The sequence below is a fragment of the Methylobacterium sp. Leaf99 genome, assembly GCF_001422375.1.
GTDB lineage: Bacteria > Pseudomonadota > Alphaproteobacteria > Rhizobiales > Beijerinckiaceae > Methylobacterium.
This window is the reverse complement of record NZ_LMMU01000001.1, coordinates 842,501-957,843: the sequence shown is the minus strand read 5'-3', so window position 1 is coordinate 957,843 and position 115,343 is coordinate 842,501. Positions and strand designations below refer to the sequence as shown.

Sequence of the window (115,343 nt, the reverse complement as noted above, 5' to 3'; positions counted from 1 at the left end):
GAAGACGCGGACAGGCGGGTGGTCCTTGACGTCGTCGCTTACGAGACGGTGTTCGCCTCGGCCGGCGGCGGCCTCGATGCGCCGGGCAGGTTGGAGCGCTGGACCGCCGACCCCGCGACGGGGCGGGTCGGCCGGCGGGTGATCGACCCCGCGCCACAGGAGTTCCCCCGGATCGACGAGCGCCGCTTCGGGCGGCCCCACCGGTACGTCTATACGGGTTCAGTTCCAGCCGACGGCAACACGCAGCTCGTGGGCGCGACGCAGATCTACAAGCATGACCTGGCGACAGGGGAGCGGCGCGTGCACGAGTTCGGCGCCGACCGCGTCCCGGGTGAGTTCGTATTCGTGCCGGCGAGGCCGGAGGCTGGTGAGGACGAGGGCTGGCTCGTTGGCCTCGTCATCGACACGGCAAGCGGCACGACGGACTTCACTGTGCTCGACGCGCGCGCGTTCGAGGCTCCAGCCGTGGCCACGGTCCACCTCGGGCACCGGATTCCGCCTGGCTTCCACGGGAACTGGTTTCCGAGTCCGAGGGCCGGATGATGCGGACGCCGGCGCGTGTTCACGTGCCGCAGAAGGTGCGGTAGTCCGCCCCGCCACCCTCGGGCGCCTCGGCGTAGCGGGTGTGGGCGGGCTGGTCGTCGTAGGGTCGCGACAGCACGGCCGACAGCTCATCGAACGGGCCGAAGTCTCCTCCCTCGACCGCCGCCGCGATCATCGCCTCGACGTGGTGGTTGCGCGGGATAAAGGCTGGATTGACCGCGCGCATCGCCGCCGCCGTCGCTGCGGGGGTTCGTCCCACCGCGGCCAGCCGCCCCCGCCAGCGCACGGCCCAGGGGTCGTACGCGGTCGGGTCGATGAACAGGTCGCGCACTCCGGCGTCCGCCTCCGGCCGCTCGGCCGCGTCGCACAGGCGGCGGAAGGTCAGGGTGAAGTCTGCTCGGTTCGCCGCCATCCGGGCCATCAGATCGTCTGCGAGCACAGCGGCGTCCTGGTCTCCGAACAGCCCCAGCTTCTGCGCGAGACCACCGTGATACGCCTCTTGGAAGCGCGGACTGAACCCTGCAAGCGCCGCCTCTGCTGCCTCGACCGCCGCCGCCTCGTCATCGGCGAGCATCGGCAGCAGGGTCTCGGCCAGGCGCGTCAAATTCCACAGTGCGATCCCCGGCTGCTGGCCGTAGGCGTAGCGCCCATGCGCGTCGATCGAACTGAAGCACGTGCGCGGGTCGTAGGCGTCGAGGAAGGCGCAGGGGCCCTAGTCGATGGTCTCGCCGGCCACCGACATGTTGTCGGTGTTCATCACCCCGTGGACGAAGCCGACGAGGAGCCAGGCTGCCACGAGGTCGGCTTGGCGGGCAACGATGCCATCGAGCAGGGCCCGGTAGGGGTACTCCGAGGCGGATGCCTCGGGATAGTGCCGGGCGAGGACGTGGTCGGCGAGCGCGCGCAGCGCCTCGGTGTCGCCCCGGACGGCGAAGTACTGAAAGGTGCCGACCCGGATATGGCTGGCCGCCACGCGGGTGAGCACAGCCCCGGGCAGCCGGGTCTCGCGAACGACGGGCTCGCCCGCGGCGACCGCCGCCAGCGCCCGGGTGGTGGGGACGCCAAGCGCGGCCATGGCCTCGCTCACAAGGTACTCCCTCAGCACCGGCCCGAGCGCCGCCCGGCCGTCGCCGCGGCGGGAGAACGGGGTCGGGCCGGCACCCTTGAGCTGGATGTCGCGGCGACGCCCGTCCCGGTCGACGACCTCGCCGAGCAGAACGGCTCGCCCATCGCCGAGTTGCGGCACGAAGTTGCCGAACTGGTGCCCGGCATAGGCCGTCGCGATCGGATCGGCGCCTTTCGGGACGCTGTTTCCGGCAAGCATAGCCACCCCGTCGGGACCCGCGAGCCAATCCGGATCGATGCCGAGGTTCGCCGCCAGCGTGCGATTCAGGTGGATCAGGCGCGGGGCCGCGACGGGCGTCGGGGCACGGCGGGCGAAGAAGCGGTGCGGCAAGCGGACATAGCTGTTGTCGAACGGGATCCCAGTCATGGTCGGGAATTATGGGCGACCGCGCTGGCGGACAAGCGCATTCCGAGGACCAGTGGGTGACGTTACGAGAAGGCGCGGTGCCATATCGCCCTAAGCAAGTTTTCGAGCGCACTCATGGCCGTGCTGTATGCAGCTCAATGCGCCGGAGGGGGCCGCGGCGCAGACTCATCGAAAATGCCGACCTTTGCCCAAACGTAGACGGCGAGCAGAGCCACCAGCAGCCCGATCATCGACGTACCAACGAAGAACCACGTGAAGCCGGTCCGCTCGATCGCCAAGCCTGAGAACCCTGCCAGCACGCTGCCTGGGAACGCGCATAGCCACGTCAGCAAGCCGAACTGGCTCGCTGTGTAATCGGTGGACCCTGGGCATCGTCGGCGAGGTCGCCGCGGTGCACTCCAAGAGGGTGGCTCGAAGGTCAGTTCGGCCAGCAGCGGCGGCCGTAGGGCCCGATGTGGAAGCCCGCCGGGCAGGAGGCGCCGCGGACATAGCCGCCACGCTGGCCGCCAGTCCGGCAACCGCCGTAGGGGCCTCGGTGTCCGTAGGGGCCGCAGCCGCCGTAGACCTGGATGATCTCGGCGCCGTCCAAGAAGCCGGTGGACACGGCCGGCTGGATCAGCGGCGACGCGGCGGCCGGGAACGCCAGTCCGACCAGGAGGGCTGCCGGGGCGAGGATCTTCAGCATCGTCGAATCCTTACTCTGCTCTCGTTCGAGCCACGATGCCGGAGATGGCGTCGCGACCGATGAGGACAGGATCGTCCCCGCTTGCCTCCCGGATGTGACGGACCGATGCGTCGACGTAACGTTTTGTAACGAGCCGCCTCGCGTACCCCATGGTTGTCAGGTGATGGCCGGCAGGGTCGCAACGAGACGTGCGCCGCCGAGCGGGGACGCCTCGGCCACCACGGTGCCTCCGTGCGCCTTCGCGATCTGGCGGGCGATGGCGAGCCCCAGGCCGGTCCCGCCGGTCTGACGGCTGCGGGACCGCTCGATCCGGTAGAACGGGCTGAACACGGCCGTCCGCTCGGATTCCGGGATACCCGGGCCGTCGTCCTCCACGGTGATCCGGCACGACGCGCCGGTCCGGCTCACCGAGACGGCGACGGTCGAGCGGCCGAACTTGACGGCGTTTCCGATCAGGTTGGCGACGACCCGGCGCAGGGCGACCGCATCCCCGGCGGCGACGGCATCCTGCACGTCCTCGCCGGTCAGGTGGACGTCGATGCCATGCGCGGCCTGCTCGGCGACCTCGATGGCGACCAGGTCGGCAAGATCGACCGGCGTCCGGCCCACCTCGACCGCGGTGCCCCGGGCAAAGCCGAGGGAGGTTTCGATCAGCGCGGTCATGGCGTCGAGATCCTCGACCAGCCGGTCCCGGCGCTCCGGCTCCGAGACGCCCTCGGTCCGCAGGCGCAGGCGCGTCAGGTAAGTCTTGAGGTCGTGCGAGATGGCGCCGATCAGGAGCGAGCGTTCGCTGAGGAGGCCGACGATGCGGTCCTGCATGTCCCGGACCGCCTGGGCGAGGCGCCGGATCTCCGGTGCGCCCCGCGGGGTGGCGACCGACTCGGGCGCGCGGCCGTCGAACTTAGTCACCGCCTCGGTCAGGCGCCGCAGCGGGGTCAGTTCGTGGCGTGTACCCACCAGGACGAAGGCGGCGACCACGGCCCCAAGGACGGCCACCCAAAGGCTAAGGGGCCGACCGAGCAGCCACGGCATGACCGAGCGATGCCTCTCGACGGCCGAGATGACGAGGATCCGGCCGTCCGGCAGGCGATAGGTCGCCGTCGCGAGCCGGCCGATGGGACCCGTCCGATCCCTGTCATTGACGTCCTCGGGGTCGACGCCTCGGTGCAGCATGGCCGTGTCGGTGTAGGCTCGCAGCGGCCCATCCGGATCACCGGTCATCCGCCGCAGGCGCCATTCGAGGCGCGGTTCGCGGATCAGTCCGGCGTCGTCCGGGGCGTGTTCCATGATCTCAGCTCTGAGGGCCTCGCCGCTGACGGCCCTCAGGATGGCCAGCCTCAGGGCCGGATCGGCATCCCTCAGCAGGGCGACGATGTTCGCGGCCTGGTCGACGCGCGGGAAGTGCGTCGCGTAGGGCGAGCGCTCCTGACGCCGCTGCCACGTGTCGAGGGCGACGGTGGCGAGCACGAGCAGGGAGAGCGCCCCGAGCAGGAGCAGCATGATGCGTCCGAGCAGGCCGACCCGTGCCATCACGGCACGGGCCTAACCGGCGCGGCGAGGATGTAGCCGGCATTGCGCACGGTCTTGAGCAGGGCGGCCGTGGCGCTGCCCCCGGCGTCGAGCTTGTGGCGCAGCCGGCTTACCTGCACGTCGATGGTGCGGTCGAAGGCGTCGGCCGTGCGGCCCCGGGTCCAGTCGAGGAGCTGGTCCCGGGAGAGCACCCGCTGCGGCCGGGTGACGAAGCAGTGCAGCAGGTCGTACTCGGCGCTGGTCAGGGCGATCTCGGCCGCCGGTTCGCCGGTCGTCACGCGACGGGCGGCGAGGTCGACGACGAGGTCTGCCACGGTCAGGGTCTCGGGATCGGCGGCATCCGCGCGGGCGCCAGTCCCATGGGCCCGCCGCAGGACGGCGCGGATGCGGGCGAGCAGCACCCGCGGGTTGAACGGCTTCGAGACGTAGTCGTCCGCCCCCATCTCCAGACCGAGTACCCGGTCGATGTCCTCGTTCTTGGCGGTGAGCATCACGACGGGCGGGCCGCCCGCCGCGCGCAGGCGCCGACAGATCGACAAGCCGTCCTCGCCTGGCAGCATCCAGTCGAGCACGATCAGGTCCGGGGCCGGCCCGGCCGCTAGGTGGCGGTCGAGGCCTGCACCACCGTCGAGTCCGACCACGCGAAACCCCTCACCCTCCAGGTAGGCGGCGAGCTGGGTGCGGATGTCGCCGTCGTCTTCGACGATGACGATGGTTTGGCCCTCGGTCATGTCGCGAACATACGAGGACCGGGCGTGCCGACAACGCTAAAGGCTTCATTGTCACAAAACGTTACACGGCGGCACGCCGCTCGGGATCTTGTATGGCACCCGGAAGGGCTGGCCACGTTATCCGGCGACCCGTCCGCCAAACGGCGTACCGACCCAGGAAGTCGACCCGACGATGATCCACAAGGCGATGCGAACGACCGAGGATGCCATCGACAGCGACGGGTTCGTCGCCCGCGCCTATTTCCCGGGCCACTTGGAGCCGGGAAACCCGGACCATGGTCTCGGACCGCTTGCGACGATCATGGAATCGTTCCTTGCGCCGGGAACGCACATCAAGCTCCACGAGCACGTCGTCGACGAAATCGTCTCCTGGGTGCCGGTTGGGGTGATGCGCCACGACGACCCCGAGGGCGGCCATCTCATAGTCGATGCGGACCATCTCATGGTCATGAACGCCGGTTGGGGTTTTTGGCACGAGGAGCGCGTCCACAACGACGACCCGCCGCTGCGGATGCTGCAGATCTTCGTCCGGCCGCACGCCGAGGCATTGGAACCCGGCATTCAACATGGCCGACTGACTGCACCGCGGGCGAACACATGGCGCGACGTCTTCGGGCCGACGGGAAGCGGGGCGCCCTTCCACGTCCGCAACGCCGTCCATTGCCGCGACATCCACCTCGCTGCAGGTGGGACCGCGATCCTGCCGACAGAGCTCGGCCGCAAGACCTATTTCTTCGTGTTCGAAGGATCCGTCACAGCTGATGGCCAGAGCTTCGGCGAGGGCGAAAGCGGCCTGTTGACGGAGGCCGAGGACATGCCGATGCAGGCCGTCGGTGATGCGGTGGTCCTGACCTTCGTCATCGATATGCAGGCCGAGGTCTGCCGCGGCGGCACGGTCGGAGACGGCGAGACCGTCCACGCAATGGCCGCACGCGCTCGCCGCTGAGCCCGGACCTGGGCAGTTGGACGCGATCATGTCGATGCGAGGCGAAGGGAGCGCCTACGTCCGCTTTGTAGCAGCAAAGGAATCTGCTCGTACGTCCAGGTTGGGTCGGGAACCGTCCATCCGCTCTACGACCGAGTTGGGTGGTTTGTTGCCAGTCGGCTTTCGGGAAGAACCATCAAAACAGGCCGGTCAATTTGGTCGTGGTGCACAACCGCTTCGCCAAGGCTCAAGGAAGATTAGCTGATCCCAGCAGTCCCTCCCCGGCATACTCGTGGGTCAAAAACCGGTCCGGACTCAGAACGCAGCTGAGGTCACACTCACTTAAGCCTGTCCGTCGTATGCAACACGACGGCGCCCTCGCCTCGATGGGACCGCACACGGGTGGCAGACGATCATGTCGGACACACAGCGCGAGGCACTGCGTCAACAGGCACTCAACGAGATCAACCTTCTCGACACGCCGCCTGAGCGTGAGTTTGACGCCCTCGCCAAGGTCGCACAACGCATGCTGGGAACCGGCATGTCCTCAATCACCCTGGTCGCCCCGGAGCGGCAGTGGTTCAAGGCGCGCTGCGGGCCTCTGGCAGCCGAGACACAGCGTGCCCAGGCGTTCTGCCCCATCGTGTTCGAGACCGAAGCACCGTTGACGGTGGCCGATACCAGCCTCGATCCGCGCTTCGCGACGAGCCTGTTCGTCACGGGCGAACCGCACATCCGCTACTACGCGGGCGTGCCGGTTCGCGTCCGGTGCCCTAACGGCGATAGGGTTACTGTCGGAACACTCTGCGTCCTTGATGAGCAGCCTCGTGATACGACTTCGGTCGATCTCGAACTTCTCGCGGAGTTGGCTTGCGTAGCCGAAGCCCTGATCGAGGCTCGGACCCTTGCCCTCCGTGCCGCAAAGATGGCCGAGGAGCACCGGATGGCGGTGAAACGCTTGGAACGCGAGCGTCGCCAGTTCAAGCAGGCCGAGCGCATGGCCGACATGGGATCGTACCGGTACGACATCGAGAAGCGATCCGTTTCCTGGTCGGATGGCGTCTTCGCTATCCACGAGTTGCCCGTTAGCGGCGGTGAGCCGACCGGGGATATCATGGGTGCCTTCCCCGAGCCTGACCGCACCGCCTTCAGGACCGCGGTGATGCGCACCCTGGACACGGGCGAGCCGTTCGAACTGGAGGCAGACCTAGTGACCGCCAAGGGCAACACTCGGCGCGTACGATGTTCCTGTGAGATCGAGCTGGCCAAGGGTAAGCCCGCCGCCCTTATTGGGTTGATCCAGGACATAACCGAGCAGCATGGATTGGAGACGCGGCTTCGACGCCAGGCCCGCACCGACGATCTGACGCAACTGCCGAACAGAGCAGAGTTCCACCGCGTCCTCGACGCGCGGTTGAATGAGGCGCGCGCGGCGAATGGCGACGTGGGAGTGGTGCTGATCGATCTCGATGGCTTCAAGGCCGTGAACGATGCGCTTGGACATGCGGCGGGCGACGCCGTGCTACGCCGTGTCGCCGACCGTCTGCGCTCACCCTCCTACGAGCGGTGGCTCCCGGCACGTCTGGGGGGCGATGAGTTTGCCGTCGTCGTACCTACCGGCCTCGATCGCGCTGGACTGGAGCGGATGGTGCGCCGCCTCCTGCACGACCTTGAGATCGTTATGGATGACCAGGGTCACATCGCACGGGTGACGGGTACCATCGGCATCGCTTGGTCGAGCGAAGCGTTGCACGACCGCGACAAGGTTTTGCATCACGCCGATGCAGCGCTCTACGCGGCCAAGCGCACTCAAAAGGGAACGGCACAGACTTATCAGGCCAAAGGGGCTCCCCGGCAGGTCGCTTGACCGAAGCAGCGGTGTGCCTGAGATCGACAACCGCACATGAGCGTTCGGCGGTCGGGCTTGGCAACCGTCCGACCGCAACGCTGCTTTGAGCGGCGTTCTGCGACGGCTGCTTTGGGGATGCGACAGCGAAGGTCCTCACTACCGGCTTGGGTTGGGACCCGCCGGTCCGCTCTACGTCCGAACTGGGTGGCTTCCCGCCCTTCCGCTTACGGGCGGCAAAAGCGTAAGAGCGGACGCTACCGCTCGGCCAACTTCAGCGCGAGGAGGCCGCTTCGATCTGCCGGACGCTCGCGGCAAGGAACTCCCGGCGGGGGCGAAGCCGAGGGCCTAAGCGTTCACGTCGAAGGGGTGGCCGGCGCCGATCCGACCCGCTGGCTTGCCGAGAATCGAGCCTCGCGCGCCCTCGTCCGCGCCGGCGGCGACCGGGGCCCAGAGCGTCAGGGTGGCAACCTTGTCGGCTGACCCAGCCGACTGCTGGGCTCTACGCCCTCTAGGCCTGTCGAGGGTGAGATCGGCGATTGCTTTTCGGAGCCGGGTATTCTCCGTCTCCAGATCTTTCATCCGTCGAACCTGATCCGACTTCAGGCCGCCAAACTCACACCGCCAACGGTAGTACGTCACTGAACTCACACCGAGCGCGCGGATTGCATCTGCAACGCTCTGGCCCTGTGAGATCAGCACATCCGCCTGCCGTAGCTTGGCAACAATCTCCTCAGGCTTCGGGTGCTTTGCCATTCTGTCCGTCCTCCAGGCTCAAAAGCCATACCAAAGGGCGGACCACTTCAATGGGGGCGGACCAAAGCGCCGTTCCCCCAATTGGGCATACCAACCGTCCGTGGCACTGGTCGCGCTCATCCCGAGGCGTTCCGCAGGGTTGCCCCATTCTGCGCGGGGACGAGGTTGAGCCTGCCGATGCGCTCGGCATTGATGCGTCGAGCGCACTCCATCCGGTTCCGGCCACCAGCCTTCCCGGCGTAGAGTGCCTCGTCTGCACGGTGTAAGTGGGCGGCGACATCCATAAAGCCATCGATCAAAGACCTGACAACCCAACGAGACATGCCAAGGGGCATGTTCGCGATCCGATGTTTGCTTTCGCCCAGACTACTCGGAAGGCACGGACGACGGTCACCGCCCGGCCATGCTACTCCAGGATGCCACAGTCGGATCGAGCGGTATGCCCGTGCCCGAGAGTGCCCCCTGCGGCTTAGCGATGCCAGAGCGCCGAAGTCGGGAACGGTTGCCCGTCTACAGCAGCTTATCCACGGTGATCGGTAGGTTGCGGACGCGCTTGCCGGTCGCGTGAAACACCGCGTTGGAAATGGCTGCCGCCGTGCCGACGATGCCGATCTCGCCGAGACCCTTCACGCCTAGCGCGTTGGCCTTGTCCTCCTCGTGGACGAAGATCACGTCGATGTCGTAGACGTCGGCGTTCACCGGCACGTGGTACTCTCCGAGATTGTGGTTCACGAACCGCCCGATCCGGTGGTCCATCATCGACTCCTCCTCCAGCGCCGAGCCGATACCCATGACCACGCCGCCCAGGATCTGGCTACGTGCCGTCTTCAGGTTGAGGATCTTGCCCGCCGCGATCGCCGAGACGACCCGGGTCACGCGCACCTGCCCCAAATCCTCGTCGACCTTCACCTCAACGAACACGGCGGAGTGCGTGTAGGATTCGTAGGCATCGTTAAAGTCCTTGTCGGGGCCGGCCTCCTCGACCGCCTCCACCTTCTCGACGCCGGAGGCCTTGAGGGCGTCCACGAGCGAGACGCTGCGCGATGGATCCCCGGCGACCTCCATGCGGCCGTTCGTGAAGGCGACGCGGTCGAATTCGACGTTGGCGAGCGGCAAGTTCTCCATCTTACGGGCCATCCTGAAGACCTGCTCGCCGACGTTGCGACAGGCTTTCATCACGGCCGTGCCGGACGAGGCCGCCGTCCACGAGCCACCGGCGACGGGCGCTTCGGCAAGGCGCGTGTCGCCGAGCTTCGTCGTCACGTCCTCCATGGTCAGGCCGAGCGTGTCGGCGGCGATCTGTGTCAGGATGGTGTAGGTACCGGTGCCGAGATCGCCCGTCGAGTTGCCGACTTCGAGCTTGCCGTCGGCGGTGAGGATGGCCTGGGCGCTCGATTGCATCATCATCGATTCCCACACGCCGGTCGCCATGCCCCAGCCGACGAGTTCCCTGCCTTCACGCATCGAGCGAGGCGTGGGGTCACGCCGATCCCAGCCGAAGCGCTCAGCGCCTTGCGCAAAGCAACTCTTGAGCTCCTTGGAGCCGAAGGGCTTGCCGTCCGCGGTCGCGTCAGTGTCCGAAAAGTTCCGCAGCCGAAGCGTGACCGGATCGATGCCCGTCTCGTAGGCGAGTTCGTCCATTGCGATCTCAATGGCGAAGACGCCGGTCGTGGCGCCCGGCGCGCGCATGTCGCTCGGCGTTGCGGTGTCGAGTTGCGCGAGCTTGTAGGTCAGGGCGACGTTGTCGCATTTGTAAAGCACGCCCGACCAATTCACGACCACTTCTTGGTAGTCCTCGTAACGCGAGGTTCCTGACAGCGCCTCGTGTCGGAGGGATCGCAGGGTGCCGTCCTTGTCGGCGCCGAGCGAGATGGTCTGGAGCGCGTCGGGACGGTAGCTGAGGCTCCACATCTGATCGCGGGTAAGCACCACGCGCACCGACCGTTCGAGGTCCTGCGCGGCGAGCATCGCCAGGAAGAGCTGGTATTGCGGGCGCAGCCCCAAGCCGAAGCCGCCGCCGAGATACGGGTTCAGCACCCGCACGTCGCCCTTCTTCAAACCGAACACGGCGGTGATGTAGTCGTGGCTGTTCGAGACGCCCTGGATCTTGTCGTAGACCGTGTACTTGCCGTCCCCCTCGTAGACGACGGTGGAGGCGTGCGGCTCCATCGGGTTATGATGCTCGATTGCGAGCCGGTAATCCTGCCGCAGCTTGATCGCCGACCCCTCGTAGGCTCCTTCGGCATCGCCCCACGGCTTCGGCGGCGGCTTGATACCACTGCGCTTCACCGGCGGCACGTAGCTGAACTCGCGCGCCTGTGCCGGGTCGGTAAGGGGCTCCTGCGCCTCATAGGAAACCGAGACCAGAGCCGCGGCGTAGCGAGCCGTCTCGAAATCCTCCGCCACGACGAGCGCCACCGGCTGGCCACTGAAGTGGATCTTATTGTCGTAGAGCGCGCGGAAGGGTGAACCGGGAGGCGCCACCGCGTCCTGATAGTTCTTGTCGCGCCAGGCGGTGCGCTCGCGGTTCTCGTGCGTGATGACCTTGATTACGCCGGGCACCGCCTCGGCCGCCGAGGTGTCGATCGACGTGATCTTCCCGCTGGCGATGGCACTCGACACGACGTAGCCGTGCGCGAGGTCGAGGGCGGTGAACTCGCCCGCGTATTTGGCCAACCCGGTGACCTTGGCAGGGCCGTCGACACGGGAGCGGGCGCTGCCGACGTAGGTATCGCGGCCCGTGGAGCTGAACGTCTGGGTCATGCGGATGAACCTTACTGGATGCGCTTGTCGGAGAGCGATTGCGGCGTGCCGGCGGCGGCTTGTTCGAGGCCCCGGACGATGGCTCGCCGCGCCAGCTCGACCTTGAAGCCGTTCTCGGATTGGGGCACGGCCTCCGCGACGACGAGGTCGGCGACGGCCTGGAAGCTTTCGCGGGTCGCCGGCTTGCCCTGCAGAAAAGCCTCGGCCTCCCGGTTGCGCCAGGGTTTGTGCGCGACGCCACCAAGGGCGAGACGCACGGTCTTCACGCTATCACCGTCGAGATCGAGCACGGCGGCGACCGAGACCAGCGCGAACGCGTAGGAGAGCCGGTCGCGCAGCTTGAGGTAGGTGAAGTTCGTCGCGAACCCGTTCGCCGGCAGGTCGACGGACACAACGATCTCGCCGGGCTGAAGCGTGTTGTCCTTGGCCGGGTCGTCGCCGGGGAGGCGATGATAGTCCGCGAATGCGATGCTCCGTTCGCCCTGGGGCCCGCTCACCTGCACGGTAGCCTCCAACGCCGCGAGCGCGACGCACATGTCGGAGGGGTGCGTCGCGATGCAGTGCTCGCTTGTCCCGAAGATCGCGTGGATGCGGTTGACGCCGCCAATTGCGGGGCAGCCGGAGCCGGGCTCGCGCTTGTTGCAGGGCGTGGCCGTGTCGTAGAAATAGTAGCAGCGCGTGCGCTGATTGAGGTTGCCGCCGGTCGAGGCCGCGTTGCGCAGCTGGGCCGAGGCTCCGGCCAGGATCGCGTTGGCCAAGATGGGATAGTGTTCCCGAACCCGCGGGTCGTAGGCCGCCGCGGCGTTCGTCGCCAGCGCGCCGATGCGCAGCCCACCTGCGTGTTCCTCGATTGCTGTGAGCGGCAGGCGGGTGATGTCGATGAGCCGCTCGGGGCGCTCGACATCGTACTTCATCAGGTCGACGAGGTTGGTGCCGCCGGCGATGAACCGCGCACTCGGATCGGCGCCAAGCGCCTGGACCGCCTCCGCCACAGTACCAACGCGGACATAGTCGAAGCGGTTCATCGGGCGTCTCCCTGCATCACGTCCTCGATGGCATCAACGATGTTGGTGTAGGCGCCGCAGCGGCAGATGTTGCCGCTCATCGCCTCCCGGATCTCGTCCCGGCTCTTGGCGTGGCCCTCGTTCATCATGCCGACCGAGGAGCAGAGCTGACCCGGGGTGCAGTACCCGCACTGAAAGGCGTCGTACTCGATGAAGGCTTCCTGGATCGGATGGAGCGTGTTGGTGCCCTTCTGATGGGCGAGGCCCGCTAATCCCTCCACCGTCGTGATCTCGGCGCCATCCTTCATCACCGCGAGGACGAGACAGGAATTCACCCGCGTCCCGTTCACGAGGACGGTGCAGGCGCCGCACTGGCCGTGATCGCAGCCCTTCTTTGTGCCCGTGAGGTCGAGCCGCTCGCGTAGCAGGTCGAGCAGCGTCGTCCAGGGTGCGACGGCGACTTCCCGCGTGTCGCCGTTGATCGTCAGGGTGATGTCGAAGGTGGTGTCGGGGCGGGTGGAACCGCTCGCTGTGGCCATGGGAGGCATCCTGTGCTGGATCGGCCCCGAAAGACCAGGTCGAATGGGTGATGCGGCGGCCGATGCTGGAGCGTCGGGAATAGCGGCACCGCGACCGATGGTCGGTCGATTTCGGACCCAGGCTGGGTCTCAAACCTGACTCAACAACCGTTCCAAACAGAGGCTGTTCCCCCTGCCTTAGAGTTTGTCCAAATGGACCATGGGAGACGCGATGCTATGTTTTAGGTGCGGTGCTTTCATATGGGCATACGTCATCTGGAATCGTCGTTATACGACCCGAAAACTGGCAATTATTTGGGCGGCCGGATCAGTGTTGCAGCGGGTGTCGCCCTCGCCGTGCCAGCGCAGTGCCTCCATCGAGGTTCTTCGGTTGGGGGCCGAGGCCACGCTCGCCCGAAGATGATCGCGCTGGCGAACAGGGCTACCTTCGAGAAGTCCGCCTTCATCAGGGGAGCCGTGGCGCCCGTCCACGTGCATCGACGATTGCGGCCCATGTTCGAATCCTCACCGTCGAAGCCGGGGTAAGGATCGCGTTCAGGGCGGTCCCCTGGGCCGCGGAATGACCCTTGCGGCCCCCGGCGCGTTTACTGCCGTGACCCAACCCGTACGGGAGCCCTGATGTCGAGCCTGACCGAGCGCAAGGCGCGCCTGATCGTCCACGGCGACCAGCCCTACAACGCCGAACCGCCCCTCGACCGATTGCGGGCTTCCTACAGGACGCAGGCAGAGGATTTCTACGTCCGCTCGCACGGCGACCTGCCGGACCTCGACGAGGCCACCTGGCGCCTCGCCGTCGATGGCGGAACCGGCCCCACGCTTGAGTTGTCGCTGTCCGATCTTCGGACCCGCTTTCCGGTAGCCATGGTCACGGCCACGATGCAGTGCGCCGGCAATCGCCGCGCCGACATGCGGGCGGTCGCCCCGGTCTCGGGCGACCCGTGGGACGCCGGAGCCATCGGCACCGCCGAATGGACTGGGGTGCGTCTCGGCGATGTCCTGCGCGAGGCGGGGGTCGCCGAGCGCGTGGGCCTCCATGTCGCCTTCGAGAGCCACGACATGGTGGAAGGCCATCCCTATGGGGCCTCCATCCCGCTCGCCAAGGCCATGGCGCCCGAGACCCTGCTGGCCTACGCCATGAACGGCGAAGCCCTGCTCCCGGAGCACGGCTTCCCGGTCCGCGCGGTGGTGCCGGGCTTCGCCGGCGTGCGCAGCCCCAAATGGCTCAGGCGCCTGACCGTCCAGGACCACCCCTCGGACAACCCGATCCAGGCAGGCGATTACAAGCTGTACCCGGCCGACGTGACCGCCGAGACCGCCGATCCGGCCAAGGGGCACACCATCGACATGATGCCGCTGAACGCGGCGATCTGCGAGCCGGCGCGCAGGGCCATTCTTAAGCCGGGGGGCAACAGGGTCCGCGGCTACGCGGTGAGCGGGGATCGGTCCGTCGTACGCGTCGACGTCTCTGGGAACGGCGGCCGGTCCTGGGTGCAGGCCGAGCTCGAACGCGAGTTGGCGGCTCCGTTCGCCTGGACGTTCTGGAGCACGAGCCTCGACCTGCCTCCGGGCGAGCATGAGCTCGCCGTGCGCGCCTGGGACGAAGCAGGCCAGACGCAGCCGGCACTGCCGGACGAGACCTGGAACCACAAGGGCTACCTGTGCGCCTGCTGGCATCGGGTACGGGTGAACGTCACCTAGGGACAGGCGGCCTTGGCATGTCGGGTCCCTCCGCCCTCGTGGACGGCGTCCCCGCCATCGGTTGACCCGACATACCGCCACGATCTGCCGTGGTGCCCGGAGGTCATCCCGATCCCGTCGTGCGCGGCAACGGCAACGTCCGACCGTGGCAACAGTTTACCCTGCGTCGAGAACCCGGCGTCGGCTCGCCTGATACAAGCCCCAAGGATTACTATGTCACGTGAGACCAGCATCCAGGCCACCGAGAAATTCGGCGAGCTCGTCAACACCGGTCAATTCGACGCCTTCCCCGAGGTCGTCGCTCCGGATTGCCACGATCACGACCCGGCGCCGGGCCAGCACATGGGTCCCGAGGGATACAAGGCATTCTTCACCGAACTCCGCACCGCGTTCCCCGACATGCAGGTCGAAGTGAAGAAGGTTGTCGCGGACGGTGACGACGTCGCCTTCGCCTACACGCTCACCGGCACGCACCACGGCGACTTCAACGGCCACAAGCCGACCGGGAAGGCCATCAAGGTCCGCGGCATGCAGATCGGCCGCTTCGTTGACGGCAAGATGGTCGAGCGGTGGGGTTCCTCCGACGAGCTCGGCATCCTGAAACAGATCGGCGCCATCGAGGGTTGATGGCGACATCCGCCGAGGCGTCCCGGCCGGACGTCCTCAAGACATGACCCGGGGCGACCAATGGGCCACCCCGGGCTCTTAAGAGGCAATCGTCGGCTTCGCGACTCCTTAGGCGCTCCGGGCCTGGTCGGGATGGCGGCCCTCCGCGAACTCCTCGATGATCTTGGCGCAGAAGGCCGGCAGATCCTTGGGCGTGCGGCTGGTGACAAGCCCCTGGTCACAGACGACCTCCTCGTCGACCCAGGTGCCACCGGCGTTCTCGATGTCCCGCCGTACGGTTGGGTAGGAGGTCAGCGTCCGTCCCTTCACGACGTCCGCCTCGATCAGGGTCCACGGCCCGTGGCAGATCACCCCGACCGGCTTGCCCGCGGCGAAGAAGTCCCGGACGAACGCCACGACATCCTTGCTTGCCCGGAGCTTGTCGGCGCCGACGCAGCCGCCGGGGATGACGAGCCCGTCGTAGTCCGCGGCCGACGCCCCTTCGATGGTCCTGTCCACCTTGTAGCGGCCGGCGGGATCGAGGTCGTTGTTGACTGTCTCGGCCTCGCCAGCCTCCAGGCCGATGACCGTCACGGTCGCCCCGGCCTGCTTCACCGCCTCATGCGGCTTGGCGAACTCCGGCTCCTCGGTGCCGCGCGGTGCGATCAGGATCGCAATCTTCTTGCCCTGCAAGCTCATGTCATCGTCCTTCTGGGTGTCGGGATCCAACGGAGGCGCCGTCGCGCCGTTCCTCACGCCGGGATGCGGTCGATGCCGGCGGTATCCTCGGCCGCGACGCCGTTCTCGCGGTGGCGGAAGTCGCTCAGCGCCCGGTAGACCTGCAGTCGCGCCCGCATCACCGACCCGAGGGGCCGGTGCGCCGCGAGACTGTGCGCCGGCCGGAAGGTCATGACCTCGTCGAAGTAGCGCACTCGGTCGGCCGAGTAGGCATCCTGGCGCGGCAGGCGAAGCGTCGCCACCGTGCGGTAGGGGCTGACCGAGACCGGCCAGTCGACCGAAGCATCCTCGATAGGCTGCCGCTCGGCATCCGCCCAGAGCTGCACCCTGAGTTCGAACACCACCTCGTTCTCCCGGAAGAAGGCCACCGTGGCGTGCCGGAAGCCGTCCTCGTCCTGGTTCGGGTCCAGCCTCCACTCGGATAGCGCACGCTGGGACTCGGTCGCGGGCACGGCCCCGAGCTTGGCCACGTAATCACCGAAGCGTACCGGCGCCTGGCTGAAGTAGCTGTCGGCGAGCGGGTGGCTGTAGGGATGCCCGAAGAAGTCGGCGAACGCGCTCTGGGTGCCGAAGGCATGGAGCGCCTTGTTGAGGTTGCGCATGGTCGAGGAGACCGCGCTCTTCACCCCCTCCGGCAGGCCGGTCGACTTGCCGATGACGGTGCCGTCGCGAAGGAAGCCCGCCGCCGTCCCGGACGGGAAGGTCGTGCCGGTCGCGAGCACGAAGTCCTGGGTGTCGACGACGTGGCCCGGCAGCTTCTCCCCGGGTACGTCGAACATCTTGATCGACATACCGCGGTGGGTCGACACCCGGTCGCCCAGCGTCTCGCCCGGCCCTTGGGCGAAACGGACCGCCACGGGATGGGTACCGGCCGTAGCGAACACCCCCTGCGCCAGTTCGGGCGGAAGGCCGGCGGAAATCGTCAACTCGCCGGTGACGCAGGCCGAACTTTTTGCGTGGCTGGCCCGCACCGCATGGTGCTCGCGCCTCTCCACCGTCTCGGATTGCTGCGTCATGCCGGCGATGATGCCGTCAATCGTCTTCTGCTCGTCCGCAGCAGGCGTCTCGATGCCGGGGGCGTATCGAAGGTAGGTCATGCTCGTCGCTCCTCGGCGGATCGGTCACCGTCGTTCCAAGGCATGTCCCGGGATACGAACGAGTTCCTTGGTGGCCCGAGGGCAGCCACTCCGCCGAACGGTCGCCGTGACGCATGTTCGAGGCGCCTTCACCTCTCGGCAAGCAGCGTGGGTCGTTCGGACGGTCCGCCGAGCCGCGCATCCCCGCCCAGCGGCGGAATCGTCCGCTGCCGGGCGGTGATGCGCGGCAGCGGGGCGACCATCCGCCGTGACCAAGCAGGCATCACGGGCCTACAACATGGGGAGCCGGCGTGGTCGGGGACCCCGAGGAAACGCCGCGTCGATCCGGATGATCTCGTCTTCCGTCAATTGCAACGGGCCAGCGCTGGCGTTGTCGGCGGCATGCTCGGGACTGGACGCCTTGGGGATCGTGAAGGTGGACGGCCTCCGCGCCAGGAACCGAAGCGCGACCTGACGGGCGGTCGCGCCGTGGTTCGCCGCGACTTCCTCCAGGACGCGGCCGCCCGGTGTGCGTGGGCCGGGAAAGCTGCCATGGCCGAATGGGCTGTAGGCGACCACGGCGATTCCGTTATCCTCGCACCAGGGCTGGACGGCGTGCTCGATGGCGCGCTCCTCCAGGTGGTAGAGCACCTGGTTGCAGGCGATGCGGCCCTCGCCCCCGGCCTTCCAAGCGGCTTCAAGGTCGGGCACATCGAAGTTGCTCACCCCCCAGGATAGGATCTTGCCCTGTTCGCGGAGCCGTTCGAAGCCGGCGAAGGTGTCCTCAAGCGGATACGAGCCGGGCCAGTGCAGCAGGTAACAGTCCAGCCTGTCGGTGCGCAGGCGTGCGAGCGAGCGCTCGCAGGCCGCCACCGTCCCGGCAAGCGAGGCATTGCTGGGGAGGACCTTCGAGACGAGGAAAACGTCATCGCGCCGACCGGCGATTGCCTCGCCGACCACGGTCTCGGCGTCGCCGTACATCTCGGCGGTGTCGATGTGGGTCATGCCGAGGTCGAGGCCGCGGCGCAGGGCATCGACCGCGGTGGGCCGGTGTGCGTCGTCGATGTACCAAGTGCCCTGGCCGATCACCGCAACCTCGCGCGGCACGAGACCAAACGGGCGCTGTTCCATGCCCACTCGTCCTGACGGAGAAGGCGCATGTTGCGCAGCGCTGGATGTTGCTGCAGGTCTCATCGGGCTGCTTCCTGCCACGTTTGCTGGCGTGCACTGACGAAAAGCTTGATCAACTTCCGCGTTGAAGGCCTGCATGTCGTCGGGCTTGAGGCTCGCGACGAGGCCCTGATCAACGACAATCTCATGGGGTAGGTCGCGTGTTGACCGGTCCTAGCGAGGCAGCTTGGCCGCCAGCACATTCACTTCTTCGATCTGCGGAGGCTGGGCGAAGAGCTCTGATGCCTTCGCTGTCAGTGCAGCGGCGACACGACCGGACAAGTGTGCCTTCCGTCCCGCCTCATCCGGGAAGGCATCGAAGATACCGAAGGTCGACGGTCCCATACGGATCCCGAACCACGCGGTAGTGGACGGCTCTTCCTCTACGATGGGCACGCCGCTCTTGAGGAAGTCTTCGACCTCGGTCTCCTTGCCTGGCTTTGCTTCCAGGCGGATGAGTAATGCTACGGTCACCATTCGTTACCTCCGTCAGGACTGGACCATCTCGCGCCTGCTCACGTCGCGCGGCTGGCGTTCTTCAAGGTCAGGCTGCCTGTTTCGGTACTAGTTGAGGATTGATCCGCCGGTGCGATGACAGCCCGACAGGGTCGGGTACTTCGCTCGGGAACTTCACTTCGGTTACCTTGAACATCCCGGCTTTAAGCGTGACCGGAGTCCCCCTACGATCCTGCCGTCTTCAGCCTCGCCCTCGCGATAGCGGCCGACGAATGGGCCCGCAAAATTGAGGCGCACTGCCCAGAGTATTCGTAGCTGCCTGGACGACCACCATCCGGACCGGCGGGAATTTCCTGTAGCGGCGAGGTTTTGTCGGAAGCAGCCCATCGCCTGGTAGATTGAGCTTAGACCCTGTTGTTCCCACCGGTCAACGTCTGCGAGGATCCGAGGGACAACAAGGCACGCGGGCTCTGGCGGGAGCGCAATTCCGACCGCCTCGCGTGGTCCTGCCGCCTGATCGAAACGGTCGTGCCCGGCGATGCGCGACGGGACGAGCTGAAGGCCATGCTGGACTAGCGCTCACGGGCCTTCGGCGTGCAGAAGGTCATCGCTCGCGACCTCTCCGAGGCCGAAGATCGATGCAGGCGTGCGATGGGCAAGGCGCGGACCGGATCATCAAGCGTGCGAACCCAGGCCGAGGACGGCAGCTTTCCTTTGGGTAAGACTGGTTCAGGAAGCGGTCCCCTCCCACGCGTCCCGCCAACCCCCAGCTTACGGGAAACAGGAGCGAGCCGACCATGCAGAGAAAAGTCCTCGTCGCTGGCGCCCAGGGCGTCATCGGCCGCGCCGCAGCCACTCGCCTCGCTGCTCGACCCGATACCCAAGTGCTGGGCCTGTCGCGACGGACCGAGCCGTCCGTCCCGAACGTCGAGGCGGTCTCGGTCGACCTGCTCGACCCCGGACACGTTCGGGACCGCCTCGGCGGCATCCGCGACGTCACCCACATCGTGTTCGGCGCCTACATCGAAAAGCAGACCGCCGCCGAGAAGAGCACGGTCAACGTCGCGATCCTGCGCAATCTGCTCGACGTCGTCGAGGAGACCTCACCGGGCCTGTGCCACGTCACGTTCTACCAAGGCGGCAAGGCCTACGGCGCCGATCTCGGCCCGTTCAAGACGCCCGCCCGCGAAGATGACCCGCGCCTGATGCCGCCGAACTTCTACTACGACCAGGAGGATCTCCTGCGTGAGCGCCAGAAGGGTAAGGATTGGTCGTTCACGGCCCTTCGGCCAGAGGCGGTCTGCGGCTTCGCGGTCGGCAACCCGATGAACCTGCTGACGGTGATCGCCGTCTATGCAGCTATCTCGAAGGAACTCGGCATCCCGCTTCGCTTCCCGGGGACCGAGGCCGCCTACCGGGCGCTCTACCAGGTCAGCTCCGCCGACATCCTGGCCGAGGCCGCCGACTGGGCCGGTACGACGCCGGCTGCGCGAAACGAGATCTTCAACATCACCAACGGCGACTATTTTCGCTGGCAGCACATGTGGCCGCGGATCGCGCGCATGTTCAACATGGACTGGGCCGATCCGATCCCGATGCCGCTTGCGACCTACATGGCCGACAAGGGGCCGCTCTGGGATAGAATGACCGAACGCCACGGGCTACAGCTGATCCCCTACGACAAGGTGGCTTCGTGGCCTTTCGGCGATTTCATCTTCGCCAGCGGCTTCGACAACATTAGCAGCACGATCAAGGCCCGCCATGCCGGATTCCATGCCTGCATCGACACCGAAGACATGTTCCGGAACCAGTTCCGGCACCTGAGCGACCTGAAGGTCATCCCGCCCGTCACCTGAAATCCGGCATCGCCCACGGCATCACCCGTTAGGAAGGAAGCCGAACATGTCCCGCTTCGAGAAGAGGGTTGTCATCACTGGTGCCGGAAGCGGCATCGGCGCCGCCACCGCATAACGGTTCGCGTCGGAGGGCGCTTCCGTCGTCTCGAACGGCCGGGACCGGGGCAAGCTAGACCGGCGTCCCAGCTCCGAGCCGGGACGCTTCGCGTGTAGGCTTAGTCGCTGAACCCAGCGAGGACGACCTTGCCCCTCGCCTTTCCGCTCTCGATGAGCGCGTGGGCGCATGCCAGGTTGGCGGCGTTGATCGGACCGAAGGTCTCGCTCAACGTCGTGCGCAGCCGTCCCGCATCGATCAGGCGGGCGATCTCGGTCAGGATAGCGTGCTGCTGTTCCATGTCGGCGGTCTGGAACAGCGAGCGGGTGAACATCAGCTCCCAGTGCAGCGACAGGCTCTTGGGCTTAAGCGGCATCACGTCCAGGGTCTCGGGATCGTCAATCGGGCCGAGGCGTCCCTGCGGCGCAAGAAGCTCGATGATCTGCGGGAGATGCGCACCGGTCTGCGTTGTCGCGAACACGAACCCAGGCGCCCCGGGAAGACCGAGCGCCGCCACCTCGGTGGCGAGGGGCTTCGCATGGTCAATCACGTGGTGGGCGCCAAGGTCCCGGCACCATTGCGCCGTCTCGGGGCGCGAGGCCGTAGCGATCACCGTCAGGTCGGTGAGCTGCCGGGCGAGCTGGATCGCGATGGAGCCGACACCGCCGGCCCCGCCGACGATGAGGATCGCCGGGGCCGCCCCCGGCACGGGCTTGGCGACATCGAGGCGATCGAACAGCATCTCCCAGGCGGTGAGCGCGGTAAGCGGTAGCGCCGCGGCGGCGGCGAAATCGAGGCTGGCTGGCTTGGTACCGACGAGGCGCTCGTCGACGCACTGGAACGCGGCGTTGCTGCCCGGCCGGTCGAGCGCACCGGCATAGAACACCGCGTCGCCGGGCTTGAACAGGCGCGCGTCCGGTCCGACCGAGACCACGGTTCCGGCCGCATCCCAGCCAAGAACCTTCGGCTCGCAGCCCTGCTTGTAGGCGCCTTGGCGTACCTTGGTGTCGATTGGGTTCACGGAAACGGCCTGCACGCGTACGAGCAGGTCGCGCCCAGCCGGCACGGGATCGGGGAAGGTGGTGTCGAGGAGGGCGTCCGGCGCATCGATCCGGGCACCTTCGGTGTAGGTAACGGCACGCATGGGTGTCTCCCGGGATGTCGCAACGGGCAGCCCCGCGCCGCCGTTCTAGACCGTCTCATAGCGTGCCGCTTCCTTCGGCGCAGCAGCGTGATGCGCACATCACGCCCGTGCTGGTGAGACCGTGAGGCGGTGGCGGAGTATCGACCCGAACGAATTTCAAGATCGGCAATTCGGCGACAGCAAATCAAGACGTCGATATGCACCCTGTCCTCTTCTGCAGCAGAGCTGAGCTGACATGAAGGCAGGACCTCCTGGGCGCCCCCCGCGCGCGTCTGCGCCGAAGCCGTTGGGAGCGCAGGCCGTGCACCCCGCGCAAGCACTCCGAGCAGCCGACGAATGGCCGCTTAGCGGTTGCTCTGGCGGCGGTTTGGACGACCGGGTTGGGCCGGATGCGGAACGTCCGCTTCGAGGTGAAAGACCCAGGTTCGGTTGCCGCCCATCCCGCACAGTCCGGGTGCTCACCATTCAGTATCGTCAAATCACCAGCAGGGAGCTCGTAGCCGCGCCGCCGGGATGCCACACATGATCCAGAGGAGCGCATCGGCATCGCGGGCTCCTCGCATCGCCGCAGCGGCCTTGGGATCGCGCATTCGGCGGGCGACGCAGGCCAGGGCGTTGAGCTGGGAGCCTTGCGCCTTGATCGGGAGCAACAGGAGGAAGACGAGGTCGACCGGACGCTCGTCGATGGCATCGAATTCGACGGGATCGCGAAGGCGAACCAGGCCCCCGAAGGGACGCCGGACGGTCTCCAGCCGGGCGTGCGGCAAGGCGATGCCGTTCCCAACCCCGGTCGAACCGAGTCCCTCCCGCTTTTCCAGGGCTGATCGCACCGGGGCGGCATCGCGGTCGAGCGCCCGGGCGGCCCGACGTGCGAGGTCGTCCAGGAGCGCGGCCTTGCCGCTGACGCGAACACCGACGGCGACATGGTCGGGCGACGGGAATTCGTCGATTGCCATTCGGTGCGGCTCGGTCACGGGCGGTCGGGATCCGGCAGGGCGTTCATTGGTCCCTCGGGGTGGGGATTCGAGGAATGTCGGTCGACCTTGCCCTGAGGCGATGGCGGGGAGTTCAAGCGTGAGCTTCGTCGTCCGGGGCCCGCAGCCGGTAGCCCACGCCGGTCTCGGTGAGCAGGATGCGCGGACGCTCGGGGTCCGCCTCCAGCTTGAGGCGAAGCTGGCGCATGTAGACCCTCAGGTATTGCGGGTCCGACGAGGTCGAGACTGCGCTCATGAGCTGGGCGTGGGTCAGGGCCTTGCCGGCATGCTGGATGAGGACACGCAGGAAATCGTATTCGCGTGGCGTGAGCTTCACTTCGGCGCCCCGGACCCTGACGAGGCGGCGCACCAGATCGACGCTGAGACCGTCGACCTCGAACACGGCGCGCTCGCCCTGGACGGCCAACTGATGGCGCAGGGCCGCCCGGATGCGGGCCAGGAGCTCGCCCATGCCGAAGGGCTTGGTCACGTAGTCGTCGGCGCCGAGGTCGAGGGCCTCGACCTTGCCGGCCTCGTCGTCGCGGCTGGACAGGACCACCACCGGCAAATCGCGAAAATCCTTGCGGATGACGCGGAGCAGGTCGTGCCCGCGCATGTCCGGCAGGCCGAGGTCGAGGATGACGAGGTCGACCGTCTCACGGGACAGGACGTCGAGGGCGGTCCGTCCGTTGGGCGCCTCGAAGGTCTCGTAGCCCTGGGTCGCCAGGCCCATGCGCAGGAGCTTGCGGATCGGCGGCTCGTCGTCGATGACGAGGATGCTGATGCTCATGCCGCCAGATCCGAGTGAACGTGTCCCGCCGGGGGGACGGGCAGGAGGATGGTGAAGACCGCGCCGAGGCGGTCGTGGCGGTTGCCCGCCGTCAGCGTGCCGCCCATGGCCTCGACGAACCCGCGGGCGATGGCGAGGCCGAGGCCGGTCCCGGCCCGGACGCTGTCGGATTTGCGGACCCGGTAGAACTTGTCGAACACCCGCTCGACGTCGGCCTCCGGCAACCCGTCGCCCTCGTCGAGGACCGTGAGACGGACCTGCCCACGCTCGACCGAGCCCCTGACGGTGACGGTGGACCCCTCGGGGGCGTACTTGGCGGCGTTGTCGAGGAGGTTGACCAGCACCTGCTCGAACAGCACCGGATCGAGGCGCAGGGCCGGCAGGGTGGCCGGAAGATCGAGCTCGACCCGATGACCGACGAGGATGGAGCCTAAGCGGCGCAGGGCGGTGTCGACAGTCTCGCCGATGTCCTGCGGCGTGAGGCTCGCCGCCACGGCCCCTGCCTCAAGCCGGGTCATGTCGAGGAGGTTGACGATGAATCGGTTCAGCCGCTCGGACTCCTCGATGATCGTGGCGAGAAGGTCCCGTTTGGCGTCGTGCGGCAGCGCCTCGTCGAGATCGCGCAGGGTGGTGGCCGCCCCGAGGACCGAGGACAGAGGGGTGCGCAGGTCGTGCGAGATCGAGGTGAGCAGGGCCTGGCGCAGCCGGTCGGTCTCGGCGGCGCGTTCGGCCCGGTCGAGGTCCTCCACCAGGCGGACGCGCTCGATGGCGAGCGCCGCCATGTCGGCGAGGGCGTCGAACAGACGCCGGCTCTCGGGCGAGAGGATCGACCCTGTGCCGTCGGTGTCGAGGCCGATGACCCCGACGATGCCACGGCCCGTGCGCATCGGCAGGAACAGGCGCTTGGCCCCCGGCAGGGTGTCGGCGCCGCGGCCCGCCGGGCGCTCGTTGTCGAAGGCCCAGGTCGCGGCCCCGAGATCGGCCGCGTCGAGGGTGTCCTCGGGCGGGAAGCCGGCCCGGACCGAGACCGCACCGTTCTCAGGCAGCAGCAGGACGACCCGAACCCTCAGCATGGCGGCGATCTGGGCGGAGGTCGCCCACAGCACGTCGTCGAGGGTGGCGCATCCCGCGAGCTTGCGGCTGAAGCCGTAGAGCCGCTCCGTGGCACGGGCGCGGCCATGCGAGACCAGGGCCTCCTGGCGCGACCGCGCGGCGAGGTTCGAGACGACGAAGGCCACCACCGTGAACAGCACGAAGGCGGCGACGTTGGTCGGATCGGTGATGGTGAAGGTGTAGACCGGCGGCAGGAAGAAGAAGTCGTAGGACAGCGAGCCGATGACCACGGCGAGGAGCGAAGGTCCCAGCCCGGAGCGCACCGCGACCGCGACGATGGCGCTGAGGAGGATTAGATCGGCGTTCTCCACGCCGAGATACGGCTCAACCACGAGGGCGAGCCCGAGGGCCGCGACCGTGGCGAGGGTCCCGACGAGATAAGGTAGGATCTCGAAGGCCGGCTTGGCCGGCGCGGTGGCGACCGTCTTCGCCGGGACCGGATCGGCCTTGGTCGCCTCTCCGGTGATGACGTGGATGCTGATGTTGCCCGAGCGTCGGACGAGGTCGTGCACCACCGAGCCGTTGAGGAGCTCGAACAGCGCGGACCGGTCGGCCTTGCCGAGGATGATGTGGTTGACGTTGGTCGAGCGGGCGAAGGCTAGGATGTCGTCGGCGACGCGTCGGCTGCCCGGCAAGGTCACGGCGTCTCCCCCCAGCCTGTCGGCGAGGCGCAAGGTATCGGCGATGCGGTCGCGGGCGGCCTCGTCGAGGGAGAGGCTTCGTGGGCCCTCGACGGTGATGGCGGTCCAGGGCGCGTGCAGCCGGTCAGCGAGGCGCTTGGCATGGCGAACGAGGCCGGCCGAGTGCGGGTCCTCGCTGATGCAGACCAGCACTCGCTCGCCGGCACCCCAGGGGCCCGCGATGGCGTTGGCCCGCATGTGGCTGAGGAGTTCGTCATCGACGCGGTCGGCGGTCCTTCGTAGGGCGAGCTCTCGCAGGGCCGTCAGGTTGCCCCGCGAAAAGTAGTGCTTGAGGGCCCGCTCGGCGTTGCCCTTCACGTAGACCTTGCCGTCGCGCAGGCGCTGGATCAGGTCGTCCGGGTTGAGGTCGACCACCTCGATGTCGTCGGCCCGGTCGAGGATGCCGTCGGGCACGGTCTCGCGCACCCGGATGCGGGTGATCTGCGCGACGACGTCGTTGAGGCTCTCGACGTGCTGGATGTTGAGGGTGGTGTAGACGTCGATGCCGGCGTCGAGCAGTTCCTCGACATCTTGATAGCGCTTGGGGTGGCGTGATCCGGGCGCGTTGGTGTGGGCGAGCTCGTCCACGAGGGCGAGCGCCGGCTGGCGGGCCAGGATCGCGTCGAGGTCCATCTCGTCGAGCGCCGCGCCGTGGTAGGCGACCGAGCGCCGGCCCAGTACCTCGAAACCTTCGACGAGCGCCAAGGTCTCGGCGCGCCCATGCGTCTCCACCACGCCGACGACCACATCCGCCCCGGCCTTGAGCCGGGCGCGGCCAACGGTGAGCATTTCGTAGGTCTTGCCGACCCCCGGGGCCGCCCCGAGGAAGATCTTGAGGTGCCCCCGTCCGCCTTCCTCACGTCGTGCCGCCTGGAGCAGCGCGTCGGGCGAGGGACGGTCGGGATCGTGGCGCGGGGTCGTCGTGGTCAGGATGCTCATCCGGCGATGTTACTTGGAACCGAGGTTGTCCAGGGCGAGGTTAAGGGCGAGCACGTTCACCCGCGGCTCGCCGAGGAGGCCGAGCAGGCGATCCTGGACCTGAGAGTCGACGAGGATGCGCACCTGATCCTCCGAGAGGTTACGTGCCTTAGCGACGCGAGGAACCTGAAACAGGGCGGCTTCGGGCGAGACATCCGGGTCGAGACCCGAGCCGCTGGTGGTGACGAGGTCGACCGGCACGGACTTGCCCGGGTTCTCGGCTTGGCGGGCTGCGAGATCCGCCTTCACCCGTTCGGCCAATGCGGCGCTGGAGGGACCGAAGTTCGAGCCCGAGGAGTTCGCCGCGTTGTAGGGCTCCGGCACCGTCTTGGTGGCGTCGGCTGGGTCGGCGGCGCTCGTCGCCGAGGGGCGGCCCTGGAAGTAGCGGTCGCTGGTGAAGGACTGCCCGATCAGGCTGGAACCGACGACCTTGCCATCGCGCTCGATGAGGCTGCCGGCGGCCTTGGCCGGGAAGATCGCCCCCGCGATGCCGGTCATCGCGAGGGGATAGGCGAGCCCCGTGAGCGCCGTCAGGGCGATCAGCAGGACGAGGGCGGGGCGAAGCTGGTTCGACATGACGATGGTCCCGAAGGTGGCGTGCGGCGGCGGCTCAGACGAGGTGCAGGGCGGTGACGGCGAGATCGATGGCCTTGATGCCGACGAAGGGCACGAGGATGCCGCCGAGGCCGTAGATCAGGAGGTTTCGGCGCAGGAGGGCGCCGGCCCCGACAGCCCGGTAGGACACGCCCTTCAGCGCCAGCGGGATCAGCACGACGATGATGAGCGCGTTGAAGATGATGGCCGAGAGGATCGCGCTCTCGGGCGAGGCGAGACCCATGATGTTGAGCGCCTCGAGCTGCGGGTAGAGCACCAGGAACATCGCCGGGATGATGGCGAAGTACTTGGCGACGTCGTTGGCGATGGAGAAGGTCGTCAGGGCGCCACGGGTCATCAGCAGCTGCTTGCCGATGCCGACGATCTCGATGAGCTTGGTCGGGTCGCTGTCGAGGTCGACCATGTTGCCGGCCTCGCGCGCCGCCACCGTGCCGGTGTTCATGGCCACGCCGACATCGGCCTGGGCCAGCGCCGGGGCGTCGTTGGTGCCGTCGCCGCACATGGCGACGAGCTTTCCTTCCGCCTGCTCCTTGCGGATGAGCGCGAGCTTGTCCTCCGGGGTCGCCTGGGCGAGGAAGTCGTCGACGCCGGCCTCCGCCGCGATGGCGGCCGCGGTCATGGGGTTGTCGCCGGTGATCATGACGGTGCGGATGCCCATCCGGCGCAGCTCGGCGAAGCGCTCGCGGATGCCGCCCTTCACGATGTCCTTGAGGCAGATCACCCCGAGCAGTTGCCCGTCGCGGGAGACCGCCAGCGGCGTGCCGCCGGCTCGGGCGATGTCCTCGGCGATGGCCTGGATCTCGCGCACGGTCTCGGCGGCGACACCCGGGCTGTAGGCCAGGGCCGCGTTCGACCCGCGCGTCGCCATCGGCGGCCGGCTCACCGACGCGATGATCGAATCGACCGCGCCTTTGCGGATGGCGGCGCCGTCGAGGTCGACGCCGCTCATCCGGGTCTGGGCGGTGAACGGCACGAAGGTGGCGTTCAAGCCCGCCATGTCGCGGGCCCGGAGGCCGTACTTCTCCTTGGCCAGCACCACGATGGAGCGGCCCTCGGGGGTCTCGTCGGCCAGGGACGCCAGCTGGGCCGCATCGGCGAGGTCCTGATCGGTGACGCCGCGCGCGGGGCGGAACTCCGTGGCCTGGCGGTTGCCGAGCGTGATGGTGCCGGTCTTGTCCAGCAGCAGGGTGTCGACGTCGCCCGCCGCTTCCACGGCCCGGCCCGACAGGGCGAGGACGTTGAAGCGGACGAGCCGGTCCATGCCGGCGATGCCGATGGCGGAGAGGAGCGCGCCGATGGTGGTGGGGATCAGGGTCACGAACAGGGCGACCAGCACAATCAGCGGGATCGCGCCGCCGGCATAGGAGGCGAAGCTCGGGATCGAGGCGACGGCGAAGACGAAGATGATGGTGAGGCCGGCGAGCAGGATGTTCAGCGCGATCTCGTTCGGGGTCTTCTGCCGCGAGGCGCCCTCCACCAGGGCAATCATCCGGTCGACAAAGGTCGAGCCGGCGGCCGCCGTGATGCGGACGCGGATCTCATCGGAGAGCACCTGCGTGCCGCCGGTCACGGCCGAGCGGTCGCCGCCCGACTCGCGGATCACGGGGGCGGATTCGCCGGTGATGGCCGCCTCGTTGACCGAGGCGACGCCGAGGATGACCTCTCCATCCGATGGGATGATGTCGCCGGCCTCGACCAGAACCACGTCGCCGACCTTGAGGTCGTTGCCGGGGATGGTTTCGAACTCCCGGCCGGAACCCTTGAGGCGCTTGGCCATGGTCTCGGTGCGGGTGCGGCGCAGGCTGTCGGCCTGGGCCTTGCCGCGTCCCTCGGCGATGGCCTCGGCGAAGTTGGCGAACAGCACCGTGAACCAGAGCCAGAGGATGATCTGGCCGGAGAAGGCGAGGTTGGCGCCGCCGGTGGCGACGTCACGGATGAACAGGACGGTGGTCAGCGCGGCCACGACCTCGACCACGAACATGACCGGGTTCTTGATCATCTTTCGCGGGTCGAGCTTGGTCAGGGCGCCGACCAGCGCCGGCCCGACGAGGGCGGCACTGAACAGGCTGGTCGAGTTTGGGCGGGCCATTGCGGTTGTCCGATTGGGAGACGTCTCGGGGGGCGGCGCGATCCCGCGCCGTCGAGTGGGGTTCAGGGCGCGAGCGCACTGCCGAGGAGGGCGGCCCCGGCCATCAGGCCGAGGGCGCCGAGCATGGTCAGGCCGAGCATGGCGAGGATGACGTCCGAGAGCCGGACGTCCTTCCGGTCGCGACCGATCCGGCTCCAGGGTTGGGACCGAGGTCGGTGGCGGGTCAGGGCGCGCCGCATGGCGACGCGATTGCGGGACGGCACCATGGCGTGCCGCATCTCAGCCCCCCGCCGCGAAGGTCTGACCGAGGCCGCCGGCGAGGTGCTCGACGATGGGTCCGAGGGCCAGGGCCGGGAAGAAGGTCAGGCCGCCGACGATGAGGATCACGCCCACCAGCAGCCCGATGAACAGGCCGCCATGGGTCGGGAAGGTCCCGGCCGAGGCCGGCACGGTCTTCTTGGCCGCGAGCGACCCGGCGATGGCGAGCGCCGGCACGATGACGAAGAACCGCCCGAACAGCATGCCGAGGCCGAGGGTGGTGTTGTAGAAGGCCGTGTTGGCCGTGAGCCCGCCGAAGGCTGAGCCGTTGTTCGCCGCCGCCGACGTGAAGGCGTAGAGGATCTCCGAGAAGCCGTGCGGGCCGGCATTGGCCGGTCCCGCGAGGCCAGCGGCGACCACGGTGGCGAGCGCCGTGAAGCCGAGCATCATCAGGGGCAGGCACAGGATGGCGAGCATCGCCATCTTGACCTCACGGCCCTCGATCTTCTTGCCGAGGTATTCCGGGCTGCGCCCGACCATGAGGCCGGCGACGAAGATCGTGACGATGACGAAGACGAGGATGCCGTAGAGGCCGGCGCCGACGCCGCCGACGATGATCTCGCCGAGCTGCATGTTGATCATCGGGATCATGCCGCCCAGCGCCGTGAAGCTGTCGTGCATGGCATTGACCGCGCCGCAGGACGCCGCCGTGGTGACGGCCGCGAACAAGGCCGAGGCGAGAATTCCGAACCGGACCTCCTTGCCCTCCATGTTGCCGCCGGTGAGACCGAACGCGTTCAGGACGGGGCTACCGGCGCTCTCGGCCCAGTAGACCAAAGCCGTGCCGGCGAGGAACAGCACGCCCATGGCGGACAGGATCGCCCAGCCCTGGCGCTCGTCGCCGACCATGCGACCGAAGACGTTGGTCATCGCCGCGCCGATGGCGAAGATCGAGACGATCTGGACGAAGTTCGAGAGCGCGGTCGGGTTCTCGAATGGGTGCGCGGCGTTGACGTTGAAGAAGCCGCCGCCGTTGGTGCCGAGCATCTTGATGGCGACTTGGCTCGCGACCGGGCCGACCGCGAGGGTCTGCTTGGCGCCTTCCAGGGTCGTCACCTCGACGGCGCCGCCGAGCGTCTGGGGAATGCCCTGCCAGACGTAGAACAGCGTCAGCGCCATGCAGAGCGGCAGCAACACGTAGAGGGTCGTGCGGGTGAGATCGACCCAGAACGAGCCCACCGTGTAGGCCGAAGCCCGCGAGAAGCCCCGCACCAAGGCTACGGCCAGCGCGATGCCGGTGGCGGCGGACAGGAAGTTCTGGTGGGTCAGCCCCAGCATCTGCGTGAGGTACGACATCGTCGTCTCGCCGCCGTAGGACTGCCAGTTCGTGTTGGTGACGAAACTCGTCGCGGTGTTGAACGCGAGGTCCGGCGCGACCGCCGATTGCCCGTCCGGGTTGAGCGGCAGGACCGCCTGGAGACGCAGCAGCGCGTACAGGGCGAGGAAGCCGAGGACGTGGAAGGCCAGCATGGACTGGGCGTAGGCCAGCCAGTGCTGCTCCTGGGCGGCGTTGATGCCGGCGACGCGGTAGAGCCCGCGCTCGACGGGTGCAAGCACGGGCGAGAGGAAGGTTCGTTCACCCGTGAAGACACGGGTCATGTAGCCGCCGAGCGGTCGGGCGAGCGCGAGCACGACCGCGCAGAACAACGCGATCTGGATCCAGCCGTTGATTGTCATGGCAAGTCTTCCTGGGAGCCGTTCCTTCAGAACCGCTCGGGGCGGACGAGGGCGTAGGTGAGGTATCCGAGCAGCCCCAGGGTCACGAGGGCGCCAAGCGTCAGGTCGAGGGTCATGGCGGGCCTCAGAGGCGTTCGCAGAGGACGGCGTAGCCGGCGGCCAAGGCGAAGAAGGCGAGCCCCGTCGCGATGTAGACGATGTCGAGCATGGTCGGTCCGTTTCGGTTCGGGGGCCGATGCATGACCGGTCTCGCCCGGGTCCAATGTGGACGCGAACCGCATTAGGGTTCGAGACGGAAGCGAGGACGATCTTATAAGGATCGCATGAGGATCGCTGCCCGGCCCTGGAACGGGGGTCGTTCAGTTCGCGGGCATGGCCTGGCGCAGGGTGAGACGGAACTCGGTGCACCCGAGGGGGCAGCCTGCCTGGGCGGCCCGCGGCAATCCGTCTGCCACGTCGAACGGTCGCCCTGAACGACGCCATGGCTTCCGAGGTGATAGCCATGGAGGAGGGTCCCGCATCCCAGGCACCGGAAGCGCAGAGGCTGCAGGCCGGACGGGTGTGAGGATCGACATATGGCACCGGGTCTATCGGCCGGGGCCGGTCCTCAGCGGATAAGGTTCATCGAAGGAGTCGAGCGCCTTGAACCCTCTTGGGGCGGCCTGCGACGATCCTCGAATCGGCATAAGGGTTCGAGGGGAGCGGGAGACTTCGGCATAAAAATTTTATGCCGTCGGCCGAGCGACAGATTCCGCCAAATGTCCACATGAACGTCAGTGGCAACAAATATCCGCTTTTAAAACGGAGCAGTCGAACGTCTAATAACGAGGTTGGGTCGATAGTGATTACTGGGCGGATCTGGAAGCTTATCGCGCAGTGACGTACTCATCCGCGCTGGCGGGGACGGATTAAAATCACGCCCTTCCACCAAGCTAGCTCGAATCAGGTGCGGCCGAATTCCATACGGTGGCCAAGGGCCGTTTGTTGGCACCATTCCATTTGCGAGCGGCCCCTACGGCATTCGACGACGGGTGCTGGGTTTCCGTTTGATCGCTCCGGTTTCGCGTCGGGCTGGTCCATCTGTCGGGGGCTTGCCCGTCCGCTTCGTTCGCTGTGATTTCCCCGTTGGATGTCGGATCACCGGAGTACCCGCATCAAGGAAACGGCGGCAGGCGTCGAAGTTGGCCTCGACCTCAGGTGGGCAGGCTTTGCCCTGCTGCTCAGCCAAGCTTCGAGCATAGCGCACCATGGCCTCGCTTGGAGCCCGAGAGGTATTCGGCTCACTTCCATTCTCTTCCTGCGCTGTCCGTGACCCCGCTTGGGTATCGAGGAAGGCTCGGCATACGCTCATGCTGGTTTTGCACCCGCGTGGTAGTCTCATCCCTGATCGCTTGGCCAAGGAGACGGCGAACGACACCATGGCGGGGGTCGGCGGCCGGTCATCACCGCCCTTGGGAGGGGTCAGACTCGGATCGAGTTCGATCACGTTGGCTTTCGATATCGCCCGGATCAGGTCGTCCAAACGGGTGCGGGTCCGCTCTTGGAAAGCGCCGGCACGACGTTGGGCCTCAACCCGGTTGGGAGCCTGCCCGATCTCGGCCAGATCCGCCTCGAACAGGGCCCGGCCGACCGGATCGCCGTACGTGGGAAACACCTGCCTCACGGCCGTGATGAAGGCGAGCCCGACGCCGGTGACTTCGATGGCCGGATCCTTGCCGGTGCCAAGCGCGATGTAGTGGCTCTTCAGAAGCTTGGGCAGGATCGCGTCGCGGGTTGCGGCCGTTCCGAGCCCCTTCGGCTCGTTCGGGTTGACCGGGTTCTCCAAGGCTCGCTTCGCGTCGGGATCCTCGACCTGATCGATGAGACGCCCCATGACCACGGGCAGTTCGCCGCGCGTGATACGCCGGGGCGGTTCTGTCACGGACGTGGTGATCTCGGTAGCGGTTGCCGATGCAGCCTCACCGTCCCGCACAGAGGGTAAGCGGACGAGCGGGACTTCCTGATCGCGCCGTACCTTGCCCGGTACGACATCGGTCTCGGCGTCGGCCTCGCCACCGTAGATGGCCCGCCAACCGGCATCGCGCACGACGCTGCCACTCACCGAGAAATGCTTCGCGCCGATGGGCGTCGAGACATCTGCCGAGATGCCGGTGCGGGCATCGATACCGTCGGGCAGGTGCGCGGCAAGGTAAGCCTTGGCGACGAGTTCGTAGAGGCGGAACTGTTCGACCGACAGGCGCTCGCGGGCCGGCACCTTGCGGAGAGGGACGATGGCGTGATGCTCGCCCGGATCCTTGACGTAATGCCCCTTGGTACCCCGGCGGATCACCGGCCGGAAGCTCCCTGGGAAGAGGCTGGGGAGTTCGGGAAACACACCCGTGACTGCGGCCACGATGGCAGCCGCATCGCCGGTCTGGCCCTCGGGCAGGTACTCCGATTCGGTACGCGGGTAACTGAGGTAGCCTTGGTCGTAGAGCTCCTGGGCCAGCGAGGCCGTGTGTTGCGGATCCCAGCCGAATCGTTTGGCGCATCGCCGCGCCAGCGTGTCCTTTGAGAACAGGCGCGGCGGCGAGCGCCGCACGTCCTTTTGCTCGATCTTCAGCAGGCCTGACCACGTCGCTGCCGCCTGCCTGATCGCCTCGGCGATGCCCGGATCGAGGATGCGCTCCTTTGGGGCGTGCCATAGGGTCAAGGCCGCGCCGGTGTCGGTGATGAGGTGAAGCGCGATCTTGAAGAAGTCCTGCGGGACGAAAGCGCGAATGCGGTCCTCGAGATTGGCCAGGATGGCGAGCGTCGGGGTCTGTACTCCGCCAAAACGCCAGGGTTCGCGAAAGGCGGGCGGTCGCAGCCTCAGGGAGATCGCCCGGGTGCCATTCAGCCCAAGGAGATAGTCCTCGTATTGCCGACAGAGCGCCTCCAGGTAGGCGGCATAATCCTGATCACCCGATGCCGGCTCCTTCGCCAGGGCTGCGAAGGCACGCCGGATCGAGACCTCGTCGAGGGCACCGAGCTTCAGTCGGTCCACACGCCCGCGCCAGCCGAGGTGCTCCAGCACCTCCCAGGCGATCATCGAACCCTCGCGGCCGGGATCGGTGGCGATGATGACGCGCTCGACACCCTTTAGCGCCTGACGGATCGCCGCGAGTTTCGGCGCGTGCGACTGCCCCGAGCGGTTCTGGCCGCAACTAACCGGAATCGTATCAAGCACAATGGGCAGCGCGTCGAACCGCCATGGCTTCCACTCGGGCCGGATGCTTCCTGGCTCCTGGACAGTAAGCAGGTGCCCTTCAGCGGCAACGCACACGGTGTTCGGCGAGCGGAAGAACCGCTGAAGCTGACGCATCGCCGAGGGCTTCTCGAAGAAGAAAAGCGTGCGGCCAGTGCTCAGGGCGGTCATGGCCAACGCGCGCCGGTCTCAAGCCGCCTGAGAGGCGCCACCGGCCCGCGATACGAAGGGCTGAACCAACACACGACGACCGCTCAGATCGTGCACGGTGACGCTCCACTCCGACCAGTCCTCCTGATCGTCGAGTTCCTCCATGACACTTTCGGCGACCTCCACAGCCCGACGCGTCAGGCGTTCGGGGCGACGGACATCCCTGCCGACGGCATCGAGGACGAAGGCGTAGCCGTTGGTTGCATGGAAGCGGTAGCGAGCCATGATCTGCAAATCCCCTTCGCCGCAGCTTTCGAAAACGCCCCAGTTCGCGTTATGTTCTATAAGAAGGCAGCCGGTGGAAAAGGGCAAGGCGGTGTATCGGTACGCAGCCCGCCGCACGGTGTTTCAGGGACGGGAATGCCGGACGATACAGCACCTACGACCGAACCCGCCGCGCCCGCTCGGAAGATCATCCACATCGACATGGATGCGTTCTACGCCTCCGTCGAGCAGCGCGATGACCCGGCCCTGCGCGGGCGCCCCCTGGCGGTCGGCGGATCGCGCGAGCGCGGCGTCGTCGCGGCGGCGAGCTACGAGGCGCGGGTGTTCGGCGTTCGCTCGGCGATGCCCTCGGTCACGGCCCGTCGGCTCTGCCCCGACCTCGTCTTCGTCAAGCCGCGCTTCGAGGTCTACAAGGCGATCTCCGCCGAGATCCAGGCGGTGTTCGCCGAGCACACCCCGATCATCGAGCCGGTATCCCTCGACGAGGCCTACCTCGACGTCACTGAGAACTTACAGAGGCTGGCGACCGCCACCGAGGTCGCCCGGGCCATTCGGGCGGAGATCCTGGCCCGCACCGGCCTCGTGGCCTCGGCGGGGGTCTCCTACAACAAGTTCCTGGCGAAGGTCGCGTCGGACTACAGGAAGCCCGATGCCTTGTTCGTCATCACCCCGGCCATGGGCCCTGGCTTCGTCGAGGCCCTGCCCATCGGACGCTTTCACGGTGTCGGGCCCGTGACGGAGGCCAAGATGAAGCGCCTCGGCATCCTCACCGGTGGCGACCTCAGGGCGCGGTCGCTTGCCGAGCTTCAGGCCATCTTCGGCAGTTCGAGCGGCTACTACCACGGCGTTGCCCGCGGTATCGATCACCGAGCCGTCCGGGCGCACCGCATCCGCAAGTCGGTGGGGGCGGAGAACACCTTCTCCGAGGACACGACGGAGTTCGCCGTGCTCGTCGAGCGGCTGCAGCCGATCCTCGACAAGGTCTGGACGGTCTGCGCGAGCAAGGGCGTCACCGGCCGCACCGTCACCCTGAAGGTGAAGTTCTCGGACTTCGAGCAGATCACCCGGGCCCGCTCCCTCAGCCTCCCGGTGGCGAGCCGCGAATCCCTCGCTCACATCAGCCTTGGCCTGCTGCGCGATGTGTTTCCCCTACGCCGCAGCGTGCGGCTGATCGGGGTGTCGCTGTCCGGCCTCCAACATGGCGCAGGCGAAGAGCCACGTCAGCTTGGCCTAGCCCTGTAGCTGAGGCGGCGTGAGACAGCCGCGCTATGGCCTAGGCCACCCTCCGCCCGCCCGCGCTACTGTGCGTCCGCCATCAGCGTCGAGGTTCGTCCGATCACCGCCCGCAGCGGATCAGTGAGGCCACCTTCACCGAGCGCGCCGCCGGCAGGGAGGCAACGGAGGTGAGGCTGGTCCGGGCTGACGGCAGCTCGTACCCGAGCATCAAGTTCGGCGGCAGCGCGGCACCGGGCTACGCCAGCGGCGACGCCATGGCCGAGATGCAGCGGCTCGCGGCCAAGCTGCCGTCCGGGTTCGATTACGCCTGGACCGGGCAGTCCCTGCAGGAGAAGCTTTCGGGGAGCCAGGCGGTCTACCTGCTCGCCCTGTCGCTGTTCTGCGTCTTCCTCTGCCTCGCGGCGCTCTACGAGAGCTGGTCGATCCCCCTGGCCGTGCTGCTTCTGGTGCCGACCGGCGTGGTCGGTGCGGTCTTCGCCATGCTGCTGCGGGACCTGCCGAACGACGTCTACTTCAAGGTCGGCCTCATCACGGTGATTGGGCTGACGGCGAAGAACGCCATCCTCATCATCGAGGTGGCCAAGGACCTCGTGGCGCAGGGCCGCTCGGTCCGCGACGCGGCGCTGGAGGCGTGCGAGTTGCGCTTCCGGCCCATCGTGATGACCTCGTTCGCCTTCATCCTCGGCGTGGTGCCGCTCGCCGTCGCCACGGGCGCGAGCATGAACAGCCAGCGGGCCATCGGCACCGGCGTGCTCGGCGGCATGGTCACGGCGACGGTGCTGGCGGTGTTCGCCACCCCGCTGTTCTACGTCCTGATCGCCTCGGCCTTCCGTGGCAGGGCCCGAGCGATGGATGCGGTCGATGCACCGGCGATCTTGCCGCGGCAGAGCGATGTCACGAGCAATGCTCGATAAGTGCTGGCTGATCGAGACGGGTTCCGCCAGTGGCAGCCGGCGAGCCTGGACTTCCAAGCCGGCGACGCGAACCGATACCGCACGGTCAAGCACGGCGGAGGGGCCGGTCGCCTACCAGCAGGTCCCGGCGGGGAGGCCTCGACCTGACTGGATCGGGATCTGCCGGACCACTCCACGGCTGGGTCGGATGGATCTATGCCAGTCCGCCTTAGCTTTAGCGGAGCATAAAAGTTTAGGTTCACCAGCATTCGCAGAGCGTGACAGCTTCGCACCTCCCGGACTTATGGTCTCTTACGGCTCCCTCTTCGAAACGGCCGACCCCGTTCGGCGGCCGACCTGCGCATCCCACCCCGACATCGTGAGCTCGGCGACAGCCTCAAGCTCCTCTCGGCTCGCACCGTCCCGGGCCTGGAGTGACATGCCATTCTGCACCGTGAGCACGAAGCGGGCGAGCGCTTGAACGTCGACCGCGGCGCCGAACTCGCCCTCCGCGACCGCGCGACGAAGCCGCTCCTCGACTCTCTTGAGGCCATGGGCGCGGGCCGTCCGCACCAATTCGCCAAGCTCCGCGTGTCCTTCGCTGCCGGCCGCCGAGAGCGTCACCATGCAGCCGAGCGGCTCCACACGTCCGCAGGAGCCCGTGAGCGCGGCGGCCGAGTCCATCAGGAGCGCCGCAACGGCCTCGCGGGCGGTCGTTGCAGCCATGAAGTTAGCCCATGCCTTGGCATCGTAGCGCTCGCCGTAGTGGCGCAGCGCCTCGGCATAGAGGCCCTCCTTCGAACCGAACGCTGCGTAGAGGCTCGGCGAGCCGATCCCCATGACCGCGATCAGGTCGGCGATGGATGTCGCGGCGAAGCCCCTGTGCCAGAACAATTGCATCGCCTGCCCCAGGGCCGCTTCACGGTCGAAAGCCCTGGGCCGACCGCGTCCGCGGGCCGGCGCCGTCTCGGCCTCGTTCGATGTCGGGAACGATTTCTGCATCGATCATTACATAAACTGCTTGACCCAGACATACAACGCTTCTACCAATTTCTGTGTCATTCAACACAGAAATGAGTGAGCCATGAGCGAACTGGCAGGTAAACGCGCCCTGGTGACCGGCGCCTCACGCGGTATCGGCGCCGCCATCGCCTTGGCGCTCGCCGACCGGGGCGCGGATGTCGCCATCACCTACGAACGGTCCGTCGAACGTGCGGCTGAAGTCGTCCGCGCCATCGAGGCGAAGGGCCGCCGCGCCATCGCTATCCAAGCCGACAGCGCCGACGCATCGGCTGTGAAACGCTCGGTCGACGAAGCGGCCGAAGGCCTCGGGGGGCTCGACATCCTCGTGAACAACGCTGGTATCGCCCGCGGCGGCGCGGTGGCGGAGATGAGCCTCGCCGACATCGACGCCATTCTTGATGTCAACGTCCGCGCAGTGGTGCTCGCGTCACAGGCGGCCATCCCGCACCTCAAGGAAGGCGGCCGGATCATCTCCATCGGCTCATGCCTGGGAGAGCGGGTCCCGTTCCCTGGGGTGACGGTCTACTCCATGTCGAAATCGGCCTTGCTCTCGTTCACGCGGGGGCTGGCTCGCGAGCTTGGTCCGCAAGGCATCACCGTGAACCTGGTGCAGCCCGGATCCACGGACACCGACATGAACCCGGCGGATGGCGCGCAATCGGACATGCAGCGGTCGATGACAGCCCTTGGCCATTACGGGCGGCCTGAGGATATCGCGGCCTCGGTCGTGTTCCTGGCAAGCGTGGCCGCACGTCAGATCACTGGCACCACCATCACGGTCGACGGTGGTGCGAACGCGTGAACGTCTTCAGGAATTTCGGACCGGAAGCTGCGTGAAAGGTTCGACCGCCCGGAACAGACGCTCCAAGCTTCTGCGACGGGTAGCTCCCTACGGACCGCTTCAGGCCTACGGTCGATGAGCGGACCCTATGCGGGAGCGAGGCAGGCTTTCATGACCTTGGGCTTGTAACCTTCCGAGCACATGATGTTGAAAAGCCTTAAGGTGCCATTGACGGCAGCCCGTGTGATCGGGCTCCTGGTGCCCGACGGTTCCTCCCCGGAGGATCAAAAGGGAACGCGGTGAGGGTTTTGGCCCGAAGCCGCGGCTGCCCCCGCAACTGTAAGCGGCGAGCCCTTCGCCACCGACGTCACTGAGCGGCCTCGCTCGGGAAGACGGTGAAGGGCGATGACCCGCGAGCCAGGAGACCTGCCGTCAGTCGTGGTCACACGCGAGACACGCTGGGCGGGGTGCCCCGGCGGGTGCGGAAGCATGCGCGTTGCGCGTGGTTCGGCCTCGTTCGCGGTGACGTGCCACTGCCGTCGCCCGAGGCCCATCAACGTGTCCCGTCCACTGTCCATCCCGCTGCTGCCCGTGCTGGCCCTGTCCTGCGCGATCCCCACCGCCGTGGCCGCCCAGGGGGCGCCCGCCAGGGAGACCGCCGTGGTGCTCGATGCGCTGTCGGTCGAGGGGACGCTCACCGCCACGCCGACCTATCGGGTGCCCGAGCTCTACAGCGGCACCAAGACGGTGACGCCGCGCCGCGACCTGCCGCAGCAGGTCGACGTGGTGCCCCGGGAGGTCCTGGTCGACACCGCCGCCACCCGGGTCGAGCGCGCCCTCGACTACGTACCCGGCGTCGGCAAGCAGAACGATTTCGGCGCCCAGAACCTCGCCCTCTACTCGGTCCGGGGCTTCGCGACCCAGGACATCTTCCAGAACGGCTTCAACATCGCCCGGGGCTACAACGGCGCCCCCGACACCCAGAACGTCCAGTCCATCGAGGTCCTGAAGGGGCCGGCCGGCGCCCTTTACGGCCGCAGCGATCCGGGGGGCACCGTCAACATCCTGACCAAGCAGCCTGTGGCCCAGCCCTTCGTCGAGATGGGCACGCTGTTCGGCAGCTTCGGCACCGCCCGCACCACGGTCGATGCCGGCGGGGCGCTGAGCGAGGACGGCCGCGTGCTCTACCGCTTCAACGGCGCGCTCGCCCGCCAGGACAGCTTTCGCGATTTCGTCGACGGCGACCGGGTGCTCTTGGCGCCCGTGGTGAGCTGGCAGGTGACGCCCGACACCAAGATCACCTTCGAGGCGCAGTACCTGCGCAACCGTCAGACCTTCGACCGCGGCACGGTGGCGGTGAACAACCGCCTCGGCCTCGTTCCGCGTTCGCGCTTCTTCGGCGAGCCGGGCGACGATTCCGTGTCCGAGAGCGCGCTGCTGCAGGTGCGGTTGGAGCACGCCTTCAACACCGACTGGCATTTGCGGGTCGCCACGCACCTCAACACCGGAAGCCTCACCGGCCTGCAGACCGGCGCGACCGGCATCCTCGACGACGGCCGCACGCTCTTGCGCGAGTTCCGCCGGCACGACTTCACCTGGGGCGTCGCCATCGGGCAGGCAGAACTCGTCGGCCGCTTCGAGACCGGGCCCATCGCCCATACCCTGCTGCTCGGCCTCGAGCACGAGCGCTACAACAGCACCGAGAACCTCCTGCGCTCGACCCCGCGCCTCGACCCCTTCGCCATCGACCTGTTCAACCCGGTCTACGGACAGGCCAAGCCCCCGTTCACGCGCCGCTACGGCGCCAGCGAGAACGTCGGCAACACCGCCGTCTACCTTCAGGACCAGATCGCCCTCAGTCCGGAATGGAAGCTGCTCGTCGGCAACAGGACGGACTTCTACAACCAGACCTTCCGGGACAAGGTCGCGGGCGAGCGGACCGAGCAGGACCGCACCGGGTTCTCGCCGCGGGCCGGGCTCGTCTACCAGCCGCTGTCGTTCCTGGCGCTCTACGGCAACGTCGCCGCCTCGTTCCGCCCCAACACCGGCTTCGACAGCGCGACGCGGCCCTTCGCTCCGGAGACGGGCTTCGCCTACGAGGTCGGGGCCAAGCTCGACCTGTTCGACGGCCTCAGCGTGACGGCCGCCGCCTTCCACATCGAGAAGGAGAACGTGCTCACCACCGATCCGGCGGACTTCTTCTTCCAGATCGCCGCCGGGGCCGTGCGCAGCCAGGGCTTCGACCTCAGCGTCGTCGGGCAGGTCACCCCGGAGTTCCGGGTCATCGGCGGCTACGCCTTCATCGACGCGGCGGTCACCCGCGACGAGGTGCTGCGTCCCGGGTCGCCCCTCCTCAACATCCCGCGCCACAGCGGCTCACTGCTCGGCATCTACGAAGTCCAGACCGGTGACTGGAAGGGTTTCGGGATCGGCGGCGGGTTCCGGGCCGTCGGTTCGCGCCTCGGCGACAGCGGGGTCGAGAGCTTCCGGCTGCCCGGCTACATCCTGACGGACGCCCTGGCCTACTACCGCTACGAGAACCTTCGGTTCGGACTCAACGTCGACAACATTTTCGACGAGACCTACTACGAGCGCTCCTACAACACCTTCTGGGTCGGCGTCGGCGAGCCGCGACGCGTCACCGTCAGCATGACGGCCCGGTTCTGATGGGGGTGCATCCGGGAAAACCCGAGGCGTCGGCCTGCGCACCGGCCGTGTCCAGCCGCATCGCCTCCATCGATGCCCTGCGAGGGCTGGTGATGGTGCTGATGCTCCTCGATCACCTGCGCGAGACCTGGTTCCTCCACGTTCCCGTGGCCGACCCGGTCGACGCCCGGACCGCCCTGCCGGCCGTGGCCCTGGCCCGCCTCGTCGTCAGCCTGTGCGCACCCATCTTCATCGCGCTGACCGGCGTGGCAGCCTTCCTGTTCAGCACCAAGCATACGCTGGCCGAGACGCGAGCCTACCTGCTGAAGCGTGGCCTCGCTCTGATGGTGCTGGAGGTTATCTTCCTCTCTGAACTGTACTGGGGCGTGGCCAGTCCAACGCTCTGGCTGCAGGTGATCTGGTGCATCGGCGTCTGCATGACCGTCCTCGCGGTGCTGATCGGTCTGCCACGCCCGGTCCTCCTCGCGGTCGGACTGCTGATCGTCTGTGGCCACAACCTCCTCGACCCGATCCACCTCCGGCCCGACCACCCGTTTTTTGAGGTCTGGGCAATGCTGCACCAGCGTGACGTCATCGCGCTGCCGTTGGGGCTGGTCGCCAAGACGACCTATCCCGTGCTCCCGTGGATTGGCGTGATCGTGCTCGGCTACGCGGTCGGCCCGTGGTTTCTGCCCGAAGTCGCCACGCGCACCCGCGAGCGCCGGTTCCTGGCCCTCGGCCGCGGGATGCTCGTCGCCTTCGTGGTGCTGCGGCTGGCGAACGGGTATGGCGACAAGCCTTGGTTCGTGGTCGAGGGCGATGCGCTTCGGACTGCGATGAGCTTCCTCGCACTGACGAAGTATCCCCCCTCGCTGCTGTTCCTGCTGCTGACGCTCGCGATCGGGGCACTGTTCCTCGTCGCCCTTGAACGAATGCGCGACGCCCCAGTCGTCGCGGCCCTAGCGGTGTTCGGCGGTGCGCCCCTGTTTTTTTACCTGCTCCACCTGACGATCCTGCGGCTCCTGTATCACGGTGCCGCCGCCATCTGGGGCCCGACGCAGGGCACGGTGTTCGGGGTCGCGAGCTATGGCTGGGTGCTGGCCTGGTACGTCGGGCTGGTCGTACCCTTGTACTGGCCGACGGCGTGGTTCTCGCGCTTCAAGGCGGCACGTCAAGAGATCGCTTGGCTCAAGTATCTCTAGTTCCAAAGCGCAGCCGGGCACGGTCGTCTCGTTCCTTCTCCGACGAACCGCTTTATGATAACCCGCGTGATCTATTCCTCAGCACCCGCCATGATCTTTGATTGGTTGCACAGGAATGCGCGGGTCCCAGCCGCCTCTATACGAACGACCGCTTTCAAGCATCAGCGAAGCTTTGGTGAACGACCAGCCAGGGTCGGGACCCGTCCGTCCGCTTTATGGCCGGGTTGGGTGGATTCTCGCCAGTCTGCTTCTGGGTCGCGAAAGCACGAAATCGGACATTCGTTTAACTCGCCATGGTCGATGGCTTCGCACCCAGCTGGGTCATCCATGTACGGAGGCGCCGGCTTTCGCCTTCTCCGCCGCCACGTCTTCCTCGCCAACCGCTAGAGAACCACCAAACTGGTGCAATCTCAATCCCGTCGTTCCGGTTCGCTGCGGCGGTCACGCCATCGGTGTCCTTAAGGGTGGGGCCAGTCGCCCGGCATCTTCCTCGACGGCCCAACTCACGGCGCTTGGCCAAGAGCCGCCGAATGGGGCAGGCCATGACGGCATCACGATGCCGTGGTCTCATGGCTCCCTCCGTGCAAGAAGGCTCCCCACTCATTATCAAGTTGATTGCGTGCGGCTTTCGTCCGCCTCTCAAGGAAGAGACGATCCCGATTTTGAGCATTCTGGGCCAAGCCGGAGCCGCCGGTCCCACATGCGGCAGCGCGACGGCCTTTCGATTTTAAGGTCATCGATGTCGCGGCGTTCGAGGAATGGCTCGACCCCGGAGGATCGTCCATCGTGGAAACTGTCGCAATGTCCGATGCCGCCCGAGCCGACCCTTTCCGACGAAGCCGTCCAGCCGGAGTACCCCTTCGCCTCGTATTGTCCTCGGCCCTCGTTGCGTTGCTCCCCCTCGGCGGCTGCAGCGTGCTGGATCACGGCATGCTCGGCGCCGCCGGTCCGGTGGCGGAGCAGACCCGCAGCCTGTTCCTGCTCGTCTGCACGATCCTGCTTTTCGTCGCCGCGCCGGTCCTGCTCCTGACGCCGATCTTCGCCTGGCACTACCGGCTGTCGAACACCAAGAGCGCCTATCGGCCACAATGGGGCTTCAACTGGCCCCTCGAAGGTTTCATCTGGATCCCGCCGGCGATCATCGTCGTCGTGCTCGCGGTGTTCCTGTGGCGCGACACCCACCGGCTCGACCCCTATAAGCCGCTGGCGTCACCGTATCCCCCGGTCGAGGTGCAGGTGGTCGCCCTCGATTGGAAATGGTTGTTCATCTACCCCGACGAGGGCGTGGCGAGCGTCAACGAACTCGCCTTCCCCGCCGACCGGCCGGTGCATCTCAGCCTGACGAGCGGCACGGTCATGCAATCGTTCTTCGTGCCGCAGCTCGCGGGTCAGATCTACGCCATGGCCGGCATGACCACGCAGCACAACCTCGCCGCGAACAAGCCCGGCCGCTTCCGGGGCGAGAACACCCAGTTCAACGGCACGGGCTTCCAGAACCAAAAGTTCTCCGTGTTGGCACAATCCACCGACGATCATGCCACTTGGCTCTCGCGGGCGCGCGCGAGCGGCAGGACGCTCGATCAGGGGGCCTACACGGCCCTGACCGCCCGTTCGACCCAGACCGAACCGATCCTGTTCGGGGCGGTCTCTCCAGGCCTGTTCCACGCGATCCTCGCCCAGAACGATCCGGCCATGCATGTGGCCCACGGACATCGCCCCAAATGAACGACGACAGTCTCCGGTTTCTCCTGTTCGGCCGGCTGAACGCGCAGGCGTTCCCGTTCGTGCGGGCCTGGCAGAACCCCAACATCAGCGAACTCATCGGCGCCCTGGCCGGTGCCCTCGTGGTCGTCGGTGCCCTCGCGCTCGTCGCGCTGTTGACCTGGAAGCGTTGGTGGCGCCCGCTCTTTCGCGACTGGCTGACGAGCCTCGACCACAAGAAAATCGGCATCATGTACATCGTGATCGCCGGTGTGATGCTCAGCCGTGCCCTTGTGGAGGCGGTTCTGATGCGCGCGCAGCAATCGCTCGCGGTCGATGCTCCCGGTATCGTTGCGCCCGAGCACTTTGCGCAGCTCTTCAGCACACACGGCACGATCATGATCTTCTTCATGGCGATGCCGTTCCTGACGGGGCTGATCAACTACGTCGTGCCGTTGCAGATCGGCGCGCGCGACGTCGCTTTCCCGCTTCTGAACTCGATCAGCCTGATGCTGACCGCGGGCGGGGCCAGCCTCGTGATGATCTCCCTTGCCGTCGGCGAGTTCTCGACCGGCGGATGGTCGGGCTATCCCCCCTATACGGGAAAGGTCTTCCAGCCCGGCGTCGGCCCGGATTACTGGATTTGGGCCATCACACTTTCCTCGCTCGGAACGACCTTCTCGGGGATCAATTTCGTGGCGACGATCTACAAGAAGCGCTGCCCCGGAATGCACCTCACGTGCATGCCGCTGTTCTGTTGGACAGCGCTTTGCACATCGATCCTGATGATCTTTGCGATGCCGCCGCTGACGCTCGCGACCGCTCTCCTCGCCCTTGATCGTTACCTCGACTTCCACTTCTTCACGAACGATCTCGGCGGCAACATGATGAACTACGTGAACCTCTTCTGGCTGTTCGGCCATCCGGAGGTCTACATCCTCATCTTGCCGGCTTTTGGTGTCTACTCCGAGGTCATTTCTGCTTTCTCGTCTAAGGAACTTTACGGCTACAAGTCTCTCGCCGCCGCCACCATGGTGATCGGCGTGCTCTCATTCACGGTCTGGCTGCACCATTTCTTCACGATGGGCCAGAGCGCCGACGTCAACGCTTTCTTCGGCGTGGCGACGATGACCATCGCGATTCCGACCGGGGTCAAGATCTATGACTGGATCTGGACGATGTTTCGCGGAGAGGTGCGCTTCACCGCGCCAATGCTGTTCTCCCTCGCCTTCATCGTCACCTTCGTCCTCGGCGGTCTAAGTGGCATCCTGCTCGCGATCCCACCCATCGACTTCGTGGTCCACAACACCGTGTTCCTCGTCGCGCACTTCCACAACGTGCTGATCCCAGGCCTGCTCTACGGCATGATCGCGGGATACATGTACTGGTTTCCCAAGGCCTTCGGCTTCCGGCTGTCGGAGGTCTGGGGCCGGATCGCCTTCGGCTTCTGGGTCTCGGGATTCTATCTCGCCTTCATGCCCCTTTACGTACTCGGCCTCGGCGGCATGGCGCGGCGAAGCCAGGCCCTGTTCGAGCCCGATTATCGGCCCTGGCTCCTCATCGCGATCGTCGGGGCTTTCCTCCTGCTCGCCGGCCTCGTCTCCCTGTTCGTCCAGCTCTGGGTCAGCGTGCGGGATCGCGAGGCGAGCCGCGTGCCGGTGGGTGATCCTTGGGACGCACGCAGCCTCGAATGGTCGGTCTCGGCACCGCCGCCGGAGTACAACTTCGCGATCATTCCGCAAGTGGACCGGCTCGATCCGTTCTATTGGCTCAAGGAGCGCAAGGAGGCCTACAGGCCGGCCCGTCGCTACGACGCCATCGTGATGCCCAGGAACAGCTGGGTCGGTCCGCTCGTCGGGCTCGCCGGTGCGGTCTGCGCCTTCGGCCTCGTCTGGCACATCTGGTGGTTGACGATCCTTGCTTTCGTCGGCGTTTGGGCACCCGTCGTCGCACGGAGCTTCGTGCGCGACGTCCATCGGACGATTCCGGCCTCGGAAGTGGAGGCGACGGACCGTCGCTGGCTCGATTGCGCCCAGGCGACGCGTCCCGTGCCGCGCGAGCTTGAGACCGAGCCGGCCAATCTCGGGCTCGCCCGGCCCTTTCCCGCACAGGTGCCGGCATGAGCGGACCGCAGCTTCAGCATGCCGGGCTCAACCTCCTCGATACGGATGAGATGGAGCCCGCGGAAGCCGCCCTCGGCCTTTATGGCTTCTGGATCTTCCTGATGAGCGACGCGATCCTGTTCGCCCTGCTCTTCGCGATCTACGGGACGCAGCTCACGGCCACGGCCGGTGCTCCGGGGCCGGCCGCGGAGTTCAAGCTCGGCCCCGCGTTCATCGAGACGCTGATCCTGCTCACGAGCAGCCTGACCTTCGGCCTCGCCTCCATCGCCCTGAAGTACGACCGGGGTCGGACCGGCCTCGTCGCATGGCTCTTGGTGACACTCGTGCTGGGGATCGTCTTCCTCGGCTTCGAACTCGACGATTTCCGGACGATGTTTTCGGACGGAGCGACGCCGGACCGCAGCGGCTTCCTGTCGGCGTTTTTCGCCCTGGTCCCGACGCACGGCCTGCACGTCGCCGCCGGCTGCATCTGGATCATGGTCATGCTCGTTCAGGTCGCGGTGTTAGGGCTGGACGCCAGGGTCAAGCTGAACCTGCTGAAACTTGGCCTGTTCTGGCATTTCCTGGACATCATCTGGATCGCGATTTTTACCGTGGTCTATCTCCAGGGAACGCTCACATGACCACGCAAGGCCCCGCGAAGGGGATCGTGCTGCTGAAGGCGGCTGGTGCGGCGGCCCTGATCGGCCTCGCGAGGATGTTGTCGGGTCGCTCCGCACTCGGTCACGGGCGGCGGGATCAGGAGGCTGGCGTGCTCTCCGACGGCGTGGATGCCGGTCCGTCGAGAAGGCCCACGACGAAGCGAAGGCTTGGGAGCGTGCTCCGACCCAATGGCGTTGGACACGGATCCAGCGACCGCCCGCGATCGGGCGACGAAAGCCGTGCCAAACGACGCGACCTGATGACCTATGGCATCGGGTACACCCTGGCGCTCCTCCTGACTGGGACCGCGTTTGCCGTCGTGACGTGGAAATGGGCGGCGGGAGCGACGGCCCTCGGGATCATTTTCGCGCTGGCCCTGGTCCAAGCGGTCGTGCACTTCCGCTGCTTCCTGCATGTGGACTTGCGCCGCTCGTCCCGCGACGACCTGCAGCTGATCCTGTTCTCCGTCCTCATCATCGGTCTGATGGTGGGCGGCACCCTCGTCGTCCTGCTCAACCTGCGTATGCGAATGATGTAGCCGATGCGCGGTGCCACCTGGTGCACTCACTCAGACGGATCGTTCAGGAGCACGATTGAGGGCGTCGAAGATGGCGGCTGCGGGTTTGGTCCAAACGAAGGGGCGGGCGCCGCGGTTGGGCTCGGCGATGTGGCGTTTGATGGCGGCCTGAAGATCGGGCGCCGACGCGTGAGTGTGGAGAAGAAGCCTTCGACCGCGTTGAGCCAAGAGGCCGAGGTCGGGGTGAAGGTGAAGGTCCAGCGTGGGTGGCGGGTGAGCCAGGCGCGCACCTTCGGGTGCTTGTGGCTTGCGTAGCTGTCGTGCACCACGTGGATCACCTTGGCCGCAGGGACCGCGGCCTCGACGGCGTCCCGGCAAGCGGACGAACTCACCGTGGCGATGGCGCTGCACGCAGCGGCCGAGCACCGTGCCGTGCAGGACGTCGAGGGCAGCAAACAGTGTCGTTGTGCCGTGGCCGGTATACCGGAGCGTTGGTCTGGGCCATCCGGCGCAGGCCCACGCATAAGGAGCTTGTCCGCGCTTGGCCGGCACGGACCGCACCGGGAGAGGCGACGTTCGAACGCGCCTGGTGGCAGCCGACCATCGAAACCTTGCGTGAGGAACGGCGGAAGTCGGCTTCGCTTGAGCGCGCACGGGCGACGCGTCGATCCAGGACGCCGTAACCTGTTCCGAGACGTGAAGCCGTGCGGCAGGGACGCGGGGATCGACCTCGTCGAACCGCCCCTACCGCGGCGTGATTTTCGAGGACCTGGGCATGAACGATCTCGCCCTTCCGAGGGGGCCAGGAGCAAGGCCGACCCTCCAAGGATTTCAGAATGACGAATGCCGCGAAACATCGCCTTTCGATGCAGGACCCCCGGACCCAATATCCGAGGCCGCCGTTCAAGCGTCAGCCGCAGGAGGCCCCTGGGCTCGCCGCGGCGGTCGACTGGAAGCCGGATCACGGCGAGCCGCAGGCAACTTAGCTCTGCAGCTCACATCAGTTTGACCTGTCGTAGCGGTCCTATCGGGGAACTGCCCCTAGGCAGGAAGGCTTTTCCAGGAGGAGTTTCAAGCCACAGCCTCCGAGCGGGCCATCCTGGTGGACGGTACCGCACCCAGGTCCCCAAACGATGCTGAAGATCATTGTCGGTTCGGTCGCGCTCGCGGTCACCTTCGCCGGACCCGTCCTCGCCCAGCCAACTACGGCAGTTGGACAGCCAACCGCGCTCCTTCACGGCAACTACTGCGGTCCAGGCAACAACGCACCTGCAGCTCCCATCGATGCCCTCGACGCGGCCTGCGCGAAGCATGACGCCTGCACCCCGGACGGCAGGATCGGGTCGAAGGCGTGTAACCTCCGCCTGCAGCGCGAGGCCGAGGCCATCTCGCGAGATCCCGGACAGCCGGACGACTTACGGGCCCTGGCCGGCATTGTGTCCGTGGGTGCGTCCATGATGCTGGCGGGTAACGGACCCGACGCACCACCATCGCTGCGGTCTGCCGGTAGCAGGACCGTTCTGGCCAACGGCACTCGCTGAGCGGTTATCGGAAACACGCAGGCGTCATCCCGCCTCGGCTTCGAGGTGATGCGATGCCGTGACCGCCATTTACCAGGGTCATCTCGCTGTAGGCGATCACAGTCCGGCTTATCCGGACCGCCTGGGCTGCCCGCGCATTCCCGGCGCTGCCTGGCGGCGATTGAGGAGTTGGCTGGCCTGCCCGGTAGGGCCCTCCGTAGGGCCTGACGGGCGCCGCAGCCGCGCCGAACTTTTCCCCATCCCCACCACGAGGAAGTCGACATGACCTTGCAAGGAAAGAAGATCGCCATCCTGATCGCCCCGCGCGGGACCGAGGAGCCGGAATTCGTCCAGCCGCGCGATGCGGTGACGAAAGCGGGCGCGAGCGTCACCGTAATCGGGCTTGAGGCCGGTGAGGCCGAGACGGTCAACAACGACCTGGACCCGGCCGGCCGCTACGCCGTCGACGCAACCATCGAGGGCGCCTCGGCCTCCGCGTACGACGGCCTCGTCATCCCGGGAGGCTGCGTCGGCGCCGACAAGCTCCGGGCGAGCAAGGCGGTGGTCGCGTTCGTCAGGGACTTCTTCGCCCAGGGCAAGCCGGTCGGCGTGATCTGCCATGGCCCTTGGACCCTGGTGGAGGCGGACGTCGTGAAGGGCCGCATCCTCACCTCATTCCCGACGCTGCAGACCGACATCCGGAACGCCGGTGGCACCTGGGTCGACGAGGAGGTCGTCACGGACAAGGGACTCGTGACCAGCCGCAACCCGAAGGACCTGCCCGCCTTCTGCGCCAAGATCGTCGAGGAGTTCGCCGAGGGCCGCCATCCCGACCAGGCCCGCAGCGTCTGAGGGGGTCACGCATTCCTGCGCGGCCCGCCGGCGGGCCGCGCCCCATCCAGGAGACATCATGGGACGCTTTATCAACAAGGTGGTGCTGGTCACCGGCGCCGCATCCGGCATCGGCGAGGCCGCCGCGCGGCGGTTCGGGCGGGAGGGCGCGACGCTCGTCCTCGCCGACAAGAACGCAGAGGGACTGAACAAGGTGGCCGGCGGCATCGAGGCGGCCGACACCCTCACTGTGGTCGCTGACCTGTCCAACGCGGACCGATGCCAGGACGTCGTCGCGCAGGCTATCAAACGGTTCGGGCGCCTCGACGTCCTCGTTAACAATGCCGGCAAGGACCATCTGGGCCGTGTCGACGAGGGCGACATTGCCGATTTCTCGACGATCATCGAGACCGACCTCTACGGCGTCTTCTACATGACGCGCTTCGCGCTACCCCATCTCCGGGAGAGTCGAGGGTCCATCGTCAACGTGTCGTCCGTTTCGGGTTTGGGCGGGGACTGGAACCACAGCTTCTACTGCGCGGCCAAGGGTGCGGTGACGAACTTCACCCGTGCGGTCGCGCTCGACGAGGCGCGGAACGGGGTCCGGGTGAACGCGGTCAACCCGTCCCTGGTCTACACGCCGTTCACGGCCGGCATGCAGGACCAGCCCGAACTCGTCGCCAAGTTCGAGGAGCGCATCCCGATGGGGCGTGGGGCGAAGCCCGACGACATCTCCGGCGTCATCGCCTTCCTGGCGAGCGAGGACGCCCACTTCGTCACCGGCGTGAACCTGCCGGTCGATGGTGGGCTGTCGGCGTCGAACGGTCAGCCGAAGCTGAGTTGATGGCCTTCCGCGTCGCGATCCCCATCCCACCGGAGCGGGATCGCGCCGAGCACCGGCCGACGATCCATCGACTCGGACCACTTCCATCCTCACACCCAGCGAGGTGACCATGACCTACCTTCGATACGCCCCCGACATCGAGAAGCCTGCCGAGGGCGAGCAGGAGACGATCGACGGCATCATCAAGGGGATGACGCAGCAATCCGAGACGGTCGAGGCCCGCGAGCACCATGCCGTGCGCGCCAGCCACGCCAAGAGTTCGGCCTGCGTCACCGGCGATCTGATCATCGCCGCCGGCCTGCCGCCCGAACTGGCACAAGGGCTCTTCGCCACTCCCGGCACCCACCCCGTGGCGGTCCGCTTCGCACAGGGCCCGGGCGAGACCCTCGGCGACCGCGTCTCGACCCATCGCGGCATGTCCATCAAGGTGTTCGACGTCCCCGGCGAGAAGTTGCCCGGCCACGCCGTCGATACCCAGGACTTCGTGCTTGCGACCGGGACCACCTTCCCCTCGGGCACGGCGGCCGGGTTCCTGCGCGACGGCACCGTCATCGGCAAGTCGACCGGGCTGCCGGAAGGCGTCAAGAGCGCGGTCTCGTCGACCATGCACACCCTCAATCGTGCCCTGCACGCCTTCGGCACGGAGAGCGCGCTCGCCGACTTCTTCGGCCATCCCTACAGCCATCCCCTGGCCGACAGCTACTTCAGCCAGGCGCCGGTCCGCTACGGCGACTACGTCGCCAAGCTCGGGGCCGTGCCGTCGACGGAAAGCCAGCGCGCGCTGTCCGAGTGGCGCCTCGACCCGCACCAGGACGAGGACGGCTTCCGCCACGCCACGGTCGCCTTCTTCCGGGAGAACGAGGTGGTGTTCGAGTTGAAGGCCCAGCTCTGGGCCGATGCCGAGAGGCAGCCCATCGAGGACGCCTCGGTCGACTGGCCAGTCTCGATCAGCCCTTACCGCACCGTCGCGACGCTGCGCCTGCCGCGCCAGGATGCCTACGCACCGGACCGCGTCCGCTACTTCGACGAGGTCATGACCTTCCGTCCCGCCCACAGTCTCGCGACGCATCGGCCGCTCGGCTCCGTGATGCGCGCCCGGCTCCAGGTCTACCAAGCCCTGAGCGCCTTCCGCCATCGCGAGAACGGCGTGGCGGAGGAGGATACCGCGAGCATCGACCGGATCCCGGCCTAGGACCGGCGTTTCGGACGCCGGGTGAGTATAGCCCAGCCAGAGGAGGCTTCGCGTGAGCGAGCAACAGGTTAAAACCACACTTCTGGATGTGAACGTCCACGTGGCGGGGCCGGCGGACGGACCGACCGTCCTGCTGCTCCATGGCTGGCCGGACGATGCCACGACCTGGGCGACCGTGGCCGGCCATCTGAACGAGGCGGGCTTCCGAACGGTGACGCCGGAGCTGAGGGGGTTCGGCGGTACCCGCTTTCGTTCGGCTGACACGCCGCGCACCGGCAACCGTGCCGTCCATCACGATCCGGCCGCCGACATTGGCATGGACGCCCGCCCGCGCGTCGTAGGGGACCCCCGCCATCGGCGCGGTCCGGCGCCCGATGCTGGGAGACGACGAGGCCACAATCGAGCGCCAGCATCGCGTCCGTGACAGACCGGCGCAGGTGCAGACGTTCGACGCAAGCCTCGCCCGCCAGCTGGACGGGCTCAAGGCCGAAGCGGATCAGGCAACGCCGCCGCTTGCCCGAACCGCCCTGGACCGTCCGCGGCGGTGTCGGCTACGTGCATCCGGAGTTCGTCAATATTCCCGCCAACGATCCGACCGGCGCCCGGAACGGCGCCCGTGTGCCGGGGGTCCCCATGTGGTCCGGCAATGTCGCCCTGGAACACCGGCTGCCCCTCGAACAGCTCGGGCTCGCGGGAGATCTCGTCAGCGTCGGCGAAGTTCAGTTCGTCGGGGGCCATCGCGCCGCCGACATCGCCAACACCTTCGACCTCCGCGCCTACACGGTCGCGAACGCCCGGATCGGCTGGCATCGCGACAACTACAAGATCTATGCGTTCGGACGGAATCTCTTCGACGAGACCATCGAACTCGCTGGCGCAGCTTATACACCCACGGTCCTGACGGTGACGCCGGGTCGTCGGCCTCGGCGCTGAAATCATCTTTTGATCCCTGATGTCGACAGCTGAAGCGGCGGCGGACGAATGTCCGCCGCTTCGAAAGCGGCGCTTGTTCTCGATCATGTGCCGCGAACGTATCGGCCGATCCGGCGCTAGAAACCGCAATCTGCGGCATGATGATCGAGGGTATTCTGCGATCTCAAGATCATGGAAGGATTTCTCGAGCGACCCTGAACGTTTTGGCAGGACGGTAACAGATCGACCTGCGCCGCACCTGGACGCGAGGGCGGCAAACGAAAGGGGAACGATGGATGGACGGACCTGCGGACGTTCTGGTCGAAACCCTGTCGGGGCTGCTTGGCATTCCCGCCCATCGCCTCAACGACGACAGCGATCTCCTGTATCTCGGTCTCGACTCCCTGCGCACGATGCGCGCCGCCAGCCAGTTGCGGCAGGCCGGTCTAGGGGGTGAGACCCCGCAGGGTCTTCAGGCGGCGTGCGAGTCGGCGCTGACGAAGTCGGCCAGGTGAGCGCGAAGCTGTGAGCTACCATCACTGACGCCACGCGAAGGGGAGCGGTTCCAGTTTCGGCCTTCGGCCTTTCGCGTCTGCGAACGTCCGTCGCCCGGACAATTGCCCGGGCGACGGACGTTCGCAGATGCGAAATACTTGGACAGCAGGCGCGGTAAGACACTGATCGATATCGCGTAAATTCATTTCGACAAGTTGGCATGGTCGCTGCTGATCTTCGACTAACCCAGCCCGCTAGAGGTTGGGTCAGTTCGGGAGGACGCCCGTTGAATATTCAGGCGCGAAAAATCAGAAGCGTTCAAGTCCTCGGCATCGACGCTGGCGGCACGATGACAGACACGTTCTTTGTCGATGCGGAGGGCGACTTCGTTGTCGGAAAGGCCCAAAGCACACCCCAGAACGAGGCCCTGGGCCTGATCGCGTCGAGCGAGGACGGCCTGGCCGCGTGGGGTCTCTCCCTCGACGAGGGGCTCCAGGGCCTTCAGACCGGCGTGTATTCCGGAACGGCCATGCTGAACCGGGTCGTCCAGCGCAAGGGCCTGCGCTGCGCCCTGATCGTCAATCGCGGGATGGAGGACTTCCACCGCATGGGCCGGGCCGTGCAGTCGCATCTCGGCTACGCCTACGAGGACCGGATCCACCTCAACACGCACCGCTACGATCCTCCCCTCGTCCCGCGTCAACTGACCCGCGGCGTGATCGAGCGGGTCGACATGTTCGGGACGGTGGTCATTCCCCTGCGGGAGGACAGCGTCCGCAAGGCGGCCCAGGAGCTGATCGCCGCCGATGTCGAAGGCATCGCCATCAGCCTGCTCCATTCCTACAAGAACCCGATCCACGAACGCCGGACGCGCGATATCGTTATCGAAGAAATCGCCAGGAGCGGAAAGACAATCCCGGTCTTCGCCTCGGCCGATTACTATCCAGTTCGCAAGGAGACCCACCGGACCAACACGACCATTCTCGAGGCCTATGCCGCGGAGCCGTCGCGCCAAACCCTCAAGAAGATTTCCGATGCCTTCAAGGAGCACGGGACCAAGTTCGACTTCCGCGTCATGGCGACCCACGGCGGCACCATTTCCTGGAAGGCCAAGGAACTCGCCCGCACCATCGTCTCGGGGCCGATCGGCGGCGTGATCGGCGCCAAGTACCTCGGTGAAGTGCTGGGCTACGGCAACATCGCCTGCTCCGACATCGGCGGCACCTCCTTCGACGTGGCGCTGATCACGCAGGGCGAACTGACGATCAAGAACGACCCGGACATGGCGCGGCTCGTCCTGTCCCTGCCCCTCGTCGCCATGGATTCGGTCGGAGCGGGGGGCGGCTCGTTCATCCGCCTCGACCCCTACACCAAGGCGATCAGGCTCGGCCCGGATTCCGCCGGCTATCGTGTCGGCGTGTGCTGGAAGGAGAGCGGCATTGAGACCGTCACGATCTCCGACTGCCACATGGTGCTCGGTTATCTCAACCCCGATAACTTCCTGGGCGGCGCGATCACCCTGGATCGGCAGCGTTCGGTCGATGCCATCAAGTTCCAGCTTGCTGACCCCCTCGGGCTTTCGGTGGAAGATGCGGCGGCCGGTGTCATCGAACTGCTCGATTCCGATCTGCGCGATTACCTGCGCGCGATGATCTCGGGCAAAGGCTACAGCCCACAGAGCTTCGTGTGCTTCTCCTATGGCGGGGCCGGGCCGGTCCACACCTATGGCTATACGGAAGGTCTCGGCTTCGAAGACGTCATCGTGCCGGCCTGGGCTGCCGGGTTCTCCGCGTTCGGATGCGCCGCCGCCGATTTCGAGTACCGTTACGACAAGTCCCTCGACATCAACCTTGCGCCCGATGCACCGGCCGAGCAGCGCGAACAGGCGTCCAGGACCCTCCAGTCCGCCTGGGAGGAACTCACGCACAACGTTCTCGAGGAGTTCAAGCTGAATGGCTACGACGCCGCTCAGGTGACCCTGCAGCCCGGCTACCGGATGCAGTATCGCGGTCAGCTCAATGATCTCGAGATCGACTCTCCCCTGCCGGTGGCTGCGACGGCCGAGGACTGGGCGCAGATCGTCGACGCCTTCAACGCCACCTACGGCCGTGTCTATGCGGCGGCCGCCCGCTCCCCCGAACTCGGCTTCTCGGTCACGGGCGCCATCATGCGCGGCAGCGTGCCGATCCCCAAGCCCAAGATTCCCACCGAACCGCTCGAAGGTGAGGCCCCGCCCGCCGACGCTTTCCTCGGCACGCGTCAGTTCTACCGCAAGAAGCACTGGGTCGACGCACGGCTCTACCGGATGGAGTCGCTGCGCCCGGGCAACCGCATCACCGGCCCCGCCATCATCGAATCGGACGCCACCACCTTCGTCGTTCCCGATGGCTTCGAGACCCTGCTCGATGCGCATCGTCTCTTTCACCTCAAAGAAGTCTGACGCTCGAAGGCAGTGAAACACTGCGATTTCATTTAACGGCTTTGGTCAGACAGGACTCATCATGATGAACATAAACATTCGGAATCAGGACGTGCCGGAGGCCACGCGCGGCATCGTCCGGGGCGGCGAGACCTTGAAACAGCACCGCGACCGCCTCATGGAGGCGACGAAACGCACGAAGTGCTACGCCGGTCTCGAGAAGACCGAGCTGCGCGACACCCAGCCGATCCTCTACAACAAGCTGTTCTCGCGGCTGCGGGCGGGCGTCGTCGACGCGCGCGAGACCTCCAAGAAGATCGCCGCCTCGCCGATCGTCGAGCAGGAGGGCGAGCTCTGCTTCACCCTCTACAACGCGGCCGGCGATTCGATCCTCACCTCGACCGGCATCATCATCCACGTCGGTACCATGGGCGCCGCGATCAAGTACATGATCGAGAACGATTGGGAATCGAACCCGACCATTCGGGACAGGGACATTTTCTGCAACAACGACTGCCTGATCGGCAACGTCCATCCGTGCGACATCCACACCATCGTGCCGATCTTCTGGAAGGGCGAGCTGATCGGCTGGGTCGGCGGCGTCACCCACGTGATCGACACGGGTTCGGTGGGCCCCGGCTCCATGTCCACCGGGCAGGTCCAGCGGTTCGGCGACGGCTACCAGATCACCTGCCGCAAGGTGGGGGCCGACGACACGCTGTTCCGCGACTGGCTGCACGAGAGCCAGCGCATGGTGCGTACCACCCGGTACTGGATGCTCGACGAACGCACCCGGATCGCCGGTTGCCACATGATCCGCAAGCTGGTGGAGGAGGTCGTCGCCGAAGAGGGCATCGAGAACTACTGGAAGTTCGCCTACGAGGCCATCGAGCACGGTCGCCTCGGCCTGCAGGCCCGCCTCAAGGCCATGACCATTCCGGGTACCTACCGTCAGGTCGGGTTCGTGGACGTGCCCTATGCCCACGAGGACGTCCGCGTCCCGTCGGACTTCGCCAAGCTCGACACGATCATGCACGCCCCGTCCGAGATCACGATCCGGGCCGACGGGACGTGGCGGCTCGATTTCGAGGGGGCGAGCCGCTGGGGCTGGCACACCTACAACGCCCATCAGGTCAGCTTCACCTCCGGCATCTGGGTGATGATGACCCAGACGCTGATCCCGTCCGAAATGATCAACGACGGCGCGGCCTACGGCACCGAGTTCCGCCTGCCGAAAGGGACCTGGATGAATCCGGACGATCGCCGGGTCGCCTTCTCCTACTCCTGGCACTTCCTCGTCTCGGCCTGGACCGGCCTATGGCGGGGCCTGTCGCGCTCTTACTTCGGGCGCGGCTACCTCGAGGAGGTCAATGCCGGCAACGCCAACACGTCGAACTGGCTCCAGGGAGGCGGGTTCAACCAGTACGACGAGATCCATGCCGTCAACTCGTTCGAATGCGCCGCCAACGGCACCGGGGCCACGGCGGTCCAGGACGGATTGAGCCATGCCGCCGCCATCTGGAATCCGGAAGGCGACATGGGCGACATGGAGATCTGGGAGCTGGCCGAGCCGCTCCTCTATCTCGGCCGGGAGATCAAGCCGAACTCCGGGGGGGCGGGCAAGTATCGCGGCGGCTGCGGTTTCGAGAGCCTTCGCATGGTCTGGAATGCCAAGGACTGGACCATGTTCTTCATGGGCAACGGCCACATGTCCTCGGATTGGGGATTGATGGGCGGGTACCCGGCGGCGTCCGGATATCGCTTCGCCGCCCACAAGACCGGCCTGAAGGACCTCATCGCCCGTGGCGCACCGTTGCCCCTCGGTGGCGACACCGACCCGCAGAACCCCGTCTGGGACTCCCTGCTGGCCAAGGATGCGGTGATCAAGCGCGACAAGCAGGCGATCACGACCGAGGAAATGTTCCACGATTACGACCTGTACCTCAACACCATGAAGGGCGGACCCGGATTCGGGGACCCGCTCGATCGCGACCCGGAGAAGGTCGTCTCGGACATCAACGAGGGCTACCTGCTCGATCGCTTCGCCGCACAGGTCCACGGGGTGGCGACGACGAAGGGGGCGGACGGCGTCTTCGCCCTCGACGAGGCCGCCACGCGGGCCATGCGCCAGGACATTCGCAGGGCGCGGATCGCCAGGTCCGTGCCGACCTGCGACTGGATGAACATCGAACGCGAAAAGATTCTCGCCAAGGAGGCGGGCGATCACGTCAAGCAGATGTTCGCCTCGTCCTTCAAGCTCGGACCGAAATTCCTCGCGGACTTCAAGTCGTTCTGGGATCTTCCGGAAGATTGGCAGCTTCTCGAGGAAGAAATCGGCATTCCGCACTATGGCTCTCGCTATCACATGGATGTCTCTGAGTTGCCGGATGTGAAAACCGTTCAGTTCGTCGAGGAATGATCTGCGTTTTGTATCGACTGGTCGCCGATACAATTTTTGTGCATTCAATTTTTCGAATTACAGGATGAGCCATGACCTCCTACACTCGCGCGAAGATCTCTGATCTTGTCGACGGCAAGATCGACCACGACACCCTTCATCAAATGCTGTCCACGCCCAAGGATCCAGAACGGTTCACGAACTATCTGGAGATCCTGCAGGAGCGCGTGGAATGGGGCGACCGCATCATCCTGCCGCTCGGACCCAAGCTCTACATCGTTCAGCTGAGCACGACGAAGGAGTGGAAGATCCGCTGCGAATGCGGCCACGATTTCTGCAGTTGGAAGGAGAACTGGAAGCTCTTCGCCAAGATCCATGTCCGCGACACGTCGGAAAAGCTCGAAGAAATCTATCCTCGCCTGATGGCTCAAACGCCGTCGTGGCAGGTGCTCCGAGAATATTACTGCCCGGAATGCGGGACGTTGCACGATGTCGAAGCACCGACCCCCTGGTATCCGGTGATCCGTGACTTCGAGCCGGACATCGACACCTTCTACGAGGAGTGGATCGGGATCCCGGTGCCGGAGCGCGCCGAAGCGATCTGACGCACCGTCCCGATCCCCACGATTCTCAAGACCCGACCTGACTTAACCAATGTAATGATCGACCATCCTATCGGATTTCCATCGATCTCTTCGAAAACAACCGCTCAAGTGCATTCCATTGAATAGGGAGGCCGTTATGGCAGCAAAAATGAAAGCCGCGATCTTCGCCGAGAAGGGGCGCATCGTTCTCGACGACAAACCGATCCCTGACATCGGGCCGCAGGACGTCCTTCTCAAAATCACGACCACAACGATCTGCGGAACGGACGTCCACATCCTCAAGGGCGAATATGCCGTCGAACGAGGCCTGACGATCGGCCACGAACCGGTGGGGATCATCGAGAAACTCGGGTCCGGCGTCGCGGGATTCAGAGAGGGTCAACGCGTCATCGCGGGCGCCATCACGCCGTCTGGGTGGAGTAACGCCTGTCTCTGCGGTTGCGGAGCCCAGGACGGGGCCGGCACGCGGCACGGATGGAAAGCGATCGGCGGCTGGCGGTTCGGCAACACGATAGACGGCTGCCAAGCCGAATATCTTCGTGTCCCCGATGCCATGGCCAATCTCGCGCCCATCGACGATGCGGTAACCGATGAGCAGGTGCTCATGTGTCCAGACATTATGTCCACCGGCTTCGCGGGCGCAGAGACAGGCGAGGTCAAGATTGGCGACACCGTTGCGATTTTTGCTCAAGGTCCGATCGGCCTGTGCGCAACTGCAGGCGCGAAGCTGATGGGCGCGACCCGGATTATCTGCGTCGATACGGTGCCCGCACGCCTCGTGATGGCGAAGCAAATGGGGGCCGACGAGGTTGTGGATTTCAAGAAGGAGGATCCGGTCGAGGCTATCATGCGCCTGACGGACGGCCGCGGCGTCGACGTCGCGATCGAGGCTCTCGGCACTCAAGCGACGTTCGAGGCCGCTCTCCGGGTACTCCGTCCGGGAGGCATCCTGTCGAGCCTAGGGGTCTATTCCGACGATCTGAGGATCCCGCTGGATGCTTTCGCCGCCGGCCTGGGAAACAAGTCGATTCGCACATCGCTGTGCCCCGGTGGAAAAGAGCGCATGCGCCGAATGCTGGACGTCGTTGCATCGGGGCGGGTCGACCTGTCGGGACTCGTTACGCACCGGTTCAAGCTGGACCAGATCGAGATGGCCTACGATCTCTTCGCCAATCAACGTGATGGAGTCTTGAAAGTCGCCATCAGTATCTAGGCCGCACGGCGGCGAAGACGTTCGGCCAATGGGAATTGGGACCGGTCGCCTTCGCCTCCACGGATCTGCCGACGCGCTTTCCGACCTATCGCCCCCAGGGGCAGATCGCCGTCGGCGGTCCGGTCGGCTACGATTTCGGCCGGTTTACCGTGCAAGCCTATCTTACCGTGCAAGCCTATCTGACGCACGATGGGGTCGCGCGGAACTATGGCGGCCGGGATACGCGTGGCTGGTTCCGCATCGTAGCCCCGCTGAACATCGGTGACCCCGCCCCCTCCGTCGCGGCCGCGCCCCTCGCCAGACGGCCTTGCGCCTTCTCGGTTCGAACGGGGAACCGCCGGCGGCCGAGGTCCGTCCGCCCGAGGGCCGAAACGACCCCGACCTCGCCCGGTCACGGACGCGGGCTCGGCCTCATGTGTCGCCCGTGGTTCGAAGGCCACCGTATTCCGCCAGGCGCACATAGAGGGTGGACCGGGCGATACCGAGGCGCCGCGCGGCCAGAGTGAGGTTGCCGCCACACGCGTCGACCTGCGCCAGGATCGCCGACCGCTCCGCCGCCTTGAGGTCGGCCCCCTGCGCGGAACTGGCCGTCCCCGGCAGGGACACGACGGGTCCCGCCGAATCCCGTGCCGTCAGGAGTTCGGGCGGCAGGTCCGCCGCCGTCAAGCGGTCGTCCGATAGCGAGAGTGCGACCATGGCGTCGACGACGTTGCGCAGTTCGCGGACGTTGCCGGGCCATCGGTAGGCCGTGAAGGCCGCCAGAACCGCGGCGTCGACGCAGGGCGTCGCCCGGTCGAGGCGCTTGGCCGCCGCCGCCAGGAAGCGGTCCGCCAGGAGAAGGAGGTCGTCGCCGCGCTCGCGCAGCGGCGGGATCCGAAGCCGAGCCGCGGCGACCCTGTGGAAGAGGTCCCGACGGAACCGTCCAGCCTCCACCTCGGCCGAGAGATCGCGGTTCGTCATCGACACCAGCCGGATCCTGACGGGTCGCGCCTCATGGCTCCCGATCCGGTAGACCACGTGATCCTCGAGGACGCGCAGGAGATAGGATTGCAGGTCGGGCGCCATCTCGCCGATCTCGTCCAGGCAAAGCACCCCGCCATCCGCCTGTTCGATCTTGCCGATGCGTCCTTTCTCGTCGGCGCCGGTGAACGCGCCCTTGACGTAACCGAACAGTTCGCTCGCGATGAGTTCGCGCGCCATGCCCCCGCAATTCATGGGCACGAACGGACCGCCCGCCATCGGGCTCGCCTCCTTGATCGCGCGGGCGAACAGCTCCTTGCCGACGCCCGTCTCGCCCTCGATCAGGACCGGCAGACCGCTCGCGGCGAGTTTCCGGGCCCGTTGGCGGGCAACGTGGATGGCCGTGCTGTCGCCGACGATCTGTTCGAACCGGATCTCGGGGTCGATCACGGTGGCCCCCATGCGCAACGTAGCGACTTTGGGCACGGGGTCGCGCTTGGGATGGAGGACGACGAGGCATCCCACGGCAACGTCGTCCTGACGGACGATCTCGACGCTCGCCTGCGGGAAGCGCCGGCGCCAGTTCTCCTCCCATTCGCTCGGATCGGCGCGGCCGACGAGCCGGCGCGCGGTCTCGGCGAAGACGGCAGGGCTGGCTTCGAAGCCACGTTGTGCCGCGTCCGTCGCATGCACGAGGGCACCGCGCCGATCGAGGACGACGATGTCGTTGCTGAGCCAAATCGATCGCTTCGACACGTAACGGCGCAGCAGGATCACCTGCTCGATCTTCGCCCGATGGCCGAGGGATTCCTCGATCTCGCGACCGACCGCCGTGGCGAGGGCGAGGCTCTGAGGGTTGAAGGACGCGGCCGGTCCCGAGATGTCGACGACGCCGAGAAGGGTGCCATCGACGGGATGATGCAGCGGCGTCGCAGCGCAACTCCATCGCTGAACATCCTGGCAGAAGTGTTCGGCGGCGTGGATGACGGTGGGCACCGACGCCGCCAGGGCGGTTCCGATCGCATTGGTGCCGATCGCGGTCTCGTCCCAGCGCCCTCCGGTCTCCAGGTGGTTGCGCCGCCCGTCTTCGATCACATGCCGGTCGCCGGCCGTTTCGAGGATGAAGCCCCCGGCATCGGTGAGGACCACCATCGATTCCGCATCCGAGAGCAGGACACCGGATCGCGCGATCGCCGGCCGAGCGACCGCCAGGAATTCGGCGCTCGCGGCACGGCGCCGGAAGATCTCCGGCTCGGTGGCCAAAGGCGCCACCGTCCGCTCGGCCCCGACACCGAGTATCTTGGACCGCTGCCAGGAGGCCGCCAGATGCGTTGCCACGCCCGTGGGAAGACGGCCGTCCACGAGGAACGCCTCCCATGCCAGGCGGATCGCACGCTGGTTTGCCACGGACCTCCCTCGCGTACGTTCCCGATGCTTATCCATCGCCCGATCAGGCGAATCGTGCCGAACTCAAACACGCAGAGCAGGCTACGTCCAGGCTCTTGGTCAGTGATCAACTCACAGAACGATTTGGACAGGGCCGGCCGATCTCTGCATTGGCCGCCTGTGGTGACCCACCGACCTGCTCGAAAACGAATGAAAGACGCGCCCCTGCTGGTATCGCGTTGTTCCTCACCGCGGCTGCCCCGTAACCTGCTCGATCTCGCGATCGAGATGAGCCGCCACCGTTGAACGGTGCAAGGGCCTTTCTGCTTTGGGCAAGTGGGCCGGAGCGCCGCCGGCCCCTCAAGGCCGAGCCGCTGCGCGGTGGCGCTACGCGCCAGCCTTGACCGCCTGTCGCCGCCCCGGCGGGAGCTTTCCAGGCAGACAAGCCGGGATTGGGAGCGAGGGCGCTCCAATTCCGACGACAAGGCGGCGGCGGAAAGCCGTTGCAGAATGTCCCATGGAGTGGTACATAAACCAAGCATTGGATGCTTAGAATGATCGCCGGGTTTCGGGACGAATGGCTGCGGGCCTTCTTCGTGGAGGATATCCACTCCCGCACCATTCCGTCCGATCTCGAAAGCCGGTTGTTCCGCAAGCTCCAGATGATCGACGACGCGATGACCGATCAGGATTTGCGTGTGCCGCCGAGCAACCATTTCGAGAAGCTGCGCGGTACGCTCGACGGCCTGCATTCGATCCGCATCAACAAGCAATGGCGGCTGATCTTCCGGTGGGACGGCAGTCGCGGCGAAGCGTCGGATATGTATCTCGACGACTACAGCTATCGGTGAGGTGACGCCATGTTGATGACCACGCGCAAACCGGCCACGGTCGGCGAAATCCTGACGGAAGAGTTCATGCAGCCGCTCGGCCTGACGCAGGCGGTGCTGGCCGAGGCGATGGGCGTTCAGCGCAAGCATGTGAACGAACTCTGCAACGACCGGCGCAACGTGACGGCGGCGACCGCGCTCATTCTGGCCCGCGTGTTCGGCAACAGCCCGGACTTCTGGCTGAACACGCAGCGGCGCAGCGATCTGTGGGGTGTCATGAATTCGCCCGACGAGCGGGCGCGGGTCGATCGTGCCAAGCCGTTGGCGAAGGCGGCATAGCAAGGAGCAATCCCGCCGATTGCCAGCAATCCTACGCCATGACCGCACGGTCTTCGATTTGGCTTCCGGTTCCGATCCCGCCGCCGCTTGATGTCCGTTTGACTTGAACCGGGGAACAGGCGGCGACAGGGAAGGCGGCGACAAGGATAGGAAGCCGGGCGGGATCGTCCCGGCCAACGACAATGACGGCGCGAACGGCGAGCCGATCCGGGGCAAACGCGGGATCATCGAGGAACAGGCCGAGATCGTCCGCCGCATCTTCCGCGATCAGGTCGCGGGCAAGGGGCCGCAGCGCATCGCCGCCGATCTCACCGGATCGAGGGCACGCGCACGGCCATGCGGTCCCTGATGGCGAAGAACGGCGGGTTGAACGCCACCCATCGCCCGCGCACCCTCCTGTCCGGCCTGCTGTTCTGCGGCTGCTGTGGCGGGACCTACCGGCGGCGCGGCCATGCCGCTATATGTCTGCACCTATCATGCCCTCGGCAATGGCTGCGACAACAGCCGCACCCTGACCCGCGAGGCGCTGGAAACCCGCGTCCTCACCGGCCTGCGCGACCGCATGATGACGCCGAACATGGCGGCGGAGGCGATGCGCGCCCAACGATCGAACTTCCCGCGACGGGGTTCCAAGTAGAGTCGGTCCATTCGATTGGGGTTTCAGACATGCCGCCCTCCCGAGCGATGCCGAGTGGCTTTTGACATCAGGCCGCTCCCCGCAACGGGTTGATGAATTGAAGCCCGGCGAAATCCTTCTCGTTGTCGGTGACGACGACACAACCATTGGCATCGGCGACCGACGCAACGATCATGTCGAGGCCGCTGCGCGGGCGGCCGGAGATTTTCCCGTCGGCCATCAGCCGCGCCCAGATCAGTCCGGCCCGGTCGTCGAACGGCAGGATGCGCCCGGCGAACAACGCTTGCGGTCCTTCGGGACCGGAAAACCAGGCTTCAAGCGCCTCTCGCTTTCTGCCTGCCGGCTTTTCCAGTACGCCGCGCCGAATTTCAGCGACGGTCAGTGACGCGATGAACAGCGCGTCATCGCGCTGCTCCGCCATCCAGTCCAGCAAGGGAGCGGAAGGCTCCGGCTTGACGACATTGCTGATGATGTTGGTGTCGAGCAGGTATCGTGTCACAAATCGACCCTGCGACCTTCCTCGCGGGCGCGGTCGAGGTCGAGATCTGCTCCGACCAGCGGCGATCGCCGCAAGGCTTGAAGGATACCGCCCTGATGGGGCGGCTCGCCGGACACGATTTGCTGGACCAACGTGCGGGCCTGCGTGGCTTCGAGGCTGTCCTCGGCAAGGCGGCGCGCAAGTGCGCGGATCAGCTCTCGATCGGCATCAAGCGCCTGAACCTCGAAGCGCGCGAATCCGCGCTCGGCCTGACGCGACCGATAATTGCGGATTGCCCGCTTCTGTGCGGCATTGCTCATCGCGAAGCCTCCTTGGATATAGCTGGATATATATCCCGTCGCGTCGGTCTGAGCAACGTCCATTCCTATGATTGCGCAGGCCACAATCACGGCATGAGGTTTCCACTTGCCGGATTGATCGAGCAAGCCGACATGCCGGCGCCACGGTTGCGGTATCGGAGGGCTATATTGTCGACGTCATGCTCATCATCGTCGGGCGCGGTCCGCCACGTCCGCCGATCCCACGCCGTGGCGTGATACTCTACGCGATAGCTACTCATGCACCGGCAATTACCGCATAAGTGGCTGACCGCATTTCAAGCAACAGACATGGCTGCCCAGGGGCGGGTATCGCCCACGCCCCGTCGTTCCGCCGCGTCGTCGGGTTTCCCGAGATCCCATTCGGACGCCATACGCATGTCCCATCCCTCCAGGGGCATCCGCTTAAGTATTCCCGTGCGTCGGCGATCGTGCCGCGTCGGTCAGGTGGCCGGCGACCCGCCGCGCCGAACAACCTCCGGTGTCGTTCCCGTCCAGGTGCGGAAGGCGCGGAAGAAGGAATTGGGCTCGTCGAAGCCCAGGAGAAAGGCGATTTCGGTGGGGGGCAGCGTCGTCCGTTCGAGGTAGTGCCGGGCCAGCGCCTCGCGCGTTGCGTTCAACAGCGCCTGGTAGCTCGTGCCCTCGGCTTCGATACGGCGCTGGAGCGTGCGCTTGCCGGCGCCCAATCGCCGGGCGATCGCATCCATGCCGACGAGGCCGCTGGGCAAGGCCTCCAGCAACGCGGCGCGAACCCGCTCGACGGTGCTGGCGGCCCCATCGAGGTCGGCGAGGCGCCGGCGCAGGTCGGGCTCGAACGCGGTCCACAGGGCATCGTTGGAGGTCAGGAACGGGCGCGTGGCATCGGCGGCCGCGAAGACGACCCGGTGCCCGCCCCCCTTGCGGATGTGCGCGCCGAGGAACGCCTCATAGGCATCGACCCGGGCGGGCGGCACGGCCGTCACGACCTCGATCGGGCGAACCGGCTCGCGCGTTCCCATACGGACCAGGGCCACCGTGAACAGCAGATCCATGAGGACGAGGGAGTCCGGTGGAACGAACGGGGCATCGAGCCAGGTGAATTCCACCGTCAGCCGCCCGTCCGCCATGGCGGCATCGAGCCGGATCGGCGCGATGAGCCGCTTGTACTTGCCGATGCGCCGGGCCGCCGTGACGAGATCGGGGCTGCACAAAGCCGCGAACAGCGGCGGTGAAAAGGCTTCGGCCCGGACCACCTCGCAGAGCCGGAGTGCGAGCGGGCCATCGGTCATGTCCTCGATCGCCTGCCAGAGCCGGTAATAGTCCTGCGATGGCAGCGATGCGTTCGGCCGCGCCAGAAGGTCGTCCGGCAGGCCGGCGCGGCGCAGCACGTCGCCCGGCCCGAGTCCCAGATCGTGAAGAAGCGTGCGCCAGGTCGCGTCCAGTGCATAGCTATGGGCGGGCAAGGTCACGGCTCCCATCGAACACGCGGGTGCCGTGCCCGTCCAGTGTCGTCCTTTGCCGGGTCAGCCGGCGACGCCGAATTGCGCCTTCAGCCCGGCGAAGAAGCTGTCGTCGTCGTTGGCCCGCCGCAGGTCCAGCATCCGCTGCGCATCCGCCCCCGCCTCGAACCGGAGCCGGCTGCTCGTGTCCGTGGCCGCCGCGAACACGATGTCGGCGATGGCCTCGGGCGACGACCCTTGCGCCAGCATCGGCCCGAGCACGTCCAGCACCGACTGCACCAGCGGCTGATACTCGGTCAGCGACGGGTCGTTGCCGAAGTCGAGGGAGCGGCCGCCGGGATCGGTCCTGATGCCGCCCGGCTCGACCAGCTTCACGCGAACGCCGAACCCGGCGAGCTCGTACTGGAGCGACTCCGACAGCCCCTCCACCGCGAACTTGGTGGCATGGTAGAGGGTGCCGAGCGGGAAGGCGATCCGGCCGCCGGTCGACGAGACGTTCACGATCGTGCCGGCGCGGTTGGCACGGAAATGCGGCAGCAGCGCCTGCGTCGTCGCGATCAGGCCGAGGACGTTGGTGTCGAACTGCCGACGGACCCTCGCGGTGGAGAACGTCTCCAGCGGGCCGTAGGCGCCATAGCCGGCGTTGTTGACGAGGACGTCGATGCGCCCGAACGCCGCGAGCCCGGCCGTGATCGCCGATCCGATCGATGCCTCGTCCTGGACGTCGAGGCGCGTGACGAGTGTGTTGTCGAGCCGCGTCAGCGCGGTGTCCGCGTCGGGCGAGCGCATGGTGGCTATGACGTTCCAGCCCTTCGCCTGAAACAGCGTCGCGGTCGCCCGGCCGAGTCCGCTGGACGTGCCGGTGATGAGAACGGTGGGGGTCATGGTGCCTCCTTCAGGATGCCCCTGCGTACCTTTCACCGGTCCGATCGTCAGTGGCCGAGGGCGCCATAACACTATCCGATCACGACACTCGATCGGGCTCCTGCTCCCCGAAGGTCGGGGATCCATCGGCCGGACATTCCCAAGTATAGGGTAGACGTAAGGCTCATCGCGCGCACGGTTGCACCATCGTCGCCGAATGTTGCACAATCCGGCTGCACCATACGGTCACCCGTGTCCGACAACGCCGTCATGATCGGTTAGCGAGGCCAGGATCGATGCCGCAGCGCCTCTTCGGGCAGCAGAATCTGCGTGCCGCCTGCGTCATCGGCCCGGACCGCTTCTGCATCGCGGTGCACGCGATGCAGGCGGACGACCCGTTCACGATCCTTCTGCAGTACAACGGCGCCTTTTCCCAACCCTGGACCCGCATCGACGTGAAACGCAATATCGCCGCGATCGCGGCGTGGGCGCGCGACGGGTCGGATCAGCCCTTCGTCGCCCTCAGCGACGAGGGCGACGTCTACCTCCTCACCGACCCCGTCGTCGTTGAAAAGATTCCCGGCGCCGGCATCTACAGCGCCGATGCCGACGGCTCGGCCGCGCTCGGCGGCCTCGCGGTGTTGGACGGTTCGCTTCACGCCTGCGGCGCCAGGGGACAGCTCTACCGGCGCACCGGCGCGGATGCCTGGACGCGCGTCTCGATCGACGACGCCGCGATCGCGCGACAGGGGCGGCTCGACCGGCTGGCGGAGGGCGCGACCGGAGCGGCCTATGCGATCGGCACGCTGATACCCGAGTTCTGGGAGCCTCCCGCCGAGCTGGAAGCGGCGCAGCTGCAAGCGGCACGGGCCGGCGACCTTGCGCGCTTCGAAGCGCTCAGCATCGAGGCGGAAAACTGGGCCAGGGAGCAGGGGCTCGGCGGCGTCGCCTCCGGCTTCCTCCTCACGGGATCGGACGGCGCCTGGCGCCGTGTCGAGACCGGATCGGAAGAGGAACTGCGCGACATCCTCGTCGAGCCTTCGGGCGAGGTCTGGGCGGTGGGCACCAACGGCGTCATCCTCAACGGCGATCCCGTGACCGGCACCCTCACCGACCGCTCCCGTCCCGGTGACCGTGATCGCGACTTCGTCGGCATCACACGCTTCGAGGGCCGGATGGTTCTCTGCTCGGACTCCGCACTGCACTGGTTCGACGGGCAGATCCTGACGCCGATGCGTCCGATGCCTGGGCTCGGCATCGACTGGGGGACGCCCGCACCGCTCACCATGCGCGCCGTCGGCCATGGTCTCGTGTATTTCGATCGCGCGCACGGGGTGCATCGCTTCGACGGCAACTCGTGGCAGGAGATCGAAATCCCGGTTGCGCTACTTCAGCGCGACTTCGTCGGGCCTCATACGGTTTCCGCCTGATCCGTTCGGTGACGCGGTGCCATGCGGGTCCCCTCCTCCCCTGGCGCGGGTCCCCTCTCCTGGAAGGAGAGGGACAGGGTGAGGTGTGTGTGTTCTCCGGACAGTCCACGACCCTCACCCCAACCCTCTCCCAAACAGGAGAGGGGGCCCGTCGCGGCTGCTCAATCCRAATCGATCAACCGGAGTTGGTATCAGTCATGAGACGGCAACCGGTTGCAGGCGTGAAGCCCTGGAACAGACGATGAAACGGAGTGCGCTTTCCAGGGCTTCCCGAGCGAGCGTGATCCCTGGGCTCGGTCGCCGCAGGCCGGCGGGGTCTTCCGGTTGGCGTTCGGTGGAATGACCGGCGTGATCCCATGGATCGGTAGTTCCGTGCGCAGGAAGCTGCCGTCCTATCCTTCGTCGGCAGGCAACAGCCTCGGTTGCCGAGCGGTACCGCAAGCAGATCGGGAACAGCGCCGGAATCGCAAGCCTCGCCGCCAGGGGGGACGAAGTCGAGACGGCGTCCTCGACCGTCCGCGCGGGCGTCGTGGCTTTTCGTCGAGAAGCCGCCGCGCGATGGACCCAATGCCGGGATCGAACATCCATTGGACGAAATCCGACGCTTGGTCCCGGCGGGGAGAGGCTGCTTACGACCCGTAGCGGGCGCTGGGAAGGTCCGCTTTGAGGCTGCTTGGTGAAACCGAGGGTCATTCATATCGCTGGATACCACTTGTCAATAACGACGCGCTATCGCTCTTGGCATGTCATCGATACGCACCACCTTTCTTATCGCATTGGCGTTCCTCATGGTTCACTCCGCATCAAGTGCGGAAGTCGAACAAATGAATGCCGGTCCACCGGGTGAAGTGAGTTTCATCTATCTGGTGCCGAGTGATCGATCAGTCTCGAAGGCATATCCCGAGCGAATTTCGTTCGCAGCCCGACACTTTCAATCGTGGCTTGGACAAAAGCTGAACGGCAGGACGTTCCGTTTGGCAAACCCAACCGTTCGGATTGTGCGGTCTGACAGCCTGCGAAATGGTTCAGCTTAGTCGAACGTCACACCGGTTACAGTGCATTCTACCGAAACACGCTCGAAGAACTCACGCGCCTGGGCGTTGCCAAACTGAACGACCCGAAGGCCCGCTACATGGCCTACGTTGATGCCGATCACGCCTGCGGACAATCCGGTGCAGGCGGCAGCGGACTTGCAGTGGTTTCGGCGAACGATCTACGTGGCCTTAGCGGAGAAACGATTGTGCCCGCTTGCGAGAAGGCAAACGGAGCCGAGATCGCCGGACGGTGTCGATGGATCGGCGGGATGGGCCACGAGATGCTGCACACTCTAGGCTTGATCCACCCCGACCGCTCGCCGGCATGTCAGACGGCTCAATGCCGTTCTGAAGCGCTAATGATGCATGGATACGTCAAGTATCCAAACGCCGCTCTCCTCAAAGAAGAAAGCTTGAGCTTGAACCGGTCGCTCTTCGTGCAGGACCAACGTATAGAAAATCTTCTCGACTGCACAGCCCCTTGACAGCTCATGAATGTCTGCGTGAGTGGAAGTCGCAACCGGCGATAAATGATCTATTTAGGTCGAATGCAGAACGTCCGCTTCGGGACGACAGGTCAGGGTCCGGTTATCGACCCGACCTCGCCGTATTGCTCGATCAACCCTGCTCTCGGAAGCGGAGGTCTTCAGGCTCAATTCGGCGATTTGTCCGAAGGCGGCGGCAATAGGTCTGACTTCGATCTCGCTCCAGATGCTGAGAAACAGCCGCCGCACGCATCAGCGATCCAACTGTCTCCGTGGTCTCCCCGGCGACCCCAGACATCGATCCTCGTGCCCCCACGGCCCTCGAAAATGAAGCTCGTGGACCAGATACCCCATAGTTCAACTAGCTCATCGCTGACGGTGACCGTAGGTCCGGCTCTGAGCGTCAGTTGAGGGATGATGGCTTGATCCGTCACTTTGCCGATCATCACCATGCAGAGGTCTCCGTGACACCCGCTCTCGATGCGCAGCAGCAGGGGGCCGCCCTCGCGCCAGAACCGATTATCCTTGATCCTAGCGGCGGCGAGTGCCGCTTCCGCGTCCTTTGGCCTCTCGGAGCGCATAAGCGCCGCAACACGGCCCTTGAGTTCGTCCGGCAGTGGGTCCTCGATACGAAAACGTGCCCCCTGCGCGGAAGCCACGCCAATCATGGTCAAGCTCAACGCCGTCGCGAGAATCACTGATCGCCACCAAGACACCATAGCTTGCAGCCTTGCACCCTTTGAGCACTACGTCCGCTTCCTGCGCGCCTGATCTTAAAGCAGACGGTCGCAAATCCACCCAACCCGGTCATTGGTGGCTGTTTAAACAGCCTGGAAGCGGACCTTCCCAGTGGCCGAGAAGGGTCGAATGCGGAACGTCCGCTTACGGACGCATGGCCGGGGTCCGCTTGCCACCAAGAGCGGGCCCCGGAAATGTTTAAATCAGGTCGAAGATAGAACGTTAAAAATACTGTCAATAAGCTTAAGTGTTATGGCTGCTGTAAATTACCTAAAAACAATACGTAAATTGCCATTATAGCCCCAACCAAAAAGAAAATACTCAAAGCCGTGACTAATATTACACCAAACCAAAAACCTATAGGGTTCGTAGACAACGGCCAGTTGACGCTCATAGATTTAAATACTTTATATCTATATGCGAAATAGAGTTGGTTTTTGTATGAATACAAAGCATAAAAACAGCACGCCATTAGTAATATGGCACCAATATGCATTTTCATAACATTTATCCAATTAACACCTTGGCCGCCGCCATGACCGTTTTGAAGTCCGAAGGAGGCTGGAGGCGAAACGTCTGCTTTAAGGCAAAAAGCTAGGGTCCGGTTACCACCCAGTACGGTCGTTCAGGACGGGTACCAGGCGTCGGATTTGATCCACTAGAACATGCCGTTCGGGTTGGCGGAATGCTCGGGCAGGGTCTGCATCACGTCCCAATGCTCGACGATCTTGCCGTCGGCATCGAGGCGGAAGATGTCCATGGCCGCGTAGTCGTCGCCGCCCGGCCAGTGCTGGAGGCAGTGCAGCACGACGAATTCGCCCTCGGCGATGGCCCGCTTGATCTCGACGCGCTTGCCCGGCCACTCCCGCGCCATGCGCTCGAAATACGCGATGAAGCCGTCCTTGCCGGTGGCCACGTGCGGATTGTGCTGGATGTACGCGCCGCCGACATGGCGCGCGATCGCCTCGCGCGGCCGGCCTTCGTTGAACATCAGGTCGTAGAAGGCGATCACGGTCGCCTTGTTCCGCGCGAGATCGGTCATGCTGCCTCCCCGGGGTGCTCCTGCCCTGCTCCTGGCCTGCTCCCGCGGCGGCGTGGCGACCGGTTCGTCGCGCGAGGGCACGACGACACAAGGCGCGGGAGAGGTGATTCGATCCGGCGGGATCGGTCACGGCTCCAACGGGCCGGACCCCCCGTCGCGATCATGCGCCTCGCCCGTTCGCAAGCCGTTTTAGCCTCGTCCGATCGGGCGGTCATTGAACGGCCGTCGGACAAACCCTGATTGTTCGAAGATCGGTCTTCATCAAGAGTTCTTTCAGGCACAGCGTACATGCTCGATGGGACGTAGGATACCAAGCATGCACCCGAAAACCCTGGCCTGGGCGACCGCCGTGACGGCAACGGCGTGCGCCCTTGGCATGACGGCGGCGACGGGACTTCGGATCGAGCCGTCGCACGGGCTGATGTGGACGGCAGGCATCGGCCTCCTCGTTGCCATCCAGGCGTTCTATACGCGCTACCGGCCGGAACCGTTCATCGCCGATCTGATCGGGACCCTCGCGGTGAACCTGTGCGCGTCCTGCATGATCGGCGTTGTCGCGCTCGCCGGTCTGGCCGTGAACGCGCCCCTGGTCGATGGGGCGCTGATCCGAGCCGATGCGATGCTCGGCCTCGATGCGCGAGCGATGGTCGAAACCGTCTCGCACTGGACCGTCCTGCACGGCCCCCTCGCGTTCGCCTACCAGTTTTCGGTGGTCCCGCTGGTGTTTGCGCCATCGATCCTCGTCGTCCTGCGTCGAGCCGAAGCGGCCTGGCGGTTCTGCGCCATGATCGGTCTCTCGGGACTCGCCTGTGCGCTCCTGTCGATTCCGTTCCCCGCCATCGGAGCCTTTCCCGGACTGCAGATCCCCGACGACGTCGTTGCGCGACTACCGGAAGGAGCGGGCCTCTGTCACATCCCGACCTTCGATGCCTTCCGGTCCGGACTCGCGACGGTCATTCGCCTGTCCGAGTTGAACGGCGTCATCACGTTTCCGTCGTTCCATGCCGCGTTCGCCTGCGCGACGGCGGATGCCTTCCTGCCGATACGACATTTGCGCCTGCCCGTCGTGGTCTGGACCGTCGTGGTGATGGCCTCCACCATCGTGATCGGCGGCCATTACTTCGTCGATGTGTTGGCCGGCCTCGCCCTGTTCGCGGCGGTCGCTTCCGTCGCGCGGCCGCACAGGACGGCTTCGCGTCCCCCGAGGATGGCGCCGGCGATGACCTCCGCCGCGTGAGACGCCGACCGGCTCGGCGCGACTCCAGCGGTTATGGCTGTCCACAACGGGCCCGACCGCATCGTCGGCGCCTGCGCCGCCGTCTCCCGGACCGTCACCCAACGGTCATGGGCCCGGTTTAATCCCGGTCGTGACGAAGAAATTTTTGGGATGCCGCCATGTCCGACGCTGCCCTGGCCTCGACCGGACCGGTCGGGCCCAGTCCCACCGGCAAGCCCACCCTGGACCACGCCATCCATCCGGGCGGCGTCATCGCGTTCCTGCTCGTCCTCGTGGCCGGCCTCGGCTACGCCGTCTTCAGCCTGATCGCCGACCTGAACGCGGTGCATCAGGAGCCCCTGGCGATGGGCGCCTTCGCGCTCCTCGGCCTCGCCCTGCTGATCGCCCTGGCCTTCGAGTTCGTGAACGGGTTTCACGATACCGCCAATGCGGTGGCGACCGTGATCTACACCCACTCGATGCCGCCCCTCGTGGCGGTGATCTGGTCCGGAACCTTCAACTTCCTCGGCGTGCTGCTGTCGTCCGGCGCCGTCGCCTACGCCATCGTCACCCTGCTGCCCGTGGAGCTCATCCTGCAGGTCGGCTCGGGTGCCGGCTACGCGATGATCTTCTCCCTGCTCCTCGCCGCCATCATCTGGAACCTCGGCACCTGGGCCCTCGGCCTGCCGAACTCGTCCTCGCACGCCCTCATCGGCTCGGTGCTCGGCGTCGGCGTCGCCAACCAGCTCATGGGCGGCCAGGACGGCACCTCCGGCGTCGACTGGACCCAGGCGTTCGGCGTGTTCAAGGCGCTGGCCTTCAGCCCGATCTGCGGCTTCGTGGCGGCGGCCCTGCTGCTCCTCGCCCTCAAGTTCGCCGTGCGCCGCAAGGACCTGTACGAAGCGCCCAAGGGCGACGCGCCGCCCCCGCTCTGGATCCGCGGCGTCCTGATCCTGACCTGCACCCTGGTGTCGTTCTTCCACGGCGGCAACGACGGGCAGAAGGGCATGGGCCTGATCATGCTCATCCTCATCGGCGCCGCCCCCACCGCCTACGCCCTGAACCGAACCATGACCGCCGACGCGACCCCGGCCTTCGTCCAGACCTCGGAAGCCGCCGGCACCGTGTTTTCGGCCCATGCCGGCGGGGCGGCGCGCCCCGAGGCCGCCGAGGCCCGCAAGATCGTCGCCGACGCCCTGAAGGCGAAGGCCCTCGACAAGCCGGAGGTGTTCGGCGCCCTCGCCGCGCTCTCGGGCGACATCGCGGCGTCCGTGAAGGGCTACGGCTCGCTGCAGCAGGTCCCGGCGGCGGCGACCTCGAACGTCCGCAACGACATGTACCTCGCCTCCGACGCGATCCGCCTGCTGCCGAAATCCGGCGCGACCCTGTCCGAGTCCGAGACGAAGACCCTGAAGGGCTACACCGAGCTCCTCAACGAGGGCACACGCTACATCCCCGGCTGGGTCAAGGTCTGCGTCGCCCTGGCGCTCGGCCTCGGCACCATGGTCGGCTGGAAGCGCATCGTCGTCACCGTCGGCGAGAAGATCGGCAAGACCCACCTGACCTACGCCCAGGGCGCCTCGGCCGAGATCGTGGCCGCGGGCACCATCGGGCTCGCCGAGCTCTACGGCCTGCCGGTCTCGACCACCCACATCCTGTCCTCGGGCGTCGCCGGCACCATGGCGGCCAACGGCTCGGGCCTACAGATGTCGACGGTGCGCAACATGGCGCTCGCCTGGGTCACGACCCTGCCGGCCGCCATCGTCATCGCCGGGACTTTGTTCTTTATCCTGCGCCACGTCTTCTGAGGCCCGCACCCGATCCGGGGGCTTCGCGCGCACCGTCGTGAGGCCCCGCCGGATTCATGCCGCTGCCGGGTGGCTGTTTTCGAAAGCCAAGAGCGGGCAGGAGGTGGGACGGGCCCATCTCCTTCCAGGCAATCAGATGCCCACATCTCGTCGCGACGGGGCTCTCCTCCCCCTTGCGGGGAGGAGTTGGAGGTGGGGGTGGCTCCGCCAGCCTCAGTCGTCCCAGGGTCACCCAACCACCCCCACTCCTAACCTCTCCCCGCAAGGGGGAGAGGAACGCGCTCTGCGTTTAGACCACGTCGATGCCTAAATCCGGTCGCCTCCCAAGCGAGGTCGGGCCGTTCGCTGATGTGTTATGCGCGCCGTTGCCGACGCCGGCCTACCGCAACGTCGACGACTCGCCGGCCTTCAGCGGGCGATCCTCGCCGTCGCGCCCGCCCGCGGAGACGTGGGAGTTCAGGCGTTCGAGGTGGTCGAAGACGTGTTCGAAGGCGGCGGTGACGGCCTGCTCGAAGGTGCCGTCGTGTTTGCCCTGGGCCGCCTTGAGGCCCTGGAGCAGCGCCTGGTGCTTGTCCGTATCGCTCGACATGGCAGTCCTCGTGGCCGGGCGGAAGGCCGGCGTCACGGAGGCAAGCGCCGATCCCGGCCGGAGTTCCGGCCGCGGGGCCGTTCGCGCGGGCGCCGGGTCAGGCGAGGGCGGGTTCGGGGTTCGCCCGGCGCGCGCCGACGGCCTCGGCCAGCAGCTCGGCCACGAGGTCGGCCTGGGACACGATGCCGACGAGGCGGTCGTCGGGGCCGACCACGGGGAGGTGGGTCAGGCCGGCATCCTGCATCCACGGCACGAGGTCGGCGATGGGCGTGTCGGGACGGACGGAGCGCACGGGGCTCGTCATGATGTCCTCGACGCTGCCGTGGGGGGCGCGGCCCCGGGCCAGGGTCAGGGCGACGCGCCGGGCGATTCCGAGGCGCGGGCCGGGCCGCTCCCACACGGTCTTGTCCAACAGGTCCGTCTGCGTGACGATGCCGAGGATGCGCGCGCCCTCGTCGGTCACCGGCAGGGCCTTGACCCGGTGGCGGCGCAGGAGGTCGAGGGCCTCGTGCAGGGGCGCGTGCGGGGCCACGGCGACGACGTGGCGGGACATGATCGCCGCGCAGGTGACCGGGCCGGCGGCGCGGCGGCGGTAGGCCGCGAGCTGCGCCCCCGCCAGGATCGCCTTGAGGTCGTCGCGCCCGATGTCGAGGACCTGATCGTAGGCGTCCAGCACCGCGTCGAGGTCGGCCGTGGTGACGCCGCCGCGGGTGGAGGGCGCCGGGTCGGCCGCTTTCTGGGAGCCGGCATGCGGGTAGGCCCGCCCGGTGAGGTTGTTGAACAGGATCGCGACGGCGAGCAGCAGGAGCGAGTTGGCGGCCACGGGCCACAGGACGAAGCCGTAGCCGAGGTCGTGGATCGCCGGGCCGCCGAGGACTGCCGTGAGGGCGACGGCGCCGCTCGGCGGGTGGAGGCAGCGCAGGGTCGTCATCAGGCCGATGGCGACCCCGATGGCGACGGCCGCCGCCAGGGCGGGATCGGCGATCATGTGCGCCGCCGTGACCCCGACCAGGGCCGCCACGAGGTTGCCGCCGAGGATCGACCACGGCTGGGCCAGGGGGCTCGCCGGCACGGCGAAGAGCAGCACCGCCGACGCCCCCATGGGCGCGATGAGGGCGGGCCAGGCCGGGTCCGCTCCGAGGGCGAGGCGGCCGACGAGCCCCGTCACCAGGATGCCGACGAGGGCCCCGGCGGCCGAGCGCAGGCGCTCGCGCCGGCTCAACGGCTGGGTGTCCGGCAGGAGGTGACGCAGGGACAGGCGCATCGTCGGAACGGGCCTCGGCGCTGTTTTGCGGGGCGGGTCGCGGGTGGTTTCGTGACGGGAGCGCCGGATGCCGTGATGCAGCCAAGCCCTGCGAAGCAGCTCGGATTGGAGTTTTCCCGGATCAGGGGGCGACGCAAGCCCGATCGTTCAAGACCAATCGTCTTTCGAGCCGTTGTCTTCGTATCTCGCGGGAAACGCGGGTCCCCTCTCCTGGAAGGAGAGGGACAGGGTGAGGTGTGGGACCTTTTCGGAGAGTCCACACACCTCACCCCAACCCTCTCCTTCCAGGAGAGGGGGCCTGTTGTGCTTCACGCCGACGCACTGTGGTCTCCGGATGCGGTCGCCTGTCGGTAAACAGCCACCGAGCGGATGCGAGAGCCGAGTAGTCATGCGTGGAGAGGCGGGAACGCGCGAGTGTTCAGCGTGCCCCCAACGCGGACGGCGCGCCCTCGGGCGCGCCGCTTCGGAGGCTTTACGTCAGACGGCGCGGGCCTGGTGCAGGTGCTCGATCTGCTGCTGGGTGTAGCCGAGGTCGAGGAGCACCTCGTCGGTGTGCTCGCCGAGCAGGGGCGAAGCGACGATGTCGACGGTCATGTCCGAGAACTTGATCGGGCTGCCCACGGTCAGGTACGAGCCGAGCTTCGGGTGCGGGACCTCGACGACGGTGCCGCTGGCGCGGAGCGACGGATCGACGGAGAGCTCCTTCATCGACAGGACCGGCGAGCACGGGATGTCGAACTTGCGCAGGATGTCGACGGCCTCGAACTTGGTCTTGTCGGCGAGCCACGCCTCGATGACGGCGAACACGTCGAAGATCTTGTCCTGGCGGGCGCGGGCGGTGTTGTAGGCCGGATCGTCGATCCACTCCTCCTTGCCGATGGCCTTGCAGATCGGCGCCCAGGCGTGACCCTGGATGGTGAAGTAGATGTAGGCGTTGGGATCGGTCTCCCAGCCCTTGCACTTGAGCACCCAGCCGGGCTGGCCGCCGCCGCCGGCATTGCCGCCCCGCGGCACCACGTCGGTGAACTCGCCGTGGGGGTACTGCGGGTATTCCTCGAGGTAGCCGAGGGCATCGAGGCGCTGCTGGTCGCGCAGCTTGACCCGGCACAGGTTGAGCACCGAATCCTGCATCGACACGGCGACCTTCTGGCCGGTGCCGGTCTTGTTCTTGTGGTGGAGCGCCGTGAGGATGCCGATGGCGAGGTGCATGCCGGTGTTGGAATCGCCGAGTGCGGCCGCGCTGACGGTGGGCGGGCCGTCCCAGAAGCCCGTGGTGGAGGCGGCGCCGCCGGCGCACTGCGCCACGTTCTCGTAGACCTTGAGGTCCTCGTAATGGTGGCCGTCGGAGAAGCCCTTCACCGAGGCGAGGATCATGCCCGGGTTGAGCTCCTGGATGCGGGCCCAGGAGAAGCCCATGCGATCCAGCGCCCCGGGGCCGAAATTCTCGACCATGACGTCGGACTGCCTGATCAGGGTCTCCAGCACTTCCTTGCCCTCGGGGGTCTTGGTGTCGAGGGTGAGCGAGCGCTTGTTGGAGTTCAGCATGGTGAAGTAGAGGGCGTCGGCATCCTCGACGTGGCGCAGCTGGGTGCGGGTCACGTCGCCGGAGCCGGGACGCTCGACCTTGATCACGTCGGCGCCGAACCAGGCCAGGAGCTGGGTGCAGGCGGGACCGGCCTGGACGTGGGTGAAGTCGATGATCTTGATACCCTCGAGCGGCTTACTCATGGTGGCGTTCTCCCTGATCGGTCGGTGTCGGACACGAAAGCGTTTCAGCGTGGCCTGCTTTGCTTGCGGGCTCTTGGTTTTGGCCTTGAGGCGTCTGGCCCGGTCAGGCCGTCTCCACCGCGCCCGGCGAGGGCGCGCGGGATTCGAATTCGGCGAGGCGGCGGCGCAGGTCCCGCTCCTCGGTCCAGCGACGGGTGTCGTCGCGGATGACGGCGGAGATGCCCGCCACCGTTCCGTCGGGGCCGTGCAGCATCCCCACCGTGAAGGCGATGGAGAGGGCATGGCCGTCCTTGTGCACGGCCGGCACCCGCAGCACGTCGGCGCCGTACTTGGTGACGCCCGTCCGCATGGTCTCGAAGTAGCCGTCCCAGTGGCGCCGGCGGTGGCGCTCCGGGGTGATGAGGTCGAGGGACCGGCCGAGGGCCTCCGCGGCGCTGTGGCCGAAGATGCGCGTCGCGGCGGCGTTCCAGACCACGATGGCGCCGCTCGCATCGGACACCACCACGGCGTCGCCGAGCGTGCCCACGAGATCGGCGAAGTCGATGGCCGGCGTCGGGGAACCCACGGACTCGGCCATGCCTCAGCGCGGGTCCGCCGCCGGATTGTTGCGGAGCAAGACAGTCGTTCGCAAGTGCAGCATGGACGGGACGGGGTGGTGCGGACGATGATCCGAGCGCATGATCGCCTCCTCCGGGCATTCGGCAGTCGTCGGCCCTTGGGCGGGCCTGACGAGGACTTGCTTTTTCTGTCCGCCTGTTGTTGGTATTTGGTATGCCAAGCATTTCGGACTGTCAACCGACCATTCCGGCCCCCGGTGAGGGACCGTCGCCGGCGCCGAGTCCCGACCCCGCGATTCTCGACCCCGCGATTCTCGACCCGGCCGTGGGGCGGGGGCCGGGCATCCGCATCACCCAGGAGGCGGCGTACCGCTTCAGCGTGGATTTCGGCGACCTGATCGCGGCCCTGCCCGTGGACGAGGCGCCGCCCGCCGGCGAGGGCCTCGGGCCGTGCCCGGAGCAGCTCCTGGTGGCGGCGGTCTCGAACTGCCTGTGCGCTTCGATGGTGTTCGCCCTCGGCAAGTTCCGCCAGGAGGCGGGCGGCGTGGCGGCCGATGCCCATTGCCGGATCGTGCGCAACGCCGAAGGGCGCCTGCGCATCGGCGGGATCGAGGTCGCCATCGCGCTCGGCCAACCCGCCGACGCCCTGCCGCGCCTCGATCGGGTGCTGGAGCAGTTCGAGCGCTTCTGCACCGTGTCGCAGAGCGTCGAGGCCGGCATCCCCGTGGCCGTCACCGTCCGGGACGGGACCGGACGACGTCTGCGCTGAACCGAAGCTTCTCAGAAGGAGACATCCGCGATGCCCACCGACACCAGCCGCGCCGACGCGCCCGAGGACCTCGCCCGCCTGTTCAACGCCCGCGCCAATGCGGGCGACGTCGCGGGCCTGGTGGCGCTCTACGAACCGGACGCGGTTCTGGCCGCCGGCGCCGTCGTCGCCACGGGCCACGCCGAAATCCGAAAATTCTACACCGACCTGCTGGCGCGCAAATCCGATTTCCCCGCCGTCGAGACCCTGCCGGCCCTCCGCAACGGGAACCTCGCCATGACCTTCGCGCGCCTGCCCAACGGCCACGTCTCCGTGGAGACGGCCCGGCGCCAGGACGACGGCGGCTGGCTCTGGGTGATCGACCAGCTCAAGATCAAGCCGCTCACCCCGGCCGAATCGGCGTGACGGGGGGCGTCGTGAGCGCCCCGGACGGCGTCCCCCTCGCGCCCGAACTGACCGGGCGCCTCGGCTTCGCCCATCGCCTGCCCGTGGCGCCGCCCCTGCCTCCCGGCCGGCACGCCCTCGGGCTGTTCGACACCCGCGACGCGGTGCTGGTGGTGCCGGACGGGCTGGCGCCGGGCCGGCCCGTGCCCCTGGTCGTGCTGTTCCACGGCGGCGGCGGCAGCGCCGAGAAGATCCTGCCGATGCTGGAAGCCCATGCGGCCGCCGAGGGCTTCCTGCTCCTCGCCCCGCAATCGCTGTTCCCGACCTGGGACCTCGTCATCGGCGGGCACGGGCCGGACCGCGAGCGCCTGTCCGAGGCCCTGGCCGCGGTGGCGGCGCGGTTTCCCCTCGACCCGCAGCGCTTCGTCTTCGCCGGCCATTCCGACGGCGGCAGCTACGCCCTGTCCCTCGGGCTCGCCAACGGCGACGTGGTCACCCACGTGGTCGCGTCCTCGGCCGGGTTCCTGTCGGTGCATTGCCAGGCCGGGGCACCCCGGATCTTCCTGTCGCACGGCACGCGGGACGAACAGATCCCCATCGACCGCAGCGCCCGCCCCCACGCCGCCCGCCTCGCCGCCGCCGGCTACGACGTCACGATTGTCGAATACGACGGCCCGCACGCCCACCAGCCCGAGGTGGTGGCCCAGGCGGTGGCGTTTTTTCGCGACGCTTGATTCGGTTCATCGCCGAGGGCGGCGATGACGCGCGGGTCCCTTCCTCCTTCCATGCGGGGCGATGGCAGATGGGGGCATGCGTTTGGGTCGGCCCTTGCCCGTTCGCGCAGAGGGTCTGCGCGCATCCCCCTCTCCCCGCCTGCGGGGAGAGGGCCGCAGGCACCCCGTCGTGCCTGCGGCGAGCGAAGGCGAAGCCGCAGCGATGGTGAGGGGGCGATTCCGGAAGAGTCTCATCCGGATTCGCCCCCTCACCGTCGGCTGCCGCCTCGACGCGCTCCCCGGCAGGGGGGAGACGCGTCCCTCTCCCCGCAGGCGGGGCGAGGGGATGCGCACCGGAAACTCTGCTTCTTCGACGACGCCCTTCTGCGGCGGCTTCAGACCGCGACCATCAGCTGCGATCGCCCTGCCGTCCAGCGGAAGGGGGCCTGCATGCGCCCCACGCCCACATCCGGATGCCGTCCCGTACCCTGTCGCTGCACGAGATCAGCCCGTCCGCAGTCGGGTGAATCCAGTCACACTTCAGGAGCGACCGCGCGATTCGCCATGATCGAGCCGATGGGGTTTGCTTCATTCATCCCCCGTCGGACGACACCGCCTCCGGGGCCAGGGCCTCGAAGGGCAGCCAGCCCTCGAACGGCTCCAGGCCGGCCTCGGAGCGATACCAGCGCCAGACCTGCCCCGACGCGTTGGGGGAGTACCAGCGCCCGGCGCGGCCTTCGGCCAGGATGGTGCCGAGGGTGGGGTGCCGGAGCCAGACCCTGTCGATGGTCTGCGGCGCCGTGGTCATCCGGCGCCATTCGGGTTTGGGCGGCATGGTCGCGCTCGCGTGCGGGGGGCCGGAACGGGTGCGGGGCCGGACGGATGTCCGGCCCCGCGTGTCGTGGCGTTCGGCTCAGGCGGTGACGATGCGCGGGGCCGGGGCGGTCTCGGTGGCGAGCTGCGCCTGGGCGACGACGCGCTTGCGCCAGGGCTTCAGCACGGCGATGGCGAGCAGGGAGGCGAGGATGTTGGCACCCGCGGCGACGAGGAACACGCCGTCCCAGCTGCCCGTGCTCTGCTGGAGGTAGTTGGCCACCGGTACGAGGAGGGCCGCCGTGCCTTTTGCCGTGTAGAGCAGGCCGGCATTGGTGGCGGCGAACTTGGTGCCGAAGGTGTCGGTGCAGGTCGAGGGGAACAGGGAGTAGATCTCACCCCAGGCGAAGAACACGAAGCCCGAGAGCAGCACGAACCACAGGGGATCGTGACCCCAGAGGTAGAGCATGTAGATGCCGAAGCCTTCCATGGCGAAGGCGATGAACATGGTGTTCTCGCGGCCGATCTTGTCCGAGACCCAGCCGAAGAACGGGCGGGTCAGGCCGTTGAGGACGCGGTCGATGGTGGCNCCCGGCCCGTGCGGCTCATGGGGATGCCGAAGCCTTCCATGGCGAAGGCGATGAACATGGTGTTCTCGCGGCCGATCTTGTCCGAGACCCAGCCGAAGAACGGGCGGGTCAGGCCGTTGAGGACGCGGTCGATGGTGGCCGCGAAGGTGATCGCCACCATGGTGATGCCCATGATCGTCACGGGCACCTTGTCGACGCCGATGTCGGAGGCGATGGGCTTGAGGTTGGCGGTGATCATCAAGCCGCCGGCACCCACGATGACGAACATGAAGTACATGAGCCAGAAGATCGGCTGACGGGCGACCTCGCCGGGGGTGTAGTTGCGCCGGGTCTGGATGATGTTGGCGTTGTTGACGGCTTCCGGAACCTGGCCCTTCTTCGGCGAGGTGAAGAAGAACGCCAGCGCGCAGACGACGAGACCCTGGCCGATGCCGAAGTTGAAGAACGCGGCCTGGAAGCCGTGGTCGGAGATCATCCACTGGATCGGGGCGACGGTCAGCGCCGAGCCGGCGCCGAAGCCGGCGGCGATGATGCCGGCGGCGAGACCGCGCTTGTCCGGGAACCACTTGAGGGCCGAGCCGACGCAGGTGCCGTAGACGGCGCCGGCGCCGATGCCGGCCACCACCTGGCCGAGGTAGAACATGTTGAGGGTCTCGGCATAGGAGTTGATGACCGGAGCCGACGCAGGTGCCGTAGACGGCGCCGGCGCCGATGCCGGCCACCACCTGGCCGAGGTAGAACATGTTGAGGGTCTCGGCATAGGAGTTGATGACCCAGCCGATGCCGCAGAGCAGGCCGCCGAACAGGACGACGACGCGGGGGCCGTACTTGTCGACGAACCAGCCCTCGACGGGGACGAGCCAGGTCTCGAACAGGACGAACAGGGTGAAGGCCCACTGGATGGCGGCGCGGTCGAAGCCGAACTTCTTCTGGATGTCGGGGACGAAGAACGTCCAGCCGTACTGCANGAACAGGACGAACAGGGTGAAGGCCCACTGGATGGCGGCGCGGTCGAAGCCGAACTTCTTCTGGATGTCGGGGACGAAGAACGTCCAGCCGTACTGCAAGTTGGCGATCATCACCATGCAGATGACGCCGATGACGAGCTGGCCCCAGCGATATCCATCGCCGACGCGTGTGACTTGACTTGGTTCGACCCTGGTCATGACGATCCTCCGGTTGTTTTGTTGTCCCAACATCATGCGCGATCGGCCATGGCGTGCCGTCGCGCATCCGGGGCACCGAGGCGGTGCCGTCTGGTATTTGGAATACCAGGGTTGCGCGGTGCACGGGGCGGCGTCAAGAGTAGCGGCGGCAAGATTCGATTTTGCAGCGCACCATGCTTGGTGACGGGTACGGTTCGACTGGCGAGACCAGTGTGTGGCCGACGGGGTGCAGTACTCCGCCGTATTCCCACCGCGCCAAGATCAGAAATCCGGCGACGGCCGCCGGCGGGATCGGCGGACGGCGATCTCCGCCGGAGTGGCACGATCCGGAAGCATGATGCAGGTTTTTGCGTCCGACGCGGAAAAATCATGGCGTTTCCCGCAGGTATTGTGCATACCAGTGCCAGTCGGCGCAGTTCGACGGGAGGAAATGCCGTGGAGAACAGCGATGCGTCCGGTCGCGGCGCGGCCCTGCACTACATCCGCGCGGATCGCACCGTCCGCGATGCCGTGCGGCTGCTGTCGCGGCCCGGCAGCGATGCCCTGGTGGTCATCGACGGCCGGCCCGATTCCGATGGCGCCATCGTCGGCCTGCTCACGGAGCGCGACATCTTCCGGGCCCTGACGGCCGGGGGCCTGGAGGTCCTCGACGCCCTGGTCTGGACCCTGGCGCGGGCCGACTTCGCCGCCGTCGACGTGGGGCTGGCCCCGCAGGAGCGCCTCGCGGCGTTCTGCCGGCACCGGACCGAGCACCTCGCGGTCATGGACGGGTTCGCCCTGCGCTCCGTCGAGAGCATCTGGGACTGCCTCGCCGCCCCCTCGGCCCGGACCGCCGCCCCCGGGCCGTGACCGGGGATCGTCCGACGGGCCACGCCGTGCAGCTTTCGCGCCGCGTCGGGACACGGGCCCCAGGTATTTTCGCACGATGCTCTGTGCCGCGAGAGTATTGCGACGCAATAATTTCATCCCCCGGACGTAAAATGCATCGTCCGGCCGGTTGAGGATTGACCCGTCGTCGGTTCGAATACAAAAATCACCCGGGATCACGGACTGGTGATCCCGAGCTCCACCGGGGGGCCGCCGCGGCGGCGTCCCGGCCGGGTTGGGACAGGCGCGGGCGTGCGGCCCGCTTCAAGGGAAACACCATGCGGTATCTCGCGATCCTCGAATGCCCCGTGATCTTCAGCGGCGAGAACGCCTACGCGATGACGAGCATGGACATGTGCCCGTCCGTCGGCATCACGCGCGGGCTCATCAGCCGCCACGTGAAGGTCGTCGATTCCGAGCTGTTCGTCGTCAGCATCTGGGACAGCCACTTCTGCGCCAAGCTGTTCTTCGATCCGGCCTGGTACGAGAAGGCCGAATCCCTGTGGGGCGACCGCTACCAGCTCCGCCTCGACGCCATCGACGAGGCCCGCGTGGCCTGAAGCGCGACGCCGCGGCGGCCGTCGGAGCGGGTTCCTCCCCGACGGGAACGGCGCGCGTGCGGCGGGTCGACGTTCGAGGGCGCGATCCCGGAGAGACCCCTAGAACCGGTAGGTGAGGTTGCCCTTCACGGCGTGATCCCGTGCCCGGTCCCCGACCTGCCCCGTATAGGCGACGCCGAGGGTCGTGCCGCGTCCGACGCGCACATCGAGACCCGCTTGCGCCACCACGGCGTCCCGATCGATGGGCAGACCCGCCGTCAGGAAGGCGGGACCCGTCCCGAAGGCCAGCAGGGCTTTCGGCACGACGTCGCCGTAGGCCCGGCGGTAGCCCACGAGGGCACGGGCCGAGACGGGTCCGCCGAAGCCGAGGTCGAGATTGGCCTGCGCCCGGAGACCCACGGTCGAGGTGCCGATCTCGTAGGTCTGCGCCGCTCCGGTCAGGGCGGCGAACCCGCCGGTTTCGGCCAGGCGATCCCGCCCGATGGCGACGAGGGCGCCGCCCACGAACGGCTCGATGGAGGACAGGGCGAAGACCGCCGGCGAGGGACCCGGCGTGCCCGCGACGGCGAAGCGATAGCCGAGTTCGCCGAAGCCCTGGATCGTGTCGCCGCCGGTGCGGGCGGAGGCGCTGTCGCCGAGGCCGGCGACGGAGATGCTCCGGCGCAGGCGGGCGGCGTTGTCCGCGTAGACCGCACCGAGGCGCAGGGAGACCGCGCCGGATTCGTAGCCGCCGTAGACGCCGCCGAACCCGCTCTCGATCGTGCCCGACTGCAGGCTGCCGGGGGTGTCGAGTCCGGTGGTCGCGTAGCCGCCGGCCACGCCGATCCGGATTCCGTTCTCGAGCCGCGCGTCGGCACCGAGCACGAAGCCGCTGGTCTGGCGCGAGAGGCTTGCGGCATTGCCGTCCGTGCGCGCCCGACCGAAGCTGCCGAAGCCCTGGCCCCAGACACCGAAGGTCCGGGGGTCCATGACCCGCATCGGCACGGGGGGCATGGGAGGGGAACGGCCGGGCAGGTCCGCCGCGTAGGCTGCCGGCGGGAGGCCGTACCCGGTGGCCTCGGTGGAGCCCGGCGTCGGCCCCCAACGCAGGCGGTCGAGGATCGCCTCGCGCACGAAGAAGGCGGTCGCGAATTCCGCGGAGATCAGGCTCGGGTGGAGTTCGCCCGACATGGACTGGAACGCGCCCCGCGCACGGGCCGGGTCGGTGGTGATCAGGATGGTCTCGTAGATCCGGTTGCCGGCCCCGAGCGCCTCGACACCGGCGCCGACGGACGCCTGATTGCGGGTGGCGCCCACCGCCGCGAAGGGGGTGCCGTTGCGGGCGACCGACAGGCCGACGCCGTTGGGGCCGTAGGACAGGTCCGTGCCGATGAAGGTGTAGCGCGGCGTCGTCGCGTCGAAGCGTCCGCTCACCCCGCCATCCGCGGTCAGGATGGTGTAGCGCTGGCCGAGCAGGCTGCGGGTCTCGGACGGGCTCAAGGACGCCGTCGCATTCTCCAGGGAGACGGAGACGGAGCCGCCGGCGATCTGCGCCGCCCCGGTGGCGGCGATGCGGTCGCTGCGGCCCGCCGCGATTTCGACGGCGTAGGTGGAGCCCGCCGCGAAGGCGACGCTCCCCGCCACGTCGAGCGTCCCGATGGCGTTGCCCGGTGCCACCGTGCCGCCCCGGGCGACGCCGAGGCCACCGACGCGGCCGCTGCCGCCGAGGGTGCCGCCCGCATTGACGTTGGCGAGGGAGGTGATGGCGCCGTTCACCGCGAGCAGGCCGCCATTGATTTCGGTGGTGCCCGTATAGGTGCTGTTTCCGGTCAGCTGCAGCACGCCGTCGCCCGATTTCGTCAGGCCGCCCGCATAGGTACGGGTGAGGAAAGCCCGATCGCGAGCGAGCCGCCACCCGTATTCGGCCCGATCGTCCGCCGACGCCGTGTCCGGAAGGCCGTTGGTCCAGCCGCGCGCGACCTGAATCCGCTCCCACGCAGCATGTTCGGCGGTGTCCTCGACGAAGCGCTGGCGCAGGGCCGCATCGGAGATGTCGTTCGACCAGGTATCGGCGACGCCGGCGCCGAGATGGGCGTCGAAGCGACCGAGGAACTGGCCGGGGCCGTTCATCGCCCGCCCGAGGTCGATCTTGCCCCAGCCGAAGGTCTCGTTCGGCACGTCCGCCGGGCCGCCGCCGAGATGGGTCGCGGTGGTGAGCAGGACGTCGCGCGCCTGCGCGTTGGTCAGGTAGGTGTAGCGCTCCATCACCAGCGCCAACGCGCCGCTGACATGGGGTGCCGACATCGACGTGCCGCTCTTGGAGCCGTACCCGGCCGCGCCGGTGGTCAGGTTCACCACCGTCGAGGTGATGCCGCGGCCTGGCGCGGAGAGGCACCAGTACTTGGCAACGCCGCAGCGGTTGAACTGGGTCTGATCGGCGCCGTTGAGACCCGAGGCGGCGATCCAATTCGTCTCCAGGTCGGGCTGGAAATACGGCAGGGCCGCGCGGATGGTCGGGTTGTCGACCCCGGCATTCCCGGCGGCGACGACCTGGATCACCCCCGCGCGACCGGCATCGGCGATGGCGTCGAGCCAGCTCTGCTGGCGCGTGAAGGGAGCGTAGGCTGCGGTGAGGCCCGCCGGCGTGTTGTAGCTGTCGCGCGGGGGCGGGCTGCCCCAGGAGCTGTTGATCAGCCGCGCGCCCTGCGCGACGAGGCTGCCATAGGCGCCCTGGAAGTAATTGTAGTCGGCATTCGCACCGTAGATCGACGCGTCGGTTCCGTTGGTGTTGGTGGCGATCACCTGCGCCCCGAAGGCGACGCCGTGCATGCGGGTCCCGTCGCGGCGGGCCACGATGGTGCCGTCGACGTGGGTGCCGTGGTCGTCGTTGATGCCGCGCACCCAGGTGCCGGGCACGGAGTAGGGCTGGCCGGCCGTGAAGAAGTCCGAGCGCGCCGTGCCGCTGTCGTAGCGGAAGCCGCTGGAGGCGTAGGTGCCGGCGTTGGTGATGGCGGTGATACGGCCGGCGAACTCCGGATGCGTCCCGAGAAACCCGGAATCGACCGAACCGACCAGGACGCCTTTGCCGGTCATGCCACGGGCATAGGCTTGATCGGCGTTCATCGACGCCTTGCCGTAATCGGCGAGGTACTCGGGCGTGCGCCAGCTCGCGACATCCCCGATTCGGCCGGGATCCCGATAGCCGGCGGTCTGACCGAGGGCCGCGTGGGAAACACCGGCCCACAGAAGGAAGCCGAGTCCGGCGGTACGCGAGGGCCGCAGGGGCGAGGGATCGGACATGAACATCTCCGGATCGCGCATGAGATGCGCCGCCGTGACACGGGCAGGCTAAAAGCCGGCTCTGTCTGCTCAAGAATGAAGCAAGAGGTGCCGCATTGTCTGTCGTGGCGCAGACTCATTGCGTACCTGACCTGATTTGTAGCTTCACACTTTCTTGATGTTCAAGATGCCGATGGACAAAGCCCTGTCGCGGGAAGAGGGTGTTGCCTGAGTGCAACATTTTGGCGATGTCGCAGCGGCCGGGCGCCGCCCGTCCCGCACGCGTCCGAGCCCGCACCGCGCGCGAAGGGCCGCTACCACAGCGAGACCCGCCGCGAAATCTCCCCCGCGGCCCTTCACGGCCCGACCGACGCCGCTCCCGCCCGCGAACCGGACACGGCGCCCCTCGCCGTCCATCTGCCGGTTCCACACAACTGCGAATCGGCCGATTCCGTGCAGCGCAGGCGTTCGGATGCGGGCGTGCGGCGCACCGGGGCTCCCTCTCCGGGAAGGCAGGGCGATCGCAGAAGGATGCATGCGTTTGGGCCGGCCCTTGCCCGTTCGCGCAGAGCGTCTGCGCGCATCCCCCTCTCCCCGCCTGCGGGGAGAGGGCCGCAGGCACCCCGTCGTGCCTGCGGCGANGGGCCGGCCCTTGCCCGTTCGCGCAGAGCGTCTGCGCGCATCCCCCTCTCCCCGCCTGCGGGGAGAGGGCCGCAGGCACCCCGTCGTGCCTGCGGCGAGCGAAGGCGCAGCCGCAGCGACGGTGAGGGGGCTTCGTCGGAGGAGCCTCATCCGGACGCGCCCCCTCACCCTCGGCTGCCGCCTCGACGCGCTCCCCGGCAGGGGGGAGACGCGTCCCTCTCCCCAGCCAAGCGGGGCGAGGGGATGCGCACGGGGGGCGGCGCTTCGTCGACAGCCCCTTCGGCGGCGGCTTCAGACCGCGACCATCATCTGCGATCGACCTGCCTGGAAGGAGAGGGAGCACCCTTGGGCTTCACGCCCGCATCCGGATGCCGTCAGGGGCCCTGTCTCCGCACGCGATCGGCCCGTTCGCAATTGTGTGAATCCAGTAGCCGTCCCGACAGGGGACTCGCGGACGTCCGCCCGAGCCGGATTGACGAGTCGGAGGCTTGGTCGAAGGCAGCCGCGCGCGAGGGTAGGCGCGGAAATTTTTCCGATCAGCGACGGCAGTCGTGGCGACCCGCATGAGGGAACAACCGGTCGAGATTGGACTTTTCGGTCGTTCTTTCGGTATGTTGCCCTGGCACAGTCGCCGGATTGCTTATGAAATCATAAAACAAATCATTCATATTTTGTAATCGAGCGATCCAGGGAAAGGACAAGGGTGTGACCCAAAACTGTCGCCGCGGGCGTGGCGAAGACGGCCTCGTGTTCGAGACAGGATCTCCGTAGGAGCCGTGGATGAAGGTTCTGGTCACGACGGAAAACATCCCGCATCGGAAAAAATTCGACTTGTGGCGGGATGTGTCTTACGAGCGCCTGATCCCGAGCGAGGCGCGGAAGACCGGGGATGGTCCGTTCGAAGGCATGCTCGAAGCGGCGGATGTCGGTGGCGTGCTCATCACCCGCTCGACCTTCGGCGCCCTGACCACGGAGGTGACCCCGGCGAACATCCGGCGTCATGGCAAGCAGCACACCCTCTCGGCCACCATCCGGTTGGCCGGGACCGCCGCGAGCACGCAGAACGACCGCTCCCTGATCCACAATCCCGGCGAGATCGTCGTCGTCGACCGGTCGCGGCCCGTGCGCCTCGACTTCGCGGCCCCGACGCAGTCCCTGGTGATCGAAATCCCGCGCGACCGCATCGAGGGTTTGCTGGGACCGGCGGCGCTCTACAGCGCCCTCCGGATCGACGCCGGCCTCGGCAGCACGCGACTGGCCGTCCGGTTCTTCAAGGAACTGGTCGACGTGCAGGACACGCTGCCCCCCGATACGGCGGCCCGGATGTCCTCCATCGGGGTCGATCTCCTGGTGGCCAGCATCGCCGAGCGCATGGCGATCGAGACGCCGAAGGCCCTCTACGGAACGGTCCTGGTGCAACGGGCCAAAGCCCATATCGAGGCCAACCTGGCGGACCGGACCCTGAGCCCGGCCGAGCTGGCGCTCGCCCTGGGCGTCTCGCTCCGGCGGCTCCAGGAACTGTTCCAGGAGCGCGGCCGCAACATCTCCGACTGGATCTGGCAGCGCCGCCTCGACGTGGCGGCGGCGCGCCTGACCGATCCGCGGTGCATGCACCTGTCCATCGGCGCCGTCGCCTACGGCTGCGGTTTTGCCGGCCAGGCCCATTTCTCCCGTCGCTTCAAGGATCGCCACGGCCTGACCCCGAGCGAGTACAGGCGCTTCGCCGCGCAACCGAAGCCGGCGGAATCCCGAACCGCCTGAGTCCCGAAGCGTCCGGCCCAACGCCCGACGAGGGCTGCGCCGTCCTCGGTCCTCCGACTCCGCGCAGGCCGAGTCATGCCGGCGAAGCATGGCTGGTGTTAGGAATGTGATATATCAACTCGCGCTGCACCATGGCATAGAAGCGGTGCAACATCGACCGAGGGGAACTCGCATGCTCACCACCGTCATCGTCTCGACCGTCAGCCTGATCGCTCTTCAGGTTCTCCTGGTGATCAAGGCTGCCGACCGGCTCTCGCCCCAGTCCGGCACCCGCCGCACCGACGACCGCGCGCCCGCCGCCGCCGTGGCCGCCTCCGCCGGCCGCTTCGCCGGCATCGCCTGATCCGGAACGCCTACTCGGCGGCGATCCCCACGGGGACGCCGATGGCACCGGAGCGCGCCAGGGTCTGGCATTCGCTCTCCGAGTAGCCGAGCACCTCGCGAAGAATCTCGGCCGTGTGCTCGCCGAGCAGGGGCGAGCGCGTCACCTCCGTCGGGCTCGCCGACAGCTTGATCGGGTTGCCGACGGTGAGGTACGGCCCCCGCGTCGGGTGATCGACCTCCACCACGGTGCCGGCGGCGCGCAGGCCCGGGTCCTCGGCGATCTCCTTCATGGACAGGATCGGCCCGCACGGGATGTGCAGGGCGTTGAGGATCGCCATGGCCTCGAACTTGGTCTTGGCCATGGTCCAGGCCTCGATGCGGGTGAAGATCTCGTTGAGGTGCGGCAGACGGGCCTTGGCCGTCGCGTAATCCGGATGGGTCTTCCAGTCCGGCTCACCGATGACGTCGCAGATCTTCTCCCAGACCGGCCCCTGCGTGATGAAGTACAGGTAGGCGTTGGGGTCCGTCTCCCAGCCCTTGCACTTCAGGATGCGCCCCGGCTGCCCGCCGCCGGAATCGTTGCCGGCCCGCGGCACGGCGTCCCCGAACGGAATCCCCTCGCCGAACTGGCTGTATTCCCGCAAGGGGCCGCGCTCGAGGCGCTGCTGGTCGCGCAGCTTGACCCGGCAGAGGTTGAGCACCGAATCCTGCATGGCGCAGTCGACCCGCTGGCCCAGCCCCGAATGGGTGCGCTGGTACAGGGCGGTGACGATGCCAAGCGCCAGGTGCAGGCCCGTGCCGGAATCGCCGATCTGCGCCCCCGTCACCATGGGCGTGCCCGTGCGGAACCCCGTGGTCGAGGCCGCCCCGCCGACGCACTGGGCGACGTTCTCGTAGACCTTGCACTCGGAATAGTCCCCCGGCCCGAACCCCTTGACCGAGGCCAGGATCATCCGCGGGTTGGCGGCGTGGATGGTCTCCCAGGTCAGGCCCATGCGGGCGAGCGCCCCGGGCGCGAAGTTCTCCACCAGCACGTCGCACTCGGACACCAGCCGCCACAGCACCTCGACGCCTTCCGGCGTCTTGGTATCGAGGGTGATGGAGCGCTTGTTGTGGTTCAGCATGGTGAAGTATAGGCTGTCCACGTCGGGCAGGTCCTGAAGCTGATCGCGCGTCGCATCCCCGGCGCCGGGGCGCTCGACCTTGATCACGTCCGCCCCGAACCAGGCCAGCAGCTGCGTGCAGGTCGGCCCCGACTGGACGTGGGTGAAGTCGAGGATTTTTATGTTTTCGAGGGCTTTCATGGTCTCACCGCGGGGTTGAGGCGATGTATCGACGGGGATCGCAACGTTTCGTCGGGCTGCCCTCCAGAGCGCATCGGCCTCGAACCCGGGGCGAGCCGGCGTGGTGTCCCTCTCCCCGCTTGCGGGGAGAGGGCTTTGCCGACCCTGTCGTCGGCAAAGCGAGGCGGCAGCCGAAGGTGAGGGGGCGACTCCGTAGGAGGCTCATCCGGTGAAGCCCCCTCACCCTCGCCCTTCGGGCTTACGCCGAACCCGACGAGGGGTTCGGCGTCCTCTCCCCGCAAGCGGGGAGAGGGGGATGGCGCACGACAGTTCCGTTCAGCCCCCCGGGGGGGACAACCTCGCTCATGCCGGCTTCTTGCGCACGGTGCTCTGCGGGTTGAGGCTGCCGATGTTGCCGCTTTCGGTGCCGGCCTGCGGGTCGATGACCGCGTTGATGAGGGTCGGGCGACCCGAATCCATCGCCTTGTTCACGGCCTGCGAGAGTTCGTCCGGCGTCGTCACGCTGACGCCGACGCCGCCGAAGGCCTCCATCATCCGGTCGTAGCGCGCGTCCCGGACGAAGACCGTGGTGGCCGGGTCGCGGCCCGTCGGGTCGGTGTCGGTGCCGCGGTAGATGCCGTTGTTGTTGAACACCACGATGCAGATCGGCAGCTCGTACCGGCAGATGGTCTCCACCTCCATGCCGGAGAAGCCGAAGGCCGAGTCGCCCTCGACGGCGAGCACCGGGTGCCCGGTCTCCACGGCCGCCGCGATGGCGTAGCCCATGCCGATGCCCATGATGCCCCAGGTGCCGACATCGAGGCGCTTGCGGGGCTTGTGCATGTCGATGATGCCGCGGGCGAGGTCGAGGGTGTTGGCGCCCTCGTTGACCAGGATGGCGTCGGGCCGCTCGGCGATGATGGTCTTGAGCGCCCCGAGCGCCCCGTGAAAGTCCATGGGGGCGGCGTTCTTGCGCAGCTTGTTCGCCATCTTGGCGAGGTTCTCGTCGCGCTTGGCCTGAATCGCGTCCGTCCAGGCGGCGGGGGGGGCCGCCCAATCCTTGCCCATGCCGTCCAGCAGCGCGGCGACGCAGGAGGCGATGTCGCCGACCACGGGCGCCACGATCTCGACGTTGGAATCCATCTCGCGGGGCTCGATGTCGATCTGGATGAACTTCTTCGAGCCCGGCGCCCCCCAGGTCTTGCCCTTGCCGTGGGACAGGAGCCAGTTGAGGCGGGCACCCACCAGCAGGACCACGTCGGCGTCCTTGAGGACGAGGGAGCGCGCCGCGCCCGCCGACTGGGCGTGGGTGTCGGGCAGCAGGCCCTTGGCCATGCTCATGGGCACGTAGGGAATGCCGCTGCGCTCGACGAGGTCGCGGATGGCGTCGTCGGCCTGGGCGTAGGCGGCGCCCTTGCCGAGCACGATGAGGGGGCGCTTGGCTTGTCTGAGCACGTCCAGGGCGCGCTTGACGGCGTCGGGGGCGGGGAGCTGGGCGGGGGCCGCGTCGATGACCTTGACCAGGGACTTGGCCCCGGCCTCGGCGTCCATGGTCTGGCTGAACAGCTTGGCCGGCAGGTCGAGGTAGACGCCGCCGGGCCGGCCCGAGACCGCCGCCCGGATGGCGCGGGCCACGGCGATGCCGATATCGGCGGCGTGCAGCACCCGGAACGCCGCCTTGCACAGGGGCTTGGCGATGGCGAGCTGGTCCATCTCCTCGTAGTCGCCCTGCTGCAGGTCGACGATCTCGCGCTCCGACGAGCCCGAGATCAGGATCATCGGGAAGCAGTTGGTGGTGGCGTTGGCCAGCGCCGTCAGGCCGTTGAGGAAGCCGGGCGCCGAGACCGTCAGGCAGATGCCGGGCTTCTGGGTGAGGAAGCCCGCGATGGCGGCGGCGTTGCCCGCGTGCTGCTCGTGGCGGAACGAGATCACCCGCATGCCGGCGGCCTGGGCGAGGCGCCCGAGATCCGTGATCGGAATGCCCGGCACGCCGTAGATGGTGGTGATGTCGTTGAGCTTGAGGGCGTCGATGACGAGGTGGAACCCGTCCGTGATCTCCGGCTCGACGGCGGAGTGGTCGTCGACGAGGCTGGGGGCCAATGCTGCGGACATGGGGTTCCTCCTGGGGGCTGTTCTTATGGTGACCGGATGCGAACACGGGCCGGCTTCGCGCAGCCCTCCGCACCGAACCGGGCGGTCCGTGGCGGGCGGGATCGGGGCGCCGATGGCGTCGGCGTCGGATGGGTCGCGAAGTGTTCTGGCCTGGCTGTTTGCCAGTTCGAGAAAGTTGGCATACCAAATACCAGTCGTCAAGCGACGGGTGTCCGATGACCCTGGTGCGGGTCCGCCGGAGCCGGTTCAGGACAGCGGCGGCCGGATCACGAACACGTGGCGGGAGAGGGGGGCAACCCCCGCATCCGTCCGGGACAGTCCCGCGCCGGCGCCGGGCAAGTCCTTGTCTCGCAAGGTCGAATTTGCCATGGTCACGACGATGGACAATCGGGCCAAGCTGCCGGTCCCAGGTTGCCCGTCCCAGGTGTTCCGGTGCGAAGATGGTGAAGTCCGAGATGTTTCACGTCAAACCCATCGTCGCCACGTCGAGCCTGCGCGCCCTGGCCTACGATGCGCTCAAAGAAGCCATCACCAACATGAACATCTACGACCAGAAGGACGAAGTCCGCCTGGACGAGCGCAAGCTGTCCCTGAACCTCGGGGTGAGTCGCACCCCCGTGCGCGAGGCCCTGACGGTGCTCGAACAGGAGGGCTTCGTGCGCTTCGAGGCGCGGCGCGGCGTGTTCGTGATCAAGAAGACCAAGAGCGAGATCGTCGCCATGATCCAGGCCTGGTCGGCCCTGGAGAGCATGGCGGCGCGCCTCGCCTGCACCCGGGCCACGGACGAGCAGCTGGCCTGCCTGCGCGAGCATTTCCCGGAATTCTACGAGGGCCGCCCGTCCGACCACATGGACGAGTATTCGGACGCCAACATCCGCTTCCACCAGAAGATCATCTCGCTGGGCCAGTGCGACGTGATCCGGGACATCACCAGCAACCTGCTCATGCACGTGCGCGGCATCCGCAACGCCGCCCTGCGCCAGGGCGACCGCGCCGCCAATTCCATCAGGGAACACGTGGCCATCATCGAGGCCCTCGAGGCCCGCGACGCCGACCTGTCCGAGCGCCTCGTGCGCGAACACGGCCTCGGGCTGGCGCGTCACGTCGAGATGTACGGCGATTACCTGGATTGAGCGGACGCGGCGGCGCGGGGGCTTCCGCGGTCGGGCGGTGCGCTTGCGGGTGATGGCATTCCCCCAACGCTCCGGCAGCGCGGGTCCCCTCTCCTGAAAGGAGAGGGGACCCGCGCTTCCCGCGAGATGCGTGAATCCCGCAGCCTAAACAGGAGCGAAAGCCCGTCGCGGTTCACCTGCAAATGCCCCGTCCGTCCGCGCAGGGCGCCCGCGCCATCGGCCGATGCAAAAACCCCTCAATGCCAGCGGCGATCGGCGGTTCGGGCGATGGCGCGGCCGAGGTTGAGCAGGAGCAGATCGACCGCCGCCGTCACCTCGGGTGGGGTGTCGGCGTTGAGCGCCTGTTTCAGCGAGATGGCGAGGTCCGCGGCCCGGGCCAGGGCATCCTCCGCCGGCGGCGGGGTGCCGAGGACGTAGCGCTCGCCGCCGTCGCGCATCTCGGTGATGTCGATGAGGATGCCGTGCGAGCGGAGCGGCCGGCCGGCGTCGTCGTGATAGGTCCGCCCGCGGCTGAGCAGCCATCGCACCGTGCCGTCCGTCTCGAACACCCGGTACTCGGCCAGGACCACGCCGCCGAGGCGCACGGCCCGGAGCATGTGCTCCATGAGCCAGGTCATGTCGGCCGGGTGGACGAGGGCGAGGGCGCCCAGGCCGCTGAGCTCACGTCCGGCCAGGTCGGGATTGCCCGTGAGAATCTGCGCCGCCCCCTCGTCGTAGACGACGACGGCGCGGACATGATCCCACCCCCAGGTTCCGACGACGCAGGCGGTGTCGAGGACTGCCCGGAGACGGTCGAGGTCGGCGGAACCGTGAGGGGCGGTGGCATCCATGGACTGGCTTTCGATCGTATTCCGGCGCTTGCGCCGTCGCTTTGCCATGATGGGAAACCGTGCGATCCGCAATTTTCAATTGCGCGCGCAACTCTTGGTTCCACGCGTCCGCATGGCACAGCTATGGCGTGAAGGCCTTAAGGGAATACCACAAGCACAGCCGGTCCATTGTCGCTCCGAGCGACGTTCACATATGTGCACCCGTCATGACAGGTCCGACGAAATGCCGCGGATGGTCTCGTGCGCGCCACGAAGACTTTCGCACATCCCGGCCCCGATCGGAATCGCGGAATGCAGGTTTCGTGCGCGGTTTCGCAATCGGGTCGCGCCGGACATGGGCGCATTGCCCGCGCGCTTCGGCCGTCGACGGTCACGCGCGCGCGTTCTCTCCGCGCGATGGCCTTCCGACAGCTCACGGCTCGTATGGGGGGCCTCTCGTTTCAGGCCGGGCCATCGCAGAGGATGATTACGGTCTGAAGCCGCTGCCGAAAGGGCTGTCGACGAAGCGCCGCCCCCCGTGCGCATCCCCTCGCCCCGCCTGCGGGGAGAGGGACGCGTCTCCCCCCTGGCGGGGAGCGCGTCGAGGCGGCAGCCGACGGTGAGGGGGCGAATCCGGATGAGACTCTAGGGACGCGTCTCCCCCCTGGCGGGGAGCGCGTCGAGGCGGCAGCCGACGGTGAGGGGGCGAATCCGGATGAGACTCTTCCGGAATCGCCCCCTCACCGTCGCTTCGGCTTCGCCTGCGCTCGCCGCAGGCACGACGGGGTGCCTGCGGCCCTCTCCCCGCAGGCGGGGAGAGGGGGATGCGCGCAGACGCTCTGTACGAACGGGCAAGGGCCGACCCGAGCGCAAGCACCCCTCGGCGATCGCCCTGCCGCAAGAAGGCGGGCCGCCCGGAAAAGCCCGTCGCGGCGGCGGATCACCGTCCGGCGAGGCGGGCCGGACCGGTGACCGACGGGGACGGGGCGGCCGAATTGGTGGTCTCCTTGTAGATCGGCACGATGACGCGCAGCCAGCCGCGGGTCTCCCGGCCGCCGTAATTGCGCTCGACCACGTCCTGCGTGACGTAGGCCTGGAGGTTCACGGGTCCGAAATTGTACCCGACGAGGCCGCCCACGGCGACCTGGCCCTGGCGTTGGTAGCCGGGGAACCGCGTCGGCAGGTCCGTCGATCCGAAGGCGACGGGGCCGATCTCCCACTTGCCGAACTTCTTCGTCGCCGTGAGGTCGAGGTTGAGATAGTCGGGATAGACCGCCCCCTGCGGCGAGATCGGGTCGATGTAGATGCCGTAGAGCAGGTTCGCCGTGAGGTTCCAGCCGTCGCCCGAGTAGGTCGCGGCGAAGCGGTGGCTCAGGGAGGCGTTCTGGATCACGAACCGGGTCTCGACGGGGTGGTAGCCGCCGAACAGGTAGCTGACGCCGAAATTCTCGCCGAGCTTCCAGGCGAGCTGGGCGGCCATGAGGGGCACGCCGATGCCGCTCTGGTAGGGCGCACCGCGCACGCTCGAGGCCACGACCGGTTGGATGGCGACCAGGTTCAGCCGCGCGCCGAACAGGCTCCAGGGCGTCGCCCACAGGAAGGTCGGCAGGTTGATGTTGGACTCGGAATCGAGGGGCCGCGTATCCCGCACGCCGAAGCTCGAAGTGTTCACGAAGTAGAGGCCGATGGGGAGCTGGGCCCCGACGGGGAGGCCGATGGTCTGGCCGGGCTGGGCCGCGGAGGCGGCCCGCGCCGCGCCCGACCCCAGGGCCAGGAGCGCGACGCTCCCGAGGAGAGCCGCCGCGAATCGGCGCTGGACCTTGGTGATTCTGCCGATCATGCGTCGCCTCGCGAGGGCCGTCCGCGGCACGGAATGCGCCGCGGCCGAACCAGCCCTCGCAGGGTTGACGGACCGGGGGCCCGGTTCCGTCCCGCCGGTCCGTTCGCGGCGGGCCGGGTGTCGCAAGGGTGTCACACATCGGACGGTGCCGAACCGACCCTCCCGCGGGAGAGGGTCAGCCGTCGCGCGCGGGTCCGGCCGCCCGCGGCACCGGGCCGACGAGGCGGTTCACGGCGGCTTCGGCGGCGAGGCCGATGACGGCGCCGGCCACCACGTCCGCCGGAAAATGCGCCCCGCGCAGGACCTGCGCCGCCACCACGCCGCCCGCCGCCGCATGGGCGATGTGCCGTGCGCCCGGCCGGTTGCGGGCGACGGCCCGCGCCACCGCGACGCTCACGGCGGCATGCCCGGACGGGAAGGACTGCCACGGCCCGTCGTTGGGACCGAACCAGCCCCGGGCGTACAGGCCGGTCTCCATCAGCACGTTGGGCCGGGTGCGGTGGACGAGGCGCTTCATCGTGGTCTTCACCGCGCTCGCCAGGAGTCCGGCCCCGAGCATGTGCCGGCCGGCCGCCGCCAGGCGGGGATCGTCCCGCACCGCCCCCGTCGCCCAGATCGCGGCGGACGCGGCGAACAGCACCTCCCAGGCGCCGACCTCGCTGAGGGCGCCCGCGGCGCGGATGGCCGGGTGGTCCTTGGCCCCGGCGAGGCCGACCCCGAGGCGGATGTCGGCGGCCTCGCCGGGCAGGCGGCGGGCATGGGTCGGGTCGGGGCGGTCACGGTCGAGCATGGCTCTCAACGCGGCCGTGGTCCGTGCGTTCGATGGCGGCGGCCGCGCGCCGGGACGGCGCCGGGACGCCGCGCCGGCGCGGGGGGGTGGTGGACCGGCGCGCGCCGTCCCCGCACGGACCGGCGGCCCCGTTCCACGCGGGGATGCGCCGTTCCGCGCTGCCGGGCGCGGAACGGGGATTTCGCCTCACCGCGCCGCCGTCCGGGAGCCTTCCCCGCCACAATGGGCCGAAAAAGCGCCCCCGTCCCCGCCAAGGTGCCCCGGTGCCTTGGAGTTGACATCGTCCGGTGGCCGAGCGTTGCCCGAACGGGTTCGGCATCGGTCGCGATCGCCGGCCCCAGGGTCGTGAGGAGTTTTTCGAATGTCGAGACGCGGGTATCACAAGTTTTCCGGTGCGGCGTGCGTCGCGGCCCTCCTCGGTCTACTGGGGCAGGCCCAGGCGGCGACCTGCGGCAACACCGCGTCGGGCTTCGAATCCTGGAAGCGCGACTTCGCCGACGAGGCGCGGGGTCGGGCCAGTGCCGAGAGCCTGGCCGCCCTGATGGGAACCTCCTACTCGACGGCGACCATCTCGGCCGACCGCGGTCAGAAGAGCTTCAAGCTCAGCCTCGATCAGTTCCTCGCCAAGCGCGGCGGCACCACCATCGTCTCCCGCGGACGCGCCCTGAAGCAGCAGAACGCGGCCCTGTTCGCCTCCATCGAGCAGCGCTACGGCGTACCCGCCGGTCCGCTCCTGGCGATCTGGGGCATGGAGACGGGGTTCGGCGCCGTGCGCGGCAACGTCAACACCCTGTCGGCCGTGGCGACCCTCGCCTACGATTGCCGCCGCTCGGCCTTCTTCACCGACCAGCTCAACGCCGCCCTGACCCTGGTCGATCGCGGCATCCTCACGCCCGCCACCCGGGGCGCCGCCCACGGCGAGGTCGGCCACACCCAATTCCTGCCGAAAAGCGTCCTGAACTACGGGACCGGCGGCAGCCTCGACAGCATCCCCAACGCCTTGAACGCAACGGCGAATTTCCTCAAGGCGCATGGTTGGCAGCGCGGCGCCGGCTACCAGCCGGGCGAGCCGAACTTCGCCGCGATCCAGGGCTGGAACGCGGCCACGGTCTACCAGAAGGCCATCGCGCTCCTCGGCAGCCGGATCGACGGGCAGTGAGCCTTTCCCCCGGGCGCCGACCGGCGCCCGGGGACCGACCCATCAGACCGTTCGCGCATTCCAGCCGATGGACCGGCGCAGGAAGCCGATGCCCAGGGCCATGAAGGTCGCTGCCTGGGTGCTGTCGTTGCCGTAGCCGTGTCCCCCGGCGGCGGGCTCGTAGAACGCGGTCCCGTAGCCCAGCGCCTGAAGCTTGGCGGCCATCTTGCGGGCATGGCCGGGATGGACGCGGTCGTCGCGGCGGCTCGTGGCGATGAGGGTCGGCGGGTAGGGCCGTCCGGCCTCCGCCGCGTGATAGGCGGAGATGCCCTGGAGGAACGCCCAATCGGCCGGATCGTCCGGGTCGCCGTATTCGGCGATCCAGCTCGCCCCGGCGAGCAGCTTGGTATAGCGCCGCATGTCGATGAGCGGGATGGTGCAGAACAGGGCGCCGAAGCGCTCAGGGTAGTGCGTCAGCATGTTGGCGATGAGCAGGCCCCCGTTCGATCCGCCCTCGGCGGCGATGCGGTTTGGTCGCGTGACGCCACGCGCCACGAGGTCGGCCGCCACGGCCGCGAAGTCGTCGTGCGCCAGGGCCTTGCCTTCGCGCCGTCCGGCCTCGTGCCAGGCCGTGCCGAACTCGCCGCCGCCGCGGATATTGGCCACCACGCTGGTGCCGCCCGGCTCCAGCCAGAGCTTGCCCATCACCGCCTGATAGGTCGGCAGGACCGAGACCTTGAAGCCGCCATAGGCGGTGAGATGCACGGGCGCGTCGCCCGTCACGCCGTCCGGTCCGGTCTGGACATAGGGGATGCGCGTACCGTCCGCCGAGACCGCCTCGTGCCGGGTCACCCGCAGGCCGGCGGCGTCGAAGGTCGCGGGCGTAGTCCGCAGGACGGTCGGGCTCGACAGGGCGGGGGGAATCGCCAGCAGGGTCGGGGGCGTCACCGGGTCCTGCACCAGGGCGCTGAGTTCGCCGTCGGCCTCGTCCGGCTCCGCGTCGAGGGGCCAGACCGACACGGTGCCGATGGCCGGCAGGCCGGGGAGGGGACGGTAGCTCCAGCCCGCCGGACCCCGTTCGCACTGGCCGAAACGCGGGCTCAGGTTGTCCAGGGCCCCGATGATCAGGCGCTTGCCCGACCAGAACACGTCCTGCAGGGCGCGCCGCTCGCTCGGCTCCCACAGGACGGCGAAGTCCCGGCCTCCGGCGAGGAAATCCGGCAGGGCCATGGCCAGAACCGTGTCGGGAGCATGGGTACGCCCCCCGACGCTCCACGGCGTGCGCGGCTGAACCGCGAGGCCGTCATGGTGGAGGTGGATCTCGGCATCGGACGGAACATCGAGGCGGGTCGTGACGCCGTCGCGTTGCGCCAGATGGAGATGCCCGTCGAAGAAGCCGGTGCGCTCGGCGATGACGATGCGCTCCTCGCCCATCGGTCGCTCGACGCCGGCCCAGACGCCCATGTTGTCCGCTGCGGTCTCGAACAGGATTTTTGCCGCCTTCGGATCGGTCCCGCGCGTCCACAGGCGCACCGTGCGGGGATAGCCGGCGCGGGTGGCCATGCCCTCGCCGAGGGCGCTCGACAGGAGCAGGGTGTCGCGGTCGAGCCAGGACGCCCCGCCCTTCGCCTCCGGCAGGACGAAGCCGTCGCCGACGAAGACCCGGGCGGTCATGTCGAACTCCCGCAGGACCGTGGCGTCGCCGCCGCCCCGGCTGAGCTTCAGCAGGGCCCGGTCGCGGGTTTGGGGAATCAGGTCGGCTCCGGCCCAGACCCAATCCTCGCCCTCGGCCGCCGCCAGGGTGTCGAGGTCCAGCAGGACGTCCCAGTCGGGCGTCCCGGCGCGGTAATCGTCCTCGGTGGTCCGGCGCCACAGGCCGCGGGGATGCTCGGCATCCTTCCAGTAATTGTAGAAATGGTCACCCCGTCGGCGCACCATGGCGATGCGGTCCGGCCGGTCCATGAGCGCCCGGGCGGTCTCGCGATCGTGGGCGAACGCGGCATCGGCGAAGCGCGCCAGGGTGTCGGCGTTCTGCGCCTCGACCCAGTCCAGGGCTGCCGCGCCGTCGACCTCTTCGAGCCAGAGATAGGGATCGTCGTCCGGCCGGTCGCGGGTTGGACGTGGGTCCGGGCGGGAGTTGATTGGGTCTGTCATGGGCCTGAAGGTAAGCGAACGCGGCCGCCGAGGCACGGCCCGTGTTCATAAAACTACGGGGGCGTGGGGCGGCCGGGTGGCTTGCCGGCGATGACGCTCTCGTGAGCGGTCGGATTGCTCCCGCGGGGTGCTGCGAGCGGTCGCGGGGGCTGCCGCTTGAAGCGGCGCCGCACAGGGCGATGTCGCCTTCATGCCGCATACTTCATCCGCCCCACCACCCACCCTCGTCTGCCTGCATTTCCTCGGCGGTTCCGCGCGCGAATGGGAGCGCATGGCGCGACACCTCGGCGCGGCCGCGACCTGTGTCCCCCTCGACCTGCCGGGATTCGGCGACGCGGCGGATGTGCCCGGTACTTCCGTTGCCGCCATGGCCGATCACATCGCCGGGCGGATCGCCGCCCTGGCTCCGGCGCATCTGTGGATCGCCGGGCACAGCATGGGGGCAAAAGTCGCCCTCGCCCTCGCCCGCCGGGCGGAAGATGGCGATCCAGCCCTCGCGGGCTTTGGTGGCCTCATCCTCCTCGCGGGCTCACCGCCCAGCCCCGAGCCCATGTCAGACGACAAGCGCCGGGAGATGATGGCCTGGATCTCCGCCGACGCGGACACACGGCGCATCGAGGCCGGCGATTTCATCGACCAGAACACCGGTGTTCCCCTCGGGGAGCCCGACAGGTCAAACGCCGTGGCCGATGTGCTGCGGGCCGAGCCGAGGGCCTGGACCGCATGGCTCGAGGCGGGCAGCCGAGAGGACTGGAGGCGGCGCATCGGTGTGCTGCGGTGCCCGGCCCTGGTGCTCAGCGGCTCCGAGGATGCCGATCTCGGCGCCGCCGCGCAGGTCTGCCTGATGCTGCCCCACCTTGCTGATGCACGGCACATCGTGCTCGACGGGGCTGGCCATCTGCTGCCCCTCGAACGGCCGGAAGCCGTGGCCGATCTGGTCCGCAATGCGATGGCGAAGCTGAAGGGGCCCGTTCCGGTGCCGGTGCCGGTCCCGGAGGCGTATGAAGCCCTCATTGCCTCGCCGCGCGTGAACGGCCGCCTGCGTGCGGCTCTGGAGACACGGGCCAATCCGGACGATCCCGCCTATTGCCCGAAAGCCCTCGACGCCGTCGAACTCGCGCTCCTGCGGGCGGTGATCGATCGGGTGCTGCCACAGCTAGGGGAACCCCGCATCGACATCGGGGCCCGCATCGAGGCGCGTCTGGCGAGCGGAACGGGCGATGGGTGGCGATTTGCGAAGTTGCCACCCGACCCCGACGCCTACGCGGCGGCCCTGCGCACCCTCGACTTGGCCGCCTCGGCCGCCCATGCGGTCGGGTTCCTCGCTCTCCAGGCACCGGTCCAGGACGCTTTGCTGAAGGCCGTCGCGGAGGGCGAATTGCCGACCGCCGATGGGGACCTCGATGGTCCGCAGATGAAGCTGTGGTTCGAGGATCTGCGCGGCGACGTGGTGCGGACCTACCTCGCCCATCCGGCGGCCCTGGCACGCCTCGGCTTCAGCGGCATCGGCGCGGGGGGCGACACCATCGACCATTTGCCCGGGTTCACCGAACTCGGGATCGACGCCCGGGAGCCCTGGGAACCCACCGCTCAGGGGACGGACGTCCGATGAATCTCGACTCAATGCACCGCTACGCCACCGACGAGGTGGTCGATGCCGTGGTCATCGGCACCGGGGCGGGGGGCGCGCCGCTCCTCGCGCAACTGGCCGCGGCCGGCCTGAAGGTCGTCGCCCTGGAGGCGGGGCCGAACTTCGATCCGGCGCGGTTCGCCTTCGACGAGACCCTGGCCGACGAGATCTACTGGACGGACGAGCGCCTCAGCGGCGGCTCCACCCCGGAGGCGTTCGGGGCCAACAACAGCGGCACGGGGGTCGGCGGCTCGACCCTGCACTGGGGGGCGTTCACGCCCCGGGCCGACCAGCGCGATCTCAAGCTCCGGACGGAGACGGGGGAGGGGATCGACTGGCCCGTCGACTACGCCGAGCTGAAGCCGTTTTATGAGCGTGTGGAAGGGTTTATCGGGGTCTCGGGTCCGCGATCCTACCCATGGGACGCGCAGCGGCGCTACCCCCTGGCGCCGGTTCCGCGCAACGGTCCCGCGCGGATCATGGCACGGGCCTGCGAGGAATTGGGCATCCGCGCCACCGATGCGCCGGCGGCGGTGGTGTCGCGGGACTTCGCCCAGGAGGGGGGTGGAACCCGAAACGCCTGCATCAATTGCGGGTTCTGCCATCAGGGCTGCCGCAACGGTGCCAAGACCAGCATGGACGTGACCTACCTGCCGCTCGCCGTCGCGCACGGGGCCGAAATCCGTTCCATGTGCCGCGTCCACGGAACGGCGCGCGACGGGATGGGACGGATCACGGCCGTCACATACCGGCACGACGGAACGGAGCATCGGCAACGATGCGCCGCGGTGTTCCTGTGCGCCGGCGCGGTGGAGACGCCCCGCCTCCTGCTCCATCTCGGCCTCGCCAACGGCAGCGGACAGGTCGGGCGCAACTACATGGGCCACGTCGCGACCCAGGTCTGGGGCACCTTCGACGGCGAGGTCCGGATGAACCGGGGCTACCCGTCCTCGATCATCAGCGAGGACATGGTGCGGCCGGGCGACGCGGACTTCGCGGGCGGCTACCTCTTGCAGAGTCTCGGCGTGGTGCCGCTCACCTTCGGCAATTCGGTGGCACGGGGGCGCGGCCTGTGGGGGCAGGCCCTGACCGACTACCTCGGGCGCTACAACCACATCGCCGGCATCGGCATCAACGGCGAGACCCTGCCGTGCGATGCCAACGTCCTTACCCTGTCCGACGAGGTCGACGCCTTCGGGGTGCCGAAAGCCCATATCAGCTTCGGCTACGGCACCAACGAGGATCGCCTCAACGCCCACGCCACCCGGACCATGACGGCCATCTGGGAGGCGGCCGGCGCCACCGACGTCTGGGTGCTCGAGCGGGTGGCCCACACCATCGGCACCTGCCGCATGGGGCGGGACGGCGACACCGCCGTGGTCGATCCTTTCGGCCGCAGCTTCGAGGTGCCGAACCTGTGGATCAGCGACGGCTCGACCTTCCCGAGCTCGCTCTCGGCCAACCCGGCGCTCACCATCATGGCGCTCAGCTTGCGGACGGCCGAGGCGTTCCTCAAGGGCCGGTAGGGACCTCGCGCTTCGCCGCGACGCGACGCTGCGTCGGGGCTGGGCCGCGCCGGTTGGCGAGTCCGGTCAGCGCCCGGATCGGTACCAGGGCCATCGCGGCGAAGCGGATGTGGCGGGCCAGCTCGAACGGCCCCAGCGGCCGGTAGACGAGGCGCGGGCTGACCCGCTCGGCTTCCGCCACGGCGAGGCCGGGGAGCGGCAGGGCGGCGATCCGGGCGGCGTCGGACTCGGGGATCTTCAGGAACCGGGCCCAGCCGCGGGTGACCGCAAGCCGGCCCTCGGCGTGGAGGCGCCGCAGGCGGCGCCGGCACAGGTAGCGGAACACGGCGCGCGGCACCGCTTCGAGGCGGGCGTCGCACAGGCTGTCGGGCTTCTCGCAGCGGGCTCGGATGGTGTCGGCGACGCCGCCGGGCGCCCGGCCGACGAGGCGGCCCGACACCGTCACCACCACGTTGGGGTCGTGGCGGACGTGAAATCCCTGGCGCAGGAGGGCGGCCACGAAGGCGCCGTCCTCTCCGAGCGCGATGGCCGGCATGCCGCCCACCGCCACGTAGGCGTCGCGGGTCACCGCCAGGGTCGCGCCGATGGTGGTGCGGTGGCACGGCCACGGATCGTACGGATCGGGGTCGAGGCGCGCCTCGATCTCCGTCAGCACGGCGCTGTAGGCATCCTCCAGGCGGCCGCGTTCGTGGAGGGAGGGGGGCAGCAGGGCGGCCTCGCCGGCATCGAGCTCGATCCGCCCGGCCACGGCATCCGCTCCGGCGCGCAGAGCCGCGCGGTTGCGCGCGACCCAGTCCGGCGGCACCCGGCTGTCGGCATCCGTGGACAGGATCGTGCCGCCGGCCGCCACCGGGCCGATCCACTCGACGGCGGCGTTCATGGCCTCGCGCCGGGCCCATCCCGCCTGGGCTTCGGCGAATTCCACGTGGGTGACCCGCATCGGCACGGACAGGGTCGGGCGCAGGGCCTCGACGATCGCCTGAGTGCCGTCGGTGCAGTTGTTCAGGAACAGCACGAGACCGAGGCTGCCGGGGGCCACGTCCGTTTGGGCGTCGATGGCTCGGAGACACGCCTCGATCCGCTCGGCCTCGTTGCGGACCGGGATGGCGATGACGGTGTCGGGAAAGTGGGGCGGCACGACGAGACTCCTGGCGGCCGGCTTCGGACGGCGCAGCGCGAATCGTGCCTAGCAGGTTGGGTAAGCGGAACAATGGCAACGCTTGGCCGGGTTGCGCCCGTTGTGGTCGTAGGAGGCCGCGCGATCTCCGTTCCAAGGTCGACGTGTCAGTGTTAAACCGAATGACCGTAAGGGCTGGCCTTCTGCCCGTCCGGTTTTCGGTTGCATGTCCATGAAGCCGGACGTCTGCACCGACGGATGCTCGCGCGTCGCCTTCATAAAAGCTGGGTACGCCCGGGACCGGGCGGGCGAGGCAGAGTTATCCTCCGGCCATCTCGCCCGGGGCCTGAACACGCGCGCCGCCGAACACGACGGACTGCCGCAACGGCGGTCGTGACAGGCCGTAGATCAGGCGCGGCTCCGCCGGCGCGCTGATGGCATCCAGCGCTGCGCGATGCTCCGCAGAAAGCACGACATCGAGGGCGGCGATGTTGTCGACCACCTGCGCCGGCCGGCTCACGCCCATCAGCGTCGAGGCCACCGCAGATCGTCCGATCACCCAGGCGAGCGCGACGCGGGCCGGCGATTGCCCGATGTCTTCCGCCACCCGGCGCACCCCTTCGACGATGGTCCAGTTGCGCGGCGTGAACAGGCTATCGCCGAACGGATTGGCCCCGTCGAGCCGTTTGTCGTCGGCGGACCGCATCGCGCCAGACTGCGCCGCATCCTTCGGCAGGCCGCCCTTACGCGGACCCGCCGCCTCCACGGCCGCGCGGTCATATTTGCCGCTCAGCAGCCCGTAGGCGAGCGGCGACCACGGCACCAGCCCCAAGCCGAACTCGGCGGCGAGGGGGATGTGCTCGTCCTCCACCTCTCGGTTCACGAGCGCGTAGAAGTACTGCAGCGCGATCGGCCCCGGCAGCCCACGCAGGGCAGCCAGCGTCGCGAGCTTGGCGACGTACCAGGCGGGCGTGTTCGACAAGCCCCAATAGCGAATCTTCCCGGCGCGCACGAGACCGGCCATGGTCTCCAGCAACTCCTCGGCCGGCGTGACCCCGTCCCAGACATGCACCCAGTAGAGATCGACGTAGTCGGTCTGCAGGCGGCGCAGGGAGCCTTCCAGCGCCGCGTGGACGTGCTTGGCACCGTTGCCGCCCGCGTGCGGCCCGTTGCCCGTGGCGAACCCCGACTTGGTCGCAAGGACGATCCGGTCGCGCAAACCGCGCTCGCTGACAAAGCGCCCGAGCATCGCCTCGCCCGTGCCACCCGCGTACACGTCGGCCGTGTCCACGAAGTTGCCGCCCCGCTCCAGATAGGCGTCGAACACGGCGCGGCTGCCGGCCTCGTCCAGCCCCCAGCGCGCCGTGCCGAAGGTCATGGTGCCCAGGGCGAGCGGACTGACCGCAAGGCCCGAGCGGCCGAGCGTGCGGTATTGCGTGAGATCCATTGTTGCATATCCCTGCTGATTTCACGCAGGATAGCGCCGCTCTTCGTGGCGAATTAGCCCCTATCATCGGCATGGGCTTATGAGCGGGTTTCAGGAATGCGACGGGCCACACTCGACGATCTGGCGGCCTTCGCAAGGGTGGCGCGCACCCGCAGCTTCACGCGTGCGGCGGCCGAACTCGGCCTGTCCCCGTCAGCGCTCAGCCATGCCGTGCGGGGGCTGGAGGAACGGCTCGGGGTTCGGCTGCTCGCGCGCACCACGCGCAGCGTCGCTCCGACGCCGGCGGGCGAGCGGCTCATGCGGTCGCTGGCCCCGGCGCTGGCGGAGGTCGAAAGCGGGCTTGCGGCGCTCGCCGACTGGCGCGGCGAGCCATCCGGCGCGTTGCGGCTGACAACCTTCTCCTCGGCCGCGCGCCACGTCCTCGACCCGGTCCTGCCGCGCTTCCTCCTCGATCATCCGGCCGTCTCCGTCGAGGTCGTCATCGACGATCGCCTGACCGACATCGTCGCGGATCGGTTCGATGCCGGAATCCGCTTCGGCGAGACGGTGGAGCGCGACATGGTGGCCGTGCGCCTGGGGCCGGACCTGCGCACGGTCGTAGTCGGCACACCCGCCTACTTCGCCCGCCATCCCCGGCCCGGGACGCCGGCCGACCTGGAGGCGCACAACTGCGTAAACTACCGGCTGGTCGGCGGCGGTGGATTGCTGCCGTGGGAGTTCGCCCGCGACGGCCGGGACGTGCGCGTTCGCGTGGGTGGTCAACTCACCGTCGACGATGCGGCCCTGGCAGGGGCCGCCGTGCGGGCCGGTGCCGGACTCGGCTACATGCTGGAGGAGGATGCGGCCGCCGACATCGCGGCGGGTCACCTCGTGCAGGTTCTGAAGGACTGGTGCACGCCCTTTCCCGGTTACCACCTCTACCATCCGGGCCAGCAGGCGACACCGGCGCTTCGTGCCCTGATCGACGCCTTGCGTTGGGTGGAGACATGACTTGGTCCGTTCGGTCGCCGTCGCGGTTTCCGACGACGGCAGCGTGGTCGTCTCGCCACGCGGCACTCCGACGGCTATTCGGCAGCCGCGAGAAGCGGTGGAACGGCGAGGTCGGGTCGATTTGTGCCATTCGATCGGTTCTGAATGGGCGGCCGCTCAAGTCAGGTTCTGGCCGAAACCCACCGACCCGCGTCCGGCCGCTATCGCTCACTGGAGCCAATTCGATTGGACTGCCAGAAAGCAGACGTGTCCGGACCCGCTTCAGATTACGCGACCGCTGAGGGCCCCTTCAAAACGGGCTCTCCGACGCCACCCGCGCCGCCGCGATCTCGGCGGGGGAGGGCGCGCGCAGCACGGTCAAGCCGTCGGCGCGCCACTCCGAAGAAACGTGGCCGCGGCGCGCGAAGGCGTCGAGCCAGCCGTCCATGGGCCAGAGGCCGTGGCGGGCGTGGAAGCGGCGGGCGTTCGCGACGATGCTGTCAAAGTGCTGGAGCGGCGGGTCGCAGGCGGCGTGATGCTGGTGGTAGGCCTCGCCGCGGGCGGTGAGCAGCACCGGCACCCCGGCGGCGGCGGCGCGGAAGGCGAGGTCGGTGTCCTCGGCGCCGTAGCCGTCGAAGGCCTCGTCGAAGCCGCCGAGGCGGTCGAAGGTGGCGGCGCGCACGCCGAAGGCGAGGGACCAGAACAGGCCCGGATTGTTGGTGGGTTCGAGGCCCGACCTGGGGAATACCCGGACCGGGTGTCGCTGGCCGGCTTCGTGCAAGCGGCCTTGCGTCCAGCCGTCCGCGACGGCGCCGGCCGGCAGGTAGCGCACCTCGCAGCAGACGAGGCCGTCGGCCTGGGCGAGATCGTCGTCGAGGCTGTCCACCAGATCGGCCGAGGGGATACAGTCGACGTCGAGGTAGACGAGGTGTTCGCCCGAGGCCGCGCGGCGTCCGGCGTTGCGGGCTTTGGCAAGCGGCAAACCCGGCAGATCGAGGACGACGCGGCAAACGGAAAAACCGTAATCCGGCAGGGGAGGGGGCTCGGCCCCCATCTCGACCACGATGCACTCGCGCGGGATCGGTCCCTTCGCCAGCCCTTCGAGGAGGCGGGCGAGGTGGGCGTCGCGGCCCTTGTTGAGGGTAATGACGCTGGCGCTCACGGCCGGGACGCCCCCGGGACCGGCTTCATGCGGAGGAAGATCTCGTGCGGCCCCTGGAAATGCGCCAGCATCTCGGGGGCGAGGCGAAAGCCCGTGGGATCGTCGTGGATGAGGTCCGTGGTCTGCGAGCGGTGGGCCGCCACGGCCTTCGCCTTCGCCGGCCGGTGCGCCGAGACGTCGAGGCGGTAGCCCTCCGGGGCGTCGCCGACCTCCGTCCCCGGCGGCAGGGTCCAGCCCCAGACCGGATAGGCGAAGGCGGGGAGCGCCGGCCGCAGGGCCTGCGCCAGTCCGACGATGGCGGCCGAGGCCTTGTGATCGCAGTGGGGGTCGTGGCCCCAGGTGACGAAGACCGCGCCGGCGTCGCAGGCCTCCGCCTCGTCGAGGATCGCGGCGGCGGCGGCCTCGGCCTGCGGGCCGGCGCTCGGCGCATGGGCGTCGGGCAGGCGCAGGAAGCGCACGTCCTCGGGCGCGAGGCCGAGTTCCGCCACCGCCGCGCGGGTCTCGTCCTCGCGGAGCGCCCGCAGCCGCTCGGGCGGGTAGAGGGCGGAATGGGTGTGCGAGCCGCACCCGTCCGTGACCACCACGAGGCGAACCGCACGCCCGAGGCGCCGGGCCTCGGCGATGAGGCCGCCGCAGCCGAGACTCTCGTCGTCGGGATGGGGGGCGACCACCACGAGGCCCTTGGTCCCCACCAGGGTATCGAGGGGGGCGACGGGCAGGCGCCCGGCGGCGGCGAGGAACGCTTCGACGTTCATGGGGGCCTCGTGGATCGGGCGAAGACGGGCTCCGGCATCACCGATGTGGCCGGGGAGATCAAGCCGTCGGCTCCTACTTCACCGCCTCGATGGCCTCGCGCCCGGCCTTCATGTCCGCGGCGGTCGCCTCGGGGGCGTCCTGCACCTTCGGGGCGGTGTCGGAGCGGCACAGGGAGATGAGGATCGGGAAGTGATCGGAGCCGATATACGGCAGCCGCTCGAGGTGGCCGAGGAGGAAATCGTCGCTGAAGAACACGTGGTCGAGGGGCCAGCGCAGGAGCGGCCACTTCGCGTTGAAGGTCGGGTAGAGGCCCCGGCCGATGCGGGGGTCGAGGAGGCCGCTGATCTGCTGGAACAAGGTGGTGGTGCGCGACCAGGCGACGTCGTTGAGGTCGCCCGCCACCACGGCGGGTCCGTTCGCTTCGCGGACCTCGCGGGCGATCATCACCAGTTCGGCGTCGCGCGGGGCGGAACTCTGGCCGGGATGGGGCGGGCGCGGATGCACGCCGTAGAACGTGAAGCGCTCGCCCGACGGTAGGACCACGCCCGTGCGGATCGACGGCACGTCGTCCTCGAGGAGGAACCGGACCTCCGGGTTCTCGAGGGGCAGCTTGGCGTAGAACAGCAGCCCGTAGGTGTTGGGCTGGGCCTGCTCGACCCGATGGGGGTAGCGCGCCGTCAGGGGGCTCAACGCGTCGCGCCAGTGCGCATCCGTTTCGAGCACGAGGATGAGGTCGGGATCGTGCCGCGCCACGAGGCGCAGCAGGCTTTCGTGGTCGTCGTTGTCCTGCAGGACATTGGCGATGAGGACCGACACCCGGGCGTCGACCCGGCACTCGGCGTCCGTGGCCGCCACGGCCTGCGGTGCGTGGAGCGGCGTGAACGGGCGGATCTTGTGGAGCTGGTAGGCGAGGCAGGCGGCCAGCGCGACGAGGAGCGCGAGCCCCGTCCGGTCGCGGCCGAACATGAGGAGCAAGGCGAGCACGGGGAGGATTCCCACCGCCACCTGCAGGCGCGGGAAGTCGAAGGTCCGGACGAAGCCGGCGTCGCTGCGCATGAACGGGATCAGGGTCGCGGCTACGAGGAGCCACCCGGCTCCCTTGAGGGCCCATATCCAAGCCGATCCCGCCACGCACGCACTCCTCTATCGCCAAGCCGACCATGGCCAAGACCGACGCAACGCCGTACCGGCGGCGATGGTGCCGGATGCAGGGCAAGGAATCGACGCCGGGCGCCGATGGGCGGCCGTTCGGGGCGTCGAAGGGCAGGCGTGCGACGGTTCGGGGCCGGAGCGGTGCCGCGTTCCCGTCCATGGGCACCGATCCGACAGGTTCACCGAGCTTCAACCGAGCGCGTCACCCGACGCATCGCGGCGCCCGGTCCCCGGGGTCGAGCCCATCGGCCATGGCGCCGATCAGGCGGGCGGCGCGCCCCGCGGCGTCGCCCCGGCCGAGGGACGCGATCCGTGCCGGGTTGAGGGCGAGGCCGGCCCGGACCAGGGCGGGCCACTCCTCCGGTGGTCCCCAGGCTGGGCGGTGGATCGCCGCCCCCAGCGCCGCCAGCGCCCGCGCGGTGGCGACCTGCTCGTCGAAAGCCCGCGGCTCGGGGATGCAGACGAAGCGCTTGGCCCGCGCGACGACGCCCGAGACGAGGCCGTCGCCGCCAGCGCCGATCACCAGGGCGGCCCGGTCGAGGTGGGGACCGATCTCGCCGACCCAGCCGTGCAGGTGGAGATTCGCCGGCATCGCGCTTGGCACGTCCGCGACGGGGCCGAGGACATGCCACTGCCGCTCCGGCACCGCGCGCGCCGCCGCCGCGAGATCGGCACCGTGTCCACCCGCCCCGCCGCGTCCGTAGACGACGACGAGGGAGCCGTCCTCCGCCGGTCGGTCGCCCGTCGGTTCGGCGGCGAGGAAGCCGACATGCTCGGTCTTGGCCCGGACCCAGTCGGGGTTCGCCCCGCCGTCGAGGGTTTCGGGGAAGAACGCCAGCAGGCGCTCCGCGCCGCGGAACGCCTCGAGGTGGGGGGCGTCCGTGCGATCGCCGGGGAGCCGCACCACCAGAGTCGGAACCGACAGGAGCCGGGCGAACAGGGCGATTTCCACGGACACGTCGACGACGATGAGGACGGGATCGGCGGCCGCCGCCCAGGCGGCGATCCGCGCCATGCGGCCGCGAAGTCCGTCGATGCCGAGGGGCGCGTAGTGGAACGCCAGGGGTCGGGTCGCCGCATGGTCGCGCCCGTCGAAGCCTTCGCCGATGCGGTCGTCGGGCAGGTCGAGGACCGACGCGACGCCGGGATCCACCGCGTGGAACGTGCCGAGGAGGGTGCAGGGCCGGTCGAGGGCACGGGCGATAAGGCGCGCCCGCGCCACGTGCCCGGCGCCCTGATGATGGACATAGTAGCCGATGGGCCGGCGGGTCATGCCCGGTGTCCGATCATGCCCGGTGTTCGATCATGCCGCCGGCGCCGCCATGGCGAGGTCTCCGCCCCGCCGGGCCAGCTTCAGCCGCAGGGCTTCGAGGTCGGCGAGCACGTCGTCGAGGGGCTGGGGGGCCGGCTCCGGGCCGGGCTCCCCGACCCGCGCCGCGAGGCGTTCGACGAACGCGATGGCGTTGGGGCACGGCTCGTCCGCGACCTCGGCGACCATCGCCCCGACAATCCCTGCGTCGATCCCGAGGCGGCGCAGGGCGGCGGGCCAGTCCGGCCCGGCCTCCCAGGCGAGACGCCAGTCGCGGCGGCGCTCGATCAGAGCGCGCCAGTGATCCGCCGGCGGAAGGCGGTAGCTCTCGTGGCCCCCGGCGACGCGGGATCGGCGCAGCATCTCCGTGGCCATGCCGCCCTCCACCCGCCCGGCGGCCCGGTCGGAGACAGCGATGGAGACGGCCGGACAATGGCGCACCCGCCCGCCGGCTCGGCGGACAAGGGAGACCAGGGCGTTGTCCTCGCCGCAGGCCAGGGCCGGCAGGCCGCCGACGGATTCGTAGAGATCGACGCGGAGGGCCAGACTCGCCGCGACGTGGTCGCCGTGGCGCGGCGCCGGATCGTGCGGCGGCGGGTCGATGAGATCTTCCAGGGCGCGCACGCCGACCCAGTAGCGCTCGATCCGGGCATGGAGATCGGCCAGGTCCGGATCGGGGCGTTCGGCCTCGGGATCGATGACCAGGCGGCCGCCGACGAGGTCGGCGCCCTCGAGCGCCCGCAGGTTGGCGAGCGCCCAGCCGGACAGGGCGACGGCGTCGGCATCGGTGCTGAGGAGGACGCCGTCGACGACGCCCTCGTCACGGAGCCAGGCAATTCCGGCGTCCAGGGCCATCCGCCGGGCGGTGCCGACATGGGCCTCCGGCGGTGCGATCCGCGCCTCCACCACCCGCAGGCGAAGGTTCCCCCCGATGCCGTCGCGCTCCAGGGCGCGCAGGGCCGGGACGGTCTCATCGGTACAGTTGTTGGCGAGCACCAGCACCCGCAGCGGGGTCTCCGGGCCGGCGCCCGCCTGCGCGTCGAGGGATCGGATCAGCCGGGACAGGATCGCGGCCTCGTTGCGGGCGGGCACGCAGACGACGGCCCGCGACAGGGCTCCGGGATCGGCCAACACCGACTCAGGCCTCGTCGAGGAGGTGGGCGCGCAGCGGGCTCGGCGCGGCCAGGCGGATTTCCTCCGCGTACAGCGCCTCGTAGCGATCGGTCATGATGTTGGCGTCGAACAGCTGCTCGGCCCGGCGCCGGCAGGCCTGACGCTCCAGGCCGATGGCCTCGGCGACGGCCCGGCCGAGGTCGGCGACATCGTCGGCCTTCGCCAGCACGCCGCACGATCCGTCGAGGATGTCGGGGATCGCGCCACGCCCGAAGGCCGCCACGGGCGTGCCGCAGGCGAGGGATTCGGCCACCACCAGGCCGAACGGTTCCTCCCAGCGCGGGCTGCACAGGGTGACGTGGGCCTCACCGACGCGACGGGCGAGGTCGGCATGGGAGAGGTGGCCGAGATAGGTCACGTCCGGGCCGAGGCGCGGGGCGATCATGCTGTCCCAATAGGCCGGATCGCTACGCGGGCCGGCGAAGACGAGGGGCAGGCCGGCGGCGCGGGCCGCGTCGATGGCCAGGTGCGGCCCCTTCTCGGGAACGAGGCGCCCGGTCCAGATGGCGTGGGGCGGGTCCTTGGGCCGGGGATTGAAGGCGAAGGCGTCGAGGTCGATCCCGTTGCCGATGAGCAGCGGCCGGGGGATCACGTCGCACCACTCCGCCGCCAGGGAATCCGACACGGCCGCGAAGGTCATGTCGTAGGCCCGCGCCCGCACGCCCTCGCAGAAGGGCTCGAACGGCGGCGTATGAAGGGCCGTCACCATCGTGGCCCCGATCTCGGGCGCGCGCAGCAGGGGCAGGGGATGGAGACTGTTGTTGTGGACGATGTCGAAGCCGCCCCGGGCGACGGCGTCCATGATGGTCTCGTAGGCCTGACCTTCGAGGCGGTCGATCGCCAGGGCCGACGCCGCGTCGAAGGCAGTACCGGTGGGCGGGCACACCGCGACGAGGCCGAGGTCGGCCTGCGAGCCCTCCGACGCGTAGAGTGTCACCGAATGGCCGCGCGCCCGCAGGGCGCTGGCGAGGAAGTGCGTGTGCATCTCGAGGCCGCCCGAGAAGGGCTGGGCGATCGGGAACTTGAGATGCGCGATGATGGCGATCTTCACGGGGCTGGAAACACGGCGGCTGGGCGCGGCCAGGAAGCCGGGG

95 protein-coding genes, 6 pseudogenes and 1 riboswitch (1 of these 102 cut by a window edge) are annotated in these 115,343 nt (G+C 67.8%); of the genes and pseudogenes, 46 read left to right on the top strand and 55 right to left on the bottom strand.

Going from position 1 to position 115,343, the window contains the following annotated elements:
• On the top strand, window positions 1-543 hold the 3' portion of the coding sequence (locus tag ASF28_RS04335) for an 8'-apo-carotenoid 13,14-cleaving dioxygenase (protein ID WP_056088119.1). 894 nt of this gene lie to the left of the window's left edge; only the last 543 of its 1,437 coding nucleotides appear in the window; its start codon lies beyond the left edge, outside the window; it ends in the stop codon at window positions 541-543.
• Window positions 544-562: 19 nt separating this feature from the next.
• Here the strand turns inward: ASF28_RS04335 and ASF28_RS04330 are convergent.
• From ASF28_RS04330 to ASF28_RS04310, 4 genes and pseudogenes are all read right to left on the bottom strand, one after another.
• Window positions 563-2,035, bottom strand: a pseudogene (locus ASF28_RS04330) (protein adenylyltransferase SelO).
• A gap of 418 nt (window positions 2,036-2,453) precedes the next feature.
• Window positions 2,454-2,720 (bottom strand): GCG_CRPN prefix-to-repeats domain-containing protein, encoded by a 267-nt coding sequence (locus tag ASF28_RS04320; RefSeq protein ID WP_056088113.1) that lies wholly within the window; start codon window positions 2,718-2,720, stop codon window positions 2,454-2,456.
• A gap of 156 nt (window positions 2,721-2,876) precedes the next feature.
• On the bottom strand, window positions 2,877-4,250 hold the full coding sequence (locus ASF28_RS04315; protein ID WP_056088111.1) for an ATP-binding protein: 1,374 nt from the start codon (window positions 4,248-4,250) through the stop codon (window positions 2,877-2,879).
• On the bottom strand, window positions 4,250-4,981 hold the full coding sequence (locus ASF28_RS04310; RefSeq protein ID WP_056088108.1) for a response regulator: 732 nt from the start codon (window positions 4,979-4,981) through the stop codon (window positions 4,250-4,252). The genes ASF28_RS04315 and ASF28_RS04310 overlap by 1 nt, the downstream gene beginning before the upstream one ends.
• A 172-nt stretch (window positions 4,982-5,153) precedes the next feature.
• On the opposite strand from ASF28_RS04310, the gene ASF28_RS04305 reads away from it, so the two are divergent.
• Together ASF28_RS04305 and ASF28_RS04300 are read left to right on the top strand one after the other, a co-directional pair.
• The gene (locus tag ASF28_RS04305) at window positions 5,154-5,927 is read left to right on the top strand and encodes a pirin family protein (protein ID WP_056088105.1); all 774 of its coding nucleotides are present in this window, start codon (window positions 5,154-5,156) and stop codon (window positions 5,925-5,927) included.
• Between the two features lie 394 nt (window positions 5,928-6,321).
• A complete protein-coding gene (locus ASF28_RS04300; protein WP_056088102.1) occupies window positions 6,322-7,773 on the top strand; it encodes a diguanylate cyclase domain-containing protein in 1,452 nt (483 codons plus the stop codon).
• Window positions 7,774-8,268: 495 nt separating this feature from the next.
• On the opposite strand, the pseudogene ASF28_RS21460 reads toward ASF28_RS04300, so the two are convergent.
• The 4 genes and pseudogenes from ASF28_RS21460 to ASF28_RS04285 form a co-directional block, all read right to left on the bottom strand.
• Window positions 8,269-8,508 (bottom strand): annotated as a pseudogene (locus tag ASF28_RS21460) (transposase); the annotation flags it as partial.
• Between the two features lie 510 nt (window positions 8,509-9,018).
• On the bottom strand, window positions 9,019-11,271 hold the full coding sequence (locus tag ASF28_RS04295; RefSeq protein ID WP_056088098.1) for a xanthine dehydrogenase family protein molybdopterin-binding subunit: 2,253 nt from the start codon (window positions 11,269-11,271) through the stop codon (window positions 9,019-9,021).
• 11 nt (window positions 11,272-11,282) lie between these two features.
• The gene (locus ASF28_RS04290) at window positions 11,283-12,296 is read right to left on the bottom strand and encodes an FAD binding domain-containing protein (protein WP_056088095.1); all 1,014 of its coding nucleotides are present in this window, start codon (window positions 12,294-12,296) and stop codon (window positions 11,283-11,285) included.
• A complete protein-coding gene (locus ASF28_RS04285; protein ID WP_056088092.1) occupies window positions 12,293-12,814 on the bottom strand; it encodes a (2Fe-2S)-binding protein in 522 nt (173 codons plus the stop codon). The genes ASF28_RS04290 and ASF28_RS04285 overlap by 4 nt, the downstream gene beginning before the upstream one ends.
• A gap of 618 nt (window positions 12,815-13,432) precedes the next feature.
• Here ASF28_RS04285 and ASF28_RS04280 point away from each other — a divergent pair.
• Window positions 13,433-14,512 carry a molybdopterin-dependent oxidoreductase gene (locus ASF28_RS04280; protein ID WP_056088090.1) on the top strand — a complete coding sequence of 360 codons (1,080 nt, stop codon included), beginning with the start codon at window positions 13,433-13,435 and terminating at the stop codon, window positions 14,510-14,512.
• A 213-nt stretch (window positions 14,513-14,725) separates the two neighbouring features.
• The gene (locus ASF28_RS04275) at window positions 14,726-15,139 is read left to right on the top strand and encodes an ester cyclase (protein ID WP_056088088.1); all 414 of its coding nucleotides are present in this window, start codon (window positions 14,726-14,728) and stop codon (window positions 15,137-15,139) included.
• A 108-nt stretch (window positions 15,140-15,247) separates the two neighbouring features.
• Here ASF28_RS04275 and ASF28_RS04270 read toward each other — a convergent pair whose 3' ends face one another.
• The 4 genes from ASF28_RS04270 to ASF28_RS04255 form a co-directional block, all read right to left on the bottom strand.
• Window positions 15,248-15,817: a type 1 glutamine amidotransferase domain-containing protein gene (locus tag ASF28_RS04270; RefSeq protein ID WP_056091184.1), complete on the bottom strand. Its 570-nt coding sequence runs from the start codon at window positions 15,815-15,817 to the stop codon at window positions 15,248-15,250.
• A 53-nt stretch (window positions 15,818-15,870) separates the two neighbouring features.
• Window positions 15,871-16,953 carry a catalase family protein gene (locus ASF28_RS04265; protein ID WP_056088085.1) on the bottom strand — a complete coding sequence of 361 codons (1,083 nt, stop codon included), beginning with the start codon at window positions 16,951-16,953 and terminating at the stop codon, window positions 15,871-15,873.
• Between the two features lie 270 nt (window positions 16,954-17,223).
• Window positions 17,224-18,063, bottom strand: coding sequence for an aldo/keto reductase (locus ASF28_RS04260; RefSeq protein ID WP_056088083.1), 840 nt, complete (start codon window positions 18,061-18,063; stop codon window positions 17,224-17,226).
• Window positions 18,064-18,276: 213 nt separating this feature from the next.
• Entirely contained in the window at window positions 18,277-18,579 is a 303-nt protein-coding gene (locus ASF28_RS04255) for a putative quinol monooxygenase (protein ID WP_056088080.1), read from the bottom strand.
• Between the two features lie 776 nt (window positions 18,580-19,355).
• Here ASF28_RS04255 and ASF28_RS04250 point away from each other — a divergent pair.
• Window positions 19,356-20,414 (top strand): SDR family oxidoreductase, encoded by a 1,059-nt coding sequence (locus ASF28_RS04250; RefSeq protein WP_056088078.1) that lies wholly within the window; start codon window positions 19,356-19,358, stop codon window positions 20,412-20,414.
• Window positions 20,415-20,629: 215 nt separating this feature from the next.
• Here the strand turns inward: ASF28_RS04250 and ASF28_RS04245 are convergent, their stop codons facing one another.
• From ASF28_RS04245 to ASF28_RS04195, 11 genes are all read right to left on the bottom strand, one after another.
• Window positions 20,630-21,652 carry a zinc-binding alcohol dehydrogenase family protein gene (locus tag ASF28_RS04245; protein WP_056088075.1) on the bottom strand — a complete coding sequence of 341 codons (1,023 nt, stop codon included), beginning with the start codon at window positions 21,650-21,652 and terminating at the stop codon, window positions 20,630-20,632.
• A gap of 479 nt (window positions 21,653-22,131) precedes the next feature.
• Window positions 22,132-22,626, bottom strand: a complete 495-nt coding sequence (locus tag ASF28_RS04240; RefSeq protein WP_244474886.1) for a PTS sugar transporter subunit IIA — start codon at window positions 22,624-22,626, stop codon at window positions 22,132-22,134.
• Between the two features lie 94 nt (window positions 22,627-22,720).
• Window positions 22,721-23,416, bottom strand: a complete 696-nt coding sequence (locus ASF28_RS04235) for a response regulator transcription factor (protein ID WP_056088069.1) — start codon at window positions 23,414-23,416, stop codon at window positions 22,721-22,723.
• Window positions 23,413-26,148, bottom strand: coding sequence for a sensor histidine kinase (locus ASF28_RS04230; RefSeq protein WP_056088066.1), 2,736 nt, complete (start codon window positions 26,146-26,148; stop codon window positions 23,413-23,415). The genes ASF28_RS04235 and ASF28_RS04230 overlap by 4 nt, the downstream gene beginning before the upstream one ends.
• 9 nt (window positions 26,149-26,157) lie before the next feature.
• Window positions 26,158-26,763, bottom strand: coding sequence for a K(+)-transporting ATPase subunit C (locus ASF28_RS04225; RefSeq protein ID WP_056088063.1), 606 nt, complete (start codon window positions 26,761-26,763; stop codon window positions 26,158-26,160).
• A gap of 34 nt (window positions 26,764-26,797) precedes the next feature.
• A complete protein-coding gene (gene kdpB / locus ASF28_RS04220) occupies window positions 26,798-28,891 on the bottom strand; it encodes a potassium-transporting ATPase subunit KdpB (protein WP_056088061.1) in 2,094 nt (697 codons plus the stop codon).
• A gap of 62 nt (window positions 28,892-28,953) precedes the next feature.
• On the bottom strand, window positions 28,954-29,169 hold the full coding sequence (locus ASF28_RS04215; RefSeq protein ID WP_157085349.1) for a hypothetical protein: 216 nt from the start codon (window positions 29,167-29,169) through the stop codon (window positions 28,954-28,956).
• A gap of 1 nt (window position 29,170) precedes the next feature.
• A complete protein-coding gene (gene kdpA, locus ASF28_RS04210) occupies window positions 29,171-30,886 on the bottom strand; it encodes a potassium-transporting ATPase subunit KdpA (RefSeq protein ID WP_056088055.1) in 1,716 nt (571 codons plus the stop codon).
• A gap of 26 nt (window positions 30,887-30,912) precedes the next feature.
• Window positions 30,913-31,002 (bottom strand): K(+)-transporting ATPase subunit F, encoded by a 90-nt coding sequence (locus ASF28_RS04205; RefSeq protein WP_036267122.1) that lies wholly within the window; start codon window positions 31,000-31,002, stop codon window positions 30,913-30,915.
• A gap of 896 nt (window positions 31,003-31,898) precedes the next feature.
• On the bottom strand, window positions 31,899-34,283 hold the full coding sequence (locus ASF28_RS04200) for a type IA DNA topoisomerase (protein ID WP_082475993.1): 2,385 nt from the start codon (window positions 34,281-34,283) through the stop codon (window positions 31,899-31,901).
• A gap of 18 nt (window positions 34,284-34,301) precedes the next feature.
• Complete coding sequence (locus tag ASF28_RS04195) at window positions 34,302-34,634, bottom strand: DUF6894 family protein (protein ID WP_370692780.1); 333 nt, start codon at window positions 34,632-34,634, stop codon at window positions 34,302-34,304.
• A 48-nt stretch (window positions 34,635-34,682) separates the two neighbouring features.
• On the opposite strand from ASF28_RS04195, the gene dinB reads away from it, so the two are divergent.
• On the top strand, window positions 34,683-35,789 hold the full coding sequence (gene dinB, locus ASF28_RS04190) for a DNA polymerase IV (RefSeq protein ID WP_056088053.1): 1,107 nt from the start codon (window positions 34,683-34,685) through the stop codon (window positions 35,787-35,789).
• Window positions 35,790-35,974: 185 nt separating this feature from the next.
• A pseudogene (locus ASF28_RS04185) lies at window positions 35,975-36,697 on the top strand (efflux RND transporter permease subunit); the annotation flags it as partial.
• Between the two features lie 291 nt (window positions 36,698-36,988).
• Here ASF28_RS04185 and ASF28_RS04180 read toward each other — a convergent pair.
• On the bottom strand, window positions 36,989-37,678 hold the full coding sequence (locus ASF28_RS04180; RefSeq protein ID WP_056088047.1) for a TetR/AcrR family transcriptional regulator: 690 nt from the start codon (window positions 37,676-37,678) through the stop codon (window positions 36,989-36,991).
• Between the two features lie 82 nt (window positions 37,679-37,760).
• Here ASF28_RS04180 and ASF28_RS04175 point away from each other — a divergent pair, with 82 nt between their 5' ends.
• From ASF28_RS04175 to ASF28_RS23170, 7 genes are all read left to right on the top strand, one after another.
• Window positions 37,761-38,501, top strand: a complete 741-nt coding sequence (locus tag ASF28_RS04175; protein ID WP_056088044.1) for an SDR family NAD(P)-dependent oxidoreductase — start codon at window positions 37,761-37,763, stop codon at window positions 38,499-38,501.
• Window positions 38,502-38,729: 228 nt separating this feature from the next.
• A riboswitch (cobalamin riboswitch) is annotated at window positions 38,730-38,928 on the top strand.
• A gap of 110 nt (window positions 38,929-39,038) precedes the next feature.
• Window positions 39,039-41,147 (top strand): TonB-dependent siderophore receptor, encoded by a 2,109-nt coding sequence (locus ASF28_RS04170; RefSeq protein WP_244474885.1) that lies wholly within the window; start codon window positions 39,039-39,041, stop codon window positions 41,145-41,147.
• Window positions 41,147-42,328, top strand: coding sequence for a DUF1624 domain-containing protein (locus tag ASF28_RS04165; RefSeq protein WP_056088041.1), 1,182 nt, complete (start codon window positions 41,147-41,149; stop codon window positions 42,326-42,328). Before ASF28_RS04170 ends, ASF28_RS04165 begins: the two co-directional genes overlap by 1 nt.
• A gap of 930 nt (window positions 42,329-43,258) precedes the next feature.
• Window positions 43,259-44,053, top strand: coding sequence for a COX aromatic rich motif-containing protein (locus tag ASF28_RS04160; RefSeq protein ID WP_244474884.1), 795 nt, complete (start codon window positions 43,259-43,261; stop codon window positions 44,051-44,053).
• Window positions 44,050-46,152, top strand: coding sequence for a cbb3-type cytochrome c oxidase subunit I (locus ASF28_RS04155; RefSeq protein ID WP_082475991.1), 2,103 nt, complete (start codon window positions 44,050-44,052; stop codon window positions 46,150-46,152). Before ASF28_RS04160 ends, ASF28_RS04155 begins: the two co-directional genes overlap by 4 nt.
• Window positions 46,149-46,775 (top strand): cytochrome c oxidase subunit 3, encoded by a 627-nt coding sequence (locus tag ASF28_RS04150; RefSeq protein ID WP_056088034.1) that lies wholly within the window; start codon window positions 46,149-46,151, stop codon window positions 46,773-46,775. Before ASF28_RS04155 ends, ASF28_RS04150 begins: the two co-directional genes overlap by 4 nt.
• A complete protein-coding gene (locus ASF28_RS23170) occupies window positions 46,772-47,332 on the top strand; it encodes a cytochrome o ubiquinol oxidase subunit IV (RefSeq protein ID WP_244474883.1) in 561 nt (186 codons plus the stop codon). The genes ASF28_RS04150 and ASF28_RS23170 overlap by 4 nt, the downstream gene beginning before the upstream one ends.
• Before the next feature lie 26 nt (window positions 47,333-47,358).
• Here the strand turns inward: ASF28_RS23170 and ASF28_RS22820 are convergent, their stop codons facing one another.
• Window positions 47,359-47,835 carry a transposase gene (locus tag ASF28_RS22820; RefSeq protein WP_162239978.1) on the bottom strand — a complete coding sequence of 159 codons (477 nt, stop codon included), beginning with the start codon at window positions 47,833-47,835 and terminating at the stop codon, window positions 47,359-47,361.
• Between the two features lie 609 nt (window positions 47,836-48,444).
• Between ASF28_RS22820 and ASF28_RS21450 the strand changes: the two genes are divergently transcribed.
• The 11 genes from ASF28_RS21450 to ASF28_RS04095 all read left to right on the top strand — a co-directional run bounded on the left by ASF28_RS21450 (window position 48,445) and on the right by ASF28_RS04095 (window position 59,740).
• A complete protein-coding gene (locus ASF28_RS21450; protein WP_082475989.1) occupies window positions 48,445-48,852 on the top strand; it encodes a hypothetical protein in 408 nt (135 codons plus the stop codon).
• A 261-nt stretch (window positions 48,853-49,113) separates the two neighbouring features.
• The gene (locus ASF28_RS04135; RefSeq protein ID WP_056088030.1) at window positions 49,114-49,683 is read left to right on the top strand and encodes a type 1 glutamine amidotransferase domain-containing protein; all 570 of its coding nucleotides are present in this window, start codon (window positions 49,114-49,116) and stop codon (window positions 49,681-49,683) included.
• A 58-nt stretch (window positions 49,684-49,741) separates the two neighbouring features.
• On the top strand, window positions 49,742-50,506 hold the full coding sequence (locus ASF28_RS04130) for an SDR family NAD(P)-dependent oxidoreductase (protein WP_056088028.1): 765 nt from the start codon (window positions 49,742-49,744) through the stop codon (window positions 50,504-50,506).
• A 109-nt stretch (window positions 50,507-50,615) separates the two neighbouring features.
• Complete coding sequence (locus tag ASF28_RS04125; RefSeq protein ID WP_056088026.1) at window positions 50,616-51,698, top strand: catalase family protein; 1,083 nt, start codon at window positions 50,616-50,618, stop codon at window positions 51,696-51,698.
• 52 nt (window positions 51,699-51,750) lie between these two features.
• Window positions 51,751-52,122, top strand: a complete 372-nt coding sequence (locus ASF28_RS22275; RefSeq protein ID WP_200912641.1) for an alpha/beta fold hydrolase — start codon at window positions 51,751-51,753, stop codon at window positions 52,120-52,122.
• A gap of 89 nt (window positions 52,123-52,211) precedes the next feature.
• A complete protein-coding gene (locus tag ASF28_RS04120) occupies window positions 52,212-52,631 on the top strand; it encodes a TonB-dependent receptor domain-containing protein (protein WP_056088023.1) in 420 nt (139 codons plus the stop codon).
• Between the two features lie 275 nt (window positions 52,632-52,906).
• Entirely contained in the window at window positions 52,907-53,125 is a 219-nt protein-coding gene (locus ASF28_RS04115) for an acyl carrier protein (RefSeq protein WP_056088019.1), read from the top strand.
• A 266-nt stretch (window positions 53,126-53,391) separates the two neighbouring features.
• A complete protein-coding gene (locus ASF28_RS04110) occupies window positions 53,392-55,545 on the top strand; it encodes a hydantoinase/oxoprolinase family protein (protein WP_056088017.1) in 2,154 nt (717 codons plus the stop codon).
• 64 nt (window positions 55,546-55,609) lie between these two features.
• Window positions 55,610-57,943 (top strand): hydantoinase B/oxoprolinase family protein, encoded by a 2,334-nt coding sequence (locus ASF28_RS04105; protein WP_056091173.1) that lies wholly within the window; start codon window positions 55,610-55,612, stop codon window positions 57,941-57,943.
• A gap of 71 nt (window positions 57,944-58,014) precedes the next feature.
• On the top strand, window positions 58,015-58,527 hold the full coding sequence (locus ASF28_RS04100) for an acetone carboxylase subunit gamma (RefSeq protein WP_056088014.1): 513 nt from the start codon (window positions 58,015-58,017) through the stop codon (window positions 58,525-58,527).
• A gap of 136 nt (window positions 58,528-58,663) precedes the next feature.
• Entirely contained in the window at window positions 58,664-59,740 is a 1,077-nt protein-coding gene (locus tag ASF28_RS04095; RefSeq protein ID WP_056088011.1) for an NAD(P)-dependent alcohol dehydrogenase, read from the top strand.
• A 411-nt stretch (window positions 59,741-60,151) separates the two neighbouring features.
• On the opposite strand, the gene ASF28_RS04090 is transcribed toward ASF28_RS04095, so the two are convergent.
• Window positions 60,152-62,107, bottom strand: a complete 1,956-nt coding sequence (locus tag ASF28_RS04090) for a sigma-54-dependent Fis family transcriptional regulator (RefSeq protein WP_244474881.1) — start codon at window positions 62,105-62,107, stop codon at window positions 60,152-60,154.
• 533 nt (window positions 62,108-62,640) lie between these two features.
• Between ASF28_RS04090 and ASF28_RS04085 the strand changes: the two genes are divergently transcribed.
• The 4 genes from ASF28_RS04085 (at window position 62,641) to ASF28_RS04070 (ending at window position 63,892) form a co-directional block, all read left to right on the top strand.
• Complete coding sequence (locus ASF28_RS04085; protein ID WP_056088004.1) at window positions 62,641-62,937, top strand: type II toxin-antitoxin system RelE/ParE family toxin; 297 nt, start codon at window positions 62,641-62,643, stop codon at window positions 62,935-62,937.
• Window positions 62,938-62,946: 9 nt separating this feature from the next.
• Complete coding sequence (locus tag ASF28_RS04080) at window positions 62,947-63,255, top strand: HigA family addiction module antitoxin (RefSeq protein WP_056088000.1); 309 nt, start codon at window positions 62,947-62,949, stop codon at window positions 63,253-63,255.
• Between the two features lie 103 nt (window positions 63,256-63,358).
• Window positions 63,359-63,604, top strand: a complete 246-nt coding sequence (locus tag ASF28_RS04075; RefSeq protein WP_056087997.1) for a hypothetical protein — start codon at window positions 63,359-63,361, stop codon at window positions 63,602-63,604.
• A 102-nt stretch (window positions 63,605-63,706) separates the two neighbouring features.
• Window positions 63,707-63,892 (top strand): hypothetical protein, encoded by a 186-nt coding sequence (locus ASF28_RS04070; RefSeq protein WP_056087994.1) that lies wholly within the window; start codon window positions 63,707-63,709, stop codon window positions 63,890-63,892.
• 67 nt (window positions 63,893-63,959) lie between these two features.
• On the opposite strand, the gene ASF28_RS04065 is transcribed toward ASF28_RS04070, so the two are convergent.
• The 4 genes from ASF28_RS04065 to ASF28_RS04050 form a co-directional block, all read right to left on the bottom strand.
• Window positions 63,960-64,391 (bottom strand): PIN domain-containing protein, encoded by a 432-nt coding sequence (locus tag ASF28_RS04065; protein WP_056087992.1) that lies wholly within the window; start codon window positions 64,389-64,391, stop codon window positions 63,960-63,962.
• The gene (locus tag ASF28_RS04060) at window positions 64,388-64,690 is read right to left on the bottom strand and encodes a hypothetical protein (protein WP_056091170.1); all 303 of its coding nucleotides are present in this window, start codon (window positions 64,688-64,690) and stop codon (window positions 64,388-64,390) included. The genes ASF28_RS04065 and ASF28_RS04060 overlap by 4 nt, the downstream gene beginning before the upstream one ends.
• Window positions 64,691-65,151: 461 nt before the next feature.
• Window positions 65,152-66,156, bottom strand: coding sequence for an AraC family transcriptional regulator (locus ASF28_RS04055; protein ID WP_244474880.1), 1,005 nt, complete (start codon window positions 66,154-66,156; stop codon window positions 65,152-65,154).
• Between the two features lie 54 nt (window positions 66,157-66,210).
• Window positions 66,211-67,032 carry an SDR family oxidoreductase gene (locus ASF28_RS04050; RefSeq protein WP_056087984.1) on the bottom strand — a complete coding sequence of 274 codons (822 nt, stop codon included), beginning with the start codon at window positions 67,030-67,032 and terminating at the stop codon, window positions 66,211-66,213.
• A gap of 275 nt (window positions 67,033-67,307) precedes the next feature.
• Here ASF28_RS04050 and ASF28_RS04045 point away from each other — a divergent pair, with 275 nt between their 5' ends.
• A complete protein-coding gene (locus ASF28_RS04045; protein ID WP_056087981.1) occupies window positions 67,308-68,441 on the top strand; it encodes a hypothetical protein in 1,134 nt (377 codons plus the stop codon).
• 1,132 nt (window positions 68,442-69,573) lie between these two features.
• Window positions 69,574-69,960: a hypothetical protein gene (locus ASF28_RS22265; protein WP_157085343.1), complete on the top strand. Its 387-nt coding sequence runs from the start codon at window positions 69,574-69,576 to the stop codon at window positions 69,958-69,960.
• A gap of 167 nt (window positions 69,961-70,127) precedes the next feature.
• Here ASF28_RS22265 and ASF28_RS22260 read toward each other — a convergent pair whose 3' ends face one another.
• On the bottom strand, window positions 70,128-70,658 hold the full coding sequence (locus ASF28_RS22260; RefSeq protein WP_147710626.1) for a hypothetical protein: 531 nt from the start codon (window positions 70,656-70,658) through the stop codon (window positions 70,128-70,130).
• A gap of 698 nt (window positions 70,659-71,356) precedes the next feature.
• The gene (locus ASF28_RS04040; protein ID WP_056087980.1) at window positions 71,357-71,740 is read right to left on the bottom strand and encodes a nuclear transport factor 2 family protein; all 384 of its coding nucleotides are present in this window, start codon (window positions 71,738-71,740) and stop codon (window positions 71,357-71,359) included.
• Between the two features lie 214 nt (window positions 71,741-71,954).
• Between ASF28_RS04040 and ASF28_RS04035 the strand changes: the two genes are divergently transcribed.
• Entirely contained in the window at window positions 71,955-72,977 is a 1,023-nt protein-coding gene (locus ASF28_RS04035; protein ID WP_157085341.1) for a phosphatase PAP2 family protein, read from the top strand.
• A 158-nt stretch (window positions 72,978-73,135) separates the two neighbouring features.
• Window positions 73,136-74,764, top strand: coding sequence for an inorganic phosphate transporter (locus ASF28_RS04030; RefSeq protein ID WP_056087974.1), 1,629 nt, complete (start codon window positions 73,136-73,138; stop codon window positions 74,762-74,764).
• 379 nt (window positions 74,765-75,143) lie between these two features.
• On the opposite strand, the gene ASF28_RS04025 is transcribed toward ASF28_RS04030, so the two are convergent.
• The 4 genes from ASF28_RS04025 to ASF28_RS04010 all read right to left on the bottom strand — a co-directional run bounded on the left by ASF28_RS04025 (window position 75,144) and on the right by ASF28_RS04010 (window position 78,922).
• A complete protein-coding gene (locus tag ASF28_RS04025) occupies window positions 75,144-75,353 on the bottom strand; it encodes a hypothetical protein (protein WP_056087971.1) in 210 nt (69 codons plus the stop codon).
• Window positions 75,354-75,450: 97 nt separating this feature from the next.
• Window positions 75,451-76,617 carry an HPP family protein gene (locus ASF28_RS04020; RefSeq protein ID WP_056087969.1) on the bottom strand — a complete coding sequence of 389 codons (1,167 nt, stop codon included), beginning with the start codon at window positions 76,615-76,617 and terminating at the stop codon, window positions 75,451-75,453.
• Window positions 76,618-77,094: 477 nt separating this feature from the next.
• Window positions 77,095-78,345 carry a formyl-CoA transferase gene (gene frc / locus ASF28_RS04015; RefSeq protein WP_056087966.1) on the bottom strand — a complete coding sequence of 417 codons (1,251 nt, stop codon included), beginning with the start codon at window positions 78,343-78,345 and terminating at the stop codon, window positions 77,095-77,097.
• A 103-nt stretch (window positions 78,346-78,448) separates the two neighbouring features.
• Complete coding sequence (locus ASF28_RS04010; RefSeq protein ID WP_056087965.1) at window positions 78,449-78,922, bottom strand: PAS domain-containing protein; 474 nt, start codon at window positions 78,920-78,922, stop codon at window positions 78,449-78,451.
• A gap of 305 nt (window positions 78,923-79,227) precedes the next feature.
• Here ASF28_RS04010 and ASF28_RS04005 point away from each other — a divergent pair, with 305 nt between their 5' ends.
• The 3 genes from ASF28_RS04005 to ASF28_RS03995 are packed head-to-tail and all read left to right on the top strand — an operon-like array spanning window position 79,228 to window position 80,789.
• Window positions 79,228-79,671 (top strand): OsmC family protein, encoded by a 444-nt coding sequence (locus tag ASF28_RS04005; RefSeq protein WP_056087962.1) that lies wholly within the window; start codon window positions 79,228-79,230, stop codon window positions 79,669-79,671.
• A gap of 30 nt (window positions 79,672-79,701) precedes the next feature.
• On the top strand, window positions 79,702-80,076 hold the full coding sequence (locus tag ASF28_RS04000) for a YybH family protein (RefSeq protein ID WP_056087959.1): 375 nt from the start codon (window positions 79,702-79,704) through the stop codon (window positions 80,074-80,076).
• Window positions 80,073-80,789 (top strand): alpha/beta hydrolase, encoded by a 717-nt coding sequence (locus ASF28_RS03995; RefSeq protein ID WP_244474879.1) that lies wholly within the window; start codon window positions 80,073-80,075, stop codon window positions 80,787-80,789. Before ASF28_RS04000 ends, ASF28_RS03995 begins: the two co-directional genes overlap by 4 nt.
• Before the next feature lie 571 nt (window positions 80,790-81,360).
• On the opposite strand, the gene ASF28_RS03990 is transcribed toward ASF28_RS03995, so the two are convergent.
• From ASF28_RS03990 to ASF28_RS23165, 4 genes and pseudogenes are all read right to left on the bottom strand, one after another.
• Entirely contained in the window at window positions 81,361-81,603 is a 243-nt protein-coding gene (locus tag ASF28_RS03990) for a hypothetical protein (RefSeq protein WP_157085339.1), read from the bottom strand.
• A 78-nt stretch (window positions 81,604-81,681) separates the two neighbouring features.
• A pseudogene (locus ASF28_RS03985) lies at window positions 81,682-82,170 on the bottom strand (MFS transporter); the annotation flags it as partial.
• A gap of 1 nt (window position 82,171) precedes the next feature.
• Window positions 82,172-83,138 (bottom strand): annotated as a pseudogene (locus tag ASF28_RS03980) (MFS transporter); the annotation flags it as partial.
• Between the two features lies 1 nt (window position 83,139).
• Window positions 83,140-83,337: pseudogene (locus tag ASF28_RS23165) on the bottom strand (oxalate/formate MFS antiporter); the annotation flags it as partial.
• A gap of 435 nt (window positions 83,338-83,772) precedes the next feature.
• Between ASF28_RS23165 and ASF28_RS03975 the strand changes: the two are divergent.
• Together ASF28_RS03975 and ASF28_RS03970 are read left to right on the top strand one after the other, a co-directional pair.
• Window positions 83,773-84,186 (top strand): CBS domain-containing protein, encoded by a 414-nt coding sequence (locus tag ASF28_RS03975; protein WP_056087954.1) that lies wholly within the window; start codon window positions 83,773-83,775, stop codon window positions 84,184-84,186.
• A 296-nt stretch (window positions 84,187-84,482) separates the two neighbouring features.
• The gene (locus tag ASF28_RS03970; RefSeq protein WP_056087951.1) at window positions 84,483-84,764 is read left to right on the top strand and encodes a hypothetical protein; all 282 of its coding nucleotides are present in this window, start codon (window positions 84,483-84,485) and stop codon (window positions 84,762-84,764) included.
• A gap of 99 nt (window positions 84,765-84,863) precedes the next feature.
• Here ASF28_RS03970 and ASF28_RS03965 read toward each other — a convergent pair whose 3' ends face one another.
• The gene (locus ASF28_RS03965; protein WP_162239977.1) at window positions 84,864-88,043 is read right to left on the bottom strand and encodes an autotransporter serine protease; all 3,180 of its coding nucleotides are present in this window, start codon (window positions 88,041-88,043) and stop codon (window positions 84,864-84,866) included.
• A 1,401-nt stretch (window positions 88,044-89,444) separates the two neighbouring features.
• Between ASF28_RS03965 and ASF28_RS03960 the strand changes: the two genes are divergently transcribed.
• Both ASF28_RS03960 and ASF28_RS22915 read left to right on the top strand, forming a co-directional pair.
• Window positions 89,445-90,425: a helix-turn-helix domain-containing protein gene (locus tag ASF28_RS03960; protein WP_056087944.1), complete on the top strand. Its 981-nt coding sequence runs from the start codon at window positions 89,445-89,447 to the stop codon at window positions 90,423-90,425.
• Window positions 90,426-90,597: 172 nt separating this feature from the next.
• The gene (locus ASF28_RS22915) at window positions 90,598-90,768 is read left to right on the top strand and encodes a hypothetical protein (protein ID WP_200912640.1); all 171 of its coding nucleotides are present in this window, start codon (window positions 90,598-90,600) and stop codon (window positions 90,766-90,768) included.
• 10 nt (window positions 90,769-90,778) lie between these two features.
• Here ASF28_RS22915 and frc (ASF28_RS03955) read toward each other — a convergent pair whose 3' ends face one another.
• Window positions 90,779-92,053, bottom strand: coding sequence for a formyl-CoA transferase (frc, locus tag ASF28_RS03955; protein ID WP_056087942.1), 1,275 nt, complete (start codon window positions 92,051-92,053; stop codon window positions 90,779-90,781).
• 342 nt (window positions 92,054-92,395) lie between these two features.
• A complete protein-coding gene (gene oxc, locus ASF28_RS03950; RefSeq protein WP_056087940.1) occupies window positions 92,396-94,144 on the bottom strand; it encodes an oxalyl-CoA decarboxylase in 1,749 nt (582 codons plus the stop codon).
• Window positions 94,145-94,599: 455 nt separating this feature from the next.
• On the opposite strand from oxc, the gene ASF28_RS03945 reads away from it, so the two are divergent.
• Complete coding sequence (locus ASF28_RS03945) at window positions 94,600-95,277, top strand: GntR family transcriptional regulator (RefSeq protein ID WP_244474878.1); 678 nt, start codon at window positions 94,600-94,602, stop codon at window positions 95,275-95,277.
• Window positions 95,278-95,513: 236 nt separating this feature from the next.
• Here ASF28_RS03945 and ASF28_RS03940 read toward each other — a convergent pair whose 3' ends face one another.
• From ASF28_RS03940 to ASF28_RS03930, 3 genes are all read right to left on the bottom strand, one after another.
• Window positions 95,514-96,107, bottom strand: coding sequence for a PAS domain-containing protein (locus tag ASF28_RS03940; protein WP_056087934.1), 594 nt, complete (start codon window positions 96,105-96,107; stop codon window positions 95,514-95,516).
• Between the two features lie 919 nt (window positions 96,108-97,026).
• Window positions 97,027-97,926, bottom strand: coding sequence for a transporter (locus tag ASF28_RS03935; protein WP_082475983.1), 900 nt, complete (start codon window positions 97,924-97,926; stop codon window positions 97,027-97,029).
• Window positions 97,927-98,101: 175 nt separating this feature from the next.
• Window positions 98,102-98,716 (bottom strand): phosphatase PAP2 family protein, encoded by a 615-nt coding sequence (locus tag ASF28_RS03930; protein ID WP_056087930.1) that lies wholly within the window; start codon window positions 98,714-98,716, stop codon window positions 98,102-98,104.
• Window positions 98,717-99,077: 361 nt separating this feature from the next.
• Here ASF28_RS03930 and ASF28_RS03925 point away from each other — a divergent pair, with 361 nt between their 5' ends.
• On the top strand, window positions 99,078-99,875 hold the full coding sequence (locus tag ASF28_RS03925) for a lytic murein transglycosylase (RefSeq protein WP_056087928.1): 798 nt from the start codon (window positions 99,078-99,080) through the stop codon (window positions 99,873-99,875).
• A 42-nt stretch (window positions 99,876-99,917) separates the two neighbouring features.
• Here ASF28_RS03925 and ASF28_RS03920 read toward each other — a convergent pair whose 3' ends face one another.
• Window positions 99,918-102,008: a prolyl oligopeptidase family serine peptidase gene (locus ASF28_RS03920; protein ID WP_056087924.1), complete on the bottom strand. Its 2,091-nt coding sequence runs from the start codon at window positions 102,006-102,008 to the stop codon at window positions 99,918-99,920.
• A 190-nt stretch (window positions 102,009-102,198) separates the two neighbouring features.
• On the opposite strand from ASF28_RS03920, the gene ASF28_RS03915 reads away from it, so the two are divergent.
• On the top strand, window positions 102,199-103,620 hold the full coding sequence (locus tag ASF28_RS03915; RefSeq protein WP_056087922.1) for an alpha/beta hydrolase: 1,422 nt from the start codon (window positions 102,199-102,201) through the stop codon (window positions 103,618-103,620).
• A complete protein-coding gene (locus tag ASF28_RS03910) occupies window positions 103,617-105,164 on the top strand; it encodes a GMC family oxidoreductase (protein ID WP_056087918.1) in 1,548 nt (515 codons plus the stop codon). The genes ASF28_RS03915 and ASF28_RS03910 overlap by 4 nt, the downstream gene beginning before the upstream one ends.
• Here ASF28_RS03910 and ASF28_RS03905 read toward each other — a convergent pair.
• A complete protein-coding gene (locus ASF28_RS03905; protein WP_056087915.1) occupies window positions 105,151-106,302 on the bottom strand; it encodes a glycosyltransferase in 1,152 nt (383 codons plus the stop codon). The genes ASF28_RS03910 and ASF28_RS03905 overlap by 14 nt on opposite strands.
• 298 nt (window positions 106,303-106,600) lie before the next feature.
• On the bottom strand, window positions 106,601-107,728 hold the full coding sequence (locus ASF28_RS03900; RefSeq protein WP_056087913.1) for an aldo/keto reductase: 1,128 nt from the start codon (window positions 107,726-107,728) through the stop codon (window positions 106,601-106,603).
• A gap of 96 nt (window positions 107,729-107,824) precedes the next feature.
• On the opposite strand from ASF28_RS03900, the gene ASF28_RS03895 reads away from it, so the two are divergent.
• A complete protein-coding gene (locus ASF28_RS03895) occupies window positions 107,825-108,718 on the top strand; it encodes a LysR family transcriptional regulator (RefSeq protein ID WP_056087911.1) in 894 nt (297 codons plus the stop codon).
• A gap of 289 nt (window positions 108,719-109,007) precedes the next feature.
• Here the strand turns inward: ASF28_RS03895 and ASF28_RS03890 are convergent, their stop codons facing one another.
• From ASF28_RS03890 to ASF28_RS03865, 6 genes are all read right to left on the bottom strand, one after another.
• A complete protein-coding gene (locus ASF28_RS03890) occupies window positions 109,008-109,859 on the bottom strand; it encodes a glycosyltransferase family 2 protein (RefSeq protein ID WP_056087908.1) in 852 nt (283 codons plus the stop codon).
• A complete protein-coding gene (locus tag ASF28_RS03885) occupies window positions 109,856-110,614 on the bottom strand; it encodes a PIG-L deacetylase family protein (protein ID WP_056087903.1) in 759 nt (252 codons plus the stop codon). Before ASF28_RS03885 ends, ASF28_RS03890 begins: the two co-directional genes overlap by 4 nt.
• 73 nt (window positions 110,615-110,687) lie before the next feature.
• Window positions 110,688-111,746 (bottom strand): endonuclease/exonuclease/phosphatase family protein, encoded by a 1,059-nt coding sequence (locus tag ASF28_RS03880; RefSeq protein ID WP_056087900.1) that lies wholly within the window; start codon window positions 111,744-111,746, stop codon window positions 110,688-110,690.
• Between the two features lie 223 nt (window positions 111,747-111,969).
• Window positions 111,970-113,040: a glycosyl transferase gene (locus ASF28_RS03875; RefSeq protein ID WP_056087897.1), complete on the bottom strand. Its 1,071-nt coding sequence runs from the start codon at window positions 113,038-113,040 to the stop codon at window positions 111,970-111,972.
• A 30-nt stretch (window positions 113,041-113,070) separates the two neighbouring features.
• Entirely contained in the window at window positions 113,071-114,210 is a 1,140-nt protein-coding gene (locus ASF28_RS03870) for a glycosyltransferase (protein WP_056087892.1), read from the bottom strand.
• A 4-nt stretch (window positions 114,211-114,214) separates the two neighbouring features.
• Window positions 114,215-115,300, bottom strand: a complete 1,086-nt coding sequence (locus ASF28_RS03865; protein ID WP_056091161.1) for a glycosyltransferase family 4 protein — start codon at window positions 115,298-115,300, stop codon at window positions 114,215-114,217.
• Between the last annotated feature and the right edge of the window lie 43 nt (window positions 115,301-115,343).

Excerpts from the sequence above, each read along its gene's own strand:
- ASF28_RS04310 (WP_056088108.1), bottom strand. The coding sequence starts at position 4,981 with ATGACCGAGGGCCAAACCATCGTCATCGTCGAAGACGACGGCGACATC.
- ASF28_RS04130 (WP_056088028.1), top strand. The coding sequence starts at position 49,742 with ATGGGACGCTTTATCAACAAGGTGGTGCTGGTCACCGGCGCCGCATCC.
- ASF28_RS03895 (WP_056087911.1), top strand. The coding sequence starts at position 107,825 with ATGCGACGGGCCACACTCGACGATCTGGCGGCCTTCGCAAGGGTGGCG.
- ASF28_RS04215 (WP_157085349.1), bottom strand. The coding sequence starts at position 29,169 with ATGCGGCACGCCATGGTGCCGTCCCGCAATCGCGTCGCCATGCGGCGC.
- ASF28_RS04040 (WP_056087980.1), bottom strand. The coding sequence starts at position 71,740 with ATGACCGATCTCGCGCGGAACAAGGCGACCGTGATCGCCTTCTACGAC.
- ASF28_RS22265 (WP_157085343.1), top strand. The coding sequence starts at position 69,574 with ATGGCCTACGTTGATGCCGATCACGCCTGCGGACAATCCGGTGCAGGC.
- ASF28_RS04105 (WP_056091173.1), top strand. The coding sequence starts at position 55,610 with ATGAACATAAACATTCGGAATCAGGACGTGCCGGAGGCCACGCGCGGC.
- ASF28_RS04010 (WP_056087965.1), bottom strand. The coding sequence starts at position 78,922 with ATGGCCGAGTCCGTGGGTTCCCCGACGCCGGCCATCGACTTCGCCGAT.
- ASF28_RS04265 (WP_056088085.1), bottom strand. The coding sequence starts at position 16,953 with ATGACCTACCTTCGATACGCCCCCGGCATCGAGACGCCTGCTGCGGAC.
- ASF28_RS04020 (WP_056087969.1), bottom strand. The coding sequence starts at position 76,617 with ATGCGCCTGTCCCTGCGTCACCTCCTGCCGGACACCCAGCCGTTGAGC.
- ASF28_RS03925 (WP_056087928.1), top strand. The coding sequence starts at position 99,078 with ATGTCGAGACGCGGGTATCACAAGTTTTCCGGTGCGGCGTGCGTCGCG.
- ASF28_RS04315 (WP_056088111.1), bottom strand. The coding sequence starts at position 4,250 with ATGGCACGGGTCGGCCTGCTCGGACGCATCATGCTGCTCCTGCTCGGG.
- ASF28_RS03900 (WP_056087913.1), bottom strand. The coding sequence starts at position 107,728 with ATGGATCTCACGCAATACCGCACGCTCGGCCGCTCGGGCCTTGCGGTC.
- ASF28_RS04320 (WP_056088113.1), bottom strand. The coding sequence starts at position 2,720 with ATGCTGAAGATCCTCGCCCCGGCAGCCCTCCTGGTCGGACTGGCGTTC.
- ASF28_RS03920 (WP_056087924.1), bottom strand. The coding sequence starts at position 102,008 with ATGACAGACCCAATCAACTCCCGCCCGGACCCACGTCCAACCCGCGAC.
- kdpA (WP_056088055.1), bottom strand. The coding sequence starts at position 30,886 with ATGACAATCAACGGCTGGATCCAGATCGCGTTGTTCTGCGCGGTCGTG.
- ASF28_RS04230 (WP_056088066.1), bottom strand. The coding sequence starts at position 26,148 with ATGAGCATCCTGACCACGACGACCCCGCGCCACGATCCCGACCGTCCC.
- frc (WP_056087942.1), bottom strand. The coding sequence starts at position 92,053 with ATGAAAGCCCTCGAAAACATAAAAATCCTCGACTTCACCCACGTCCAG.
- ASF28_RS04165 (WP_056088041.1), top strand. The coding sequence starts at position 41,147 with ATGGGGGTGCATCCGGGAAAACCCGAGGCGTCGGCCTGCGCACCGGCC.
- ASF28_RS03965 (WP_162239977.1), bottom strand. The coding sequence starts at position 88,043 with ATGTCCGATCCCTCGCCCCTGCGGCCCTCGCGTACCGCCGGACTCGGC.
- ASF28_RS04260 (WP_056088083.1), bottom strand. The coding sequence starts at position 18,063 with ATGGAACAGCGCCCGTTTGGTCTCGTGCCGCGCGAGGTTGCGGTGATC.
- ASF28_RS03960 (WP_056087944.1), top strand. The coding sequence starts at position 89,445 with ATGAAGGTTCTGGTCACGACGGAAAACATCCCGCATCGGAAAAAATTC.
- ASF28_RS04160 (WP_244474884.1), top strand. The coding sequence starts at position 43,259 with ATGCTCGGCGCCGCCGGTCCGGTGGCGGAGCAGACCCGCAGCCTGTTC.
- ASF28_RS03885 (WP_056087903.1), bottom strand. The coding sequence starts at position 110,614 with ATGAACGTCGAAGCGTTCCTCGCCGCCGCCGGGCGCCTGCCCGTCGCC.
- ASF28_RS04235 (WP_056088069.1), bottom strand. The coding sequence starts at position 23,416 with ATGAGCATCAGCATCCTCGTCATCGACGACGAGCCGCCGATCCGCAAG.
- ASF28_RS04070 (WP_056087994.1), top strand. The coding sequence starts at position 63,707 with ATGCCGCTATATGTCTGCACCTATCATGCCCTCGGCAATGGCTGCGAC.
- ASF28_RS04080 (WP_056088000.1), top strand. The coding sequence starts at position 62,947 with ATGTTGATGACCACGCGCAAACCGGCCACGGTCGGCGAAATCCTGACG.
- ASF28_RS22915 (WP_200912640.1), top strand. The coding sequence starts at position 90,598 with ATGCTCACCACCGTCATCGTCTCGACCGTCAGCCTGATCGCTCTTCAG.
- ASF28_RS21450 (WP_082475989.1), top strand. The coding sequence starts at position 48,445 with ATGCTGAAGATCATTGTCGGTTCGGTCGCGCTCGCGGTCACCTTCGCC.
- ASF28_RS04255 (WP_056088080.1), bottom strand. The coding sequence starts at position 18,579 with ATGGTGACCGTAGCATTACTCATCCGCCTGGAAGCAAAGCCAGGCAAG.
- ASF28_RS04100 (WP_056088014.1), top strand. The coding sequence starts at position 58,015 with ATGACCTCCTACACTCGCGCGAAGATCTCTGATCTTGTCGACGGCAAG.
- ASF28_RS04025 (WP_056087971.1), bottom strand. The coding sequence starts at position 75,353 with ATGTCGAGCGATACGGACAAGCACCAGGCGCTGCTCCAGGGCCTCAAG.
- ASF28_RS04280 (WP_056088090.1), top strand. The coding sequence starts at position 13,433 with ATGTCGAGCCTGACCGAGCGCAAGGCGCGCCTGATCGTCCACGGCGAC.
- ASF28_RS03945 (WP_244474878.1), top strand. The coding sequence starts at position 94,600 with ATGTTTCACGTCAAACCCATCGTCGCCACGTCGAGCCTGCGCGCCCTG.
- ASF28_RS04305 (WP_056088105.1), top strand. The coding sequence starts at position 5,154 with ATGATCCACAAGGCGATGCGAACGACCGAGGATGCCATCGACAGCGAC.
- ASF28_RS04245 (WP_056088075.1), bottom strand. The coding sequence starts at position 21,652 with ATGCGTGCCGTTACCTACACCGAAGGTGCCCGGATCGATGCGCCGGAC.
- ASF28_RS03970 (WP_056087951.1), top strand. The coding sequence starts at position 84,483 with ATGCGGTATCTCGCGATCCTCGAATGCCCCGTGATCTTCAGCGGCGAG.
- ASF28_RS04045 (WP_056087981.1), top strand. The coding sequence starts at position 67,308 with ATGCCGCAGCGCCTCTTCGGGCAGCAGAATCTGCGTGCCGCCTGCGTC.
- ASF28_RS04050 (WP_056087984.1), bottom strand. The coding sequence starts at position 67,032 with ATGACCCCCACCGTTCTCATCACCGGCACGTCCAGCGGACTCGGCCGG.
- ASF28_RS04180 (WP_056088047.1), bottom strand. The coding sequence starts at position 37,678 with ATGCAGAAATCGTTCCCGACATCGAACGAGGCCGAGACGGCGCCGGCC.
- ASF28_RS23170 (WP_244474883.1), top strand. The coding sequence starts at position 46,772 with ATGACCACGCAAGGCCCCGCGAAGGGGATCGTGCTGCTGAAGGCGGCT.
- ASF28_RS04030 (WP_056087974.1), top strand. The coding sequence starts at position 73,136 with ATGTCCGACGCTGCCCTGGCCTCGACCGGACCGGTCGGGCCCAGTCCC.
- ASF28_RS04225 (WP_056088063.1), bottom strand. The coding sequence starts at position 26,763 with ATGTCGAACCAGCTTCGCCCCGCCCTCGTCCTGCTGATCGCCCTGACG.
- ASF28_RS22820 (WP_162239978.1), bottom strand. The coding sequence starts at position 47,835 with ATGCGTGGGCCTGCGCCGGATGGCCCAGACCAACGCTCCGGTATACCG.
- ASF28_RS04270 (WP_056091184.1), bottom strand. The coding sequence starts at position 15,817 with ATGAGCTTGCAGGGCAAGAAGATTGCGATCCTGATCGCACCGCGCGGC.
- ASF28_RS04135 (WP_056088030.1), top strand. The coding sequence starts at position 49,114 with ATGACCTTGCAAGGAAAGAAGATCGCCATCCTGATCGCCCCGCGCGGG.
- ASF28_RS04300 (WP_056088102.1), top strand. The coding sequence starts at position 6,322 with ATGTCGGACACACAGCGCGAGGCACTGCGTCAACAGGCACTCAACGAG.
- ASF28_RS03990 (WP_157085339.1), bottom strand. The coding sequence starts at position 81,603 with ATGCCGCCCAAACCCGAATGGCGCCGGATGACCACGGCGCCGCAGACC.
- ASF28_RS03930 (WP_056087930.1), bottom strand. The coding sequence starts at position 98,716 with ATGCTCGACCGTGACCGCCCCGACCCGACCCATGCCCGCCGCCTGCCC.
- ASF28_RS04200 (WP_082475993.1), bottom strand. The coding sequence starts at position 34,283 with ATGACCGCCCTGAGCACTGGCCGCACGCTTTTCTTCTTCGAGAAGCCC.
- ASF28_RS04095 (WP_056088011.1), top strand. The coding sequence starts at position 58,664 with ATGGCAGCAAAAATGAAAGCCGCGATCTTCGCCGAGAAGGGGCGCATC.
- ASF28_RS04285 (WP_056088092.1), bottom strand. The coding sequence starts at position 12,814 with ATGGCCACAGCGAGCGGTTCCACCCGCCCCGACACCACCTTCGACATC.
- ASF28_RS03875 (WP_056087897.1), bottom strand. The coding sequence starts at position 113,040 with ATGACCCGCCGGCCCATCGGCTACTATGTCCATCATCAGGGCGCCGGG.
- ASF28_RS04290 (WP_056088095.1), bottom strand. The coding sequence starts at position 12,296 with ATGAACCGCTTCGACTATGTCCGCGTTGGTACTGTGGCGGAGGCGGTC.
- ASF28_RS04275 (WP_056088088.1), top strand. The coding sequence starts at position 14,726 with ATGTCACGTGAGACCAGCATCCAGGCCACCGAGAAATTCGGCGAGCTC.
- frc (WP_056087966.1), bottom strand. The coding sequence starts at position 78,345 with ATGAGTAAGCCGCTCGAGGGTATCAAGATCATCGACTTCACCCACGTC.
- ASF28_RS04125 (WP_056088026.1), top strand. The coding sequence starts at position 50,616 with ATGACCTACCTTCGATACGCCCCCGACATCGAGAAGCCTGCCGAGGGC.
- ASF28_RS04250 (WP_056088078.1), top strand. The coding sequence starts at position 19,356 with ATGCAGAGAAAAGTCCTCGTCGCTGGCGCCCAGGGCGTCATCGGCCGC.
- kdpB (WP_056088061.1), bottom strand. The coding sequence starts at position 28,891 with ATGGCCCGCCCAAACTCGACCAGCCTGTTCAGTGCCGCCCTCGTCGGG.
- ASF28_RS03940 (WP_056087934.1), bottom strand. The coding sequence starts at position 96,107 with ATGGATGCCACCGCCCCTCACGGTTCCGCCGACCTCGACCGTCTCCGG.
- ASF28_RS04175 (WP_056088044.1), top strand. The coding sequence starts at position 37,761 with ATGAGCGAACTGGCAGGTAAACGCGCCCTGGTGACCGGCGCCTCACGC.
- ASF28_RS04150 (WP_056088034.1), top strand. The coding sequence starts at position 46,149 with ATGAGCGGACCGCAGCTTCAGCATGCCGGGCTCAACCTCCTCGATACG.
- ASF28_RS04295 (WP_056088098.1), bottom strand. The coding sequence starts at position 11,271 with ATGACCCAGACGTTCAGCTCCACGGGCCGCGATACCTACGTCGGCAGC.
- ASF28_RS04205 (WP_036267122.1), bottom strand. The coding sequence starts at position 31,002 with ATGACCCTCGACCTGACGCTTGGCGCCCTCGTGACCCTGGGGCTGCTC.
- oxc (WP_056087940.1), bottom strand. The coding sequence starts at position 94,144 with ATGTCCGCAGCATTGGCCCCCAGCCTCGTCGACGACCACTCCGCCGTC.
- ASF28_RS03910 (WP_056087918.1), top strand. The coding sequence starts at position 103,617 with ATGAATCTCGACTCAATGCACCGCTACGCCACCGACGAGGTGGTCGAT.
- ASF28_RS03915 (WP_056087922.1), top strand. The coding sequence starts at position 102,199 with ATGCCGCATACTTCATCCGCCCCACCACCCACCCTCGTCTGCCTGCAT.
- ASF28_RS04060 (WP_056091170.1), bottom strand. The coding sequence starts at position 64,690 with ATGAGCAATGCCGCACAGAAGCGGGCAATCCGCAATTATCGGTCGCGT.
- ASF28_RS04000 (WP_056087959.1), top strand. The coding sequence starts at position 79,702 with ATGCCCACCGACACCAGCCGCGCCGACGCGCCCGAGGACCTCGCCCGC.
- ASF28_RS04155 (WP_082475991.1), top strand. The coding sequence starts at position 44,050 with ATGAACGACGACAGTCTCCGGTTTCTCCTGTTCGGCCGGCTGAACGCG.
- dinB (WP_056088053.1), top strand. The coding sequence starts at position 34,683 with ATGCCGGACGATACAGCACCTACGACCGAACCCGCCGCGCCCGCTCGG.
- ASF28_RS04115 (WP_056088019.1), top strand. The coding sequence starts at position 52,907 with ATGGACGGACCTGCGGACGTTCTGGTCGAAACCCTGTCGGGGCTGCTT.
- ASF28_RS04085 (WP_056088004.1), top strand. The coding sequence starts at position 62,641 with ATGATCGCCGGGTTTCGGGACGAATGGCTGCGGGCCTTCTTCGTGGAG.
- ASF28_RS03935 (WP_082475983.1), bottom strand. The coding sequence starts at position 97,926 with ATGATCGGCAGAATCACCAAGGTCCAGCGCCGATTCGCGGCGGCTCTC.